Raw genomic sequence first — 110,646 nt, 5'->3', positions numbered from 1 at the left:
GAGATCGGCCACGAAATCCAGCGCAATTTTCTGCTGCCACTGCCACGGATGCACCGGCAGCGGCAGCCAGTTATCATCCAGGCCATTGTTCTGCCACGCCTGCGTAAAGCGGGCCAGCTCCTGCTCGTCCATCGCGGCGGCGATAAGCTGCTGAATATCCAGTTCGCTATCGCAGCGCCAGACCATATGTTCGCGTTTAACCGCCAGCCAGTGCAGCTGGAAGGTATTGGCATACTCCGGCGCATAGCGCTCCAGCGCCTCTTTGCCCCAGCCGCGACGCCCTTTGTTAAAGGCAAATTTCGGGTGGCCGCTCAGCAGGCACTGCAGGCGGTCAGCGTCGAGATCGATCAGGTTATCAGCGCTCATGCCGCGGCGCGCTTTCAGCAGCTGCAGGTCGCCCAGCAGCGTGGCGTACAGATCCTGCATATGCTCGGCCACGGTGGCGTCGCTCATCGACAACACCGGCTTGAGCTGCATGAGCAGCGTCTGCGCTAGCACAGGCTCGTCCGCACAGCGCAGCGTTTGCGCGTCTACCCACAGCCAGCCCCAGATGCCGCGCTCGGCGTTAAAATGCCACTCGGCCCCGGCTAAGCTGATGCAGTAGCGATTTTCGCCCAGCGATTCGGCCTGAAAAACCTGCTCGTACTCCAGCTCAGCCAGCATTTTGGCTACCAGCTGGCGGTTAACGAAATCCCAATCCTTGCGATTCATTACAGGCCTACCTCGCTAAAGAAGTTGTGGCGGTTAGCCATGACCAGGCGTGAACGCTTGTGCGGGAAGTCAAATTCCTTGCGCGTCACATAGCCCGCAGGCTCCAGATGCTTGAACAGGCGCTGGTTGTCGGCGCGCGGCTCCAGCACGGTACGCTGCGTGCGCGGCTCGTCCAGCAGAAGGTAGTGGGTTAAGCCACGCAGCCAGCTTTGTACATAGTGCGCGCCGCGCCACTGCTGCTCGCCCACCAGCAGATGCAGGCCGCGATCAAACGGCTGCCACGGGTAATGGCGGCCGATGCGATCTTCCGCTGCCCAGTAAATTTCGAAGTAGCTGAACGGCTGGTCATCAAAGCAGCCGATCAGCGGAAACGCATGTTTTCCGGTGAGCTGGCGCTCCAGATACGCGGTTTGTACCTCCCGCGAGCCGCTTTGCTCCCAGAAATAGTCCACGCGCGGATCGTTCATCCAGCGGGTAAAATGTTCTGCGTCCAACGCCGGATCGGCCACGCGGAAACTCAGCGTTTTGCGAACGCGCGGATCGTAGCGGCGGTAAACTTCACCGGACGGGCGGGCAGGGCGCAGCGGGTAATAGATCTCGCGCTCAGCGTCAAATACCATTTCGCCGGAAGCATGCTTCGCCGGAGCGCTGAGCCACAGCGGTTGCTGCCAGAAGGTTGCGCGGTGAACGATGTCGCTTTTCAGCAGATCGAACAGCACCAGCGCCTGCGGTTCTTCCCGCCATTCGGCGTAAGGCAGCACGATGGAGGTAAGCTGCGGTGCCGCGACGAACATCTGATCCAGCGCATCGCGCAGCCAGCCTGCAGGCAGTTCGCCCGGCCAGTGCAGGACCGCGCCGCCGTCCTGGCCCCAGCTCAGATTCAGAGGCTTATTGAGCTTTTCACAGCACAGCCCGTGGCCGCCGTGAACAATAGATGCCTGAAACATTCAGCCCTCCTGAGCCAGCAGCGGGTTTACAAAGTCGAAGTAAATCACCGAAGGATCGACGATGGTGTTTTCGTTATGGTCGTGCAGGTAGCAGAAGAAGTTCCCCTTCACGTTCCAGTGCGGGCTTTCCAGCACGTAGTCGAGGCAGGTTTTATGCGTCACCTCGTCACGCACGGCGCTAAGCGCGCTGCGTACACGGCTCATCAGGTTCACTTCGCTATCCAGCCCCGCAGCACCCAGCGCGGCGGTCACGGCGAAGGTCGAATTGACCAGCAGGTAGTAAGGGAAGTAGCGCAGCAGCTGTTCGCGGGTGAAGACGTTTTCCGCCTGTGCTTCGCCAATCATGTCGAGCCAGCCTGCGGCATGCGGCATAAAAGCGCTGCCCTGGCAGTCGCGGTAGATAAGCCCGACCGGCAGATCCTGCTGCATCTCCACCAGAATATTTTGTTGGTGAGCGAGGAGAACCAGGCCGTAATCCGCTTCGGCGGTAAACAGCGGCTTCAGCACCTGCTGGCAATAGGCGTCGACCCAGGCGTGTGCAGCCTGTTTCGGCGTGATCCTAAGACGAGAGCTCAGGCGGTTCACGGCGGCAACCAGCAGGGAATCTCCGCCGTCCGGGGCTGACTGGGTCAGGGAAACCAGGACGTTAGTCTGGCTCTGCGGCTGCTCAACCAGCAGGTTTTCGCGCAGGGCAAACAGGCTTTCTTCCATGATGTTGCCGTGGAGATCGCGCAGTCCGGCCCAGCCGTCTTCCTGCATCACGCGGAAGGTCGGGAAGCGGGCCTGCAGCGTTTGCCAGCGGTCAGTTTGCGCCAGGCGCGCCAGGCGCATGCCGCGTTTAACTTCTTTTACCGACAGCGTACGCACGGAGTTGGTCAGGCGCACGCTCAGAGAAAACTTGATCATGTCGCGGCTGGTGGCGCAGTAAAGCGAGCGCGAAGAAGTGGTCGGCAGCCATGGTGCACCGGCTTCGCCTAAATCTTTCACCAAACCTTTGGCGACCAGCTGCTGGCACCAGTCCTGCTCCAGCAGATAGCCGGCCTGCCACGGATGCAGCGGGAACAGCCATTGATTGTCGCTGAGCTCGCTCAGCAGCTGCGGCGCATTTTCAGCCGCAAAGCGCGTCAGGCGCTGCTGCAGATTGAGGTGCAGACTTTCGCCCGCCAGGTAGCTTTTATCTACGGCGAACCAGCGCAGCGGGAAATGCGGGGCGAAGTCAGGCAGATAGCGCTCGGCTTCCTGCTGGTTAAACGGTTCGTGGGATTTTGGCGCCGGGTGAAAGGCGTGTCCCACCAGCAATGCCTGCTCGGCTTCGCCAAAATTCAGCGCTTTTTCGCGCAGCCCATTCCAGTCATGACGGGCTTCAATCGCCTGCTGCGTGTGGGCATGGCTTTCCATTACGCGCTGATAAAACGCTTCGCAGCCGGTGGCTGGCAGCATCTGCTGGTGCTGGAGTTTATCGACAATCAGCTGGGAAAGGGTGGTGAAGTCTATCGGCTGACTGCCGGTGGCAGTGACCAGACGAGCCGGGAATTCGAAGCGGTGATGCTGGGTGGGAGAGAAATAGGCCACTTTGAAGTAGAGCGCCTGCTGTTCCCCCAGGGGGATAATGAGTTCGGCTGGGTGGCTGTCGGTCAGTCGCCAGTCGCTGGTTTCACGGACAAGGGAATTAAGAAAGCACTGTGCGGCCACATCCCAGGCCAGAGTTTTATTTGGCAAAGTCATCATCAAACAGTTTCCACGCGTTATGATAATGCGAATTCTGCCGATAACGTTTCTCATTATCAATAACAATTGTTAGAATAGATAAAATTAATTTTACAAATACGCACAATAACCACACGGGTTAGTAACATTTTGACATCGCTAGAACTGGCGGATTCGCCGCAAAAATCCCTTTCCTGTTGGCCACTTGCGCTGAGCGCCGGGCTACTTGGCGTCGGGCAAAACGGCCTGCTGGTCGCGATCCCGGTGCTGGTGATGCAGACACATCTGAGCCTGTCCGTCTGGGCGGCATTGCTAACGCTTGGGTCGATGCTGTTTTTACCGTCCTCGCCGTGGTGGGGGAAACAGATTGCGCGCCTCGGCAGTAAGCCCGTGGTGCTTTGGGCGCTGGGAGGCTATGGCGCAAGCTTTATGCTGCTCGGACTTGGCTGCCTGCTGCTGGCCACGGATGCGGTCGCGGGTTATCTCGGGCTGGGCATATTGATTGTGGCGAGGATTATCTACGGCTTGACCGTGTCGGCGATGGTTCCGGCCTGCCAGGTCTGGGCGCTGCAGCGTGCCGGGGAAGGAAAGCGCATGGCGGCGCTGGCCACGATCAGCTCCGGGCTGAGCAGCGGGCGCTTGTTTGGCCCGCTTTGCGCCGCTGGCATGCTGGCGATTCATCCGCTCGCCCCGTTGGGACTTCTGATGGTCGCCCCGCTGCTGGCGCTGGTGATGCTGTTACGTCTGCCGGGCACGCCGCCGCAGCCCGCAGCCGAGCGTAAAAGCGCTCGTCTTCGGCCCGATTGCCTGCCTTATCTGCTGTGTGCCTTGCTGCTTTCGGCCTCGGTCAGCCTGATGCAGCTGGGGCTCTCTCCGGCGCTTGGTCGCCAGTTTGCCACGGATACCGCCGCAATTAGCCATCAGGTTGCCTGGCTGCTGAGCCTGGCCGCGGTGGCTTCGCTCTCCGCACAGTTTGGCATTCTCCGGCCACAGCGCCTGAAGCCAATGGGGCTCCTGTTGAGCGCCGGGCTGCTGATGATCGTTGGCCTGGCGATGATGATTTCCGTTCAGCTGTGGCTGTTTTACGTCGGCTGCGCGGTACTGTCGTTTGGGGCCGCGCTGGCGACCCCGGCCTATCAGCTGTTGCTGAACGACAAGCTTGCCGATGGGGCAGGGGCCGGCTGGGTCGCGACCAGCCACACTCTGGGCTACGGGCTTTGTGCCATGCTGGTGCCGCTGGTATCAAAAACGGGCGCTGAGGCAGCGCTGATTATGGTGGCCTTTTTAGCCGCCGTGTTATTTACCGTGGTGTCCGGCGTTATCTGGCGCAGCCGCCACCGTTCACGTCATTCTGTAATTTAAGCGTAAGGAAAAGTTATGGCTGGAGTTCAGGGCTATCGTCTGTTTAACGTTCAACTGGCGCGGAAAACGGCCGTGTCGCCTTCGCTGCTGAGCCTGGTATTTAGCGGGCCTGATGTGGCGCAGATGAAATGTGACTCGCCTGATCAGCGTATTAAAATGCTGTTTCCGTCCGAAGACGGAACGCTGCCGTCGCTGCCTGCCGAAGGGCAGTGGTACCAGATTGCCCAGGGGATGCCAAAAGAGAAGCGCCCGGTGATCCGTACCTATACGCTGCGCCATGTCGATCCTGCCCGTCAGGAAGTGACGGTGGAGTTTGTCAGCCACGGCACTGAAGGCCCGGCCTCCGTATGGGCGATTAATTCTGTTCCCGGCGATGCTATCCAGATTGTGGCCCCGAACGCCGCCCACCCGGAAGACAGCGGCGGCTATGAATGGACGCCGCCTGCCGGGCTGCGAAACGCGCTGATTATCGCTGATGAGACGGCTTTACCCGCCGCACGAGGCATTCTGGAAATGCTGGCTCGCCAGGCTCAGCCGCCAAAAATACAGGCCTTTTTTGAGGTGCCGGACGAAGGGGACTGCGTGGACTTAAGCGCCTATGGCTTCGCCGAGATCAACTGGCTGCCGCGCAAAACCGTCTCTGCCACCCACGGCGAATGCCTGATTCAGGCGGTAAAAATGCAGGCGAGGGTGCCGGAAAGCGGCCATCACGAAGCCGTCCAGGAAGAGGCCGAAGGCGAACTGCTGTGGGATAAAGCCACCACCGGTAGCAACGAGTTTTACGGCTGGGTAGCGGCGGAGTCGACGGTGGTTAAGCTGCTGCGCCGCCATTTGATTGGCGAACGTGGCGTTGAGCAAGAAGCCATTAACTTTATGGCCTACTGGGCGAAAGGGCGAGTTCGCTAGTGAAAAGGGCGGCCATTGGCCGCCCTGGATCAGATCTTCTTCAACTGCGGCATCAACATCACCGTGGTTTTCACAATCTGCATTAACTCTTCATAGCTGGCGTTCTCGCGGGCGCTGACCGACATCCCCTGAATGATGCAGCACAGGTATTTTGCCAGGCAGCGAATGTTACGTTCCGCCGGGATCTCGCCTTTTTGCTGGCGCATTTCAAGGAAACGCACCAGCGTTTGTTCCTGCACGGCATGGCGGGCTTTTATCGTTGCGGCGATGTCTTCCGACGACGCGGCCAGCACGGATGAGGTGCAAATGATAAAGCAACCAGCGGGCGTGCTCTTATCGGTAAAACATTGCGCGACCGCGGAAAGATAGTTCTCCAGCGCGGCTTCCATGGTCTGCTCTTCACAGAACAGGCAGGCCTCGTGCTTCGCCGCAAAACGCGCGATATAGCGATCCAGCACCGCGCGGAACAGGCCTTCTTTGTTGATGAACTCCGCGTAGAGCGTTGGGGCCTTTGCCCCGGTGGCTTCTACCAGATGCGCCATGGATGTTGCTTCATAGCCATGCTGCCAGAAGAGTGTCATGGCCTTGTCGAGTGCTGCTTCCCTGTCAAACACTTTTGGACGGCCACGGCTTTTTTTGCTGCAACTTAAAGTCTCGGTTGCCATACCTGCCGTTTAACCTCTGTCTAATTAGTGAACACTTATTATAAAAATAATCGGCGGCGGTAGCCAGTGCCACGTTATGAAAAATAATTATTTCTTATCACAATGAAAAATAGCGCTTTTTTTAATTAATTAACGGTCGTTATTAAAATGTGTTGACGTGTGATGTGGATCACGATTATGATTTAGTTATCGATCGTTAACTAATTAAGTTTAACGACCTAACGTTCACCTGCTTAGGACCTGAATCATGAAAACCTTAACTACTCTGTTCGCTGCCGCTGTGATTAGCTCACTCTCATTTGCAAGCTTTGCGGCGGTTGAAGTTTCTGCTACCCCTGCTGGTCAGCAAAAAGTTGGCACCATCAGCGCCAATGCCGGCAGCAACCTCTCTTCCCTGGAAGAACAGTTGGCCGCGAAGGCCGATGCAATGGGCGCTAAATCGTTCCGTATTACCTCCGTTAACGGTCCGAACACCCTGCACGGTACTGCCGTCATCTATAAATAAGCCAGACGTTAACCCTCAATACGTTTGACCTTATTCGTTATATGCCACTGCAAGCAAAAGGCCCTGTCTATCGACAGGGCCTTTTTTTACGCATAAAACCTGAACTCAGATTTCGTTGTTCAACTGGTCAGTCGCATGGGCATTGACGTTGACCGGCATCCCGGAACGGTGCTCCATGGCCTGTTCCATCACCTGCGCATCGGTTTTAGGTGCGTTGCGGAACTGCGTCATCTGCTCGTTTAGCACAATCGGCAGAACTTTCGGGTCATCATCAATCGCTTTGGACAGCGGCTGGTGAACTTCAACCAGGCGGGAGCCATCCGGCTCAACGGACGCTTTGATTGGCGTGTTGATGATGCGCACTGAAGTGCCGACCGGAACCGTGTTGAACAGCGCTTTGATATCGCCGTCGCGCAGGCGGATACAGCCGGAACTGACGCGCATACCGATGCCGAAGTCGGCGTTGGTGCCGTGCAGCAGGTAAACGCCGCCGAACGCTGCCAGGCGAATCGCGTGGTGCCCCATCGGGTTATCCGGCCCCGCAGGAACCACGGCCGGGAGCTTAATGCCCTGCGCCAGGTAACGCGCCCGAATATTGGCCGTTGGTGTCCAGGTCGGGTTGGCCCGTTTGTCGGAAATTTTGGTCACCATCGTCGGGGTCAGCGTGTCTCCGCCCAGCTGGCCAATGCCAATCGGATAAACGGTGACGCTGTTTTTCCCTGCCGGGAAATAGTACAGACGCAGTTCGGCGAGGTTAATCACGATGCCCTCGCGTGGGACGTCCGGCAGCAGCATCTGGCGCGGGATGGTCAGCACGCTCCCGGCGCGGGGCACATAAGGATCCACGCCCGGGTTGGCCTGCAGCAACGCCAGGAAACCGACGTTGTACTTTTTGGCAATGGCCTCCAGCGAACCGCCGTCGTTTTCAACCTGATGGAACAGGTTTTTGCCGATCAGGCGGCTGTTAGCGGCGGGAAGCGGATAATCGTTAGCGCTGGCGGGCAGCGCCATGGCCGCGGCACCCAGTAAGGCGGCGGCGGTAAACCAGCGGCGGAAAGACAAAGTACGCGAAGCAAACATAGCTTAAACCCTGCGATTTTAATGGTTAATTTTTGAGGCAGATAAACGCCAATTATCGCTGAGCTGCGTGTCGGGAAGTCCTGGGAATTGCAAAGAGTGTGTAAATGTCACAGAAAATTGCGCCTTACCGGGCGGTAAGGCGCAGAGGCGTCAGGCCGCGGCGTTTTCCGCCAGGCTGCGCATAAAGTTACGCACCCATTCCATGCGCGTTTTCCTGTCCTCAAGCTCCTGGAAGAACTTCAGTCGGGTAGGGCCGTCAAGGCGGTAATGCTGCGGCTGCTTCTGCAGCAGGCCAATCAGCCATACCGGATCAACGTGGTTTTTCTCCGCGAACTCGATGGTGCCGCCTTTTTCATTGCCCTCAATCTTACGCACGCCCAGCCTCTGTGCCTGCTGGCGCAGCGCGGCGATGTCCAGCAGATTACGTGCCGCATCCGGCAGAAGGCCAAATCGGTCTATCAGCTCAACTTTCAGCTCGTCCAGCTCGTGCTCGCCTTTGGCGCTGGCGATGCGTTTGTAGAACGACAGGCGCGTATTGACGTCGGGAATAAAATCATCCGGCAGCAGGGCGGGCATTCGCAGCTCGACCTCTGTCTGGCTGTTGGTGAGATCTTCCAGCGAGGGCTCGCGGCCCTCTTTCAGCGCATCGACGGCGTTTTCCAGCAGCTCCATGTACAGCGAGAAGCCGATAGTTTCCATCTGCCCGCTCTGATCTTCCCCCAGCAGCTCGCCCGCGCCGCGAATTTCCAGGTCGTGGGTGGCTAACGCGAACCCGGCACCTAAATCTTCCAGCGAGGCAATGGCCTCCAGGCGTTTTTGCGCGTCCGTGGTCATTGCCTTCGGGTGCGGCGTCAGCAGCCAGGCATAGGCCTGGTGGTGAGAACGCCCGACGCGGCCACGCAGCTGGTGAAGCTGCGCCAGGCCAAAGTGGTCGGCCCGCTCGATGATGATGGTATTGGCGGTCGGAATATCGATCCCGGTTTCGATGATCGTGGTGCACACCAGCACGTTAAAACGCTGGTGGTGGAAGTCGTTCATCACCCGCTCCAGCTCGCGCTCGCGCATCTGGCCGTGGCCGATGGCAATCCGCGCTTCTGGCACCAGTTCAGCCAGCTTATCGGCGGCTTTCTGAATGTTTTCGACGTCGTTGAAAAGGTAATACACCTGGCCACCGCGCAGCACTTCACGCAGGATGGCTTCCCGCACTACCAGATTGTCGTACTCGCGCACGAAGGTTTTCACCGCCAGGCGGCGTGCCGGAGGCGTGGCGATAATCGACAAGTCGCGCATGCCGCTCATTGCCATATTCAGGGTTCGCGGAATAGGCGTTGCGGTCAGCGTCAGAATATCCACGTCGGCGCGCATCGCTTTGATGCGCTCTTTGTGGCGCACGCCAAAGCGGTGCTCTTCATCGACAATCAACAGCCCAAGATCGCGCCATTTCACGTCGGCCTGCAGCAGCTTGTGGGTGCCGATCAGAATATCGATTTTCCCTTCGCTGGCCTGTTCCAGAATTTGAGTCTGTTCTTTGGCGCTGCGGAAGCGGGAAAGCATTTCAATGCGCAACGGCCAGTTGGCGAAGCGGTCGCGGAAGTTGTCGTAGTGCTGCTGAGCCAGCAGGGTCGTCGGCACCAGCACCGCCACCTGTTTGTTGTTCTCCACTGCCAGGAATGCGGCACGCATCGCAACTTCGGTTTTACCGAAGCCCACGTCACCACACACCAGCCTGTCCATCGCCAGCGGGCGACACATGTCACTCAGCACGGCGTTGATGGCCTGAGCCTGGTCCGGGGTAGTTTCGAACGGGAAGCTGTCACAGAACAGCTGGTACTGCTCGCGATCGTGCTTAAAGGCAAAGCCTTCTTTGGCGGCGCGCATCGCATAGATATCCAGCAGTTCAGCGGCGACATCGCGCACTTTCTCCGCTGCTTTTTGGCGGGCGCGGGACCAGGCATCGCTGCCCAGCTTGTGCAGCGGCGCATTTTCGTCGGCGCCGCCCGCGTAGCGGCTGATCAGGTGCAGGGACGAAACCGGGACGTAAAGTTTGGCGTCGCCCGCGTAGGTCAGCATCAGGTATTCGGCGGTAATGCCCCCGGCTTCCAGCGTGGTCAGCCCGGCGTAACGGCCCACGCCGTGTTCCAGGTGAACCACCGGCTGGCCCGCATGCAGCTCGGCCAGGTTGCGGATCAGCGTGTCCGGGTTAATGGTGCGGCGGCTGTCCTGGCGACGGCGGCTGACGCGCTCGCCCAGCAGGTCGCTTTCGCAAATCAGCGCCCGGTTGCGTAGGGTATCAATAAAGCCGTGCTCGCTGGCGCCGATCATCAGATAGCGGCCGTTATTTTCGGCTTCTTCCAGGCGGTAAATGCGTTTTGGTGCGATTTTGATGCGGCCCAGCAGTTCGCCCAGGGCTTCACGGCGGCCTTCGCTTTCGACAGAGAAAATCACCGGCCCGGTGAAGGACTCAAGGAACTTCCGCAGGTTGTCCAGCGGGGCTTTTTGCTGCGTCTGCACGGCCAGATCCGGCAGTGCCTTGTAACCCAGATTCACGTTGGCGGCTTTCTTCGCCAGCGAATCCGTTTTGAGCTGCACGCGCGGCCAGGCTTTCAGCTCGCTAAACAGAGAGTCGGTTTTCAGCCACAGATCTTCCGGCGGCAGAAGAGGGCGCATCGGATCCACGCCGCGATTTTCAAAGCGGGCGTTTGCGTCCAGCCAGAAGCGCTCGGCGCTGGCTTCCAGATCGCCGGTGTTCACCAGCAGCGTGTTGGCCGGGAAATAGCTAAACAGCGTCGGCAGCGGTTCGCTGAAGAACAGCGGCTGCCAGTATTCGATCCCGGCAGGCAGCGTGCCTTTGCTCACCTGCTGGTAGATATGTTCGGCGTCGCGCTTGACGTCGAACTTGTCGCGCCACTGGCTACGGAACAGCTCAATGGCGTTTTTGTCGGTCGGGAATTCATGGGCCGGCAGCAGATTGATAGCGTCCACTTCTTCCAGCGTGCGCTGAGAATCCACGTCGAAGACGCGCAGGCTGTCGATTTCATCGTCAAAGAAGTCAATGCGGTACGGTTGGGCGCTGCCCATCGGGTAGAGGTCAAGCAGGGCGCCACGGGTGGCAAATTCGCCGTGCTCCATTACCTGGTCGACGCTGCGATACCCGGCCTGTTCCAGCTGCGCGCGCAGGTTATCCCGTGACAGGCGCTGGCCTTTTTTCATCACCAGCGCGTGGCCGTGCAGGTAGCTGTGCGGGCAAACGCGCTGCATCAGCGTGTTCACCGGCATGATCAGCACGCCGCGCTGCATGGTCGGCAGCTGGTAAAGCGTGGACAGGCGCGAGGAGATGATTTCCTGATGCGGCGAGAAGCTGTCGTACGGCAGCGTTTCCCAGTCGGCGAGATTGACCACCAGGTTGTCGGTGAACTGGGTGATTTCATCGTGCAGGCGCAGCGCGTTCTGCATATCCGGGGCAATCAGCACCACCGGGCCGCTATGGCGTTCAACGATTTCGGCGACTTCGGTCGCGCAGGCTGAACCGGTCAGCTCGCCCAGCAGGCGTTGTTCTGCGGGTTTACTCGGTAGGTCGTAACGGGCATGTTCAGGCATAGTCAGCGCGCGTTCTCCAGAAAGCCGTGTTTTCACGGTAATAATATAAATTTTCTCTACTTATTATCCGTGATGGCGGCGCGAGTGCAACCGCTGAAAATAGCGATAGATGCGGTTCAGAGCATTTGTCGTTTCTGCTGGCTGAGCTTGCGATATTGCTGGGGTGACATACCGACGTAGCGGCTGAAGGTGCTATAGAATCGGCTACTGGATCGGAACCCCGCGGTCATCGCCACATCGAGGATGGTTTTGTCGGTGTCGCTGAGCAGAGCGCGTACGTGATTAACGCGCATCACCGTAATGTACTGTTTTAACGTGAGCTGCATGACGCGCTGGAAAATACCCATTGCATAGTTGGCATTGAGTTTTACGTGATCTGCGACGTCGTTGATGGTCAGCGCCTGATCGTAATTATCGGCAATAAAGCCCAGCATCTGGCTGACATAGAATTGCGCGTGACGGGAGACGCTGTTCTTGTGGGTGCGCGAGGTTTTGTTAAGCAGGATAGGCTGCCATCCCGAAAGGCTAAAGCGCTTAAGCATCAGACCAATTTCATCGATCGCCAACTGCCGGATCTGCTCGTTCGGGCTGTTGGCTTCCTGCTGCCAGCGCAGGACTTCAAAGGTGCTGAGCTGCTGAGTCTCGAGTGATTTCACCACCATGCCGTGAGTCACGTGGTTAATGAGTTCGCGATCCAGTGGCCAGGAGAGAAAGAGGTGCATCGGCAGGCTCAAAATCGCCATTTGCCGGCAGTTGCCCGGGCGCGTTAACTGATGCGGCGTACAAGCCCAGAACATCGTGATATGGCCCTGTTTGATCTGCACCACTTCGTTGTTAATCAGATATTCCACGTCGCCGTCAAACGGCACGTTAACCTCCACCTGGCCGTGCCAGTGGCTGGCGGCCATAGCATGCGGTCGACGGAGCTCAATATCCATACGCTGATATTCAGAATAGAGTGACAGCGGACTGCGAGTCTGCTTCTCATCGCCGTTGCACATATGCGGGTCAGGCGGCAGAAAGGTAATTGGCTCATCGATCATTGTCGCTCCATTTCCTGAATTATCAGAATCATGCCATCAGTACGGATTCAGCCTCCGCCTCTCCAATTGATATTAGCCTGGCTAACAGGCCGGATACTCTGCTTTTCCGTCTGTTTATTCCCAAAAACTCAGATTTTGTAGCGATCGACATCAGATCTGAGTTTCCGGGAATGCTCCATGGGGAAGATGGAGGTTTTTGCCGGGGGCGCGTGCCACGATGAAGACGTTACCTACTGTTCTGGAGAGTGATAATGACAGCCCCAAAAATTACCTTTATCGGCGCGGGTTCGACCATCTTCGTCAAAAATATTCTGGGCGATGTTTTTCATCGCGAAGCGCTCAGGTCGGCACACATTGCGCTGATGGATATTGACGAGACGCGTCTGGAAGAGTCACACATCGTGGTGCGTAAACTGATGGATTCCGCCGGGGCATCCGGCTACATCACCTGTCACACCGATCAAAAAACAGCGCTGCAAGGGGCGGATTTCGTGGTGGTCGCGTTCCAGATTGGCGGCTACGAGCCTTGTACCGTTACCGATTTTGAGGTTTGTAAGCGTCACGGGCTGGAGCAAACTATTGCCGATACGCTAGGCCCCGGCGGCATTATGCGCGCCCTGCGCACCATCCCGCATCTGTGGCGGATCTGCGACGATATGACCGAAGTGTGCCCGAATGCGACGATGCTTAACTACGTTAACCCGATGGCGATGAACACCTGGGCAATGTATGCCCGCTACCCGCATATCAAGCAAGTGGGCCTCTGCCATTCGGTGCAGGGCACGGCGGAAGAGCTGGCCCGTGATCTGAACATTGACCCGGCCACGCTGCGCTACCGCAGTGCCGGGATAAACCATATGGCGTTCTACCTTGAGCTGGAACGCAAAACTGCGGAAGGGCATTACGTCAACCTCTATCCAGAACTGCTCGCAGCTTATGAAGCTGGCCAGGCCCCGAAACCGAATATTCACGGCAATGAACGCTGCCAGAATATTGTGCGCTATGAGATGTTCAAAAAGCTGGGCTATTTTGTCACCGAATCGTCAGAGCACTTTGCGGAATATACTCCGTGGTTTATCAAGCCGGGGCGTGAAGATCTGATTGAGCGCTATAAAGTGCCGCTGGATGAGTACCCGAAACGCTGCGTCGAACAGCTGGCGAATTGGCATAAAGAGCTGGAAGAGTACAAAACGGCGGAACGCATAGATATTAAGCCGTCGCGCGAGTATGCCAGCACGATTATGAATGCCATCTGGACCGGTGAGCCTAGCGTAATTTACGGCAATGTCCGTAACGACGGGCTTATCGATAACCTGCCGCAGGGGAGCTGCGTTGAGGTCGCCTGCCTGGTGGATGCCAACGGGATCCAGCCCACCAAAGTTGGCGGGATCCCATCGCATCTGGCCGCCATGATGCAAACCAACATCAACGTGCAGACGCTGCTGACCGAGGCCATTCTGACTGAAAATCGTGACCGCGTTTACCATGCGGCGATGATGGACCCTCACACTGCGGCAGTTCTGGGCATCGAAGAGATTTATGCGCTGGTGGATGACCTGATCGCCGCGCACGGAGACTGGCTGCCAGCCTGGCTGCATCGCTAATAAAAAACGACGCCGGGTATAAGCCCCGGCGTTGACCTCTCTAATAACAGAAGGCGGGCGCTGGTAACGGTGACCCGGTACCCTATGAGCATCTCTCTGACAACAAAACTCAGTTACGGATTCGGTGCATTTGGTAAGGATTTCGCCATCGGTATCGTCTACATGTACCTGATGTACTATTACACCGATGTCGTAGGTTTATCGGTGGGGGTGGTAGGAACCCTGTTCCTGGTGGCAAAAATCTGGAACGCGTTTAACGACCCGGTGATGGGCTGGATTGTGAACGCCACGCGATCGCGATGGGGCAAATTTAAGCCGTGGATCCTGCTCGGCACGCTCACGAACTCGCTGGTACTGTTTTTACTGTTCAGCGCCCACCTTTTTGAAGGGACGACCCAGGTGGTGTTTGTCTGCGTGACCTACATCCTCTGGGGGACGACCTATACCCTGATGGATATTCCGTTCTGGTCACTGGTGCCAACCATCACGCTGGATAAGCGTGAACGCGAACAGCTGGTGCCGTTCCCGCGTTTTTTTGCGAGCCTGGCTGGATTCGTGACTGCCGGGGTAACGCTGCCGTTTGTGAACTATGTGGGTGGGGCTGACCGCGGGTTTGGTTTTCAGATGTTCACGCTGGTGCTGATCGCGTTCTTTATCGTTTCCACAATTGTCACGCTGCGTAACGTCCATGAGGTTTTCTCGTCTGACAACGAGGCCACGGCGGACAGCACCCGGCTGTCGCTGAAATCCATACTCGCCCTTATCTACAAAAATGATCAGCTTTCTTGCCTGCTGGGGATGGCGCTGGCCTATAACGTCGCCTCCAATATTATTACCGGCTTTGCCATTTACTATTTCACCTATGTCGTCGGGGATGCGGATCTGTTCCCGTACTATCTTTCCTATGCCGGCGCGGCAAACCTGCTCACCCTGGTGCTGTTCCCGCGTCTGGCGAAAGCGCTGTCCCGCCGTATCCTGTGGGCGGGGGCTTCGATTCTGCCGATGGTCAGCGGGGGCGTGCTGCTGGTGATGGCGCTGACGGGCTCGGCCAATGTGCTGGTCATCTGCCTTGCGGGCGTATTCCTTAACGTCGGTACCGCGCTGTTCTGGGTGCTGCAGGTGATTATGGTGGCGGATACCGTTGATTACGGTGAATACAAGTTTAACGTTCGCTGCGAAAGTATTGCCTATGCGGTGCAGACGATGGTGGTGAAGGGCGGCTCGGCGTTTTCAGCCTTCTTTATCGCGGTCGTTTTAGGCGTCATTGGCTATGTGCCGAACGTCGCCCAGTCGGCTGAAACAATACTCGGGATGCAGTTCATCATGATTGCGCTGCCGACGTTATTCTTTGCCATCACTCTGGTGCTCTATTTCCGCTTTTATCGTCTGAACGGCGATCGGCTTCGTAAAATCCAGATTCACCTGCTGGATAAATATCGCAAAGTGTCTTCCCCGGCAGTGCCGCAGGAAACAGCGGCCATGCCGATAGCCGTTACTCGTGATGTACGGGCTTAATCTACGGAAAAGCAACCCGCTCAGGCGGGTTGCTGAAGCACTTACCGGCTGGCGGCGATTTGCGCGGGAGGAGAGAAAAACAGATCGCCGAACAGCGCGACCGAAAGCTTGCGGAAACCGAGGCCAACCAGCGTACAAATGCCCAGGCTAACAAACGGGTAGACCAGCAGAATCGCCAGCACCAGCGTGTCAGAAAGCGCACCGCTGTTGATTTTAGCCAGCATCACCAGGCTTATCGCCTCGATCAAAATGCGGTGCGTGGTGTAAATGGCAATCGTATTCGAGCCCACCACGTTCAGGAAGCTGTCTTCACGTGCTTCGCGCCAGCCGTTCAGCAAATAGAACCCGCGCAGGATAGCTACGATAGACACCAGAGAAATCACCAGCGGCACGTTGACAAAATAAAGCGCCAGCGATCCCAGGGCTATGCCTGCGCAGACAAACGGGTGTTGCGAAAAGCGGAAGTCCTTCATCCAGGCCATCAGCAAAGGGCCAAACCAGGCGCCGAGGCCGTAATACACCATATTTCGCACCACGCTGTTCAGCCCCCACCACGGCAGCGGCACAAAGGCGATAACAACGTTAATGCCCATCAGCACAGCCAGCACCGGGATGCGGTAGCGGCGCAGGGCTTTAAACATCACGAAGTAAACCAGCAGGGCGTAGAGATACCACAGGCTGGTGCTGGCCTTTGCCATGCTAAGAGCAAACTGCCCCAGCGAGTCGGCGTAGGCGGCGTTGGACGTCGGGTTACGCTCAAGGTCGGGTGCCAGCCATTGGTTAAGGTGCGTCAGCGCGATCCACTGGATCAAGCCCCACAGCAGTAACACGTAAAAAATGTTCCACAGCCGCTTGTCCACGCTGTCGCGCCATTTCACTTCATGGATGTAGCGGGCGATCAGGTAACCGGAAATGAAGAAGAATACCGGCATTCGGAAGGGCGCGAGGTAGAGATTAAGGTAAACCCAGAGTTTGGCGACATACAGATTCAGGCCGGGCCCGAGAGATGTGAGGTGAGGGTAGAAGGTAATCACCGAATGGTAGATAACCACCAGACAAATGCATAATCCTTTGATTTGGTTGATCCAGAGTTGCTTTTTCTTCATGCGATATCCGCGTCGTGACGGGCTCCAGTTGTCATGGGCCTGCTATCCTGGTGTCAAACCGATGCAATCTCGACCTCAATTGTCTGTTTTTGGCGCTGATTTGGTAAATTTAGGAAAAGGTGCAGGCACTTGAGATGTAACGGGAATAATTTAGTCGACGGAATTCATTTGGCCGGGGAGGTGTCGTATACTTCCCGGATCTTTGCTTAGGCAACCCGCAACAAGACGGATTTCATGTATCAACCTGTCGCGTTATTTATAGGCCTGCGCTACATGCGTGGGCGAGCAGCGGACCGCTTCGGCCGCTTTGTCTCCTGGCTGTCGACGATTGGTATCACCCTCGGGGTGATGGCGCTGGTCACGGTCCTTTCGGTGATGAATGGCTTCGAGCGTGAGCTGCAAAACAACATCCTCGGCCTGATGCCGCAGGCGTTGATCACCTCACCTTCCGGCTCTATTAATCCCCAGCAACTTCCCGCCGATTCCCTGAAACTTCAGGGCGTGACGCGTATTGCGCCGCTGACTACCGGTGACGTGGTGCTGCAAAGCGCCCGCAGCGTTGGGGTTGGTGTAATGCTGGGCGTGCAGCCGGACGAGAAAGATCCGCTTTCCCCGTACCTGGTTAACGTTAAGCAGGCCGATTTGGTGGCCGGGCAGTACAACGTCATCCTCGGCGAACAGCTCGCCGGCTCGCTGGGCGTTAAGCGTGGGGAAACCATTCGCATTATGGTGCCGTCCGCCAGCCAGTTTACGCCGATGGGGCGTTTGCCGAGCCAGCGTCTGTTCACCGTGATTGGTACCTTCGCCGCCAGCAGCGAAGTGGACGGCTACCAGATGCTGGTCAACCAGCAGGACGCCTCACGCCTGATGCGCTACCCGGCGGGCAATATCACCGGCTGGCGTCTGTGGCTGGCTGAGCCGCTCAAGGTCGATGTGCTGAGCCAACAAACGCTGCCTCAGGGCACCGAATGGAAAGACTGGCGCGAGCGCAAAGGCGAGCTGTTCCAGGCCGTGCGCATGGAGAAAAACATGATGGGGCTGCTGCTGAGCCTGATCGTGGCCGTCGCCGCCTTTAACATTATTACCTCCCTTGGACTGCTGGTGATGGAAAAGCAGGGCGAAGTGGCGATTCTGCAAACCCAGGGGCTGACCCGCCGCCAGATCATGACCGTGTTTATGGTGCAGGGCGCGGGCGCGGGCGTGATTGGCGCGCTGCTCGGGGCTTTACTCGGGGCGCTGCTTGCCAGCCAGTTGAATAATTTAATGCCGATCATCGGCATCCTGCTTGATGGCGCGGCCCTGCCGGTCGCCATCGAACCGGTACAGGTTGTGGTGATTGCCATTGTGGCGATGGCCATTGCTTTGCTGTCCACGCTTTACCCTTCGTGGCGCGCCGCCGCGACCCAACCCGCTGAGGCTTTACGTTATGAGTAATTCTGTCCTGTTGCAGTGTGACAACCTGTGCAAACGCTATCAGGAAGGCAAAGTGCAAACGGATGTGCTGCACGATGTCAGCTTCAGCATCAACGCGGGTGAACTGATGGCGATTGTCGGCAGCTCCGGCTCCGGCAAAAGTACCTTGCTGCACCTGCTGGGCGGCCTGGACACGCCGACCTCCGGCGACGTGGTGTTCAACGGCCAGGCGATGAGCAAACTCTCGTCGGCGGCGAAGGCGGAGCTGCGTAACCGCGAGCTGGGCTTTATCTATCAGTTCCACCACCTGCTGCCGGACTTCACCGCGCTGGAAAACGTGGCGATGCCGCTGCTCATTGGCAAGAAAAAGCCGGAAGAAGTGCAGAAGCGCGCGCTGGAGATGCTGGCCGCCGTGGGGCTGGATCACCGCAGCAGCCACCGCCCGTCGGAGCTGTCCGGCGGCGAACGTCAGCGCGTGGCGATTGCCCGTGCGCTGGTGAACAACCCGCGTCTGGTGCTGGCGGATGAGCCGACCGGTAACCTGGATGCGCGCAACGCCGACAGCATTTTCGAGCTGCTGGGCGAACTGAACGTGCGCCAGGGCACAGCATTCCTGGTAGTAACCCACGATCTGCAGCTGGCGAAACGTATGTCCCGCCAGCTGGAAATGCGCGATGGCCGCTTAACCAGCGACCTGACCTTGATGGGAGCGGAGTAATGGCTTCCCCGCTTTCTTTATTGATTGGCCTGCGTTTCAGCCGCGGGCGACGCCGCAGCGGCATGGTGTCGCTGATCTCAGTGATCTCCACGTTAGGCATCGCGCTGGGCGTGGCGGTACTGATCGTCGGCCTGAGCGCGATGAACGGCTTCGAGCGCGAGCTGAAAAACCGCATTCTTGCCGTGGTGCCCCACGGTGACATTGAGCCGGTGAACCAGCCCTTTAGCAACTGGCAGCGGGCGCTGCCCGAGGTGGAAGGCGTCAAAGGCATCGTGGCCGCCGCGCCTTATATTCGCTTTACCGGACTGGTGGAAAGCGGGGCAAACCTGCGCGCCGTTGAGGTGAAGGGCGTTGATCCGGTGCAGGAAACGCAGCTGAGCGCTCTGCCACAATACGTCCAGAACAATGCCTGGGCGAACTTCAAGGCCGGGCAGCAGCAAATCATCATGGGCAAAGGCGTGGCGGACGCGCTGAAGGTGAAGCAGGGCGACTGGGTGTCGATCATGATCCCCAACAACGATGGCGGCACCAAACTGATGCAGCCCAAGCGCGTCCGGCTGCAAATCGCCGGTATTCTGTCCCTTAGCGGCCAGCTGGATCACAGCCTGGCGATGGTGCCGCTGCAGGATGCACAGGGCTACCTGGACATGGGGGATAGCGTTACCGGGATAGCCATCAAGGTGAATGACGTGTTTAACGCCCGGCAGCTGGTGCGTGACGCGGGGCTGGCAACCAATTCTTACGTGCGTATCAGCAGCTGGATTGATACCTACGGCTATATGTACCGCGACATCCAGATGATCCGCGCCATCATGTATCTGGCGATGGTGCTGGTGATCGGCGTGGCCTGCTTTAACATCGTTTCCACGCTGGTGATGGCGGTGAAAGACAAGAGCAGCGACATCGCGGTGCTGCGCACGCTGGGGGCCAAAGACGGCCTGATTCGCGCTATTTTCGTCTGGTACGGGCTGCTGGCCGGGCTGCTGGGCAGCGTCAGCGGCGTGGTGGTTGGCGTGCTGGCTTCGTGGCAGCTGACCAACATTATCGGCGTGATTGAAAAACTCATCGGGCACCATTTCCTGTCCGGTGATATTTATTTCATTGATTTCTTACCTTCTGAGCTGCACTGGCTGGACGTGGTTTACGTTCTGGTGACGGCGCTGGTCCTTAGCCTTCTGGCTAGCTGGTACCCGGCCCGGCGCGCAAGCAATATCGATCCGGCAAGGGTGCTAAGCGGACAATAAATTCAATTAACTATAATTTGCCCTACATCATTCGAGCTGTGACCCGGCAGAATCCAGGCGCAGCTTGAGGCACAGCGGGCATTGGGAGCAGCGATGTATTACGGATTTGATATCGGCGGCACTAAGATTGCACTCGGCGTTTACGACCAGCAGCGGCGTTTACTTTGGGAAGCCCGGGTTGCTACTCCTCATGACAGTTACGAAAATTTCCTCGACGCGGTGGTCGGGCTGGTGGCGCAGGCCGACGAGAAGTTTAACTGCCGCGGCTCGGTCGGCATTGGCATTCCGGGTATGCCGGAAACCGACGACGGCACGCTGTATGCCGCTAACGTTCCGGCTGCCAGCGGCAAACCGCTTCGCGCCGATCTCAGCGCCATGCTTGAGCGCGACGTGCGCATCGACAACGACGCCAACTGCTTCGCGCTTTCCGAAGCCTGGGACGACGAGTTCCTCAACTACCCGGTGGTGATGGGCCTGATCCTCGGCACCGGCGTTGGCGGCGGCATCATCATCAACGGCAAATCTATCACCGGCCGCAGCTACATCACCGGCGAATTCGGCCATACCCGCCTGCCTGTGGACGCGCTGGAAATCCTTGGGCGCGACATTCCGTTTACCCGCTGCGGCTGCGGTAAAAACGGCTGCATTGAAAACTATCTCTCAGGGCGCGGTTTTGCCTGGCTGTGGCAGCACTTCTACCAGGAGCCGCTGGACGCGAAAGAGATCATCTCCCGCTACCGCCAGGGCGACGAGCAGGCCATCGAGCACGTGGACCGCTTCCTGGAGCTGCTGGCCGCCTGCCTCGGCAATTTATTGACCTCAATTGACCCGCATCTGGTGGTGATTGGCGGAGGATTGTCTAACTTTAGCGATATCTACGCCCAACTGCCGGAACGCCTGCCGAAGTACCTGCTGCCGGTTGCCGCAGTGCCGCGTATTGAACAGGCGCGCCACGGTGACGCAGGCGGTATGCGTGGCGCGGCATTCCTCCACTACACGGAGTAAGTCATGCTTTCTCGTCGTCAGCACCGGCTGAGCCGGTTTCGGAAGAACAAACGCCTGCTGCGCCAACGTTTGCGTCAGCGCATCTTTTTCAGAGACAGGACAGGGCCGGAAGCGATGGACAGACCAAGAGTTGTTGTACTGACCGGGGCGGGGATCTCCGCGGAGTCAGGCATTCGTACCTTCAGGGCAGCGGACGGGCTGTGGGAAGAGCACCGCGTCGAAGACGTGGCGACGCCGGAAGGCTTCGCCCGTGACCCGGCGCTGGTGCAGCGTTTTTATAACGACCGCCGCCGCCAGCTTCAGCAGCCGGAAATCCAGCCCAACGCCGCACACCTGGCGCTGGCGAAGCTGGAAGAGGCGCTGGGTGACCATTTTGTGCTGGTCACCCAGAATATCGACAACCTCCACGAGCGGGCGGGCAGTAAAAACGTCATCCACATGCACGGCGAGCTGCTCAAGGTTCGCTGCGCCAGCAGCGGCCAGGTGCTGGACTGGCAGGACGACATTACCCCGGAAGACCGCTGCCATTGCTGCCAGATTTCCTCGGCACTGCGCCCGCACGTCGTCTGGTTCGGCGAAATGCCGCTTGGCATGGACGAGATTTATCAGGCGATTGCCACCGCAGATTACTTTATTGCTATCGGCACCTCCGGGCACGTTTATCCGGCGGCAGGCTTTGTGCACGAGGCGCGTTTGCAGGGGGCGCACACCGTGGAGCTGAATCTGGAGCCAAGCCAGGTCGGCAGCGAGTTCGAAGAGAAGCATTACGGCCTGGCGAGCCAGGTGGTGCCGGAGTTTGTGGATAAGCTTTTGAAGGGATTGTAGTTCTTCTGAGCCCCTCACCCTAACCCTCTCCCCAAAGGGGAGAGGGAACTGGATCGAGCATAAATCAATTGTTTTCTCCCTCTCCCTTCCAGGGAGAGGGCCGGGGTGAGGGTAAACTTACCGCCCCGCCTTCAACCGCTGATAATAAGACTCATACAGCGCACTCGCGTCACCCACATCATTCTGCCACTCGCCAGCCTTAATCACCTCTGCATCCGGGTACAGCGACTTATCTTCCGCCACGTTCTTCGGCAGCAGCTTGCGGGCTTCGAGGTTTGGCGTCGGGTAGCCGATGGTTTCCGCCACCTGCTTAGCCACGTCCGGGCGCAGCAGGAAGTTGATCAGCTTCAGCGCGCCGTCGACGTTCTTCGCGTTGGCCGGAATCGACAGGTTATCCATCCAGAAAATCCCGCCTTCCTTCGGCCAGACGATCTCCAGCGGCGTTCCGGCCTGACGAGCCACATAGGCCGAGCCGTTCCACACCATACCGAGGTTCACTTCGCCTTCCATATAGGGGTTGGCCGGGTTGTCGGAGTTAAACGCCGCCACGTTGGGCATCAGCTTTTGCAACTCGTGGTACGCGGCCTCAATCTCTTTTGGATCGGTGGTGTTACCGGACAGGCCAAGCTTGCGCAGCGCCATCTGGAACACTTCGCGCGCGTCGTCGGTCAGCAGCAGGCTTTGCTTATACTCCGGCTTCCACAGGTCGGCCCAGCTGGTGACGCTTTTCGGATCGATAGCGTCGCTGTTCACGCCAATTGCCGTGGCGCCCCAGATATACGGGATGGAATAGTCGTTATTCGGGTCGAACGGCTTGTTCAGCATATCCGGGTCGAGATTTTTAAAGTTGCTGAGCTGGCTCTTGTCGATCTTCTGGATCATCCCTTCTTTGCGCATCTTCGCCACAAAGTAGGTGGATGGCACCACTAAATCATACGCACCGTCTTTGTAGGTCTTGAGCTTGGCGTACATGGTTTCGTTCGACTCGTAGGTCGAATAAATCACCTTGATGCCGGTCTCTTTGGTGAACTGCTCCAGCAGGCCCGGCGGCACGTACTCGGTCCAGTTGTAGAAATAAAGCGTCTTGCTGTCGTCGGCATGTGCGGCGCCGAAGCTGAGCGCCAGAGCGCCCGCAGCAAGCAGGTGGCGTGGCCATTTTTTCATTTTAACGTCCCCTGAGGTTGAGTTTTATCGCGAAGAATCAGCTGGCTGGCGATCACCAGCAGCAGTGAAAGTAACAGCAGAATAGTGGCCAGGGCGTTCACTTCCGGCGAAACGCCGACCTTGACCATCGAGTAAATTTTTAGCGGCAGGATCTCGTAGCTCGGCCCGGTCACGAACGAAGACACCACCACATCGTCCATCGACAGGGTAAAGCTCAGCAGCCAGCCTGCGGCCACGGCGGGCATCGCCAGCGGCAGAATAATCTTGCGCAGAATAGTCAGCTCGCTCGCGCCCAGGTCACGCGCCGCTTCCAGCATCTTCACGTCGAACCCTTTCAGGCGCGAGTAAACGGTGACCACCACAAACGGCAGGCAGAAGGTGATGTGGGAAAACAGCAGCGACCAGAAGCCAAGCGACACTCCCAGCAGCATAAACAGCACCAGCAGCGAGATAGCCATCACGATGTCCGGGGACATCATCACCACAAACAGCATCCCGCTGACGAACGGCTTGCCCCGAAAGCGATAGCGGTACAGAGCCACGGCGGTAAGCGAGCCGATAAGCGTGGCGGCGCTGGCGGAAAACACCGCCATCGTCAGCGAATGCTTTGCGGCCTGCAGCAGGCTGTCGTTATTCATCAGCAGGCTGTACCAGTTGGTGGTGAACCCCTGCCAGTTAATGCCGAAGCGAGAGCTATTGAACGAGTTCACGATCAGGATAACGATCGGGATATACAAAAAAGCGTAAATGGCGGACATAAAGCCGCCGCGAAGCAGGCGTCCGATCATTCCAGTTCCACCTTCTTGTTAAGCAGGCGCGCCGCGCGCCAGTACACCAGCAGCATCAGGCCCATTACCAGCGTCAGCGTAATGCTCGTCGCTGCGCCGAACGGCCAGTCGCGAATGTTGAGGAACTGGCTCTTAATCACGTTGCCGATCAGCAGGTTCTTCGCGCCGCCCATCAAATCCGACACGTAGAACAACCCCATCGCCGGCAGCATCACCAGCAGGCAGCCGGCGACAATCCCCGGCATGGTCAGCGGCAGAATAATACGCACAAAAGTTTGCAGCTTGCTGGCGCCGAGATCCCGCGCCGCCTCAAGCAGCGGCTTGTCCAGCTTCTCAATGCTGGAGTAAAGCGGCATCACCATAAACGGCAGCAGGATATACACCAGGCCGATAATCACCGCGCTCGGGGTGAACATGATGCGGATCGGCGTATCAATAAGCCCCAGCCACAGCAGGAACTCGTTGAGATAGCCCTTGGTGCTGAGGAAAATCTTCAGCCCGTAAATGCGGATCAGCGAGTTGGTCCAGAACGGCACAATCAGCAGGAACAGCAATAGCGGGCGCACCTTCTCGGGCAGCCGCGCCAGGAACCAGGCGAAAGGGTAGCCGAGCACCAGGCAGGCCAGGGTGGCTATCGCCGCCATGTTCAGCGAGTGCAGCAGCACCTGGGCATACAGCGGGTCGGCCAGCCGGGTGTAGTTATCCAGCGTAAACACCAGGCTCACGAAGTTGTCGTTATCGCGAGTCAGGAAGCTGGTGACGATGATCATCAGGTTGGGCAGGAAGACAAACAGCAGCAGCCAGCCCACCACGGTGGCAATCACCACATTCTGGAATTTACGCGAGCTCTTCATCTGCCAGCACAACCTCCCAGCTTTCTACCCAGGTCACCGCCATTTTTTGATCCAGCGTATGGTCAAAGTCCGGGTCATCTTCGTTAAAGAACTCGCTGACCATCACCAGCTTGCCGTTTTCCAGCTCGACGGTGGACTCCAGCGTCATGCCCTTGTAGTTGCGCTCGCGTACGTAGCCAATCAGCCCGTCCACTTCACGGGCGTCGTTTACCTCTTCCACGCGCAAATCTTCCGGGCGCAGCAGCACCTTCAGGCTTTGCCCGACGGTCACCGGCTGGTTCACGAAGATGTGGCATTCGCGGCCTTCCACGTTCGCCCGCACGCGCTGCTCGTCGATGCGTTCGAGCACCGTCGCGTCAAAGATATTGATCTCGCCGATGAAGCTCGCCACAAACAGGTTCTTTGGCTCTTCATAAATTTCTCGCGGCGTGCCGTCCTGCTCAATCTTGCCGTCGCGCATCACCACGATGCGGTCGGACATGGTGAGGGCTTCTTCCTGATCGTGCGTGACGAATACAAACGTAATGCCGAGCTTACGCTGCAGGGCTTTCAGCTCGTTCTGCATCTGCTTGCGCAGCTTGTAGTCCAGCGCCGACAGCGACTCATCGAGCAGCAGCAGCCGGGGCTTATTCACCACCGCGCGGGCGATGGCGACGCGCTGCTGCTGGCCGCCGGAAAGCTGGTTCGGCTTGCGCTGGGCGAACTCTTCCAGCTGCACCATTTTCAGCGCTTCGGTCACGCGTGGGGTGATTTCCGCCGCCGGCGTTTTCTGCATCCGCAGGCCAAAGGCGACGTTTTCAAACACCGTCATGTGCGGAAACAGGGCGTAGCTCTGGAAAACGGTATTCACGTGGCGGTGCTCGGCAGGCACATGGGTGATGTCCTGATTGTCGAGCGTAATTTGCCCGGCATCGACGGTTTCTAACCCGGCGATAAGACGCAGGACGGTGGTTTTGCCGCAGCCGGAAGGGCCGAGCAGCGTCAGGAATTCACCATGATTAATGGTGAGGGAGAAGTCAGAGATTACGGATTTACCATCAAAGCGCTTGGCGACTCCTGCCAGGTTGACCAGCATGGAGTGCGAACGAGGCTGTTTTTTCAATTTTTTACGCTGTCCCATAAATGACGTATCCGAAGCGAAGGATACGGGGTTTGTGATTAACCACCTTGGGTTTTGGCACGTTGAGTAAGGGCTGGCATTCTACGGCAAAGCGGCGGGATCGCCAATCCCGATAGCCAGAAACCGTGGCCGTTATCGTCTACGGTTAAAGGGATACTTTACTGAGGCCAGGTCAGGCTGTGCGAAAACTATTTTTTTCCGTAACCGACTAAAAGTGACCTGACGCAATATTTGCCCGATGCGGCTTATTGATAATTGATGTCACTAAAAACGAGGGTGGCTAAATGGATAAATTACTTGAGCGCTTTTTGCAGTATGTCTCTCTGGACACGCAATCCAGGCCCGGCGTTAAGCAGGTGCCGAGCACCGAAGGGCAATGGAAGCTCCTGCGCCTGCTAAAAGAGCAGCTGGAGCAGTTGGGGCTGGTGGACGTCACGCTCAGCGACCACGGCACGGTGATGGGCACGCTCCCGTCGAACGTCGGGCACGCTGTCCCGGCCATTGGCTTTATCTCCCACGTTGATACCGCGCCGGACTTCACCGGAAAGAACGTGAACCCGCAGATCGTCGAGAACTACCGCGGCGGTGACATCGCGCTCGGCATTGGCGATGAGATCCTTTCCCCGGTGATGTTCCCGGTGTTGCACCAGCTGATGGGCCAGACGCTGATCACCACCGACGGCAAAACCCTGCTGGGCGCGGACGACAAAGCGGGCGTGGCGGAAATCATGACCGCGCTGGCGGTATTAAAAGGCAAAAACGTGCCGCACGGCGACATCCGCGTGGCCTTTACCCCGGACGAGGAAGTCGGGAAGGGCGCGCACTTCTTCGACGTCGACGCCTTTAACGCCGAATGGGCCTACACCGTGGACGGCGGCGGCGTGGGCGAGCTGGAAAGCGAGAACTTCAACGCCGCGTCCGTGACCATCAAAATCGTCGGCAACAACGTGCACCCCGGCACCGCCAAAGGCGTGATGGTGAACGCCCTGTCGCTGGCGGCGCGCATCCACGCTGAAGTCCCGGCGGACGAAAGCCCGGAATGCACCGAAGGCTACGAAGGCTTCTACCACCTGAACACCATGAAAGGCTCCGTCGACCGCGCCGAGATGCACTACATCATCCGCGACTTCGACCGCGAGCAGTTCGAAGCCCGCAAGCGCCGGATGATGGAGATCGCCAAGAAAGTCGGCAAAGGCCTGCACCCGGACTGCTATATCGAGCTGGTCATAGAAGACAGCTATTACAACATGCGCGAGAAGGTGGCCGAGCATCCTTATATTGTCGAAGTGGCCCAGCAGGCGATGCGCGACTGCGACATCGAGCCGATCATGAAGCCGATCCGCGGCGGCACCGACGGCGCCCAGCTGTCCTTCAAAGGCCTGCCGTGCCCGAACCTGTTCACCGGCGGCTATAACTACCACGGCAAGCACGAGTTCGTGACCCTGGAAGGAATGGAGAAAGCGGTGGCGGTGATTGTTCGGATTGCTGAACTGGTGGGGAAGAAGGGGTGATTGGCGCTTTGCTTTGATTGAGTGAAAGGGAAGGAGGCGAGAGCCTCTTTTCTTTTATCACTATTTTCATATCTACAGGAGGAATGAGTTCTCAACCAATATTCTCTATGTGAATGTTAAAGGCATTTCAGAAACCAGGACGATACATTGCATATAAATAAAGGATGATTTTATGTTGAAAAGAGGCGGTTTAAGACTGCTAACAACCGGCGAGATTGCACTCGCACAAAGTATTTTCAGATCTTCAATACGTTATCATCAAGTCTGGATTCATCACGGGAGCTATCTTCCTTTCAATATTCAGGAAAGTAATACGGCCATGACGCCTAACGGCGAAATATGGTTTGAAACCAATGTGTACCGGGATGATTATTCCGTTGCTGCTATCGATTCACAGCATCTTTTTTTACATGAAATGATGCATGTGTGGCAGCATCAGCGAGGCATGATGGTCAGAACCAGGGGCCTGTTTTCCTGGGCGGTTGATTATTACTACGATCTTAATGGCAAAAAGTTATCCGACTATGGCATGGAGCAACAGGCCGGGATAGTCAGTGATTATTGGCTGTTATTGAACTATGGTTTCTCTAACTTTATCCGAAACATCCGATATAAAGATTACGATCGCCGAGAAAACATCAGAAATCTTTTCCTGAAATACAAACGCGTGCTTGGGAGTTTTCCATTATGAAATATATTGTAATTTTATTGGCGCTGATGCTTTCTGGCTGTGTTGGCGACCGACTTGATTTCAGACACGCCGGGAGTATTTTTAAAAAAAATAATGACTACATCTGTGTTAACTCCAAAAGAGGCGATGTTATTACCTATTACATTTTAAGTTCATCTGCCGATACCTATAGAGAACCTTTGTTTTTTGCCGATAATATCGCTAAACAGTACCCGGATCATTGCTTTAATCTGACGCTTAAGAAAGGTGTTACCTATAACCTGCTCTATGAAATGAATGATGTTAAGTATAGAGTTAATTTTGCGTTAGATGATGATGGGAGAATAAAGCAGGGTGTGAATAACCTGTAATGAGCGAGGAATGTGATGCATCGCATATTGGGATGTGTGGTGTGTCACATTTTTTGAGGAAGGATATAACTAACTGTGTGTTTTACGTGTTACGGAATTTCTCTTACGGGTATAAAGATAGAATTACTGATTATTCAATAAGGCCTAAAATATAAAGGCAGAACATCTTTTAAAAAAGGAATCTATTTATCATGAAGAAAAGACTTCTGATTCTGATAGGGCTAATTTCGGGCTGCGTCGGCGACCGGCTGGAGTTTAGAAACGCGGGCACTGTTTATCAAAAGAACAGAGACGTAATTTGCATTAAGTCGAAAGAAGGTGATGTTATTACCTACTATCTTTTAACCTCCTCAGAAGATACCTATCTGCAGTCTTTGTTTTTTGAAAACTATGTTCAAAAGAAATACCCGGATCATTGCTTTAACCTGACGCTTAAGAATGATGTGACCTATAACCTGCTCTATAAAATGAACGATGTTAAGTATCGGGTTAACTTTGCGTTGGATGGTGTTGGGGGGATAAAGCAGGGAGTGAATAATTTGTGAGTGGTGGGGAATGTGGTGTATTGCATATTGGGATGTGTGGTGTATCAGATTTTGTGAAGAGGAAATAACCCAAACATATATCTGATGAGTGTTTGCATCGATCGTGATAGCTGTAACGATTGTTGTATGGGTTGTCTAGTTGGCGGTAAAAGGTGGTAAGGCTCGGTTCGGAACGGTGGCCTACTAATATTGAGAGGTGGGTTTTATTCAATATTTATTAGATTATGTGGTGGTTGTAATATCCGCTGTGTGCCATGAGCGGACGTTAACTATATCAATTACCGCTACAGATAGACTCTTTGTTGAATGGGGATGCAGGGTTATGGCTCAGGAAAAACATAGTATGAACAACACAGATCGACATCGAGCGCGGCTTTGTATATCTGTTGGAACTCGATTTCGCCCATATTTGCAAAGGAGATACTGTGGGATGTTTTCGGAGTTTAAGTCCCTCTTAAATGCGCAGAAGTCACCGGAGTTGTTCAGGCTCCGATGACATGATTATGTCAGTTGATTATGAAAAATAAATTTTAAAATTTCATGTTGAAGCCACTAAAATCACTTTTTTTCTTGTACGGTATGGCCGTGTACTGATCTGTTGATGTTTTGCTCATAACATGTGCAAGATTAAGTTCATCTCCAGTATCCAGCCAAAACTCAACAGTCAAATGAATTTTTGGTTTAAGGCCATGCATTAATGCAACCATTTGTGCACTGAATACATCCCCCGTATTTAGTTTGAAGTCTGAACGGAACCCTTGGATGAAACTACTTTCACCCAATACATTATACCTTAATTCATTATCATTTAATTTATTAGTAAATAAGAACAAGAAATCAGCAGTAACTTCACTGAAATGGTCAGCGGAAACCTTGACGACTATTTTATTCGATTCAGTTTTAAAGTCATATGTGAGATTGGAGAATAATTCTTCCTGAGGTTTATAAGTGCTTTTGCCAGAGATAATGTCATTCATTTGAGCTGTAACTACATCAACGCCATTTGTGTAAAGGTCTAAATAGACTTTTTGAGTAAGAAGCGCAGGCATAGGTGATTCATCGCAGCGTATAGCAACGAATTTGACGTCTCCAGTTGCAGCTTTCATAAGGGCATTTTGCCACTCTAAAGACACCATATTACTTTTAAGGCTATTCTCTGTCACAAAGAAAAAGAAAATCTTAACGGATTCGATGCCATCATTCATGCGATCAATAATCCCTTCACCAGGTTGAATTGACCAAGAATCATAAAATACGTTAGACCTGCCATATATATTTGCAATTTTATCTGCAATATGACCAACGAAGGCTTTGTCTTTGTAATTGTGACTAATGAAAATCATCGCCTAAACCCTTAATTTGTGTGTGAAAGAAGTAAAAATTAAACAATTGAAGTCTCGTTATTATAACTATAAATTTTGAAATTTCATTGACTTCATACCCCTGCAATCCCCCAAACCGTCAAAACTCACTTTATCGCCGCGGTGTTGCGGCATTCCTGGCTGATCACCTTTTATCCATCCGCTGGATTTGTAAGTATCCCTGCAAAAGGAACCATTCACTTTAACAGATATGTCAACTTCCGCTTCTCGCTCAAAGCGGACTATTGAAAATAGATAAAGAAATTTTCATTAACTCGATGAAAACTCAACTGCTAATATTGGTAGGCCTTATGCATGCCATGAACATAGATGAGCTCTATACAGGGCAAACTTTGCCATAGCCAATTATTAGCAAAACATTATGTTGATTGAAAATTTTAAATATCAATCAATTTTATAAAACACAATGAATTTCCGTAATGTTTATTGGAAGCTTTTGACTTGAAATAAAATAATCAACAAGATAACAAAGACACATCAAAATTATAACCCCCAAATGCAACCCAACTCCCCAATTATCACATTTCCGCGATCCCCCTCGAGTTTTTTAGGTTTCCAATAATTTTGAACCAAACCACTGTTGACTTATCCAGTATAAAAACAAAAGTTGATACTCAAGAAGCATTCAAAGGTAACCAAAGAAAGAATTCGCCCCCGAAAGGTGCACCAACACCAGACGGGGGCTAACCACAACGTAACTGAAAAGGAGTCACATTATGGCTAACGCCGATAGTAACACATTCGCGTACACGGAAATGACGAAGGAACAAACGATTATTGCTCAGGAGTTCACAGCGTTATTAAAAATGACGCTGGGCGCAAAGGACGATTTATTTCATGTGCTGCATGTTTGCAGTTGCTGGATGGATGAATTAATCGAAACACATAGTCACGCGGAATATATTGCGCTAGTGGGGCGTTTGCTGGCGGGATTTAACGTGCTGAGGGTGGTGTTAACCTATCCGCTGCCGCAGCATCTTATTGAGCGGTTAACGGTGGAAGAGGGGCAAGCGGCGGCACCCTGCACCGTGTCAGAGGCCGATTCCGATATGCTCTGTGAGTATTGCAGCGCCGTAACCCAGGTGCTGCTGGGCCAGCAGCTGGGGCAGGCTCAACAGGTGCAGATGACGGATCTTCTCAGCCAACTGTTCAGTCTGCTGGAAGAGAATTTAACCGCGCCACGCTTCGTGCGCACGAAGAAAGGGCTGGCGTGGACTAACGGCGAACTGGTGCAGGGTCTGCACTAAATAAGCGGCGGCCGCCTTCGCTGTGACAAAGCACGGCGAAGGCGGGCAGGGCACGTGAGACTCAGGCAAGTAGCCCGGAAAACCGTCTCCACCTAAGACGAAAACTCATCGTCATCGTCCAAAGCCTTCGCCCGCTGCTTCATAAAAACAACTTCCTGGGGGCTGGACAGGTTCACCTCATTTTTGCGCAGCAGCTTGAGGATATTAAACAGCAGTTCGCTTTTGCTGGAGCCGACCATCCGCGGGCTGGCGACGTAGCCGGTCACGCTCAGGATAATGCCTTCTGGCCCCAGTTGGCTGAAGCGTACATACGGCGCAGGCGTCGGGAGGATCACCTCATAATCCTGGTAGGCGCTGAGCAGTAAATCGCGCACCAGCTCCGGGTCAATATTGGTCGGGAAGGTCAGGGCGATGGTGACCACGCCTTGCGCGTTGCCCATCGTCGCGTTACGCACGTTCTGGGAAATCAGCTGCGAGTTGGGGACGATCATCGTCGAGCGGTCGCTGAGCTGGATCTCCGTGGCGCGCACGTTGATCCGCCGCACGTCGCCCTCAATGCCGCCGATGCCGATCATATCGCCGACCTTGACCGGGCGTTCGGTGAGCAGGATCAGGCCGGAGATAAAGTTCTTCACAATCTCCTGCAGGCCAAAGCCGATCCCCACCGACAGGGCGCTGACAATCCAGGCCAGGTTGTTCCACTGAATGCCCAGCGCGGCCAGGGTGATGAGGATCAGCAGCACGTAGCCGACGTTGGTAAACAGCGTAATCAGCGACGCGCGAATGCCGATATCGGTAATGGTTTTGGGCAGCAGCTCCTGGCTGAGCCAGCGCTGGGTTACGCGCAGAATGTACAGGCCAATCACCAGGCAAAGTACGGCGTTCAGCAGGTTGCCGGGCACGATGTGCAACTGCTTCAGCCCGTCGCCGCTTAAAATCGTCACCAGCTTGCTGATAAGCAGGCTCGGCGTGGTGGTGCCGAAGGTGCCGTTAAACAGCGCGATGATGGTCATGAGTATCAGCGCGCACTTGGTGAAGGCGGTAAACACCACGGCCAGCTGCTCAAGGTGCCGGTCTTTAAACCGCAGCGACTTTTTCATCGCCTGGCCGGGGGCTGTGTGCGGTGAAAACACGGCGGTGAAAAAGTCGGTGGCAAAGGTCACCAGATAATAAAACGCCACCAGCACCATGCCGAACCAGATGACCTGGTAAGTCAGGTAGCGGGCAAAGGCAATGTAGCCGACCAGCAGCGAAGCCAGAATCGCCAGCGAAGCGAGCATGACCAGCAGACAGACTAAGGCGTCGATCCGGGAGCGCTTCTCGGCAGGCTCGCCATTTCTTTCCAGCCGCCGGTGGGCGTGCTGCACGCGCAGCATCATGGCAAGCAGCACGCTGGCCATAACGGCAGAAATCAGCCCGTTGGCGCGGATCGTGGTGCCGAGACTGGCGCCAATCGTATTATTAATCAGGTCGAGGCAGCCAATGAGCAGGCCGAGAATGGCCAGCAGCGGTGGAAAGTAACGCACGCTTTCGGCCACGCTGTCGTCGAGTTGTACGAGCCGCCATGAAGGGCGGTTCAGGGAAAGAAACGCGCGGCCAGCGCCATAAATCAATGAGCAGAACACGGCCAGCTGCACAAAGCCGTCGACAAAATCGCTCACCTGAGGAGAGAACTCTGCCCCCCGGGAAAAGGCGCTTTTCACAATGGAAAGCGCCAGCGCAAAAGTAAACATGGTCACTACCGTGCTGGCCAGCGTATTGAAGCTGCGGCGCAGGCGGCCATCCGGCAACCAGGTGATGGCGATCCAGACCAGCAGCCGCTCAATCAGGTAGCAGCCAGCCAACACTATCGCGGCGGCAGCCACGAACAGCCAGAAGGTGCCCCAGAACAACTCGGGTTCCCACGCCGTCTGCCAGGTTTCCAGCAGCTGCTCGCCAAAGGCATTGAAGCGCTGGATATCCACTGCCTGGGTGTCGGCTTCCTGCAGCCAGAAGGTGGCGCTCAACATGCTCCCGCTGTTCGACGCCAGCTGGGATTTAAAATAGGTGCGGCGGAGATCGTTTATCTGGATGCCGAGCGCCCGGATGTTGGTTTGCAGGCTTTGCGAGGTGCTGATGGCCTCATCAATCTGCTTTTTGTCGCTGTTCAGCGCGTTGCGCTGCCGGGACACGCTGGCGGTTTCATTCCCCGCAGCGGTCTCCGGGGCAGGCCCCAGCACCTGCAGCTGAGCCTGCACTTTGTCGTGCATCGGCTGCAGCAGCGCGGCCAGGCTATCCACCTCCACGCCCAGCTTTTGCGTGGTGTCGAACAGCTTGATTAGACGGTTGTCGGTATTGGTCTGCGAAACCTGCTGCTTAATGTTGTCTATCTGCGTCTTGTATTGCTTTAGCTGCCCGGCAATCTCTTTCAGGCTGGGATCCTGGTCTTCAGTCGGAGCCGCCAGGCTGCTTTGGGCCGTCAGACACAGGCCGACAAATAACAGGCAGGAGAGGAGGAAAGTATGCAGAGATTTGCTCATGGGATTGCGCTCAATGTCCCTATTAACGTTCACCCAAGTATGGGCAGGCGCTAATCAGATTGCCATTTTTTATCACCGGCAGGCCAGAGGGGTTACTTATCCTGCTAGTCTGAAAGATCTGCTCGCCAGCTTCCGGTCATACTCTTGTCAGATTCGGCTGGTTTAATCGTCGCAACGGAAAAAAGGGACATAAAATGATGAAAAAACATGTGTTGTTGACGGTGATGCTGGCGGCAATGAGTGCTTCTGCTCTGGCAAAATCCACCTTAACGCTTTACACCAGCCAGCCCAATGAAGATGCGCAGACCACCGTCAGCGCCTTCGAAAAAGCGAACCCGGACATCGAAGTGAAATGGATCCGCGACGGCACCAGCAAGCTGACCGCCCGTTTACAGGCGGAAATGGCGGCCGGAGGCGCAGCGCCGGACGTGCTGCTGATTGCCGACAGCGTGACCATGGAATCCCTCAAGCAGCAAAACCTGCTGGCGGCCTACAAATCGCCGGAAGCGGCGCGCTTCGATGCCCAGCTCTATGACAAAGATGGTTATTACTATGGCACCAAACTGATTACCACCGGCATTGCTTACCACAGCAAAGCCCCGGTCAAGCCCACTTCATGGCTCGATTTGCTCAAACCCGAGCTGAAGAACATGACCACGCTGCCAAGCCCGCTTTACTCCGGCGCGGCGCAGATCCACCAGGCCGCGATCATGGGCGCGCCGACGCTGGGCTGGGATTACTACGAAAAACTGAAGGCCAACGGGGCGATGCCGCAGAGCGGCAACGGCGCGGTAATGAACGCCATTGCCTCCGGCAGCAAAGCCTACGGCGTGCTGGTCGATTACATGGCGATCCGTGAGAAAGCCAAAGGCGCGCCAATTGAGTTTGCCTTCCCGACCGAGGGCGTGAGCATTGTCACCGAGCCGGTGGCGATGATGAAGGGCGCTAAAAATCCCGAAGCGGCAAAAGCGTTTATCGACTTCGTGCTCTCCAAAGCGGGGCAGGAGCTGGTGCTGAAACAGGGCTATCTGCCTGCCGATGCCAGCCTGCCGGTGCCGCAGGGTTTCCCGCCGCGCGACAGCATCAAAATCATGCCGTTTGATGCCGCCAAAGCGCTGGTGGACACCGACGCCAACAAAAAGCGCTTTGCCGACCTGTTCGGTAGCCGCTGATTGATGCTTAGCCCGGCATTGTCGCGCCCTAACGACGGCAGCCTGATGAAAGGGCTGCTGCGCCTGCTTGTCGTCGTCATTGCGCTCTTAAGCCTGCTCCCCAGCCTGCAGCTGCTGGTCTCCGCGTTGGTGGACTGGCGGCTGGGTGGCCAAAGTAGCCTGGGCCGCGTGCTCAGCAACCCGAACACCTGGGTCGCACTATGGAATAGTGTCTATACCAGCGGCCTGGGGGCGCTGCTTTCCCTCCTGCTGGGCAGCCTGTTTGCCTTTTGCCTCGGCCTGATGAACATCCGGGGCCGTCAGGCCTGGGCGTTTCTCTTTATGCTGCCGATGATGATCCCACCGCAGGTCACGGCCCTGAGCTGGCTGCAGCTTTTCGGCCCCGGCAGCGTGCTGCTCAACAGCCTCGGCCTGGCGCCGGGGTTTGGCAGCCCCAATCCGCTTTATTCGGCGGAGGGGATCGCCTTCCTGCTTGGCATCCAGCACGCGCCGCTGGTGTTCCTGACCCTGCGCACGCAGCTGCAAAGTTTGCCGCAGGAACAGATTGAGGCGGCGAGGCTGAATGGCGCTTCTCCTGGGCGAGTTTTCATCGACATTATTCTGCCGCTGTGTCGACCCGCGCTGTGGGCCGGGGCGGCGCTGGCCTTTGTGTCCGCCCTCGGCAACTTCGGCATCCCGGCGATGCTCGGTATCCCCATCTCTTATTTCGTGTTGCCCGTGTACATCTACCAGACGCTCTCCAGCTTTGGCCCGTCGATGCTGAACGAGGTGGCCTCGCTCTCGGTGCTGATGGGCGTGCTGGCCGTCGCTATTGTCACGCTTCAGGGCATCATGCAGCGGCGTTACGCTTTGCCGCTGATCGGCATGGCCGGGCGGGCGGCAAGTATTGCGACAGGGAAAGGGCGGCTGGCGGTGGAGATCCTGCTCGCGCTCGTGCTGGGCGGGATGCTGGTGGCCCCGCTGCTGGCGCTGATCGCCACCTCGCTGGTGCCAACCCTGGGCGTGCCGCTCAACGGCGATACGCTGACGTTTGCCGCCTGGGCTGGCATTTTTGATGAGCAAAGCGCCACCTGGCGGGCGCTGACCAACAGTCTGCTGCTCTCCGTCAGTGCCGCCGCGCTGCTGATGGCGCTGAGCCTGCCGCTGGCCTGGCTGCTGGTGCGTCGCCCCAGTCGGCCTTTGCGCTGGCTGCACAGCCTGATCGACATTCCCTATACGCTTCCCGGCGTGGTGCTGGCCATCGCCTGCATTCTGCTGTTTGCGCGCCCGCTGCCGCTGCTGAACGTCAGTCTCAGCGGCACGTTGACGATTATCTTCTTCGCCTACCTGGCCCGGTTTCTTACCGTCTGCCTGAAGCCGGTTCACACCAGCATGCTGCAGCTGGATCCGGCGATGGAAGAAGCCGCGAGCCTGGCAGGAGCGGACGCCTCCCAACGGTTACGCCACATCGTGCTGCCGCTGCTGGCCCCGGCGGCCTTTGCCGGTGCGCTGCTGGTATTTCTCACGGCGGTGAACGAGCTGACTGTCTCCGCGCTGCTCTGGAGCGCCGGGAAAGAGACCCTCGGCGTGGTGGTGTTTAACCTCGACGAAAGCGGCGACAAGGTGATGGCCTCGGCGATTTCCGTGCTGGTGGTGGGGCTGGTCGCCGTGGTAATGCTGTTGCTCGGCGCGCTGGGGCGTTATTTACCGAAAGGAGTTATTCCATGGCAGAGCTAAAGCTGGACAAACTCAGCAAATTCTTTGGCGACCAGGCCGTGGTGAAGGATCTCAGCCTGACGATCCCGTCCGGGGCGTTTACCGCCCTACTGGGGCCAAGTGGCTGCGGCAAAACCACCACGCTGCGGATTGTGGCCGGGCTGGAGTCGCTGAGCGGCGGCCGCCTGTGGCTGGGCGAGAAGCTGCTGGCCGACAGCGGCACCCACGTTCCGCCGGAACAGCGCGACATGGGCATGGTGTTTCAGTCCTACGCCCTGTGGCCGCACATGACCGTGGGCGAGAACGTTGGCTATCCGCTGAAGCTGCGCCAGGTAAACGGCGCGGCAAGGCAGAAACGCGTGATGGAGGCGCTGGAAGTCGTGGAGCTTGGGGCCTATTTCGGGCGCTCACCCCAGGAACTCAGCGGCGGGCAGCGGCAGCGGGTGGCGCTGGCACGTTGCCTGGTCTCAGAGCCGCGAGTGGTTCTGCTCGATGAACCGCTGGCGAACCTCGACCGCCATCTTCGCGCCACCATGGAGCAGACTTTTCGCGAGTTTCACCGCCGCACGGGGGCAACGTTTGTCTACGTCACGCACGATCAGGCGGAGGCGATGGCGCTCGCCAGCCATATCGCGGTGATGCACCAGGGCGAACTGATGCAGTGGGGCACCCCGCAGCAGCTTTATCAGCAGCCGCAGAATAGCTGGGTGGCCGGGTTTATCGGCCAGGGCAGCGTGCTGTCCCTCGCCGTTTCGCCGGGCTTACAAAGTCTGGATCTCGCGGCATTGCATAGCGGCCTGGATCAGCCGGGGCGCGATAAAACCGTGCCGGTTCTGGTGCGCCCGGAGCATGTGCAGATCTCAGGCAGCGGGCCGGTGGCCAGCGTCGAAAGCTGTATTTATCAGGGAGAACGCTATCTGCTGGAGCTGCGTTTGCAGGACGGGCAGGCGCTGAGCGCGTTTCATTCTGCGCCGCTGGCGGTGCGGCAGAGCGTGAATGTGCAGCTGTTGCAGGGCTGGCGGCTGGATGCGGCGTGACAATTACGTTGTTGGCAGGAATATCCCGCCTTCACCAGGATAAAACGGCGAAGGCGGGGCAGGGTTTTAGTCTTCGAAGAACCAGTAGCCGCTGTTCACCAGGGCGGCTAACGTGGCGAGGAAGGAAGGATCTTCCAGCGCATCGCCAAACTTCTCCGCGTCCAGCTTAATGTGGCTGGCCAGCGCTTCCACCGCCGGGCGGTGCGGGCTGTCGAGCTTCTCGCCGTTCACATACACCTCTCCGGCCACGCGGAGCACGCGCAGGCCACCCAGGCGCACCAGCTTGTCACCTTGCTGCAGTGCGTCGTAGATCTCATCCGGCTGATAAGGCGGCTCCGGTGGCGCAACGTCCAGCTCGTGGCGGGACTGGGTAATAAACTCGCCAAACCAGCTGTGGAAGGTCTCCGGCTGGTTAACGATGTCCAGCATCATCTCGCGCAGCTTGTCGATTTCCTGCGGCAGAATATCTGCCGGGTGCTGGCGCTCAGGCACGTCCGGGTCGGTATAGCGTAACCCGCCCAGCTCGCGCTGCAGCACGTAGTCGGCAAAGCCGCTGATCAGCTCGCGGCCGCTTGGGGCGCGGAAGCCGACGGAGTAGTTCAGCGCGTTTTCCAGCGAGTAACCTTCGTGCGGGAAGCCCGGCGGAATATACAGAATGTCGCCCGGCTCCATCTCTTCGTCGATGATGGCGTCGAACGGCTCAACCTGGAGCAGGTCCGGGTGCGGGCAGTGCTGTTTCATGGCGACTTTTTCGCCCACGCGCCAGCGGCGGCGGCCCACGCCCTGAATAATAAACACGTCGTACTGATCCAGGTGCGGGCCTACGCCGCCGCCTGGCACAGAGAAGGAGATCATCAGGTCGTCAATGCGCCAGTCGGGCAGAGCGCGGAAGGGGCGCATCAGGGCGCTGGAAGGTTCATGCCAGTTGTTCACGGCCTGCACCAGCAGCGACCAGTTGTTCTCGCCGAGGTGATCGTAGCTCTGGAACGGGCCATGGCTGACCTGCCATTTGCCGCCCTGGTGGCTCACGAGGCGGCTGTCCACCTCGCTTTCCATGGCCAGACCGGCCAGCTCATCCGGTGAAATAGGGTCGATGAAGTTTTTAAAGCCGCGCTTCAGCACCACAGGGCGTTTTTGCCAGTAGCGTGCAATAAAGTCGGGCCAGTTTAAATCCAGGTGATAATCCATATTATTGTCTTCCTGCAGATGGAGGAGCCTGACACGGATTATAACGGATGGCGAGCCGGGTTACGGGACTATTTCACCCTTCATTCTGTTCCGGCTGCTGGCGGGCAAAAATCACTTCCATGCGCGCGCCGCCCAGAATGCTGGCACTGGTCTGGATCTCGCCGTTGTACTGCTCGACAATTTCTCGGGCAACCGACAGCCCGACGCCCTGGCCAGGCCTCAGCGTATCGGCCCGCTGGCCGCGATCGAAGACCATTGCACGTTTGCTTTCCGGAATACCGGGACCGTCGTCTTCCACGATCAGGTGCAGCGCATCTTCGGTCTGGCGGGCGGTCACTTCCACAAACTCCAGGCAGTATTTGCAGGCGTTATCCAGCAGGTTGCCCATCACTTCCATAAAGTCATTTTGCTCGCCGATAAAGGTGATTTCCGGCGAAACGTCCAGCGTGATGTTCACCCCTTTGCGCTGGTAAACCTTGTTCAGCGCCGAGCACAGGTTGTCCAGCAGCGGGGCAACGGAATGCAGTTCCCGACTAAGCAGGGCGCTGTTGCCGCGCATGCTGGCGCGATGCAGGTAGTAGCCGATCTGCTGAGAGATGCGGCTGATCTGCTCCAGCATCACCGGTTCGGCCTGCTCGACGTTCATCTTGTCGGTGCGCAGCGACCGTAGGGTCGACTGCAGCACGGCGAGCGGCGTTTTCAGGCTGTGCGTTAAGTCCGTCAGCGTGGTGCGGTACTTGTCGTGGCGATCGCGCTCGGTGCGCAGCAGCTGGTTAAGGTTACGCACCAGGCTTGTCAGCTCGCGGGTTGTTTCCGGGTTGAGGCTGTCGCGGTCGTGTTTTTCGAGCTCGCGCACTTCCTGTGCGAGTTCCTGAATCGGGCGCAGGCTCCACCACGCGGCAAGCCACAGCAGCGGCACTACCAGCAGCAGGTTGGCCAGCAGGACGTAAATAAACCAGCTCCACACCATGTACGAGCGCTTCAGCTCGATAGGAATGGTGTCCACCACGACCACGGTCAGCGCCGGCATGCGCGCGGTCGCCGGGTAAAGGTTGACCGCCACCGAGTGGGTCATCTCGTAGCCGTCGTCGCTTTCGTCATCGTGCATGTCTTTCAACTGGGCCAGGCGATCTTTGTCGTTGTCCAGCAGGGCGCTACTCGTTGCGTAGTCGGCCTCCAGCTCGTGGAAGCCGTTGCCGGTCAGCCACTCTTTCTGGATCTGTTGCACCACGTCCGGGACGTTGCGCTGCATCCACAGCAGTTTGCCGTGCTCGTCGTAAATCAGCGCCATAGTCGGGCTTTGGATACTGATGTTGTCGGGCAAGTCCACCTGCAGCTTGCCGTCCTTCCAGCTGGACAGCGTATAGAACAGGTTACTTTCCCCGCGCAGCAGGCGGAAGGTGGTTTTATCAAAGCTAACGCTGTAGCCCACCAGCGCCACCAGGCCGTAAGCCAGGGACAGCACCATCACAACCGCGGCGGTAGCCAGTAAGAAACGAACCCGCAGCGACAGCGGCAGGATATGGCGAAAAATGTTCAGCATTTAGTGGAAATCGAACCTGTAGCCCTGCCCGCGCACGGTGGTGATCACTTCCTGCGGGTATTCAGCCTGAATTTTTTTACGTAAACGGCCCATCAGCACGTCAATAGTGTGGCTTTCGCGCAGCTCGGCGTCCGGGTAGAGTTGCAGCATCAGCGAGTCTTTGCTGACCACCTTCCCGGCGTTGCGGATGATGGTTTCCATGATGGTGTATTCAAACGCGGTGAGCTTGATCAGGTTGTCGTTAATCGACAGCTCGCGGCGGGACAAATCGACCTGGAACGGCGGCAGGGAAATCACCTGCGAAGCCAGACCGCTGTTACGGCGCATCAGCGCCTGCATACGGGCGACCACTTCTTCCAGATGGAAAGGTTTAGTGACGTAGTCATCGGCCCCGGCGCCCAGAACTTCAACTTTGTCCTGCCAGCCTTCACGGGCGGTTAATACCATGATGGGAATGGTTACGTCATGGCTGCGCCAGCGGCGGATCAGGCTCATGCCGTCTTCATCCGGCAGGCCTAAGTCAACAATCGCGATGTCCGGGGTATGTTCATTCAGGAAATAGTCTGCCTCTTTGGCATCCTCGGCCGCATCCACCTGGTGGCCTGCTTCACGCAGCTGTACCTTAAGGTGATGACGCAGCAGGGCATTATCTTCCACGACCAGTACGCGCATTATATTTCCTCAATCCATTCATAGTATTGATAGTTTAGCGCTAATTATTAATGACAGGAAATAAACCTCGTATAAACAATGCCCTTATGGAGATTAACGCTGAGTCAACAATCCCATTCGGCTGGAGGCCCTCATCCTAACCCTCTCCCAGAGGGAGAGGGGATCAAAATAAACTTTGTCATTTGTTTTCCCACTCGCCCCTCTGGGGAGAGGGCCGGGGTGAGGGGCAAACTGCAGGCAACAAAAAAGCCCTCCGAAGAGGGCCTTTTTCATTACTTCAGCTCGTCAACCATGGTAATGGCGCGGCCAATATAGTTGGCAGGCGTCATGGCTTTCAGGCGAGTTTTCTCTTCTTCCGGCAGCTCGAGGCTGTCGATGAACTGCTTCATGCCTTCGGCATCAACGCGTTTGCCGCGGGTCAGCTCTTTCAGCTTCTCGTACGGCTTTTCGATGCCGTAGCGGCGCATCACGGTCTGAATTGGCTCAGCCAGCACTTCCCAGTTGTGATCCAGCTCGTCCAGCAGGCGGTCGCGGTTCACTTCCAGCTTGCTCACGCCCTTCAGGGTGGACTGATAGGCGATCAACGCATAGCCGATACCCACGCCCAGGTTACGCAGCACGGTGGAGTCGGTCAGGTCACGCTGCCAGCGGGACACCGGCAGTTTGCTTGCCAGGTGCTGCAGCATGGCGTTGGACAGGCCGAGGTTGCCTTCGGAGTTTTCGAAGTCAATCGGGTTCACCTTGTGCGGCATGGTGGAGGAGCCAATTTCACCGGCGATAGTTTTCTGCTTGAAGTGGTTCAGGGCGATGTAGCCCCACACGTCGCGGTCGAAGTCGATCAGGATGGTGTTGAAGCGCGCGATGCAGTCAAACAGCTCGGCGATATAGTCGTGCGGTTCGATCTGGGTGGTGTACGGGTTCCACTGAATGCCCAGAGAAGTCACGAACTCTTCGCTGAACTGGTGCCAGTCCACTTCCGGGTAAGCGGCGATGTGGGCGTTGTAGTTGCCGACCGCGCCGTTGATTTTGCCGAGGATTTCAACGTTGCCGAGCTGGCGGAACTGGCGCTCCATGCGGTAAGCGACGTTTGCCATCTCTTTCCCCATGGTAGATGGGGTCGCCGGCTGGCCGTGGGTACGGGACAGCAGCGGGATGTCGCGGTACTGCACCGCCAGATCTTTCACCGCATCGATGATTTTACGCCAGTACGGCAGGACCACGTCTTTACGCGCGGTGTCGAGCATCAGCGCGTGGGACAGGTTGTTGATGTCTTCGGAAGTACAGGCGAAGTGAATAAATTCGGACACCGCGTGGAGGGCAGGGATTGCTTCCACTTTCTCTTTCAGGAAGTATTCCACCGCTTTCACGTCGTGGTTGGTGGTGCGCTCGATGGTTTTGATGCGCGCGGCGTCAGCCTCGCTGAACTCGGCGACGATTTTATCAAGGTAACCGTTTGCGTCCGCATCAAAAGCAGGAACTTCCTTGATCGCTGCGTGCGCGGCCAGCTTTTGCAGCCAACGTACTTCGACCTGTACGCGGAATTTCAGCAGACCGAATTCGCTGAAAATAGCGCGCAGAGCGCTGACTTTGTCGCCGTAGCGCCCGTCAACGGGGGAAACGGCGGTCAGTGAGGATAATTCCATAACAACTCCTGAGAGGTTAACAATGAGCAAGAATTTGTTTGGCCTGATCGGTCAGGCGACGACGAGAAAACATTAACTGCAGGCGGCCACCGCCAACCTGATGCCACAGCACGGCGGCACGGATCCCGGCCAGCAGCGCCGCGCGTACTTTACTTTGCACCTGTGGGCTTTGCAGCACGGCAGGGGAACCGGTGACCTGAATACGCGGGCCAAGCGGGCTGATGACATCCACGTAGATCCCGGCCATGGCGCTCAGTAGCGTGTCAGACTCGAGATCAAAGTGCTCCAGCTGGCGCTGCAGGCCATTAATTTTGCTGCCGAGCGTGTCCATCGCGCCTTTGGCGGCGTGGAGTTTTCGCTCCAGTACCATCAGGCTGAGCGTATAACGTGTCAGCTCGGCGTTCAGCCCCTGGCGGCTGCTGGCATTTAGCACGCCCAGCAGGGTTTCAAGCCCGAGCTTAAGGTTAGCTTCGCTGCCGCCAAAAACATCCAGGGTTGAGCCTGGGTTCTGGTCAATCACGCTGTTGAGCGAGACGTGGAGCGCGTCGCTGTCGCAATGACCCTGATGTGCCAACTGCTGAACCAGACGGGCTGACTGGCAAATGCCGGCCAGCGCGAGAGTAATGTCGTAGTAGTTTTTAGCCACCAGGCTGCGTCCTTGTGTGTAGTTAACTGACGAGCGGCAAACGCTGCTCGATAATGCCGCCGCCCAGGCACACTTCGCCGAGGTAAAACACCGCGGACTGGCCTGGGGTGACGGCAGCCACCGGTTCTTCAAAACGCACTTCTATGCGCTCAGCGTCCAGCGGCGTAATCGTGCAGGGGATATCCGTCTGGCGGTAGCGTGTTTTCACCGTGCAGCTCAGCGGCGCGGTCAGCGGCTCGCGATCCACCCAGTGAAGCTGCTGGGCAATCAGCCCGACCGACATCAGACGCGGGTGATCGTGACCCTGCGCGACGATAAGAATATTGTTGGCGACGTCTTTATCGACCACGTACCAGGGATCTTCAGACCCTTCTTTGGTGCCGCCGATGCCGAGGCCTTTACGCTGACCGAGGGTGTGATACATCAGCCCCTGGTGCTCGCCGACGGTTTCGCCGTCCACGGTAATAATTTTACCCGGCTGGGCTGGCAGGTAGCGGCCCAGGAAGTCGCGGAACTTGCGCTCGCCGATGAAACAGATGCCGGTGGAATCTTTTTTCTTCGCGGTGACCAGATCCAGCTCTTCAGCAATGCGGCGCACTTCCGGCTTTTCCAGCTCGCCGACCGGGAACAGGCTTTGGGCAATCTGTTCGTGGCTCAGCGTATAGAGGAAGTAGCTCTGGTCTTTGTTGCCGTCCAGGCCGCGCAGCAGTTGGCTTTTACCGTTCACGTCAGCGCGGCGCACGTAGTGGCCGGTAGCAATGTAGTCGGCACCTAAATCTTCGGCGGCAAATTCCAGGAAGGCTTTAAATTTGATCTCTTTGTTGCAGAGGATATCCGGGTTTGGCGTGCGCCCGGCTTTGTACTCTTCGAGGAACAGTTCGAACACGTTGTCCCAGTACTCTGCGGCAAAGTTAACGGTGTGCAGTTCAATGCCCAGCTTGTCGCAAACGGCCTGCGCATCGGCTAAATCTTCCGCTGCGGTGCAGTACTCCTCGCCATCGTCTTCTTCCCAGTTCTTCATGAACAGGCCTTCCACCTTATAGCCCTGCTGCATCAGCAGGTAAGCGGAAACGGAGGAATCGACGCCGCCGGACATCCCGACGATCACTTTTTTCTGGCTGTTATCAGACATGGAGAGACTCACGACATTGAACTTCAAAGCGGCGTATTCTATCACGCAGGCCGCTACTTGACACCCTCTGTAAACGGCCAGTTAAAAGCCCCCAGCACCGACAGGGGATAACGCGGCTCCTGTTGGTAACAGCGGATGCTTTCCGCCACCAGCGGCGAGCGCAGATTTGCCGCATTGAGAATGGCTTCTGCATCGAGCCACAGGCAGCGGTCAATGTCGCTGTCGTGCGGGGTGGTCGGCAGCTGCTTATCCAGATCGATAGCAAACAGGAAGCGCAGGAAAGGCGTGTTGTCCGGGGCGATCCACTGGTGCATGCGGATAAAGCTCTGCGCCTCGGCGGTAATCCCTGTTTCTTCCCACAGCTCGCGCTTCGCGGCTTCAAGCAGCGTTTCGTCGGCTTCGAGGTGCCCGGCGGGCTGGTTCCACAGTGCTTTGCCGTGAATGGTTTCTTCGACGACTAAAAACTGACCTTCAGCCTGAACAACGCAGGCCACGGTGACGTGCGGCTTAAACATCGCTTCTCCTGGGTTAAAGCGGTTTGTCGATTTTGGCGTAAATGGCATCCAGCGCGTTGAGGCGTTTATTGTACTGTGCGGTCAGACATGTGGTGTCAGACCCGCAGCTCTGGCGCTCTTTGAGCCACGCTTGCTGCTGATCCTGCATAGCGCCCTGGCCACCCATGGCAAACAGCCCTTTTAAGAACTGATATTTGGTGGCCATTTCGACGTCTTTATCATTCAGCGCCCGATGGGCACAAATCGCTTTTTCATCTGGCGCATTGGCTTTGGCGCAGTCAAAACTTGCCGCGCCTGCGGTGGCGGAGCCGATAAGTAAGCTCAGCAGCAGTATCTTTTTCATTTTGGTTGCTCCGGAGGAACTTCGCGCCACTCGCCGTTGGCCAGGCCTGCCAGCGTGTAGTCGCCCATGGCGTAGCGAATCAGGCGCAGGGTAGGGTAGCCCACGTGCGCCGTCATGCGGCGAACCTGGCGGTTACGGCCTTCATAAAGCGTGATCTTTAGCCAACTGGTGGGGATCGCCTTACGTTCGCGAATCGGCGGGTTTCGCGGCCACAGCCATTCTGGCTCGGCAACCAGTTCGGCGCCTGCCGGCAATGTGGGGCCGTCGTTCAACTCGACGCCGTTGCGCAGGGCGTTAAGCGCTTCTTCCGTTGGCTCGCCTTCCACCTGCACGTAATAGATTTTGCCGGTGCGTTTACCTGGCTGGGTCAGTTTGGCCTGCAGCGCCCCGTCATTGGTGAGCACCAGCAGCCCTTCGCTGTCGCGGTCGAGACGTCCCGCGGCATAGATGCCTTGTAAAGGAATGTAATCCTTTAGCGTGCTGCGCCCGGCTTCGTCGGTGAACTGCGGCAGCACATCGTAGGGCTTATTGAAGATAACCAGCTTCTTTGGACCGTCAGGCTTCTTGCGCCTGGCGGGTTGTGGGCTGCTGAATCGTTTAACTTGGTGATTCCTAAAAGAAGTTTTGTTCATAGTGTTTTCAGCGCGGGTGGATTGACGCATTATAACGGAAAACATGAGTGATTGGCGCGAGCCCGATATTGCAGTAGTATGAGCCCGCAAATTACAAATCATTAACAAAAAACCAGAAGCGCTCGAAGGAGAGGTGAATGGAAAGCAAAGTAGTCGTTCCGGCGGAAGGTAAAAAGATCACCCTGCAAAATGGCAAAATCAACGTTCCTAACAACCCAGTGATCCCGTTCATTGAAGGGGACGGTATCGGTGTGGACGTGACCCCTGCCATGATTAAAGTGGTGGATGCTGCCGTGGCAAAAGCCTACAACGGCGAGCGGAAAATTTCCTGGATGGAAATCTACACCGGCGAAAAATCTACCCAAGTTTATGGCCAGGACGTCTGGCTGCCAGAAGAAACTCTGGACCTGATTCGTGACTACCGCGTGGCCATCAAAGGCCCACTGACTACCCCAGTCGGCGGCGGTATTCGCTCCCTGAACGTTGCCCTGCGTCAGCAGCTGGACCTGTACGTTTGCCTGCGCCCGGTACGCTACTACCAGGGTACCCCAAGCCCGGTGAAACAGCCTGAGCTGACCGACATGGTTATCTTCCGTGAGAACTCCGAAGATATCTATGCGGGTATCGAGTGGAAAGCGGACAGCGCTGAAGCGGACAAAGTTATCAAGTTCCTGCGTGACGAAATGGGCGTGAAGAAAATTCGCTTCCCTGAGCACTGCGGGATCGGCATCAAGCCTTGCTCCGAAGAAGGCACCAAACGCCTGGTACGTGCAGCCATCGAATACGCGATCACCAACGACCGTGATTCCGTGACCCTGGTGCACAAAGGCAACATCATGAAGTTCACCGAAGGCGCGTTCAAAGACTGGGGCTACCAGCTGGCTCGCGAAGAGTTCGGCGGCGAGCTGATCGACGGCGGCCCGTGGGTGAAAATCAAGAACCCGAACACCGGCAAAGAGATCGTTGTAAAAGACGTGATCGCCGATGCGTTCCTGCAGCAGATCCTGCTGCGTCCTGCGGAATACGACGTGATCGCCTGTATGAACCTGAACGGCGACTACATTTCTGATGCCCTGGCGGCACAGGTTGGCGGCATCGGTATCGCCCCGGGCGCAAACATCGGCGACGACTGCGCGCTGTTCGAAGCGACCCACGGTACTGCGCCTAAGTACGCAGGCCAGGACAAAGTGAACCCAGGCTCCATCATTCTGTCCGCAGAAATGATGCTGCGTCATATGGAATGGTTTGAAGCGGCTGACCTGATCGTTAAAGGGATGGAAGGCGCTATCGAAGCTAAGACCGTAACTTATGACTTCGAGCGTCTGATGGATGGCGCTAAGCTGCTGAAATGTTCAGAATTTGGCGACGCTATCATTAAACACATGTAATCAGCGCCGCTGGTGATGTGACAACGGGAGCCTTAGGGTTCCCGTTTTTTATTGTTGGTTTTGGATGATGGTTACAACCCCCTGCGCCAAAAGAACCTTGGGGCTGCCTGAATATGAGGCAAGGTGTTTGTTTTAAGATTTTAGCCGATGATTGTAAAAAAATTACGGGGATAAGTATGAACGGTATTCGGGAAAGGTTAAGCATTGCCGCGGGACAGTTTGCTCCGGTTCGCGGCAATATTGAAGAGAATATGCGCTGTCACGAATTGCTGATTACTTTGGCCGCCTCGGCAGATGTAAACCTGATCATTTTTCCGGAGCTTTCTTTAACGGGTTATGAGCCTGAGCTAGCTGGAAAATTGGCTCTCATCGATGAGTCCTGCCTCCAGCCGCTTCAGGCATTGGCCGACCGCCATGAGATGACCATTGTGGCGGGGGCACCTTTGTATGTGCAGGATAATAAACCGGCCATTGGCGCATGTGTCATTTCTGCCGGGCAGCCAATTTCTTATTATCGAAAAATGTATCTTCACCCCGGAGAGTCTGATTACTTTTCATCCGGCACAGCGGCGTGTGTTATTACGGCCCGCACGTTTAACGTCGGTGTGGCTATATGCGCAGACGCCGGGCAGCCGAGGCATGTAGAACAAACGGTGCAGATAGGCGCTGAGATTTATATTAATTCAGTTTTGAGCGCGGGCGGCTATGAGAAAGATACCGATGTGCTTAAAAGCTACGCCAAATTTTACGCAATGCCTACGCTAATGGCCAATTACTGCGGCAACTCAGGCGGTTGGAAGCCAGTCGGGAAAAGCGCCGCATGGAATGCAAAAGGTGAACTTATTGCTCAGGCGCCAGAGGATCGTGACGCCCTGGTCATTATGGATTTCAAGGACGGTGAGTGCGCCGGGAGAGTGATTTACCTCAGCTGAGAGCAATATATTTACTGTGGTTTTATAGCGTGAAGGATTAACGTCCGCTCTGTGCCAGGTGCGGACGTTATGATGGTGTTCAGAAAAAGTTAGTTAATATCCAAAGTCACTTTGAGAATCATAGTCATTCAGGTCTATATTGAGTAGCAATTCCGATGCATGATAAGCGGCTTTCCCAGCGTTAAAATCATCTCTATTTGAAAGTACAACTACTGTTAACTTTGAATTAACGTGTCTAACGAAAAATGAAGCGTAGCCTATCCAACTTCCTGAGTGCAGCAGGCTTTTTTCTTTAAAATCATGCTGAATAAATAAACCAGAGCCATAAGCCTGATAACTCGCAACCCTAGAATTAACATCAGCCATTAGTTCATCGAAAGGCTCAGAAATCATGTCTATTATCTTGCTATTTCCTGATTTAATACTTGAGAAATTCCCACCCCATTTCATCAAGTCTTCTGCAGTAGAGTAAATAGCCCCATCGCCAGTTTGTGTCCATAAACTTTCATTATGATCATAACACCCTGTCAACTCAGAAGGGCTATATCCTTTAGCTTTTTCTATTTCGATAGGGTACGATTCGTTATAAAAAGTATCATTCATATTGAGGGGTGTGAAAATCATATCACGCGCAAATTGAGATATTTTCTGTCCTGTAACCCTCTCTATTAAAATAGAAAGAAGAAAATAATTCGTATTAGAGTAAGCGAACTTACTCCCTGCGATAAAATCTGGCTTGCTGCAATCGCAGACATCTTTCAAACTTTCTGTTGGAGACAAGTTCCCAGATAGTGAAACACCCCTTTCTTCCGCTATATCTATGTAGTCCCTTAATCCACTTGTATGGTGAACTAGATTATCTATTTTTATAAAACTTGCATACTCAGGAAGTTCTGGTATGAATTTTTTTATAGTATCATTTAAAGAAATTCGACCTTCGCTTTCTAATAAGTGAATGCAAAAAGCAGTAAATTGTTTTGAAAGTGAGGCGATGTTAAATACCGTTTTTTTACTAACATCAATACCTTTTTCAATATCAGCCTTACCACGCCCCAGATAATACTCATTGCCGTCATCAAATCTGGCCATGAGAACGACACCCGGTCCATCATCACAAACATCATTTAACAAAACACCCAGTTTCTCATTTAGCTGTAAATTCATATTATAAAATCCTTTTATTAAACCGATAAGTAAAAATGCCAACTATGAATCAATATTCAAAATAATGAATTATGCATATCCACACTAGATTATGATTGTAACATGTTACAATCACTTGATGTTATCAGTATAAAACTAATGTCTGCTCCTCGCTCACACCGGACCTTCAGCTTCATTGGCTCGTCCGCCAAGTGCCAGGAGTAGATATTGCTCACTTTTGCTTATGCGGCCTAAATCGGTATGTCACTAGATTCTGTTTGAAATTGCATGAGCCATAAGATCATTCAACCTGCTAACAGGGGGATAATTCCCAACCCTTATCTCCCGCAACCAGCCAGTGTGTTAGCTCAATCTGGCTGAGAAACACCTCATCGTGTGACACCACCATCAGGGTGCCCTGATACTGATTGAGGAAAGATTCCAGCGTATGCAGGGATACAATATCCAGATGATTACTCGGTTCATCGAGCAATAAAAAGCTGGCGGGCGAGTCAGCATAAATTAGCATTGCCAGCGCAGCTTTGAGTTGTTCCCCGCCGCTAAGTTCGCCGCAGGGTAATGACACACGAGATGCATCCAGTCCAAGCTGGGCAAGTTGCATACGCAGTTGGGATTCCCCCACCTGAGAATTCACCGCCAGAAGTTGCTCAAGTGCCGTTTTTTGCCGATCCAGAATGGACATCTGCTGGTCAAGATAAGCCGCTTTAGCCCAGACCTCACGATGACCAGACACCGGCGGCAACAGACACGCTAAGGTTTTTAATAATGTTGATTTACCGCATCCGTTGGAACCGACAACACCGATCCGTTGCCCGCCGTTAATGGTCAGCGTTATCTCGCGAAAAGAAGCAGGAACAAAAGGTAATACGACCTCGTCAAGGGTGGCGACCTTCTGCGGTAATGCCCCGAATGTAGAGGTGATGTGCATGGCGATGTGCGTAGATACCTCAATTTGCTTTATGGCTTGCTGCACCTGCTGGCTGAGCAACGCCCACGCTTGGGTTTGCTGCTTTATCCGTTTTCCTGCTGAAGTCTCACTCCGGCCTTTTTGACGGCCCAGCAATATTTTTGCCTGATTCGCATTCTTACCCTGCCGGGTACCCCGGGATCCGCGTTTTTCAAGTCGTTCGCGTTGTTCACGCAGCGCCTGCTCTTCGCGCTTACGCTCGGTTTTGAGGCGCACCAGGTTTTGCGTGGCGGAGGCAGTCTCCTGCGCTTTCATTTGCTGGTAAAAATCATAGTTGCCGCCGTAGCTGCGTAAACCGAGCGACGATAGTTCGACCATTCGCTCCATCTGCTGCAGCAACGTCCGGTCATGACTGATGAGTAAAAGACCACGGGGCCATTGGTGCAACTGCCGCATCAGCGTCAGTCGGCTGGCGGCATCCAGATGGTTGGTAGGCTCATCAAGGATAAGAAAATCTGCCTCAGATAGCATCGCGCCGATCAGTGCTACCCGCATGGCTTCTCCGCCACTCAGCTGATTGACCGCTGAACCCGGCGAAAGGTAACCCAATCCCGCGGACTCTAACTGCGCCTGCAGCCGCTGGCGAAGGTCCCAATTATCACCCACAAGGTCAAAATCAGCCGGGTCGGTGCTGCCTGCTTCAATGCGATCCAGCGCGGCTAACTGGCTGTCGACTCCCGCAAGCATCGCCACGCTATGATAATGGTGCGGTGTCAGATGCTGCGCCAGATATCTGACACGACCTGAGCAACTACACTGGCCGGAAGTCGGCGCCACCTGGCCTGAAAGAATTTTAGCCAGCAGGCTTTTACCCACGCCATTTCTACCGACCAGAGCAGTATGTCGGTGGTCAAATTGTTCAGTGAGATCTGAGAAAAGGCGTTTGCCATCAGGCAATACAAATGAAACGCGATCGAGCGTAAGAATAGAATTCGTCATGCGATAATCCTGAAATTAATGCACCAAAACAGCCCCGAGGGAAACTGCATAAAGGCCGTCAAAGATGACGGTGGGCATTAATTGCGCATTGGACGAATACCTCTAAAGAGACGTGAAAGTGGGCCGATTATAAAATTGCCAATTTCTGTCTGTCAAATGACATCCAGCGACCAGACCACGGTATTAGATACAACGGGCAGGGAGCAATGTCGGTTTGTTAAACCTGACACCACAGATGGAGATGCCGTGGATGTTCATTATGTTGACGCCTCTTACGAGGCCCGGTGCATCTCTGGCGCAGCATTTAAGCGCCAATGTGCTAAGTTTAACGCCACTATCGGCTGCTTATTACAGGAGTAAATAAGTCAACATCGACTGGCACAGTGCGGTATTAACACGCTCGACTGTAGTGGATAAAAACTACAAAAATACACAAAACGTTCGCCGTTTCATGATCGGTGAGTGTGGGCCGCATTTTCGGTTTGATCGTGAATTTATGGCATGGATACGAAATGGCATGCCCAAAAATTTGGGTGATGTCGTTGATGAGTGGAGGCGCAGACATTCATTCTAGAGAAGGAACGCCCGCGTTTCACATTGCGGAGTCCGTCTGGTTCACGCCCGTCCGCATCGCAAACAATCAGCCGCTAATCTAATCACTCATAAGGCGCTCAGCCTGAATCGTCCGTTTATCCAGTTTCTTTTGCAGAATAATAACGAGAATTGGAAACCCTGATGCGGAAATGGCACATAGCACCAGCAACATATTAATATTCTGGGGCGCTATTTCATCAGTGGGTAAGAGAAAGGCTGACAGGAAAAATGCGGCAGTAGTCATCAGATACATGATTGATGTCTGCAGGGATGCGAATCCCGCCCGTTGCCCGTTATCTGGAAACTGAATGGTAAGCGCCGAGGATGAAACCAGGCGGCTGTATGATGCCCCGAGAAATAAAATAATAAATAACGCCGAATGCGGATAGCCCAGAGCGGGAATTAGCAAACTCAGTATAAAAATGAGGGTTGCGCCAGTAGCCAGACTCGAAGCAGAAAAACGAGAAGTTAATGCGCCAGTCATTTTGCTAGACAGGTACCCGGCAATGCCTCCGGCGAAGAACAGCCAGGACAACTGCTCCAGTGAAGCACCCAACAGCCGGGTCATTAATGGCACCAGAACCGGGATGACCAGCATCGGGCTAAACTGCACCAGCGCATTACCCGAAGCGAACAGGAGAGTATTTCTATCGAGAGGGAGAGCGGGGGGCGTGTCGCAGCAGACCTGATCCCGAGGGATAAAGGAGACAATAAGTGGCAAGGCTAATAAACACAGGGTACTGATTAACCACAAAGCGGGATGCCAGCCATAATGAGTACACAGAAATAATATCGTGGGCATGCCTGCAATGCTTACTACCGAATATGAAGCAATCACCGTTGCCAGCATTTTTCCGCGCAAGTTAGCCGGGGCGTGATTGATCAATATGCTAATCCCCACTCCCATTGTCGTCCCTCCCACCAGGCCCGCACAGAATCGCAATGCCAGCAGAAGGTTAAAACTGGCGGTGAACGTAGTCAAAAACGTCAGCAGGCCCAGCAGCGCCATATTGGCGATTAAAAAACGTTTCTTGTTGAAACGGCCGATCCAGTAAAAGGCAATAATGCCCGACAGGACGGCCCCGAACGTATACATCCCGGAAACATAGCCGGAGAATGAGACGGGAACAGAGAAATCAGCAGCCATAAAAGCAAAAACAGGGTTGAACATCATGTATTCCAGCGCGTTAGTGAACTGGATAAAAGCCATGATAAGCGCTATCCGCATAAGGGATTTATCGTTAAATGTCTGTGTAACCGGTGGCATAGCAGGCACCTGTGAGTGAAAGATGCCTGAGTTTAACGGCTATCAATACTGGTGATTAGGTGGTAAAAATGGCACTTATTATTATCATTTATGGGATAGTTGATGCGTCCGGCGCTTGATTTTAATACCCTGAAAGTGTTCATTGCCGTGGTTGAAAAAGAAAGTTTTGTTGGGGCATCAAAAGTGCTTGAGATGCCGACATCCAACGTGAGCCGCTGTATCTCTCAGTTAGAAGACAAACTGAATATGCAGCTCATTGAGCGCAGCACCCGGCATATGAAACTCACTCAGGCGGGACATTTGCTTTATACCCGAGCGAAGCCCTTAGTGGAGGCGCTCGAGCAAACTGAGACAGAATTAACTTTGCGGCAAGTGCAACTCAAAGGCCCATTGCGCCTGTGTATTCCTAATGAACTGGGGCCTGCATTGCTCGGGTCTGTTATTGCCGATTTCGCCTGCCGACACCCGGACCTGGAAATCAGCTGTGTCACAAATTTGTCCGGGTTGGAATCCCTGCGCGACGATCTGGATTTAGCTATCATTGTTAGCCGCGGCAAGTTGGATGACAGTGACTACATTGCCCGCCACCTGTTGACTATCCCTTGTACGGTTGTTGCAGCCCCGGCCCTCATTCAGCGCTATGGTACGCCCGAACGCATACAGCAATTTGAAGAATTACCCTGTATTACAACGGTCAGTGCGCTGAAAGGCGCGCCCTGGCAGTTCGTCAATAAAAAGGGAGGATTCGAGACTATCAAGGTGAAAGGTTATTATCGGGTCAACAGCGGAGAGATGGCAGGGCGAGCGGCGGTAGCAGGTGTCGGGTTTGCCATTCTGGCGAAGCAAGCCTGCCAGCCATGGATTGACGACGGCCGGTTAATCGAAATTGAGTTCGAACACTCGGCAGCTCCATTACAGCTGTTCGCCCTTTATTCCGATCGGCGCTATTTGCCCGGTAAAATAAGAGCGCTGATTGATTTTATGCATCAGGAATTGAATCATATAAGTTAAGCTTGAAAAGCCGCAGGAATCAATGAGCCTCTAAACACATAATCTCTCTTTCTCGTTCATAGCTGCAGCGTATTCTCAATACTGTTGTCGGATCGACTATTTGATAACGTTTTCATGGTTTGCCAGAAAATTTCTGCGACTTGTGGCTCATTATGCATAAACTATACGATCTCTGCCGCTTCTCTTGGCCCTATATAATGCTTTATCCGCTGCGGCCAGAGCATACGATGAAGAGCTGTTCATCTGTTTAACGGCAGCACCAATGCTGAGAGTTATAGTCTCTCCGTTACCATCTTTGCATGAAACTGAGTCTTTTATTTCATTGATAACGGCTTCAGCAGCCATGTTATTAAAAATAATTACAGCAAATTCCTCGCCGCCTGATCGTGAGATGAATATATCCTTTGAGAGGAAGTGACTCAGCTGTAAGCCGATATTTTTAAGCGTTATGTCGCCAAAATCATGCCCGTAAGAATCATTTATTTTTTTGAAGTGATCAATGTCGATAATACACAGTGTGCCATATTTAGCATCAAGCTCCCTTAGCTTCATATTAAGATGTCTTCTATTGGGTAATCCTGTAAGTTCGTCAGTTAATGAAAGATCTATCGCAGCTTTATAATTATTATTAATATACTTAATAAATCTCTTGAAGGAAAGAACAATAATAAACATGGCTGGTGCATAAAGCACTGCTGCTATTAAAGAGGTCGTATCGCGATCTAAAATTTCCACTCCACCAGTCAGCGAGGCTAAGCTTGAGTTTAAAAGAAGGAATAACGCAATTCTGAACGACGCTATGTATTTTTCTTCTGATTTAATATGAAAGGATTTTCTGATGAACCATGTTAGCAGGGAAATGGTGCAAGCATTGATAAAGAAATAAAAGTTAAGTCTGCTGACGCTACCCATTGTCAATGTTAAAATCAGGATTATTGCTGTCGCACCGCAGACATAAGCGGTAATCATTCTGTAAAGCAGTCCTTGAGCTGACTCTGCCTCCTCAATAAGTTTGTCATGTATTTTAAAATTCATTTGAAGACCTTAACCGCATGCATAACTCGGAGTGTTATTTAATCACATTACCAGTAGGTTGTTAATCATCTTTGGCAAAGACAAATAGTTAGAAATATTGCTGTTTAGCCGAAGTTTAAGGATTATGTTATTTTTCTGTTATGTTGGGCTGGAAACAAGCGAGTATTTATATAATTTTTTCTTCGGCTTGTGTTCCGGCTAAATGTATCCTTCCTGGACCAATTTCAGCTATCTGTACGCCGCACATCCGGATGCTTTTCACTCGCCGCTTCATGGTAAATATCTCCGAGCCAGCCGGGGAGTTCATCTTCCGTTAGCCATCCCGGGATAACCACATCATAAATCCGGGAATATTTGCCCTCGTTAGGATCAACGCGATAAAGCAGCCATTGTTCACTGACTTTCTTTACGCCCAAACGTCTACCAAAGACATCAAAGTGCAGCATACTTTCCCCTGGCGTGCCCCTATATTTATTAATGATAATCGCTACCGGGCCTGTTGAACAGGCCAGTATTTAGGGGGCATTTTTCCTCTTGTAAAATTCAGACATAAAAAATCCGCGAAATGTTACGGAGTTGTATCAATGAGTTATTTGCCGACGTCGCAAAAGGGCGGGGGATTAGGAAAAGATCCCAGTTTTGTCTGAGCTCTCTTGTGCTAGTTTAGAAAGACAGGGAATTTCATTTATGGAGTGAGTATGGACAAGGACAAGCACGTCTCCGAGGAGCTTCATCCTGAAACGTTGCAGGTGATCGGGGCGGCTGTCGTGCAACTGCTGGCGCGTAAAGAGGCGCTATCGCGGGAGTCGATAGCTGACATGATACATAAGCTGTATGCCAGTGGCCTGGATGACGTAGCGGTGCAGAGGGCGGTTGATGTCCTGATCCTGGGGTAAACGTGTGTTTAGGGCCCTCTATTAGTACGCTATTTTTATACTGCTTTGGCTAATAATCTTCAGTTTTAAACTGATTGTCTTCAAGTGACATGAAGATGTTAAAATTGCAGTTGATTATCATTATCATAAAAGGGATTATTTATGAATAAGACGCTTATCATCTGCGCTATGTTGTTAACCGCCCACGCCTATGCCGCGAACAAGCCTGCTTCGGAACTCGTCTGGACCGAGGCGGAACAAGACCCGGGCTGCTACGGGAATGTGTGTGTGAGTAACGAAGAAAAGAAACCTCAAAATATGTACGGCAAGCTTGATAAAGGTGACCAAAAGCTGCTGTCCGATCCTTATTCTAAATACGATCGCGATAACAGCAACAGTACCGCCCGGGCTGGCGTGACGTTTAAATGGGATTAAACTCGCTGTTAATTTAAAAAGTGAGAGCCAGATGGCTCTCACCGTTGAGTCACTTACCGACAATGCGCTGAAAAAAAGATACTGTGTGAACCCATCTTTATCATCAAACAGAAATATCTCCTGTTTTCCGTCACAGCTCTGGTAAATTACCCCGCCCACACCCGTTTTTCGATGATGCCCTGACGGGCCATTCCTTCAAATATATTGTTTAAAATGTAGCTAACACTGGGTTGATGATCCATTCTGATGGCTTCGCCTGTATTTCAATCCCAAAAGGAGAGGGAGAATACTTCATGTCTACGCGACTGACTGAATACCAGAAAAAATATCCCAATGCGCAGGTATGGGCATTTGGCGATTCGCCTGAGCTGGCCGACGAGCTGGTGGATTTAGTTTTGAAGGGCCGCAAAACAGCGACATGTTCTGCGGCATCTGCCTATGAGAATGGGGAAGAGGCTCCCGTACCCGGCGGATATAGCATTATTCTTAACGGTAGCGGTGACCCGGTTTGTGTTATCCAGACGCTGTCTTTAACGACTCTTAAATTTTCACAGGTCAGTGCAGAGCAGGCCCGTAAGGAGGGGGAAGGGGACTTAAGCCTCTCGTACTGGCGGCGAGAACATCAGATATTTTTTGAAAGAAATGGCGAATTTTCTGAAGAGATGCCCTTAATTTTTGAAGAGTTTATGCTGGTGGAACGCATCCCACAGGAAGAGAGCCCGTAACGTGAACTGTTCCAAAAAGCGTGAAAATTGTTTTGCTATTTTTAGTCGTCGATGGCGTTAAATGCTACTGTAAGATCAAACAGATAAGCCGGAGGCGAGATGGATAAAAAAGCTAAAGATGAAGCGCTGTACCAGGAGATGTGCCGCGTGGTGGGTAAGGTGGTGCTGGAGATGCGCGATCTTGGGCAGGAACCTAAACATATCGTGATTGCCGGGGTGGTCAGAACCATGCTGGCTAACCATAAAATCAAACGTTCCCCGCTGACCAGCGAAGCGATGGAACACGTGATCGAGGCGCTGGGCTATGAAGTGTAACCGGTGCCTGGCGACAAAATAACCCTTTCAGGAATTGCCTATGATTGCCAATATTCTTATCGGCCTGGTGGCCGTGATTCACCTTTATATTCTGGTGCTGGAAATGGTGCTTTGGGATAAACCGGCGGGGCGAAAGGCTTTTGGGTTGTCTTCTGAGTTTGCTCAACAGTCGAAAACTCTGGCGGCCAATCAGGGGTTGTACAACGGTTTTTTAGCAGCGGGATTGCTTTATGGACTCCTGGCGGCGAGCAGCGGCTATGAATTTAAACTGTTTTTCCTTATTTGCGTTCTGATTGCTGGTTTATTTGGTGGTTTAACAGCCAGTAAAAAAATACTTTACGTGCAGGCAGCGCCTGCGGCATTGGCATTGATTGCATTATTCGCAGGAATATAATCGAAAAAACCCGGCAAACGCCGGGTCACCATAAGGCTATCATCATTAATATAATTGGTGATCGACCGGATCGTTTTTTGAGTGGTTCCGGCCCCTCCAGTGGAGGAGAAATATAGGCATATTTCGATAGCGGAATGAGGGTTCATCAAGCTACCGAAGGCAAGAAATTATCCTGAGTTGTTATGGTTGGCAAGTGCCGCATGATATTTTTTTCAACATTGAGTTATGAAACTAAATTTTCCAGAATTATCACTCTGAACAAACCTCTGAGATTCGTCTACGCTTTAAGGGCAAGGTGTTTTTTTAGTATGGACTAATCTAATTTATCAGGAGTTTATATGGGGTTTTGGCGCGTTGTTTTCACAATTATCCTGCCACCGTTGGGTGTGCTTATCGGCAAAGGTTTTGGCTGGGCCTTCATCCTCAATATCATCCTCACCCTGCTGGGCTACTTCCCCGGCCTGATTCACGCGTTCTGGGTTCAGACCCGGGATTGACCTGTTGGGCCATTGCTGCGACGCCTGCGCCCGAGAAAAAATGACTGCTTTGGCAACTCACCTCCAGCCCACTGTTGTGGGCTTTTTATTTCCTGTAAATTAAAAAGAGTTCCTGATTACCCAGAAATAACGGTTCTGTTTATCGTTTATTAAGGTTTTCTTAATATTACCGACATCAATAAATAGTCAAAATAATTGCGCCTGAAATTAATTTTTTATTTTTATTTTTCTTTTAAAACAAGGATGTACAAACCGTTACACGAAAGTACTGGGCATTATGTAAAGGTAATCCGCTTTATTGAGGAAACGTTTATTTTTGCCATTTTACTATGCTCGTGTTTTCACTCCTGAGGTTATAATAATGAGTCAACTTTTGATTACCGGTGCGACAGGTTTCCTGGGCGGCGCGGTTTTAGCCCGATCCCTCTCTGAATCTTCTTTCAATACCGTATTACTATTGGTACGAGCGAACTCTCCTCAGGAGGGCGTGGCCAGAATCAGAAATAACCTTGCTAATTTTGGCTGTACTGAAGCACAGCTGGCACAAATTAACCCGGAAAATATATTGCTGGGTGACTTAGCCGAGCCTGAACATTTTCTGGATGATGAAAGACTGTCCAGCGTCACGCACGTTATTAACTGCGCCGCGGTGGCGTCGTTTGGCGAGAATGCGCTGATCTGGAAAGTTAACGTGGAAGGCACGCTGCAGTTTGCTCGCCGCATGTCCCAGGTGAAGGGCCTGCAGCGTTTCCTGCACGTCGGCACCGCAATGTCCTGTGTACCGGATGCGGGCACGCTGGTCACGGAAAGCATGTCGAGCAAGCCGGAAGAAGAGCACCTGGTGCAGTACACCTGGTCTAAGTCCACCATCGAACGCATGATGTCCGAGCAGTTCCCGCAGCTGCCGCTGGTTATCGCTCGTCCATCCATCGTGGTGGGCCACAGCGAGCAGGGCTGCCGCCCGTCCAGCAGCATCTTCTGGGTCTTCCGCATGGTGCTGATGCTCGGGAAATTTATGTGCTCCCTGGATGACAAAATCGACGTTATTCCGGTGGACTATTGCGCAGAAGCGCTGCTGCTGCTGGCGAAGAGCGACTCGCTGAAAGAAAAGATCTACCACATCTCCGCCGGGGACGTGAGCAGCATCCGCTTTGCTGACATCGATGAAGCGATGTCCAGCGCGCTGAACCAGACGCCGATCTTCTCCAATTACGAGCAGGTGGATTACAGCGAGCTGGTGAAAAGCCGCAGAAGCTTCAAATCCATTTACGGGCCGTGCAATGAGCGCTTAATGCTGCGAGCGATGCGTCTGTACGGGGAGTTCTCTATGCTGAACGTGCGTTTCTCTAACGAGAAGCTGCTGGATTTAGGCATGTCTCCGCCGCCGCGCTTTGTGGATTACATCAGCCGTTGCGTGGAAACCACCCGGGATTATTCTATTCCCGAGCTGATGAAGGTCGACTTCAAATAATAAAAAGGGAGCGCAGGCTCCCTTTTTAGTTTGCTGATCGTAGTAAAGGGAGCTTTTGCTCCTTTTTTACGTTTAGCGAATCACCACTTCATTTCGCCGGTATTCACTTTGGCGCTCATCTCCAGCGAGCTTTCATCGGCCAGGCCCGGATATTTTTGCTTCATTTCCGCAATGACCGGGGCGCTTTTGCCTTTCTTCAGCGCCAGCTCAAAGTCGGCTAAATAGTCGCCGGTAAAGACCACCGGGGCCGCGCCTGGTTTGACTTCACCAATGTAGTGGCCCGGGATCACGCGTTTTGGCTTCAGGGCCGCCATTTCATCCAGCACATCGCGCCATTCCTGACGGGCAGCTTTTGTCTGGGAATCGGCGGTCCAGACGTGAATACCGGAGCTGACACCTACGCCGCCAAGAATCGTTTTGTTGGCCGGGATCCACAGATATGCAGCGTGAGAAGCGGGCTGGCGCAGCTCAATTTTTTCACCGTCGACGGTGAAGGTTGTCTCGTGCGTCACCTGCGGCACGAAGACTTCTTTTGGCGCGCCATCTTTCAGGATTGGGCCCCAGTATTTGAGCTTCTCTGCTTTGGTTTGGTTGATATGGTCGACGACCAGCGGCGTGGCTTCAATTTTTACCTGCGGGTACGCTTTAACAATGGGCTCCAGGCCAAAGTAATAATCCGGGTCACCGGCGGTGATAAGCACGCGGGTCAGCTTTTTGCCGCTGTGTTGAATCATTTTCACCAGCGCCTCGCCGTCTTTAACGCTGAACTGGGCATCAATCAACGTGGCTTCCGTTGGGCCGCTGATCAGCGTAGAGGTGACCGGGAAGACGCCTTTGTCCTGAGGGTTGTAGACGTCCAGCGTCAGCGGGGCGGCAAAGCTTGCCGTGGAGAACAAAAGGGTGGCCGCGGCCAGGGTCTGTGTCTTCATCTTTTTCTATCCTGATTAACTGAATCAATGTGCCCGTTTGGGAATGAGAAACAGTGTAAATTGCATTTTGTGAATCGTAATGGCCTTATTCAGGTAAGATAAGTTTCATAAATCGAACAGATGGGCGAAAGAATGGACAGAATCATTGCTGCAAAAGTCTATACCCGCATTTGTGAACTGGGCAGCCTGAGCGCCGCGGCGCGGGCGTTAAATATGTCCCGGCCGATGGTGAGCCGCTATCTGGAGCAAATGGAGCACTGGGCGGGAGAGCGGCTGTTGCATCGATCCTCCCGCAAACTGACGCTAACACCGACCGGTGAGCGGGTGCTGCAGCAAACCCGAGCGCTCAACGAGGTAGCGGAAAGTATTGCGGCGCAGAAGCAGCAGGATTTGCCTTCGGGGACTCTGCGGGTGGCCTGTTCCCAGTTTGGCGCCCGGTATTACATTGTGCCTTTCTTGTCTGACTTCCTGCGCGACTACCCGGACGTGAGGGTGGAGCTGCACGTCAGCAGCCAGGCGGTGAATATGATTGAGGAGCGTATCGATCTGGCTATTCGCATCACCAACGATCTCGATCCCAATATTATCGCCCGCCGCCTGGGGGAATGTGACTCCCGGCTTTATGCCTCGCCGTCCTACATTGAGCAAAGGGGGATGCCGCGCACGCCGGGCGATCTCGCGCACCACAATTGCCTGCAATATAGCTATTTCCTGCGCAACATCTGGCAAATGGTGGATGAAAACGGTGAGCCGCTGAACGTGGAGGTAAGCGGTAACTTCAGTGCCAATGACTCCGTGGTGCTGATGGATGCGGTCGCGGACGGCGTGGGGATTGCGATGCTGCCGGTTCAGGATGCTAAGCCGCGGTTCGAGAGCGGGGAGCTGGTCAAAGTGCTTGAAGCTTATCCGCCGCGATCGATGGGGATCTACGGTATCTATCGGAGCCGAAGCTACCTGCCCGCCGCGTTGAGGCTGTTCCTGGCGGCGCTGTCGGACAGGCTCGCAAAATAATTTAAGAAAAACCTTAGTTACGGGTAGCCATGCCGTTTACTTTTTGCGCCAGGAATGTTCTGATCTCGCGGCGAAAAAGTGAGGGGAGCAGCAATGTTTCAATTAAAACCGGGCAGCCTGGCGATGATCATCGGCGCTCGTACTGCCGCTGGGCGGGTGAATATTGGTAAAGCGGTAGAACTGTTCGGGCTGTGTCAGCCGGGGGAGCGCTTTGTTAATCCGGTGACAGGCGTGGTAACACAGCTTCCGCCGGAGGCAAACTATCCGCTTTGGCTGGTGACCGGCGAGGTTATCGCCTTTGATGGCCGCCAGGGCTACGCCTTCGTGCGTGCCGAGCATTTAATGCCGCTGGACAAAGATTTTTCCCCACAGGAAGACGAGCTCCATCTCAGCTATTGATCCCGGCAGTGACGTAAAAAGTCGGCCAGCACTAGCGCATGGTTCTGGTCGGTATTTTTTGCGCCATAGAGCAATGTCAGCGTGCCGTGTTCGCCGTGTCGGGCAAGCGCCTGGGCTGCGTCCTGATGTTGCCTAAGCTCTTGCCTGTAGAGCTTGCTGAAGGCGGCAAAGTCGATAGTTTCGCTGTGAAAGGCTTGGCGTAGCTCGTTCGAGGGCGCCAGTTCCTTCGGCCATTCATCGTAGTGCAGGTCGCTTTTTTTCATTCCTCTTGGCCACAGTCTGTCCACCAGCACGCGGTAGCCATCATCTTCAGCCGGGTCTTCATAGACGCGTTTACAGCGGATCATGCTCTCTCCTTATCGACGGCCTCAAGCCTGCTCAGCAAGAGTGGGACCTGATGGTCCGCAAAGACTTCGATGCCGTGCTGGCGCAACAGTGCTGCCGCGACGCCCTGACCCGGGATTGTTTTGCCTGCAAAGTGGCCATCGTAAATCTTCTGACTGCCGCAGGTCGGGCTGCCGTCAGTAAGAATAGCAAACAGGCAGTTATTCTCCCGGGCGGTTTGAAGCGCGAGCCAGGCGGCAAGAAGATAAGGTTCGGTGACGTCTGCGCCGTCGCTTTCCAGAATGGCGGCATGTCCGAGTAAAGCGGCTTCACCGCTGCCTCCACTAAGCTCTGCGGGGAGGCGAGGTGTTGGCAGCCCGGCGGCGAGTTCAGGACAGTGGATAACCAGGCGGCCTTCGGCCTGCAGTCGGGCGAGGGCTGCGCCAGTTTGTGATTTTTCGCGACCATCATAGCGGACCTGAAACCCCATCAGGCAGGCGCTAACCAGTATTTTTGCTTTCATTTTTTTCTTCGATGAAATGAACCCGATACGTTACTACATTGTTTGTCCGGGTGGAAAGCGGTGAAAGACTGCCAATTTTTGCGGTTGCCAGTGCAAAGCAAAACGCCTACTCTATCATTCCTTATGTTGTTCTCTTCCCTCAAACATAAGGCCAACCAAAGCATGTCAGACACACAGTTGAAATCCACTTTACGTATTGCGCTTGTCGGCGATTATAACCCGGCGGTGATTGCACACCAGGCCATTCCTCAGGCGTTAGATAATGCGGCCGCCGCGCTTGGCGTCAGCGCGGATTATGACTGGGTCTCCTCGCTGGAAGTGTCCAGCCCTGAAGATCTGGTGGGCTATGACGCCATCTGGTGCGTACCTTCCAGCCCTTATCTGAATGAAGATGCCGCTTACCTTGCCGTTCGCTTTGCGCGAGAAAACGGCGTGCCTTTCCTCGGTACCTGCGCCGGGTTCCAGTATGCGGTGGTGGAGTATGCGCGTAACGTGCTCGGCTGGGAAGATGCAGGCCATGCGGAAACCGCGAGCGAGGGGCGACTGGTAATTGGCCGCCTGAGCTGCTCGCTGGTGGAGGTTTCAGACAGCATCTCGCTGCTGGCAGACTCCATCGCCGGGCGAGCCTATGGCAAGACGGAAATTGAAGAGGGCTACCACTGCAACTACGGCATTGCGGAGCTGTTTGCCACCGCCCTTGCCGGTGAACCCCTGAAGCCGACCGGCTGGGATAAGCAGGGTGAGATTCGTGCGGTTGAACTTCAGGGGCATCCGTTCTTTGTGGCAACGCTGTTCCAGCACGAACGTAATGCGCTGAAAGGCAGACCATCCCCTTTGGTTGAGGCGTTCCTGGCCGCCGCGGAGAGATAAATTCGGGGTTTAGGGGCGCGGGTAACAGCCCTCACCCCGACCCTCTCCCAAAGGGAGAGGGAGAAAACATATGTCGGGGAAAGTGCTCCCAGGTAGCTTTATCTATTCCCTCTCCCTTTCAGGGAGAGGGTTAGGGTAAGAAAACAGAAGCGACATGCGGTTGAAGTCACCGTCGGATATAAAGCGATGCCCTGGCTCCTGCTTAAATCGCATCATAGACCTTATCTTTACCGAGGCTTAGTCGCCCGAAGAATCAAAAAGGCCGGACGGCGCATCTCTTTTGCCAGACGTGGATGCTGTGTCAGGGTTTCTGCCGTCGGTTTGGTTTCCAGCATTCGGGTGAGGGCGAAGCCGCTGTCGAGCAGGGTATTGACATAGGTTTCCGTGGTGCGGTGGTACTTTTGCACATCCTCCACGAACCAGCTGGTGTGGCGTAAGCCTTGCTGGTGATAGTGGTTCACCGGCCAGATAACCTCTTCTTTATAGGGTTGCCAGCCTACCGGGAAGGCGGTGCACATTGGGTGTTCCACGGAGAAGATAAATTGCCCGCCGGGTTTTAACGCAGCAAAGATAGCGTTGCTCAGGCGGGCGAAATCTTCGAGGTAGTGCAGCGCCAGCGACGAAATCGCCAGGTCCCAGGTTTCACCCTCCGGCGAGAATTGCTCCAGCGGTAAATTGTGGTAGCTGATGTTTCTGTCCTGGGTCGCGGCTCGCGCCTGGGCGAGCATCTTTTCCGAGATATCAAAACCCGTCACGCTTGCCGCCCCGTGGGCGCGGGCGAAGCGGGCAAAGTCGCCAAAGCCGCAGCCCAGGTCGAGGATCTTCAGGCCATCCAGCGCGGGCAGCAGGGAGTAAAGCTCGGGGATCTCCAGCAGCCCGTTAAGGCCAGAGTCCTGCTCCCGTAACTGACGGTAATTTTCAAAAAATACCGGGTCGTCGAAAATGTTCTGCGGTGCCGATGATGCCATTCGATCCTCCTTGGGGGTCTGTTCAGGCCACGGCTTTCTCCGCCGCGCCAATCTCTTTCTGGCGTCCAGCATAAGCCCCAAAGACGCCCATGACGACCGAAAGTAGCGCGCAACCTAATAAAGGGATCGCCCAGCTGCCGGTAATGTCATGAATCTTCCCCATCACCGGCGGGCCGAAGGCGGCCAGAAGATAGCCTACGCACTGAGCCATGCCGGACAGCGCCGCCGCCTGATGTGCGGAACCGGTGCGCATCCCAATGAAAGAGAGCCCCAGAATCATCGCCGCGCCGGAGCCAAAGCCGCCGAGCGACACCCAGAAGATGGAGAAGGCCGGCAGCAGCCACAGGCCGAGCGTCGCCAGACACCACAGCAGCGCCATCAGAGCGGCAATTCCGCGCTGGTCTTTCAGGCGGCTCAGGATCAGGCCGACAAACAATCCCGGAATGGCGGTGGCGAGCTGCAAAATACCGTGTATCGACCCGGCCTCGGCTTCGTTGTAGCCGTGGCTGATCAGAATGGAAGGCAGCCAGCCGATAATCACGTAATAGACCAGCGAGTTAATCCCCAGATACAGGGTGACCTGCCAGGCCAGCGGCGAAGACCAGATGCCGCGGCTGTGCAGCGCCGGGTTGCCGGACAGATTCATTACCGTGCTGCTGCCAAGCTGCGGCAGCCAGACAATCAGCGCCAGCAGCGGGAAGATCATCAGCGACAGCATGGCGCCGGACCAGCCGAAGCCGTGCAGGGCAATCGGCACCACCATCACCGAGCCCAGCGCGGCGGCCACGCCCATCGTGAGCGAGTAAGCACCGGTGAGTTTGGCGACCTGGCCGGGGAAGTCGCGCTTAAGCAGGCTGGGCAGCAGCACGTTGCCCATGGCGATCCCGCAGCCGATGATAGCCGTGCCGATATACAGCAGCGCGGCGTGGCCGGCGGAGCGCAAAGCAATCCCGGCGCAAATGATCAGCAACGCACCAAACAGGCTGCGCTCGGTACCAAAGCGGCGGGCGATCCCGGCGGCAAGCGGGGAAACAACCGCAAAGGCCAGCAGGGGCAGGGTGGTTAAAATCCCGATCTGCGCGGTGGACAGCGCAAGTGCATCGCGCACCATATCCAGCAGCGGTGCCGCGCCGGTAAAGGTGACGCGCAGGGTGGTGGCAATCATCAGAATGCCGAGCAGAAGCAGAGCGCGGCTCTTTTTGCTCGCTGAAGTCGTGGAAGTCATGTGTCTGAGTCCTGAAAAACGGTAAAACAAAGATACACGCTTCTGCCTTTTTACGAATCAAGCTAAAATGACAGATTATCGCTAAATTCGGACATGCTATGGAACGTGACCTGGATCTCGAAGGGTTTGACCCGGACAGCATCGTGACGCCCGCGCTGGCGTTTCGCATTCGCGCCGCGCAAACCTATAACGAAAAGCCCATCCACACCCATCGAAAAGGACAGCTGATCCTGGCGCTCCACGGCGGTATCACCAGCGAAGTCACCAACTCGATGTGGATGGTGCCGCCGCAGTATGCGGTTTGGGTGCCGGGGAAAATGCCACACAGCAACCGGGTGACGGCGGACGCGCGGCTCTGCTTTTTGTTTATTGAACCGGAGGCGGTCGCCATGCCGCAGGAATGCTGCACGCTGAAGATCTCGCCGCTGGTGCGGGAACTGATCCTGCGCCTGTCCAACGTTCCCCATGAATATCTCGAATGTGCGCCCATTCAACGGCTGGTGCAGGTGCTGTTTGATGAGCTGCCTAATCAGCCGGTGGAACAGCTCCAGCTACCGATCTCCTCACACCCCAAAATACGTGCGATGGCGGACAGCATGGCGAAAAACCTGAAGGAGAAGAAAACGCTGGCCCAGTGGGCGGACGACATGGCGATGAGCGAGCGTAATCTGGCCCGACTGGTGGGGAAAGAAACGGGGCTGAGTTTTCTGCGCTGGCGGCAGCAGATGCAGCTCATCGTGGCGCTGCGGTATTTGATAAGCGGGATGACCGTGCAAAACGTGGCGGAGTCGCTGGGGTACGACTCCACCACGGCGTTTATTACCATGTTTAAAAAGGCGCTCGGCACCACGCCAGGGCGTTATTTAAGCACCCTGGGCGGGGACGATTTTACAGACTAGCCAGCTTAAACTGGGACACGGCGGTATTCAGCTCATAGGTCTGCGCCAGCAGCGATTCGGCCGCCTCGGAGGCCTGATTCACCATCGCCGCGTTTTGCTGGGTGGTGACATCCATCTGGCTGATGGCCGTGCTGACCTGCTCAATGCCGCTGCTTTGCTCATCGCTGGCGTGGGTAATCTCCACCATCAGCGCAGCGACGCGCTTCACGTCCTGCACCACGGTGTTGATGGTCTTGCCCGCTTCGTTTACCAGTCTGCTGCCGCTGGCGACCTGATTCACCGAGTCTTCAATTAACTCTTTAATTTCTTTGGCCGCACTGGCGCTGCGCTGGGCCAGGCTGCGCACTTCGCCGGCAACAACCGCAAAACCGCGCCCCTGGTCACCGGCTCTGGCGGCTTCTACCGCCGCGTTCAGCGCCAGGATGTTGGTCTGGAAGGCGATGCTGTCGATAACGCCGATGATATCGGTGATTTTGTTGGCGGAGCTTGAAATGCCGTCCATGGTTTCCACGACCTGGGCCACTACCGCGCCGCCCTGTTCCGCGCTTCTCGAGGCGGTATTGGCCAACTGGCTGGCGCTTTGGGCATTCTCTGCGTTTTGCTTCACCGTGGCGGTCATCTCTTCCATCGACGACGCCGTTTGCTCCAGCGCGCTGGCCTGTTCTTCGGTGCGAGAAGCCAGGTCAATATTGCCGCTGGCAATCTCGCTGGAGCGGGTGGATATCTGGTTGCTGCTTTCGTGCACCAGATGGATGACCATGGTGAGCTGCTGGCACATGGTTTCCATCGCGGCCATGACGCTGCTTCTGTCGCCGTCGCGCACTTTCACTTCTCGGGTGAGATCTCCGCAGGCCACGGCGTTGGCAATCTCGGCCACTTCACTTGGCTCGCCACCCAGTGAGCGGAAAATCGTGCGGTGAACCCACCAGCCGACAACCAGCAGCAGCAACACGGCGGCACCGGAACCGATCAGCTGCCATTGCGTGGAGTTAATGCTGCTGTGTTGGGCTTTTTCTACCGCGTTATCGGCATACTCGGCGGAGGCTTTAACGAAGGATTCAATGCCTTTCTGGTGGGCGAAAAAGTCTTTATCGGCCGCTTTCAGCTTTTCAAACAGCGGCGTCGGGGCGCCCGAACGAATAAGCTCCACCAGGTCATTGGCATCTTTGATCATTGCCATCCCGGCCTGGTATTGTTCCCCGAGCAGATTCTGCTGCAGCTCAGGTGGCAGGGCGGCCTTCCAGTAATCAACGCGCTGGTGCCATTGCGCGCTGAGGCGCTTAATTTCGGCATCGGCCTGATCGACGCTCAGCGTGCCTTCCACCACGCGCGAAAGCACCAGCCGCAGTTCAATCAGGTAAATCGGTGCGGGCTTGATGTCAGACATCAAATCCTTTGCCAGCAGGCCGCTTTCGGTGCTTTGGGCGCTTCGGTGGCTGCCGTAGAGTGAAATGGCGGTAACCAGGGCGGACATCAAAATCGAACAGCAAATTAATAGCAACAAATTGTGAGCCAGTGATTTCATTTTGCCTCTCCTATTATTTGAAAAGCTTATCGGCCCAGGAGAAGGGAAACTTTTTCACCAGATCTGAAAGCTAGCGGGTGAGTCACAAATTTATGCCATAAATCGCCAATTTTTTATTTTTAAAATAATCACTTAACTCAATTATTTGTTAAATCTATAAGTAAAAGATTTAACGTAGAATTAACTAATATGTTTTCTGCATATGCAATGCAGGATTAAGCATTGGCGAGGGAAAGGCGCTTGTGCGAGCGTAAAGGCATAGCTCGCTCACAGACGGGATAACAAGGAAAATCAATGGCACAGGTAAAGGCTTTAACGCACACAACTTCACACACAACAGCGCAACGTAAATTAACGCTCTCTGCTTTGGTTCTGGCCCTGTCCGGCCTGGCCTCCGCCGCGGTTCACGCAGACCAGCTGGCGGATATTCAAAAAGCGGGGGTGGTTAAAGTGGCCACTTTTGACGCAAATCCACCTTTTGGCTCTATAGATGCTAAAACGCACGATATCGTGGGCTATGACGTTGATTTCGCGAAAGCACTGGCTAAATCTCTGGGCGTTAAGCTTGAGCTGGTGGCCACCAACCCGGCGAACCGTATTCCGCTCCTGCAGTCCGGTAAGGTCGACCTTATCGTGGCGGATATCACCATTACGCCGGAACGCGCCCAGGTGGTGGATTTCTCTACCCCTTATTTTGTGACCGGGCAGCAGTTCCTGGTCCCGGCTTCCGGGCCGGATAAGCTTGAGGATTACGCGAAAGGGCGCGTGGGTGCGGTGAAAGGCACCACCGGAGAACAGGCGCTGGTGCAGCGCTTCCCGTCAATTCGAGTGCTTTCTTATGATGATATCCCACTGGCTTTTACCGCGCTGCGCAACGGTAACGTCCAGGCGATCACTCAGGACAGCACTATTCTTGCCGGGCTGCTGGCCGAAGCGCCGGATAAGGCGAAGTTTAAAATTCTGCCGGACTTGCTGAGCAAGGAAGAGATTGGCGTTGGCGTGAAGAAAGGGGAACCTGCCCTTTTAAAAGCGGTTAACGACGAGCTGGTGAAGCTGGAACAAAGTGGCCAGGCAGAGCAAATCTACAGCGCCTGGTTTGGCCCCGACAGCAAAACCCCGCAGCCGCGCAGCTTTAAAATTGTAGCCAAATAATATGTTTAAACGACCGCCTCTTTTGTCCGCAGCTTCGGCTGCGGATTTTTTGCATCTGCAGTCCGCCAGCGTTGAATTTCGCAAAGTGAGTAAAAATTATGGTGAAACATCCGTCTTGCGCGAGATAGACCTGACTATCGCGGCCGGAGAAGTAGTGGCGATTTGCGGCCCGTCCGGTTCGGGGAAATCGACGCTGATACGGCTCATCAACCAGCTCGAAACCCTCAGCGATGGCGATATCTTTATCGATGGCAAATCCACCCGAGCGCTGAATAACAGGACGCTGCGCCGCCTGCGAAGCCGAATCGGGTTTGTGTTTCAGCAGTTTAACCTTTACGCCCACCTGACGGCTGAGCAGAACATTACGCTGTCGCTAACCCACGTTCACGGCTGGAAGCGTGAGGCGGCGCATGAGCAGGCTCTGGCGCTGTTGGCCCGAGTCGGCCTCGCAGACAAAGCGCAGCACTATCCGGCGCAGCTTTCAGGCGGGCAGCAGCAGCGCGTGGCGATTGCCAGGGCGGTGGCGTCATCGCCGCAAATTATCCTGTTTGACGAACCGACTTCGGCCCTCGACCCGGAGATGATCGGTGAAGTTCTGCAGGTGATGAAGGATCTCGCCCGCAGCGGCATTACCATGATTGTGGTCACGCATGAGATGCAGTTCGCGCGTGAAATCGCCGACCGAGTGGTGTTCATTGACGGCGGAGCCATTCTCGAGCAGGCGGCCCCGGCGCAGTTTTTCCGCTCGCCGCAGCATCCCCGCGCCCGTCGTTTCCTGCAAAAGGTACTCGACCCGCTACATGCCGGGGCCGAATCATGAACAGCTACTTTGACTGGGCGGGGGTGTTAAGTGGAGCACCGCGAGCCTGGCTTATCTCCGGTTTGCTGACCACCGCGTGGGTGACGTTAGCCGGGATAATCATTGCGACGTTGTCTGCCGTGTTGTTGCTGGGGCTTCGGCTCGCCGGTGGCCGGGCGGGACGCTATTTCACGGCAAGCTGGATCTCCATTTTTCGCAATACGCCTTTGTTGGTACAGCTGCTTTTCTGGTATTTCGCGGCGTGGAACGCGCTGCCGCAGAGCTGGCGCGGCTTTATTAATGACGATCACAGCTGGTCCCAGCTGCCCGGCGGCATCTGGTGGCTGACGCCGGAGTTTCTCTGCGCGGCGTGGGGGCTAGGGGTTTTCACCTCGGCATTTTTGGTGGAGGAGATCCGCAGCGGGTTGCAGGCGGTACCGAAGGGGCAAACCGAAGCTGCACTTTCTCAGGGCTTCTCTGAGTGGCAGCTTTTTCGCACCGTGCTGCTGCCCCAGGGCGTGGTTAACGCCTGGCAGCCGGTGGTCGGGCAATATCTCAACCTGATGAAGCTCTCCTCGCTGGCCACGGGCATCGGCTTTGCCGAGCTCACCAGCCAGGTGCGCCGTATCGAAAGCTACAACGCCCATGCGTTGGGCGCTTTTGCCGCAGGCACGGTGCTTTATCTGCTGCTGGGACTGGCGATGAGCGGGCTATTTACACTCTTTGCGCCGGGGAAACGCGGGTTACGTAAACCGGAGGTACAGCATGATCGCTAACATTTCGGTTATTACGGACAACCTCGATTATTTGCTGTGGGGAAGAATGGCTCAGGGCGAGCCGGGCGGCGTGTTGCTAACGCTGATGATGGCCGTGGGCGCTGGCGTGCTTGCCCTGGGGCTGGGGTTATTGCTGGCCTGTGTCGCCTGGCGCTACGGCGGTATTGTGCGGCGGGTACTTTTCATTTGGGCCGATTTGATCCGCGGCATTCCGCTGATTTTTGTTATCTTCTGGCTCTATTTCCTGCTGCCCGCCATTACCGGGCGTGATTTACCGGGGCCGTTAACCGTCACGCTGGCGCTGGCCTGGTTTACGTCTGCGGCGGTGATGTACACCACGCTGGCGGCGCTGAATGCGCTGGCGAAGGGGCAAAATGAGGCGGCAATTGCCGGCGGGTTTACGCCATGGCAAACGCTGAGGTTAGTGCTGTTGCCTCAGGCGCTGCGCAACGCTTTACCGTCGTTTGCCGGGCTGTTTATCTCGCTCATCAAAGACACGTCGCTGGCGTTTATCGTCAACGTACCGGAGCTGACAACCGTGGCCGGGCAGGTTAACAGCCGGGTACAAATTTACCCGGCGGCCATTTTTATCTTTACCGGTCTGGTTTATTACCTGCTGTGCAGCGCGCTGGCCTGGCGCATTCACCGCTGGCAGCGGCAGGAGGCTACTGCTTACCCACAATAAGGGAAACCAGCCCGGCGGCGATCAGCGGCCCGACCGGCACGCCACGGAACAGGGCGACGCCAAGGACGGTGCCAACCAGCAGACCGCCTACCAGGCCTGGCTGACTGCCCATCAGCGTCACGCCGCGCCCGCCGAGCCATGAAACCGCAATCCCGACGACAATCGCCACCAGCGATTTCCAGTGGGTGAAAGAGTGGATCAGGTTGCTGGCGGGCAGGGTGCCGCTGGCTATCGGGGCCATCACGCCGATAGTCAGAATAATGATCCCCACCGTCAGGCCCTGTTTCTCAATCCACGGAAAAAAGGTGTTCAGCGGGGTGACGCGCACAATAATCAGCACGAGGATGGAAACCGCGACGGTGGTGTTATGGCTGACAAAACCTAATCCCGCCAGCGCCAGAAGGATCAAAAGTGTGGGGTCAAAATCATGATATATCCTTGCCAAATAAGAGGTTTTTAACTTTTATTGTTGTGGCGAATGGCCGACAGTTATTCTGTGGCCGTTCATCATTCTGTCATTTTTGTGGTCAATAATTGAACGATATGACAGCGAGCAATGGCTTGCGGGAGAAAAGGATGGGCGATCCAGCGTTATTCGACACGATTTGCATCACTGCCGCGTTCCTCGGGATCGCTTCGGTATTGGTGCTGTCTGTCCTTTATCTCGAACGCCTCGGGTAGCTATTCGGGGCGGTGAAAATTGACCAGCTCCGGGCGCGCAATGCGCAAATAATCCTGCGTATCCATCACCACTGACTTTTCCAGCAACCCTGCATTGAAGGCAATCTCTGAAAAACGCTCGAAAATAGACGGGTCGGCCACCAGCCGGAGCTGAGCGTGAAAGCTGAATGGCGGGATAGCGCCAAACACACATCGCGTTAACTCATCTACTTCCGCCGGGCTTGCCAGCGACGCTTTCAGGCCGCCCAGATGCTGCGCCAGCAGGCTCAGATCCGCCTGTTTGTCCGCCGCCAGAATCGCCAGCACGTGCAGCTTGACGCCGTTGCCTTTGACTTTGCAGACCAGCGCTTTTGCGCCCTGGCCAAGTTCGGTGCCACGGATTGCCGAGACTTCTTCACATTTCCCCGCCGCGACATGTTTTACCACACGGTAGCGGGCCTGCTGTTGCTCGAGTAAATCGATAAGTTGCTGATGGACGTCTTCGCCTTTTGCGTGGGATGTCATTGCACTGCCTCTTGTCGTCTTTCTAAGTCTCTGCTTTGAATTTTCATCCTATCGCGATAATAGTTATCTGACATGCAAAAATTCGGGCAAAAGATGGCTAATAATGTACTGACGCAGATGGGAAATGCCCTCGTGCGTGAATGCGTTTTTCAGGGAAAACCTGCTGTTGAAAAGCGAGATGCTTCCGAGGTTGAACTCGATTTTTATCAGCACCACGCCTCCGTGTTCAGGGCGGAGGGACCTGGCATTCCCGACGTTTATTCCCTTAACCGCCAGGCACGACGGCTGATCATCGAATTTATCCCGCAGCCTTGTTCACTGGAAACGCTGACTGCCGACCCCGATTTGTATGAAAAGCTGGCGTTGCTCCATCATTGCCAGATGAAACCCTCAGGGACATTCAGGCGGCATCAGTGGAGGGATGAGCAAATGGCGTTGGCATTAAGCCTGCTGAAATTGCCCCCGGAGCTCGAAGCAGTTTTGCATTATTTCAAAGCTCAAAGTGATGTGCTTTTCGAGCCGCAGCAATGGGTGTCGGGGGATTCAAATGCCGGAAACTGGGGACGCCGAGCCGGGAGAGAGTTGGTTTTATTTGACTGGGAGCGCTTTGGCCGTGGGAGCCCGGCGATAGATTTGGCGCCTCTGATTAAAGGAATGGGGGAACCGGCCAGTATTCACCTCATGGTAGCGCGATATCAACAAGTGGCACCTCAGTGGTCGAAGTCACGCCTGACGCGTCATGTGCTTTTGGCTAAAGCCTGGCTGGTGGTAGAAGTGCTGAATCTTCTTTCCCACAGACACCCGCAAATGTTAACCCGGTATCTTGAGTGGTATCAGGCTAACTTGCCGGCCTGGTTGCCACAGGCCCAGCATGTATGGCGCTCTACGTTCGCTTAGCTTAGCCAGCCGTATTCGGAATAAATCTCGCCGTTGATAATAGCGCTGATGGCTTGTTTAACATAGGGCACGGTGTTCTCCGGCAACTGCCTGATATTTACCCATAGCAGATCAGAATGCTTATTCGGCTCGGCGATATAAGGCTCGCGCTGCCAGTCTGAACAGAGAAAGAAGTGGCCCATCCACGAACGATCTTCGGTTTTAACGTGCATCAAGTGAACTGACCTGAGGGCTTCGGTCTCAATGATCACCCCCGTCTCTTCGTGGGCTTCTCTGGCTGCGGCATTAAGCAGCGTTTCACCGCTTTCAAGACCGCCTGCGGGCAGGCTATAGAAGCCGTCCATCCAGCCGGTGTTCGCTCTGCGGATGAGACAAATTTCGTCTCTGCGGCGCAGGACAACAAATACGGCGACGGAAAGCCGATAGCGTTCTCTTTTCATCATTTTAGACTCTTGTTTTTACGGTCTGTAAATATATACAGTGTTGTCGGCCAGGCTCAACGCAAGAACTGGTAGGGTGATAAGGGGCAATGTCAGTGAGGTATGCGATGTCGGGTTTCAAACTAGAAATTTCTGATCAAATCAGCGAGGAGTATTCGCTGCCCATCGAAGCGGGGCTCGGTGAGTTTAACGATGCGATGAGTGGGATAAACGATCGCCAACCGCTGGCGGTTGTGGTTCGCAGTTCCGAGAGTGGGAAAGTTGTTGGTGGGATGTTGGGGCGTTCGTCCCTCGGTGTACTGTTTATCGATCTGTTTTATTTACCGCCTGAGTTAAGAGCGCATGGATTAGGCAGCGAGATCCTGAGGACGTTTGAAACAGAAGGGCGCAGGCGCGGCTGTGTGGCTGGTTTTTTATATACCATCAGTTTCCAGGCTCCGGACTTCTACCGCAAGCATGGCTGGGAGGCATTTGGCAAAATTGACTGTTTACCCGAAGGCACCAGCCGATATTTTATGAAGAAAACGCTGTAATTCAGAAACAATAAAGGCCGGTTCTGGCCGGCCTTTATTGTTTGCGCAGGCCTTAAATATCGTCCACGGTATGGCCCACAACAATCTCTAAAGCATTGCGATAAACGTCGCACATGACGACGTCTTGAGTCGTTTCCAGGGCGTCAACCAGCCAGATAATGATCGCTTTATTGGAAACGCTCTTATTGGCAGCCAGAATGGCGGTGACGGCCTGACTGATGGCAGCATTTTCCTCTGCGTGTCGGTCTGCTGTGCTTCTTATAAAGTCGGATAATGCGTGGTCTACGATTCCGGTATGCATTGCAGAGGGATTAGAAATTAGCTGTGTCATAGTCATTCACCGTTTTTCAGTTGTTGGCCATGGGCCGCTAGTGGACATTATTTTCGTTAAGCCGTTGAGTCTTAACTGCGCCTGAAAGCGCTTTTTTTTCTGTCTTTCCTGTCAGACTCTGGGAAATATTCCCCTCGATTTCAGCGATAATTTTCTGTAGCGCGTTACGTCGCCGTACTTCTTGCTCCGATATAAACATCGCTTCTAACCTGGCAACTAAAGCGCGGGTATTAATTGCGCTGTTGCTGTTCAGTAACGACAGCGCTGCTTCGCCGATAATCTCGTCCGTTAATTTTTCATCGTCGCTTCTCTTCACTTCGTTACTCCTGATTTCTTCGCCGGGGGTTAAATACCGCTGGCATGAAGTCATTTGCCGGAGTCTGAGAATGAGGAAAATTCAGCATTTATACTTCAAGGTGACTCTCCCACCAGGGAGCGTACGCATTACTCTGATTGAACTCCGGGCTGGTTATTCGCTAGCGAGTAAAAAGCATGCCCAACAGAGCCTGATAGTGTTTTTCTTCTTCCGGTTCAGAAACGCGGTCGAGTCGCGAGAGCAATTTGGTACAGATCGCTTTTCTGTTCAGATTGCGGCCATCGCTGAGAATTTCGAGCACAATTTGCCCCATTGTTTCCTGCTGAGACGGCGGCACAACGCGGCTAAAATAGCGCGCAATGTCATTTTCTACGCTGTTCTGACCTGGTGTAAAAGTGTCCTGTCGCATAAGTTGCTCCTGTAAATTCACACGTTGCAAGATGTTAACTAAGTTATGCAATTGCTATAAAAACTGTACACAAAGGTGTATTAGTTTGCCTGTTATTTTTTAACTAAAAATGCTAATCTTTATTTATCAATTGGTTATAATTTAAATTTTTTAACTTATCGATACGTAAAATTGTACATTTTGACTAAAGGTAAATGGCGAGCAAAACATTCCATGTTGTTAAGTTGTTTAGACTTTGTTGAGTATGTGGCGACGTCAGGACGGGGATCTGTTAAGTTACTCCCTTAACCTTTCGCTGGAACCCGCCATGCTCACGACAGTTATTTACCGAAGCCACATCCACGCCAGCACGCCGTTTGAGGTTTTGGAGGCGATGGTCTCCGCGGCAAATGCAAAAAATATTGACGCTAATGTGACGGGGATCCTGCTATTCAACGGCAGACATTTCTTTCAACTCTTGGAAGGCCCGGAAGAGAGCGTGCAGAAGGTTTATCACGCTATTTGTAAAGACGATCGCCATCACAACATTGTTGAATTGCTCTGTGATTACGCCCCGGCCCGCCGCTTTGGGCGAGTGGGCATGGAGCTTTTTGATTTAAGAGAGCACGATAAAAACGATGTCTTGCAGGTCGTTCTGGAAAAAGGGACTAGCCGATATCAACTGGCTTACGATGACCGGGCCTTGAGTTTTTTCCGGACCTTCATCGAATCGACGGAAAAAGAGAACTATTTTGAGATCCCTCCGGGTGATGCGTGGGAATTTATTCTCGATGCGCCGACTCATTCGGCATCAAGTCCACAAACGCTGCATAAAAAGATAGTTTTTCAACCGATTGTCGACCCAATGGCTCGTACTGTCGCGGCAGTAGAGGTGTTAGCCACGGAAGCTAATTCAGCGCCAGAGGAAGGGGGCGATGTTTACCTGGCTGAACTGCTGAACGCGAAGGCCGCTTTCACCGCAGCATGCGCCGCTAATATTGGCGTGCAAACGCTATGCATCAATCTGCTGCCGATGACGCTGGTCATGATTCCTGACGCCGTGGAACAACTGCTGGCGGATATTGAGGCGAACGGGCTTGTTCCCGAGCAGGTGGTTATTGAGTTTACCGAAAGCGAAATCATGCCGCAGATGGATGCGTTTACCGACGCTATCAGGCAGCTTAAATCGGCCGGTATCAAGCTTGCGATTGATGATTTTGGCGTCGGCTTTGCTGGGCTACAGCTGCTGGCACAGTTTCAACCTGAAAGGCTGAAAATTAACCAGTCGCTGATTCGGGGCATTCATAAAAGTGGGCCACAGCAGGCGATTATCCAGGCCATAATCAAATGCTGCGCCTCCCTTGAAATTGCGGTTTCAGCCACGGGTATTGAGCAACCGGAAGAGTGGATGTGGCTCGAGGCGGCCGGTATTTCTCACTTCCAGGGGAGTTTGTTTGCTAAACCCTGCGGGCACGGCGCTTTCCGTATTGCCTGGCCGGAGCGTAAAGCAGAGTTGTGATATCTGCCGCGTGTCGTGCCTCAAAGGCATCAGATTTCACTTGTACAACTCGTAAAAAAATTGTACACATTGAACAGATTGAGTGATGTTTCAATGGAGACGTGGGATCTGTGTACGGGGAGGGACACTATGGCCTATTACACTATCGGTGATGTAGCAGAGCGATGTGGTATCAACCCGGTCACCCTGCGAGCCTGGCAGCGCCGCTACGGCTTGCTGAAGCCCCAGCGTAGCGAGGGGGGGCATCGCCAGTTCGATGATGCGGATATTCAGCGCATCGAAGAAATCAAATACTGGATGAGCAAAGGCGTTTCCGTAGGCAAAGTGAAAGCCCTGCTGGAGCGCAGCCACGTGCCGGAAGAGCAGCTGTGGGTAACGCTGCAAGAAGAAATGATGCTTCTGGTCAGGAAAGTTAATCCTGGAAAGCTGCGTGAGAAGATTACTTCTCTCAGCCGGGAGCACAGCGCAGACTTACTGATTGATAACCTTTTGCTGCCCGTGAGGCAAAAACTTAGCCAGGATGAATCCACGGCTTTGTTGATGCGCAGCCTGCTGGATGGCGCGTTGATCTGCCATTGTGCCCAGAGCCTGGCGGCGGCGCAGAACCAAAGTTTGGGCGACATCCTGCTGATTGGCTGGCAGACGGACGATCGGGCTGCGTTATGGCTGGAGGCGTGGCGCCTGTCCCGCAGAGGCCTGACCGTGAACGTATTTGCCGAGCCGGTGGATACGTTGCGTCCGGAGCTTTTCCCCGGGCAGCATATTTTCCTATGGGCGGGAAAGACGTTATCGACAGCCCAGCAGGAACAGTTGCTTCACTGGAAACAGTGGGGATACGACATTGAGCTCCATCAATAAGCAGGCGTCAGCCTGATTCAGGTTATTCCCCCGTTTTCTTTTCTCTCAGGGATAAAAAGCCGGTGAAGCGCCGGCTTTAAGCTTTTCCTTATCCGCTGCAAACCGATTCGTTTCAGGTACACCTTTCAACGTGGGATAGCCTTAAAAACATCCAAAACGCCTTCTCCAAATGTTGAAGGCTTGTCATTTCGCGCACCCTATCCGGTTTTGCCGGGCCCGCCATAACGCGTTTATCCATCAATAAGTTAATTAAAAAGCAAGAAACAGAGTTTTTATGGCATAGCCTGGACATAGGCTTACGGATAAGCCGCTGAAATCAAACGGCGACACGCATCAAGAAAATGAACAGAAAGATTCAAAATGAGTTTCGGAATCTCATTAATGAAATGGGGAAAGTGATGAAATTACTTGAAGGTAAAGTCGCTGTGATTACTGGCGCCTCGGAAGGTATTGGACGGGCTGTTGCTATTTTGTTTGCTCAGCATGGCGCTTCGTTGATTCTGAATGCGAGGAGTCAGGCACCGCTGGATGCGCTGGCGGCGGAGCTTCGTTCCGTTGGCAGTGATGTCAGGATTTTTGTCGGGGACGCAGGCGAGGAGCAAACGCATGCTTCAATCGCCGCCCTGGCTGCTGATGCATTCGGCGGTATCGATATTGCGGTCAATAATGCCGGTACAACGGGCACTATCCGTCCACTGGCAGAGATCACCCCTGACGAATGGCAGCATACGCTGACCGTTAACCTGACAGCGGGTTATTTCGGTGCCCGGAGCCAGATCCCGTTGATGCTCAAACGAGGTGGGGGTTCTCTTATTTTTATCTCCAGTTTCGTCGGTACCAGCGTAGGTCTGCCGGGAATGGCCGCATATGCGGCAGCTAAGGCCGGGCTGATGGGGCTGGTGAAGGGGCTTACCGCAGATTATGCAGGACAAGGCATCCGTGCCAATGCCTTACTGCCTGGAGGAACGGAAACCCGAATGGCTGGTGATGAGCATCAGAAAGCCTGGGCTGCGGGGCTGCATGCGTTGAAACGTCTGGCACAGCCGGAGGAGATAGCCAGCGCGGCACTGTTTCTGGCGAGTAATATGTCGAGTTTTGTGGCTGGTTCAGCCTTGTTTGCTGACGGGGGAAACGCTGCGGTTAAATAGGAAGCCGCTTGAACATGATTTTTTGAGTGTCGGGCGATTTCTTGGAAGGCACTGAATGCATGAACCTGTTGCCAACTGAATCCGTTTGGCAACAGGTTTTCATCGTGCAACTTACTGATTTTTAACTAGCTATGAGAGTCTGAAGTCTGTTTTTGGAACAGTTCCCGGAACACAGGATAAATATCATCCTGATCCCGGATATGCTGCATCGCGAAGTTCTCGAAAGTGGCCTGCAGATTTTCGTATTCCCGCCACAGGGTCTGGTGCGCCCGGCGGGTGATTTCGATGTAGCTGTAGTAACGCACCACTGGCAGCAGTTTTTTCGCCAGGATCTCATGGCACAGCGGCGAGTCGTCTGCCCAGTTGTCGCCGTCCGAAGCCTGCGCGGCGTAGATGTTCCACTGCGCCGGATCGTAGCGCTCCTGCACCACTTCATCCATCAGCTTCAGGGCACTGGAAACAATGGTCCCACCGGTTTCCTGTGAGTAAAAGAACTCGTGTTCGTCCACCTCTTTCGCCTGGGTATGGTGGCGAATATAAACCACCTCCACGTTTTTATAGGTCCGGCTCAGGAACAGATAGAGCAGGATATAAAAGCGCTTGGCCATGTCTTTTGTCGCCTGGTCCATCGAACCAGAGACGTCCATCAGGCAGAACATCACCGCCTGGCTGGAAGGTTCCGGGCGTTTCTCGTAATTCTTGTAGCGGAGATCGAAGGTGTCGATAAACGGCACGCGGGCAATTTTTTCCCGCAGCTCTGCAATCTCTTTGCGCAGGCGTTCCTCTTCCAGCAGCTGAGCGGGTTCGCTGCGGCTGACGGTGTCTAGGGTCTCTTCGAGTTCGTGTAGCAAACGGCGTTTACCCGCGCTCATTGCCGTACGGCGAGCCAGCGAGTTTTGCAGCGAGCGAACAACGCTGATATTGGCCGGGACGCCGTTAGAGGTGAAACCTGCGCGATGGGATTTAAATTCGGTGATCTGCCGGTGCTGGTTACGTTTCAGGTTCGGCAGCGCCAGATCCTCGAACAGTAAGTCGAGATATTCATCTTTGGAGATCTGGAACACGAATTCATCCTGGCCTTCGCCGTCCTGGCTCGCCTGACCCTGGCCGCTTCCACCGCCGCCACCTCCGCCCTGCGGGCGCTCAATGCGGTCGTTTTGTACAAAGTGGTCGTTGCCGGGATGGACGCGGTGGCGCAGGCCACCGCGACCCTGATGAAACATCGGTTCGTTGATATCCTCAATGGGGATGGACACGGATTCGCCGCTGTCCACGTCGGTCACCGAACGCTTGTTGATGGCCCCGGAAATCGACTGTTTGATCTGCGCCTTATAGCGGCGCAAGAAGCGCTGGCGGTTGACCGCGCTCTTGTTTTTGCCGTTAAGCCGCCTGTCTATGAAGTAGGCCATAGTTCCCCCAACTGCTTATGCCAGGTGCGCAAACAGGCCACGCCGCCCGGCGTGACCTGCATGAAACTCCCTTAAGAAGACTTACGGACCCGCAGATACCATTCACACAGCAGGCGAACCTGCTTGCGGGTGTAGCCTTTCTCCATCATCCGATCGACAAAATCATCGTGTTTCTTCTGCTCGTCGGTGGAGGTTTTGGCGTTGAACGAGATAACGGGCAGCAGCTCTTCGGTGTTCGAGAACATTTTCTTCTCGATAACCGTGCGCAGCTTCTCGTAGCTGGTCCAGTTTGGGTTACGACCGTTATTATTGGCCCGGGCACGCAGCACGAAGTTGACGATTTCATTGCGGAAATCTTTCGGGTTGCTGATCCCGGCCGGTTTTTCAATTTTCTCCAGCTCCGCGTTCAGGGATTCGCGGTCAAACAGCTGGCCGGTATCCGGGTCGCGGTACTCCTGATCCTGAATCCAGAAATCAGCGTAGGTGACATACCGGTCAAAAATGTTCTGCCCGTACTCTGAGTAAGACTCGAGATAGGCGGTCTGGATTTCTTTGCCGATAAATTCCGCATATTTCGGAATCAGGTAGCCTTTGAGGTACTCCAGGTATTTCTCTGCCTGATCCTGCGGGAACTGCTCGCGTTCGATTTGCTGTTCCAGCACATAGAACAGGTGCACCGGGTTAGCTGCCACTTCAACGTGGTCAAAGTTGAACACGCGGGAGAGGATTTTAAAGGCGAAGCGCGTCGAGAGCCCGTTCATGCCTTCATCGACCCCGGCGTAGTCCCGATATTCCTGGTAGGACTTGGCTTTCGGATCGGTGTCTTTCAGACTTTCCCCGTCATAGACGCGCATTTTCGAGTAGATGCTGGAGTTTTCCGGCTCTTTCAGGCGCGACAGGATAGAGAAGCGAGAAAGCGTTTCCAGGGTGCCCGGGGCGCAAGGCGCGTGGGACAGTTCGCTGTGGTTGAGCAGTTTCTCGTAGATTTTGATTTCTTCCGAGATGCGCAGGCAGTAAGGCACCTTGACGATGTACACGCGGTCAAGGAACGCCTCGTTGTTTTTGTTATTGCGGAAGGTGACCCACTCGGATTCGTTCGAGTGCGCAAGAATAATCCCGTTGAACGGCAGGGCAGAGATGCCTTCCGTGCCGTTGTAGTTGCCCTCCTGAGTGGCGGTCAGCAGCGGGTGAAGCACCTTGATGGGCGCTTTAAACATCTCCACAAATTCCATGATGCCCTGGTTGGCCCGGCACAGCGCCCCGGAGTAGCCGTAAGCATCCGGGTCGTTTTGCGCGTGGTGTTCCAGTTTGCGGATATCCACTTTACCGACCAGCGCAGAGATATCCTGGTTGTTCTCATCGCCGGGTTCGGTTTTGGCAATCGCAATCTGCGCCAGAATGGACGGCCAGACTTTCACCACGCGGAATTTGGTGATGTCGCCGCCAAATTCGCTCAGGCGTTTGGCTGCCCACGGCGACATGATGGTGCCGAGGTAGCGGTTAGGGATGCCATATTCTTTTTCCAGAATGGAGGCGTCTTCCTGCGGGTTAAACAGGCACAGCGGATGGTCGTTGACCGGGCTACGTTCGCCGTTGGCGCTCAGCACGTAAATAGGCACGCGCTGCATCAAGGCTTTCAGGCGCTCGGCCAGGGAAGATTTACCGCCGCCCACCGGCCCCAGCAGATAGAGAATTTGTTTCTTCTCTTCCAACCCCTGAGCCGCGTGTTTCAGGTAGGCCACGATCTGTTCGATAGCCTCTTCCATGCCATAAAACTCTTCAAACGCCGGGTAACGGGCAACCACCCGGTTTGAAAAGAGACGGGACAGCCGTGGCTCTGTGGCAGTGTCTACCATCACTGGCTCACCAATGGCCGTCAATAGCCGTTCTGCCGCATTCGCGTAGGCACTGCGATCTTGTTTACAGATAGCAAGAAATTCCTGCAGTGTGAACTCTTCGTCCTTGGCAGCTTCATAACGCTGGCGATAGTGATCGAATATATTCATGGCATGCCGTCCTTTCGTTTTTAGCACAGGTTAAAGAGCCGTTGGTATGTGTAATAGAGGCTCCCCGGAAGACGTCTGCTAAATGAACAGCAACCCTTGTGCCAGGTTGATACCGGGCGCTCACGCCGCCGTCTCAGCGTTTCACCTTCCTAAAATAAAGCGTAGATGGCATTTGCAAAACTTGCATACGGCCAACGCTCAATTTCAATGACATATCAATAACTCATCCTAAAAATTTCGTATTTGAGATAAGCGACAGTGTTTGCTTTCATCTGGCTGACATAAAGCTGAAAATCCGCCGTCATCTGATTGCGGGAAGCTAAAAAGTTGGTTGAAGGTTGTGACTAAGTAAATTATTTGGGATGGGAGCCAAGGGCGGTTACACTTCCTGCGCTGATTATTTGATTAAAGGACTGAAAGGATTGTGACCAAATTCAAAATTCTCGCATTAGGCGTACTGTTAGCCTCTTCCGTTACCGCTGCGCACGCAGAGGGCCCATGGTCTATCGGTGCGGGGGCGCTGGTTTCGCCAAACCCTTACAAAGGTGACCAGAACCGCGTCTATCCGGCGCCTCTGCTGGGCTATGAAGGTGACAATTTCTACTTCCGCGGGTTCAACGCGGGTTACTACTTGTGGAATGACCAGGCCGATAAGCTGTCCGTCACCGCCTATTATTCGCCGCTGCATTTCAGGCCGAAAGACAGCAATTACGACAGCATGCGCGCGCTGGACTACCGCCATTCTACCGTGATGGCGGGCCTGTCCTGGGTGCATAACACCGACTATGGCTTCCTGCGTACCGTGCTGGCCGGGGATATCCTGAACAACAGCAACGGCATCACCTGGGATACCGCCTGGCTGTACCGCTACAACGCGGATAGCCTGACGGTCACGCCGGGGATTGGTGTCGTGTGGGACAGCAAGAATCAAAACGACTACTACTACGGCGTGAGCGGCAAGGAGTCCAACCGCAGCGGCCTGAACGAGTACGACGCGGGTAACAGCTGGTCACCGTACGTTGAGCTGTCCGTCAACTATAAGCTGAACGCCGACTGGAACGTGTTCGGTATGGGCCGCTACATGCGTTTGTCCAAAGAAGTGACCGACAGCCCAATGGTCGACAGCAACTGGACTGGTGTGCTGCTGACGGGCGTGAACTACAGCTTCTAATAGGTGCAATCAGTGCACTAAAACGGGGCGCTTGCGCCCCGTTTGCTTTTTAATGGGGCAGAGGTTGACGGCCTTTGCCCTAAGCTGGTGAAAGTCGCTTAGCCTTTCTTCGCCACGCTGATGGTCTGGCTCAGACGGGTCGGTTTTTCCGCGCTGGCTTTCTGTTTTTTAGATGCGCAGGCGGTTTCTACGCAGACGAAGGTTTTGTAGCCGTCGTCCGGCATATCGCCCATCGAAACGGACAGCGCCGGGCCTGGGTTCCAGCCCACCACGTTGTAATGATGGTGATGAACCACGTTCAGGATGCGCTTCAACTGGCTGGCATCATGAATGACGCTGCACTCTTCCGGCTCCAGATAAAGACGATCGGTGCGGTCAGGGAAGGTTTGTACGCCGTCGGTCAACTGGCCCGGGGCTTCATTCAGCACTTTATCGATATACGGATTACCCAGGCCGCTGACCTTCACATCTGCGATATCGCCGACGTTGAAGTAGGTGTGCAGGGCAGAGGTAGTTTCGAACTCACCGTGTGCTTCCAGCTCGATTTCACAGGTTTTGCCCAGCTTGAAGCGGGCATACAGCGTGAATTCATGCGGCCACAACTTCAGCGTCTCGGCATTGTTATGCAGCTCAAAGGTCAGCACCACGCCGTTGGCGTCTTCATTGTGCGCGCTCAGCGTCCACGGCTGGTTGCGGGCAAAACCGTGCGCCGGCAGGCCTGGCTGCTCCGCCGGACCAAACCACGGCCAGCAAATAGGCACACCGCCGCGCAGCGCTTTGCCTTTATGGAACGGGGTGATGTCGCTCAGCCACAGCACCTCATCTTCACCGGCAGGCTGCCAGGAGAGCAGGTGTGCGCCCTGAAGTGCGAAAGATGCCCGAACCTGGGGGTGATCAACGACGATGACGTCCAGTTCATCGTTTACGCGGCGGGTAAGCACAGGGGTAATTTGTTCGACGACCGGAAGTGCAAAAATTTTATTAATCATTTCTTTTTTCCTTAGTCCTGGTGATTTGAGCCAAAAAAAAGAGCGACCGAAGTCGCCCTTTAGGATCAGGTTCTCATCTCAACTTATTTGGAGATGTGAGCGATCAGATCCAGTACTTTGTTGGAGTAGCCAGTTTCGTTGTCGTACCAGGAAACCAGTTTCACAAAGTTGTCGTTCAGTGCGATACCAGCTTTAGCATCGAACACGGAAGTCAGTACTTCGCCGTTGAAGTCGGTAGACACTACGTCATCTTCGGTGTAGCCCAGAACGCCTTTCATTGCGCCTTCGGAAGCAGCTTTGATTGCTTTCTTAATTTCTTCGTAAGAAGCAGCTTTTTCCAGACGAACGGTCAGGTCAACAACGGACACGTTAGGGGTAGGAACGCGGAACGCCATACCAGTCAGTTTGCCTTTCAGCTCTGGCAGTACAACGCCTACGGCTTTAGCAGCACCGGTAGAAGAAGGGATGATGTTCTGAGCTGCGCCGCGGCCGCCGCGCCAGTCTTTGTGAGACGGGCCATCAACGGTTTTCTGAGTTGCGGTGGTAGCGTGAACGGTGGTCATCAGGCCTTCAACGATACCGAAGTTGTCGTTGATAACTTTAGCCAGTGGAGCCAGGCAGTTGGTGGTGCAGGATGCGTTGGAAACGATGTCCTGGCCTGCGTATTTTTCGAAGTTAGCACCGCGAACGAACATTGGGGTGTTGTCTTTGGAAGGACCAGTCAGAACAACTTTTTTCGCGCCAGCAGTGATGTGCTTACGTGCGGTTTCGTCAGTCAGGAACAGACCCGTTGCTTCAGCAACAACGTCAACGTTCACTTCGTTCCACTTCAGGTTAGCCGGGTCACGTTCTGCGGTAACACGGATAGTTTTACCGTTAACAACCAGGTTGCCGTCTTTAACTTCTACAGTACCGTTGAAACGACCGTGAGTTGAGTCGTACTTCAGCATGTAAGCCATATAGTCAGCGTCTAACAGGTCGTTGATTGCAACGATTTCGATGTCAGAACGTTCCTGAGCAGCACGGAAAACGATACGGCCGATACGACCAAAACCGTTGATACCTACTTTGATAGTCATAGTATTCCACCAGCTATTTTTTAGTGAATAAAAGGTTGGCTGTAAAATTACAAAAACCTTACGCAGCGTCAAGCGGAATCGTGTCAATCATTGCGACAAATCAATCCTGTGACCAGGGTTTGTACGACTGAACGCCTCACGCTTCCTTTTGGGCTTAAATCCAAATGGGGACGATGCGGGGGATTTTAAACGCCAGTCCCAACAATAATGTGATTCACGTCACGCTTTGTGCCGTGCCAGAATTTCAGGGCTAAGTTTAGAACAAAAAGCAGCACGGTGTTGTTAATTTTTTGTTAGAATGGGGCCGTGAGCTGTCCCAATTGAACTGACCGAGATGTACACCTATGTCTAATCAATTACCCCCTGATTCAAATAAGAAAAACCTCAGCGAGATGCAATACTACGTGACCCAGAAGCACGGCACTGAACCGCCGTATTCAGGGCGTTTACTGCATAATAAGCGTGACGGGATTTATCACTGCCTGGTGTGTGAGGCCCCGCTGTTTCTTTCGGAAACAAAATACGACTCAGGCTGCGGCTGGCCAAGCTTCTACGAGCCTGTCAGCCCCGATGCCATCCGCTATCTGACCGATAATTCCCACGGCATGGAACGCGTTGAAATCCGCTGCGGCAGCTGCGACGCGCACCTGGGCCATGTGTTCCCGGATGGCCCGCAGCCGACCGGGGAGCGGTATTGCGTTAACTCGGCCTCGCTGAGCTTCACCGACGGGCAAAATGGTGAGCAGGTTGAGGGCTGAAGAATCGATTCAGCTAATTATTCTGCGACGGGGTGCCCAATGAGCAATCTGGATGAGATGTTGAGCGTGATGACGCCGGAGATTTATCAGCGCCTGGCGACCGCGGTCGAGCTGGGAAAGTGGCCTGATGGCGTGGCGCTGACCCAGGAGCAAAAAGACAACAGCCTCCAGCTGGTGATGCTGTGGCAGGCGCGCCACAACACGGAGGCGCAGCACATGACTATCGACACCAATGGCCAGATGGTGATGAAGAGCAAACAGCAGCTGAAAGCGGAGTTTGGCATCGAGCCTGCGCCGTTTGTAACGATGAAGCTGCAGTAAACAAAAGGGAGACTCACTGGTCTCCCTTCGTTTTTCTGCGTCAACCGCTATTTAGCGTGATCGATGCCCAGCGACTCGGCGAGCTGTTTCGCCAACTGGTTGTTGTCATCCGCGCCGTATTCCCAGAACATCGCGCCGCCCAGCCCCTTCTCCTTGATGTACTCGGCTTTGATTTTCACCGAGCGCGGATTCTCATAGGAAATGGCAAACAGCGGTTTACCTTCAGCAGACTTCAGCGTCAGGTACGGCACCTTCGCGTCGTCATCCCACTCTTCGGTGAAGCGCTTCTGCGGGTCGTTCAGCATTTTCTTCACCAGGTCGTTGTATTTGACGTAAGTGTCTTTCGTCAGATCCACGCCCAGCGCGGTTTTAAACAGCTCCAGCTCACGCTCGCCGAAGTAGGGCTGTGTGACAGGGTTTTTCTGCGCGTCTGGTTTTGACCAGTCAATGCCCGGCTCTACGGCACGCTTAGGTACGCGGCCATAGAAGCCGATGCCGAGGTTCATCTGCGCTGGTTTCAGCCCGGCTGCGAGATAGTTATTTACTACGAAATCAGCGCTGTACTTGTCGGCTTCGGCCACGGTCGGCCACTTTTTCGAATCATAGAGATTCGAGTTGAAGTACTGCGTACCGTACGCCATGTCGTAGGTCATCAGGTTGATGTAGTTCAGCACCGGCGCAATGGCTTTCACATCAACCCAGCTTTTCGGGCTTTCGGCATTGGCCCCGACGGCAATGGTAACCAGTTTTTTGTCGCCCACGGCTTTGCGCAACTCTTTCAGCAGGGCGGTGAAATTATCCCGGTCGGCGTCCAGCTTATCCACCAGGCCCCAGGCGCCATTTACCGGGAACTCCCAGTCGAGGTCGATCCCATCCAGGCCATATTTGTCCATCACTTCCTGCACCGAGCGGATAAACACCGCGCGGTTTTCAGGCGTTGCTGCTGCGGCAGAGAAACCGCGAGCCCCCCACCCACCAACGGACAGCAAGATTTTCAGCTGTGGATTCTGTTTCCGCAGTGCCGGCAGGGTTTCAAGGTCGGAGACAACTTTTGGGGAAAGATAGATTTGATGCAGTTTTGACGAATCTTTCAGCGCTTCGTTGGTTTCGCCTTTCTCGTCGTTATAAATCAGGCCAAAGGAGTAATTGAGGTGGGTAATCTGGCGAACATCAAGCTTATTGATATCCCCCCCGGGACCGGCAGTGACGTCGCCGCCGCCGTTGAAGTAACCCACGGAAAGCAAAGATTCAGCCTGCGCAACGCCGCTGCAGGCGAGCGTCACCGCGGCCACCAGCGGTAACATTTTACGTGTGAATGACATAATGATTCCTCTTTGACGGGCACAACATAAAAGCTCCCCGGCCACGCTTAACAGACGAAAACGGCGGAAAGCGAAATCAGCTAACATGCTGAATAAATTCACTGAATATGATTATGAGAGCGCTCCCAGGCTAGGGCGAGCAAAAAAAGCGTAGATTGTGAGCGGAATCGATACAAAAGTGTGGGGCAGGGGGCCGCCCCTACGATTATTGGCAGGTAAAATCGGCGAAGGTCATTAGCGTGGCGCCTTCAACCGCCATCTCCTGGAATGCCTCCAGGCTGCTCTGGGGCCGCAGGTTCACGCCGCGACAGCCATCGGTGATGACTATCACTTCATAACCCAGCTCCAGCGCGTCAAGCACGGTAAATTTCACGCAGAAATCCGTTGCCAGCCCCAACACCACCAGGCTGCTGATGTCGTGCTCGCGCAGCCAGGCATCCAGCTCGGTTTGCTGCCGGTGGCCGTTATCGAAAAACGCGCTGTAGCTGTCGATAGCCGGATTTTGGCCTTTATAGACGATCTTATGGACGCCGGAAGCCTTCAGCAGCGGGTGAAGTTTCGCCCCTTCGCTGTTCTGAATGCAGTGATCGGGCCACCAGGTTTGCGCCAGGCCGTCGAGCATGCCCTCAGAAAAAGATTCAGTGCCTTGCGTACTGGCGAAACTTCCGTGCTTTGCCGGGTGCCAGTCTTGAGTGGCAACCACGTTTTCACCGCGGGCGTTAAACAGTTCGATAAGCTGGTTAGCGACCTCAACGGTGCTGTCACCTTCCGGGACCGCGAGCGTGCCACCGGCACAAAAATCGTTCTGCAAATCAATCAACAGCAAAGCACGTCGCGCCATTGGCGTTCCTTATTCGTCGGGGGTGAGTTCACCACGCAGGTTGCACGACATGGCATCACGGATCGCCTGGGCATCCAGACCCTGGCTCAGCAGATAGTGAAGCTTGGTTAACGTCGCTTCCACCGTCATATCAAAGCCGCTGATAACGCCCGCCTGCGCCAGCGCGTTGCCGGTAGCATAGCCGCCCATGTTCACTTTGCCGGACATACACTGCGTGAGGTTAACCACCACGATGCCGCGCGCGCTAGCTTCCTGCAACTCTTTAATGAACGCGCCCTGCTGCGGGGCATTACCCACGCCGTAAGAACGCAGGATCAGCGCCTTGACCGGCTGACGCAGGAAGTTGCCCACGACGTCGGCAGAAATGCCTGGATAGATGGTGACTACGCCAATCGGCTGCGGCGTGATCGGGTGAACAATCAGTTCGCCTTCGCCGTGCGGGGCAGGCGGCGTATTCAGCTTGCGGATGTGGATCCCGGCTTCCAGCAGCGGCGCAAGGTTAGGTGAAGCAAAGGCATCAAAGCCGTCGGCATGGGCTTTGGTGGTGCGGTTCCCGCGATAGAGACGATTGTTGAAGAACAGCGTCACTTCGTTGATCGGGTAGTTGGCTGCCACGTACAGCGAATTAAGCAGGTTGATTTGCCCGTCAGAACGCAGCTCCGCCAGCGGGATCTGTGAACCCGTGACGATCACCGGCTTGCTGAGGTTCTCCAGCATGAACGAGAGCGCCGAGGCGGTAAACGCCATTGTGTCCGTGCCGTGGAGGATCACGAAGCCGTCATACTCGTCGTAGTGGGCTTTGATGTCGTCGGCGATGTGCTGCCAGTCTTCAGGCGTCATGTCCGAAGAGTCCATCAGCGGATCGTATTCGTGGATCGTGAAGTCCGGCATTTCCGGGCGGTGGAATTCAGGCATCATCGCCAGCTGGCGCTGAAGATGGCCGGAAACAGGAATGTAGCCGTGTTCAGAACGCTGCATCCCGATAGTACCGCCGGTGTAGGCAACGTAGATAGATTTCTTTGGCATAGTTTTGCTCGAGGCTTTCGATATTTGCGGCAGAGTATAGAGAGGATGACGGAAAAAAAAAGCCCGGTTTAACCGGGCTTTGATTCATTTGAGTAAATTAACGCACATCGCCGCAGGTGAGGCAGAAGGCGTAACGGTTTTGCGGATCGTTCATGGTGCCGAATTTGTCATTCTGGGCCTTGACCGCCAGCGCGGCATCCGCCAGTGGCGCTGGCAGGTAAGCCTGAATGGCCTGCGGCAGCGCGGCGCGTACCGAGCCGGTCATGGCGTTAAAGACCATGTCGGTGAAGGTCGCGTCATCCTGCCAGAACGCCAGGTGCCAGCTTTTCAGCTTCGCCAGCTCGGCGGCTTTGGCCACGGCGTCGTCAAAGTCACCCAGGCTGTCCACCAGGCCGTTGGCTTTGGCATCTTCCCCGGTCCAGACGTGGCCCTGAGCAATCTGATCGATTTGCTCCGGCGTTTTCTTACGGGACGTCGCCACCAGGCCAATAAAGCGCTTGTAGCCGTTATCGATGCTGAGCTGCATCATCTGCTGTACTTCAGGCGGCAGTTTCTTGGTCACGGCCACGTCGGCCAGCGGCGACGTTGATACGCCGTCGGTATGCACACCAATCGCATCGAGGGTGTTTTCTACGGTGTTGATGACACCGAAAATACCAATCGAGCCGGTCAGCGTGCTTGAGTTGGCGATGATGTAGTTCGCCGGGGTGGAGATCCAGTACCCGCCGGATGCCGCCATGCCGCCCATGGAAACCACAATTGGCTTCCCGGCTTCACGCGCAGCCACAAGCTCTTCACGGATGGTTTCGGACGCAGTGACGCTGCCGCCAGGGCTGTTCACGCGGAAGACGATGGCTTTCACCTTCGGATCCAGACGCGCTTCACGGATCTGCATGGCCGTAGTATCGCCGCCGACCTGGCCCGGGGTTTCTTCCCCGTCCATAATCGCGCCGTTGGCGAAGATCACCGCGATGGCATCGCCTTGCTCAGACGGTTTTTTCACGGTGTAGTCGTAAATACTGGTGTAGCTAAAGTCTTTGTTGGCTTTGCTCCAGCCGAACTGCTTCACCAGTGCTTTGTCTACAGCAGCACTGCTCGCCAGCTCGTCCACGAGTTTATTGTCCAGGGCATATTTTGCGGTGTCGCCACCCAGTTTTTGCAGGTTATCCAGCAGCGCCTGAGCGCCAGGGAAAGCCTGCTGAGCGGTGATCTGGCGGTTGGCCGCGATGGTGTTCAGGTAGTTTTGCCACAGCTCGCCAATCCAGCGGCTGTCCGCGTCGCGCGCGGCAGGGGACATATCGTCGCGGATATACGGCTCAACCGCTGATTTGTAAGTGCCGACGCGGAAGACGTGCGTTGAGACCTTCAGCTTATCCAGCAGGGTTTTGTAATACAGCGCGTTGGTGGCAAACCCGTGCAGGTCAACCATGCCCTGCGGTGAGAGCCAGATTTTATTGGCAAAGCTTGCCAGGTAGTACTGACTCTGGTTATAGCTGTCGCCCATGGCATAAACCGGCTTGCCGCCGTCGCGGAACTCGCGCAGCGCTTTACCGATGTACTGCATTGACGGCTGGTCGGCCCCGGCGAAATCTTTCAGATCCAGCACGATGCCGGTGATATTGCGGTCGTCTTTCGCCTGACGAATGGCGTCGACGATGTCGAACAGGGAATTCTCTTGCAGACGGTCAGAGCTGGCGCCCACCAGCTGGCGGCCAATCACGCCCAGCTTATTGCTGACCGACGGTTTGTCTACCACCACGCCGGTGATATCCAGCAGCAGCGCCCCGCGCGCAGGTTCTGCAGGCGTGCTTTTTACCTGCATCCAGATGCCGACTCCGACCAGGATCAGCAGGATAAGGAACAAGTTGAGAATAAATTCCCGAATAAAATTAAGCAGACGCCAGGTCCACTTAAAAAAGCCGCTAATAAATCGCCCAATGGTGCGCATGTTTTCTCCATAACCTTCAACAGGGGTATTACCCGCACGCCGCAATGAAGCTGGCTAAAGCGGCGAAAGTAAAGGCTATCCTAAAGAGAGGGCGAGGAAATGTCAGCAGGAAATCGGGGCGGCGCTGTAACAAAAACTACGGCTGTGTTAATTTTGTGAATGAAAATCATTTAACGGACTGGGGCAACCTCCGCGCTTTGCCAGTCATTTCCTGTCAGTAAGGGGCTTTTAAATGGATGCACTTGAACTTTTGATTAACCGCCGTAGCGCCTCCCGTCTGGCCGAGCCGGCTCCGGCGGGTGAAGTGCTGGAAAATATTCTGCGTGCCGGGATGCGCGCGCCGGACCACGGTACGCTCCAGCCGTGGCGCTTTATTGTTATTGAAGGGGAAGGGCGCGAGCGCTTTGCTCAGCTTTTAGAGAAAGCAGCCCTTGTGGCCGGCATGGATGAAAAAAGCGTTGAAAAGGCGCGTACATCGCCGTTCCGCGCCCCGCAAATCATTGCTGTGGTCGCGCATTGCGAGACTAACCATAAAGTGCCGGTGTGGGAGCAGGTGGTTTCCGCAGGCTGTGCGGTGATGGCGATGCAAATGGCGGCGGTGGCCCAGGGCTTTAACGGTATCTGGCGCAGCGGCGCGTGGACTGAAAATGATTTGGTGCGCGAAGGACTGGGTGGCCGCGAGCAGGACAAAGTGGTGGGCTTCCTCTACCTCGGCACGCCGCAGTTGAAAGCGTCGACGACCATCAGCACCCCGGATACTTCTGCGTTCGTTTCTCGCTTCTGATTGGACATTATCCTGCCGGGCGCTGACCCGGCAGGTTCCATTTCTTATTTCTTCTGCTGTTTCGCAAACTCGTCTTTCGCTTTCTGCAGTTGCTGCTGGAAGGCGGCGTTGGTATGCAGCGTGGCCACTACGGCAGATCCCACGACGCGAGCGGCATCAATATCGCTCTGCCAGTGGTAACCGCAAATCACCCGGCTTTGCCCCAGATCAAACCCGCGTTTCAGGATCTCGTTCTGGCGCTGCGGGTTGATTTCCGCCAGCACCAGCGCGGTAGCCCAGCCAATTGAGGTATGCCCGGACGGATAAGAGCCATTTTTCGACAGCTTATCCTGCTCTTTGGTGTTACAGGTTGGCACACCGTAGAAGGCAAACGGGCGGATGCGCATGTACTTTTCTTTTGCACCGCGCGTGGCGAGGTCACCGGCGTCCTCAATCATGTTGGTCAGCAGCTTGTGCAGTTCCGGCGCATCTTTTTCGGTAATTGGCGAGCCAAACGCGCCGGAGAAAGCGTTAGCCACGCCGCCACCGCTCAGGTTGGCATCTTCTTCGGCCAGCTTGCCGCGTTCGGTGGCGCGCAGCAGGCGGCCCTTCTCATACATCGCCTGATCGTTCAGAAACGCAATGCTGCCGATTTCAGGCGGCGGCGGCAGCAGCGCCAGGCTGTCAATGGCCTGGGCGTTGGTCAGGTAATAGAGATCGGGCTTGGTGGTGGCGTCATTTCCCGGAGGGGCAAGGGCAAAGGCCGCAGAGGAGAACAGGCCGGCAATACAGAAGGCTAATACGCGTTTTTTCATTGTTATTCCTTACATGCGTGGGTTGTCCAGATAGTTGCCTCGATGGTTGTAACATTACTGTCATATTTGAGTAAAAGAGCGCATCGGCAAAATGCGGCCTGGCTTCAAAAAACTTCCGCTTTGCCTGCTTAGTGAGCAACGGCACGCGAATTAGGACTGCCAGACTTACCACCAGGGCGTTTGAGCGCTACCATATTGGGTACAGAATTTGGCAAAGAAAGGAAAAGTCCATGAAGCAAACCGTTCGTTTGACCCAGTACAGCCACGGCGCAGGATGCGGCTGCAAAATTTCCCCGAAGGTGCTGGAAACCATCCTGCACAGCGAGCAGGCGAAGTTTGTCGATCCTAATCTGCTGGTGGGGAACGAAACCCGCGACGATGCGGCGGTTTACGACCTGGGCAACGGCACCGGTATCATCAGTACCACCGACTTCTTCATGCCGATCGTGGACGATCCCTTCGACTTTGGCCGTATCGCGGCGACCAACGCCATCAGCGACATCTACGCCATGGGCGGGAAACCGATTATGGCGATCGCTATTCTCGGCTGGCCGATTAATACGCTGGCGCCCGAAATTGCTCGTGAGGTTATCGAAGGCGGGCGTTTTGTCTGCCAGCAGGCGGGGATTTCTCTGGCCGGCGGCCACTCGATTGACGCGCCTGAACCGATTTTTGGCCTCGCAGTGACCGGCGTTGTGCCCACCGAGCGAGTGAAGAAAAACAGCTCTGCTGAAGCAGGCTGCAAGCTGTACCTGACCAAACCGCTGGGCATTGGCGTGTTGACCACCGCCGAGAAAAAATCCCTGCTGCTGCCAGAGCATAAAGGCCTGGCGGCAGAGACGATGTGCCAGCTGAACAAAGTCGGCGCGGAGTTTGCCGATATTGCGGGCGTGACCGCGATGACCGACGTCACCGGTTTTGGCCTGCTGGGCCACCTGAGCGAAATGTGCGAAGGCGCGGGCGTTCAAGCTGATGTCTGGTTTGAATGCGTGCCAAAATTACCGGGTGTGGAAAGCTACATCGAGCAGGGCTGCGTGCCTGGCGGCACCTCCCGCAACTTTGCCAGCTACGGCCAGCTTGTCGGCGAGATGCCGGAGGCCTGGCGCAATCTGCTGTGCGACCCGCAAACTTCCGGCGGCCTGCTGCTGGCGGTTCGTGCGGATGCCGAAGCCGAAGTCTTTGCGGCTGCCGAGCGGAACGGCATTAAGCTCAGCGCCATCGGTGAATTGAAAGAGGCCCGCGCTGGCCGCCCAATGATCGAGATCCGTTAATTCATGCGGCTGTTTATTGCGGAAAAACCAAGCCTTGCGCGAGCCATTGCCGACGTGCTGCCCAAGCCCCATCGTCGCGGCGATGGGTTTATTGAATGCGGCAATGGCCAGGTGGTGACCTGGTGCATTGGCCACCTGCTGGAGCAGGCGCAGCCGGACGCCTACGACGGGCGATATGCCCGCTGGAACCTCGCTGACTTGCCCATTGTGCCGGAAAAGTGGCAGCTCCAGCCTCGCCCCTCCGTGACTAAACAGCTCAACGCGATTAAAAAGCTGCTGGCTCAGGCAACCGAAGTAGTTCACGCGGGTGACCCCGATCGCGAAGGGCAGTTGCTGGTGGATGAAGTGCTGGACTATCTCCAGCTTGCCCCGGAAAAGCGCCAGCAGGTGCAGCGCTGCCTGATCAACGACCTTAACCCGCAGGCCGTGGAGCGGGCGATTTCCCGCCTGCGCGCCAACAGCGAATTTATTCCGCTTTGCGTTTCGGCGCTGGCCCGCGCCCGTGCCGACTGGCTGTACGGGATTAACATGACCCGCGCCTACACCATTCTCGGGCGCAATGCGGGCTACCAGGGCGTACTGTCTGTGGGCCGCGTCCAGACGCCAGTCCTGGGCCTGGTCGTGCGTCGCGATGAAGAGATTGAAAACTTTGTCGCCAAAGATTATTACGAAGTAAAAGCCCACATCGTGACGCCAGCGGACGAGCGTTTTGTGGCGGTGTGGCAGCCGAGCGAGTCCTGCGAACCCCATCAGGACGAAGAAGGCCGCCTGCTGAACCGCAAGCTGGCGGAGCACGTCGTCGCGCGTATCAACGGCCACCCGGCGCTGGTCACCGCCTATAACGATAAACGGGAATCGGAAATCGCGCCGCTGCCGTTTTCGCTCTCCAGCCTGCAAATCGAGGCGGCGAAACGCTTTGGGCTGAGCGCCCAGAACGTGCTGGATATTTGCCAGAAGCTGTACGAAACCCACAAATTGATCACCTATCCGCGTTCCGATTGCCGCTATCTGCCCGAAGAGCACTTCGCCGGGCGGCATGCGGTGATGAACGCCATCAGCGTGCATCAGCCGGATTTACTGCCGCAGCCCGCGGTGGATGCCGATCTGCGTAACCGCTGCTGGGACGATAAAAAAGTGGATGCCCACCACGCGATTATTCCCACGGCCCGCAGCTCTGCAATCTCATTAAGTGAAAATGAGGCTAAAGTTTATGGCCTGATCGCCCGTCAATACTTAATGCAGTTCTGTGCCGACGCCGTATTCCGTAAATGCACCATCGATCTGGATATCGCCGGAGGCAAATTTATCGCTAAAGCGCGTTTCCTTGCCGAAGCGGGCTGGCGGGCGCTGCTGGGCAATAAAGAGCGCGATGAAGAGAACGACGGCACGCCGCTGCCGGTGGTGGCGAAAGGGGACGAACTGCTGTGCGAGCATGGCGAAGTGGTTGAACGGCAAACTCAGCCGCCGCGCCACTTTACCGATGCGACATTATTGTCAGCGATGACCGGGATTGCGCGCTTTGTGCAGGACAAAGATCTGAAAAAGATCCTGCGCGCCACGGACGGATTAGGCACCGAGGCGACGCGAGCCGGGATCATCGAACTGTTATTCAAACGCGCTTTTCTGGTCAAGAAAGGGCGCTATATTCATTCTACGGAGGCCGGGCGGGCGCTGATCCACTCGCTGCCGGAGCTGGCCGCCAGGCCAGACATGACCGCGCACTGGGAATCAACGCTGACGCAAATCAGCGAAAAGCAGTGCCGCTATCAGGACTTTATGCAGCCGCTGGTGCATACGCTTTATGAGCTGATTCATCAGGCGCGAACCACGCCGGTGCGGCACGCATTTAAGGGTATCAAAGCCCAGGATGACGGAAAAAAAGCAAAACGTTGGGTCAAAAAAGAGGGAAGTGATGATGCCAGTAAAAAGCCTGCTCGCCGCCGTCGTGGGGCTAATGATGAGTCTGCCAGCGATGGCGGTGCAGTCCCGTCAGCCTGACGTTGACGTGGTGATCCCGCCGGAAGTGTTCACCAACAGCAATCAGCCGCAGACGCCGCCCTGCAATCAGTGCTGTATTTATGAAAATAAAAACTATTCTGAGGGGGCGGTGGTGAAGACGGAAGGCATTTTGCTGCAATGCCAGCGTGATGACAAAGTCTTAGGGACTAATCCGCTGGTCTGGCGCCGCGTGAAGCCATAAACGCCTTCAACAGTGGGACATCCGCCGGGGCGAGGGCATAGCCAAGCGCCTCCGGCGGTTCACACCAGACCAGCTCGCTGTGGCAGTGGGCGATGGGTTCGCCGCTAAAGGCCTCAACATGCCAGGCGTGCAGATGAATCATTCTCCCGCTCACTTCGCGCTGATGGCTGGCCACGTAGCCGCTAATTTGTGCCGTAATTCCCAGCTCTTCCAGGAGTTCCCGCGCCAGCGCTTCGGGCTGCGTTTCTCCCCTTTCAACTTTCCCACCTGGAAATTCCCACAGGCCGGGCTGATCGCCATTTTCAGGGCGACGGGCGAGCAGAATTTTGCCTTCGTGCTCGATAATAGCCGCGACAACATCAAGGTTTTTTAGCATGGGTGTCCATTTTCCGTGGGGCTGGCGTGGCATAATACTCGTCCTGAGATGCCAGCAAAAGAGTAACTGAATGATGGAAACGAAAAGCGAGCCCTGGATTGCCCCCCTTAAAACGCTGCCCAAAAGCCTGCGCCCGATTGTGGCGATGCAGGAGAAACATTTTGGCGCGGTGCTGAACCCGACCCGCTGGTGGGGGCGACTGCCGTATTTATTCTGGCTGGTGGCGCTGTTTGTCGGCTTTCTGGAAAGACGCCGGGCAAAAATCGACCCGGTGATTCGTTCGCTGGTGATGACCCGGATATCGCAGCTGTGCAGCTGTGAATTTTGTATCGACGCTAACAGCCTGCGTCTTGCAGAGCGTAGTCAGTCGATGGATAAGGTGCTGGCGGTGGCCAACTGGCAAAATGAGTCGATATTTAGTGAGAAAGAGTGGGTCGCATTGGCCTACGCCGAAGCGATGACCGCCACGCCGCCACAGGTGACCGACGAGTTAAAAAACAGGCTCAAGCAGCATTTCAACGACCAGGCGGGGACCGAACTCACCGCGCTGATTGCCTTCCAGAACCTTTCGGCTCGCTTTAACGCCGCACTGGATATTCCCTCCCAGGGGTTATGCCCGACGAAGGGAAAACGCTAGATGTTCGACAGCTACCTTCACCCGCGTATCAAACCCGTGCTTAATCGCCTGGCGGCCGTGCTTGATAAGCCCGCTATCACGCCGGACAGGTTGACGCTGGCAGGATTCGTGATTGGCGTGCTCACTTTGCCTTTTCTGGCACTGCAATGGTATGTCCCGGCGCTGGTTGCCATTATCTTTAACCGGCTTTTTGATGGCCTGGACGGCGCGCTGGCGAGACGCAGAGGGCTAACCGATGCCGGTGGCTTCCTCGATATTACGCTGGATTTTCTTTTTTATGCCCTTGTGCCGTTTGGCTTTATTCTCGCGGACCCGGCGCAAAATGCTCTCGCAGGCGCGTGGCTGCTGTTCTCTTTCATCGGCACCGGCAGCAGCTTCCTGGCGTTTGCTGTCCTGGCGCAGAAGCACGATATCGCGAATCCAGGCTACGCCCATAAATCGTTTTATTATCTGGGGGGACTGACGGAAGGTACCGAAACTCTCCTGCTGTTTGTGCTTGGCTGCCTGTTCCCGGACGGTTTTGCCTGGCTGGCGTGGATCTTCGGCGGGCTTTGCTGGCTTACCACGCTCAACCGCATCTGGGGCGGGTATAAGACGTTAAAACGACTGGATGACTCCACAGATTAATCCCCTCACCCTAGCCCCGTGGGGGAGAGGATTAGGGTGAGGGGGGAAGTCCTCAAGTCGGCATCAGTTCGGTTTACGCTCGCCGCTCACGACAGGATTTTTAGGGTCAGCGCTCCATTCGTACCAGCCGCCGTCATACAAGCCAACGTTCTTCCAGCCCATTGCCCGCGCGTACATCAGCGTTTCGGAAGCGCGCCATCCGGTTCCGCAGTAAAAAGCAACCTGCTGATCCGGCGAGATATTCCAGTTTTTCCACATCGCGGCGATGTCGTCCCCTGCCCGCATGGTACCGTCCGGATTATGGAAGTCTTCCATATGCGTGGAGTCAGAGCCCGCGTGGCCCCAGCGGGCGCCCGCAATCTCGCCTTTGGGCTTGATGTAGCTGTACCCGCTGGTGGTGCCGATAAATTCCGGCCAGGAACGAATGCTGACCAGAGAAGCATCTTTGCGGTGCAGCAGCGCGCGCGCCTGTTCCATGTCCAGCATCAGCTGAGGCTGGCCGGGAATCGGGGCACCGAAGTCGGGGGCTGGTGTTGGCTGGCTGGGCAGGCCACGTTCAACGGGCAGATCCGCTGCGCTCCACGTCGTCCAGCCTCCGTCCAGGAGACGGACGTCTTTCACGCCGGCGTACAGCATGATCGCCGCCACGCGCGCCGCCGCGTAGACATCACGCCCATACAAAATGACGGTCGTATCGTGCCGGATGCCGTGCTTCGCCAGCATGGTTTTCAGCTTGTCGTCGGACACTTTGTTCCACAGCGGCTCGCTCTCCACCTCTTCGGTGTTGATGTAGCCCGCGCCGGGAATATGGCTGAGCAGATATTTTTTCGGCGCGCCCCAGCCCGCTTCAATCACTTTCCACTCCCCGGCGGGCGCTGCGGTGACCGGTTTTTTATTCTGTAAATCATGGATCCATTGCGGGTACACCAGCTGCTCAAAATGCGCCAGCTTTTGCAGGCGGGAAGGATCCTGCAGGGCGTCGGTCAGCATTGCAATCTGCGTAAACCCCAGCTTTTCTAAGCGAGTTTTCACGGCCTGAGCGTCGCTACCATACAGCGCCATCAATCCGGTTTTGCTCAACTGATGCTGCTTAGCCCACGTTGAAAGCTGCTCATCGCTCATTAGCGCAAGCCAGGAGGCCGAAAGATTCAAGGCTGTGGGTTCATGGCCGCCGTTGCCGTTTAAGGTTTGCGGCCAGCCGTTGTAAAACGCGCTCGGCCGAGTATCAATCACGGCACCGTTTACGGCTTTTACGCTGGAGAGGTTCATTTCAGTGGGTACCGAGGTGGCAAAAGTGACCTGGGGCAGCCCGGCAAGCAGCAGGGCGGTGGTTAGCTGAGAAACACGTTTCATCTAATAACCTGAAGGATAGCAAAAGAGCCGAAAGTTTAGTCCTCGCTGGCGCTGGCTTCTTTGCGATACCTCATGTTCGATGGGCTAAAGCCGGATAATCTGGCCGTGGGTCGGCGCATCCTGCTCATCGTGAGTAACCAGCACGACCGGCAGTTTGAGCAGTTGGGCTTTTTGCCAGACAAATTCCCGAAAGCCCTGGCGCAGCGGCAGGTCGAGCCGGGAAAAGGGCTCATCCAGCAGCAAAGCTTCGGGTTCGGCCAGCAGGGCGCGCAGGACGCTGACGCGCGCTCGTTCCCCGCCGGAGAGCGTGGCCGGATCTCTGCGGGCATAGTTTGCCAGCCCGGCGCTTTCCAGGACCTCCGAAACAACACGCTGCCGCAGCGAGCGCCCAGCGACGGAGGCGGGAATCGCCATCAACAGATTTTGCCCAACGTTAAGGTGAGGGAATAGCAGCGCATCCTGGAACAAAATGCCGATGCGGCGCTGTTCAACGGGCAAATAAGTCAGGCTGCGCTGGTTAAGCCGCAGCGTGCCCTGGGCGCTAAACTCCGGGGCTAAATCGCCGATCATCCAGTTCAGAAACGTCGATTTACCCACGCCAGACGGGCCCATCAGCGTAACAATCTCACCCGGCGCAACGTCAAAGCTGATACTCGCCAGCAGTGGTTCGCCATTGCGAGAGAGGGAGCAATTTCGCACGCTGAGCATTAGCGCAATCCTTTTCTGTGGGGGCCGGCCAGGCGGCTGGCTGAGATTGTGGCGATAAATACGGCCAGCGGCAGCAGCATTTGCAGCAGGGCCTGGATTGCAAACTGCTGTGGATCGCCGCCGCTGCTGAGCGCCACGGCTTCCGTTGTGACGGTGGCAAACCGGCCCGCCCCGGCATAAAGCGTAGGCAAATATTGCGCGATGCTGACCGAAAAACCGACGGCCAGCGCCGCCAGTAAAGGCCGGATAAGCAATGGGATCTGGATAAGGCAGAGAATTTTCCCCGGCGACCAGCCGAAAGTTTGCGCTGTCAGCACCAGACGAGCGTCAATCCGCTGCCAGGCTGGGGCCAGAATCAACAGCGTATAAGGCACGACCCACAGCAAATGGCTCCAGATAAGCGCGGCCCAGCTTCCTTCCATGTTCAGCCTGAGCAGGAGTTGATACTGCCCGGCGGCCAGCGGCAGCGCAGGCAGCAGCAGCGGCAGATACAGCCAGCGATCGTACCGGCGCGGGCAGCCCTTTAGCCACAATATTGTCACGACTGGCGCGATCAAAGCGCTGATAAGCCCGGCCACAAAACTTGTCCAGACCGGCACCAGTTCAGCCTGCTGCCAACCGCTAAGCGTTAAACTTTCAGGCCAGCGCGCCGGATAGAACCAGCCTTCAGCGAAGGACCAGATGACAAGCATGGCGAGAGCCATAAAGCCGAACAGAGAAAGTGAAGCGCTGGCCACAGTGCCTGCTGAGGTAAGATTCAGGGCACATCGCTTGCCTGAAAAACGCCTGATTCGCAGTTTAAATGCTTCCCACGCTAACCGCCCGAAAACCATAAAACCGCCGAGCAAAAGCAGCAGCACGCAGGAGGCCGCCAGGCCCATGTCCTGCCGAGAAATATCGCTGTCCGTTAACCATTGCCAGGCCAGCACGGCAAAAGTGGGCGGGTTAGCGGGGCCAAGAATAAGCGCGGCATCCACGACCGAAAGGCTGTATGCCGTCACCGCCACTAAAGCCCAGCCCAGGCGCGGCAAGAGCTGCGGCACAAGCACGTAGAGACGGGATTGTAGCTCGCCGTAGCCGAGCGTTCTGGCAAACGTTATCTGCTGGCTCAGCTGTTCGCTTTGTAGCTGTGCGGCTGAGAACCATAGCAAGAACCAGGCTTCTTTTAGCGCCAGCATGAGGCCGAGGGTAAAGCCGTAGTTATCCGGCGGCAGAAAAAGGTTGAAAAGGCGCGCCAGCCAGCCGCTGGCCGAAAACAGGAAGAAAAAGCCGCTGGCGAGGGCGACGTGTGGCAGCGCCAGCAGCAGCGGCAGGCGCTGAAGATAGCGCTGCCAGCGCTCGCCGGGATACAGGGTGCAGAGAAGGATTAACGTCAACAGCAGCGCACCGCCCACGCTGAGAGTGGTTGAAACCAGCGTGGTCATTAAGGCTTCCGGCCACTGTGAGTCCTGCCAGACGGCAAGCCAGGTTTCACTTTGTAATAATGGCGGCACTATCAGCGCAAACCCCGGCAGCACCGGCACAAACACCAGGCCCGCCGCCAGTGCTCCGGCAAGCGTAAAGCCGCGGCTCATCGCGACCCGTAACGCTGAAGCCAGGCCTGCTCCAGCGCGTTAACCCAGGCGGCGTGAGGTTCTGCCAGGAAAGGAACCGGATGCTGGCTTTTGGGCACCAGATCCTCAAGCTGTGCTTTGTGCGGTGGCGGCAGTGCGTTGCTGTTCAGCACGCTCGCATCCCCCCAGACAGCCGGATCGGCTTTGCGGATTTGTGCTTCCGGGGACATCAGGAAATTGGCCACGATCTGCGCTCCGGCTTTGGCGCTGCTGTTCGCCGGAATAGCGACGAAATGCACGTTGCCCAGCATACCGGCGCTAAAGCCAAAGGATTCTGCCGACGGCTGGAGCTGGCGGCGAGTGATCAGATTGTCGACGTGCGCCGGGTTGAAGGTCACTGACAGCAGCAGCTCGCCGTCGGCCAGCATACGATCCATGCGCGCAGGCGTCGGCGGGAACGTTTTTCCTTTTTGCCAGAGGAACGGATGAAGCTGGTCAAGGTAACGCCAGAGCGGGGCGGTGACTTGCTCGAAGGTGCCGGGATCCGGGGCCGTTTTCAGCGCGGCCGGTTTTTCGGTCAAGACAATCAAAAGCTGTTCAAGGAACGCCGTGCCGGTAAAATCCGGCGGGCGAGGGTAGCTGAGCTTGCCGGGATGGGCTTTGGCGAAGGCCAACAGTTGTTCTGCATTTTGTGGGAAGGTCGGCGTGCGTTTCTTATCGCCGATGAACATCAGCTGGGCGCTTCCCCAGGGCGCTTCTGCCCCGTCAACCGGTACCGAGAAATCTTCCCGCACAGGTTTTTTCACGTCAACATATCGCCAGTTTGGCAGATTTTCGGCCCAGTTTTCGCTGAGCAATCCTGCCTGCTTGAGCACGCTAAAATTTTCACCGTTGACCCAAAGCAGATCTACCGATCCGTTGGTTTTTCTGCCCGCAGTCGCTTCGCTTTGAATGCGCCTCACCGCATCGGCCGCGTCCGCCAGCTTCACCACTTTAAGCGTCACGCCGTAATGCGTTTTTACCTCACGGCTGACCCAGTCCAGATAGCCGTTAACGGCAGGATCGCCGCCCCAGGCGTTGAAATAAACCGTCTGGCCGTTGGCCTGCTGGCGAATATTCTGCCAGGACTGAGGTTGGGCGACGGCGCTAAAGCCGATCATCGTCAGGGCAACCATCAGCGCCCGTATGCCAGATATTAAGCGTTGCAAGAGAAAGTCCTCAGCGTGTTATGGGGCTGTTCGTCTGGCCAGCCAGCGCGCGGCCAGCGGCAATAGCCCTAGCAGGGCAAACACCAGCATCATACCGGGGGAGAGAATATCGCCCAGGCTTTGTAGCTGGCTCAGCTGCCTGCCGGTGTTAATGTAGACCACGATGGCAGGCAGCATGCCGAGCAGGCTGATCGCGGCATAGCGAACGACGCCCATTGGCGTCAGGCCCATTAATAAATTCACCAGCACAAAAGGGAAGGCCGGCGCGAGCCGCAGGGCAAAGAGGTAATGGCCGCCGTCGCGCCGTATGCCCTGGTTCACTTTTTCCATCATGCGCGAGAAACGGCGCTGCACCCAGTCCCGCAGCAGGTAACGGCTGATTAACATGGCGACGGTCGCACCTGCAGTGGCCGCCAGGGCAACCAGCACGGTGCCCTGCACCACACCAAAGATAGCGCCGCCCAGCAGCGTGAGCAGGGTGGCACCGGGAATGGAAAAGGCGGCGGTGAGAAAGTAGCAGCCCAAAAAAATCACAATCGCCAATATTGGGTGCTGCGCCTGCCAGTGCGCAAACGCTATCTGAGAGTGCTGAAGTGCCGACAGGCTTATTGTGCCCGGAGGAAGCAGATACCAAAACAACCCCGCCATGATGACCAGCAGCGCAAAGAGACTCTTACGCACATCTACCTCTTCTCTTTTGTTTATCCATTGTCATACCGTGCCGCTGCAGTAAAAGCGGGGAGTATAGCGGAGGGAGCGTGACAGCGAGCTTGAGCCAGGTCATGAAGCGGATACAGACTTATACATTTTGGCCTGGCGGAGAACATATGGCAGATACATAGCGGTAGTTAAATGGCGGCTCTTCTTACCCACGATTGAGGAATCACGATGTCCAGCAAACTCGAGAAAGTGCTTTATACCGCCCATACCACTACCGTTGGCGCTCGCAGCGGGCACGGGCGTTCGGACGACGGCAGCCTGGACGTGCAGCTCAGCACGCCGGGGTCCGGCAAGCCGGGGACGAATCCCGAACAGCTTTTTGCCGTCGGTTATTCCGCCTGCTTTATGGGGGCGATTGGGCTGGCGGGGAAAAAATTGGCTATCCGCATTCCGGAGGAAACCGCCGTGGACGCCAGTGTTTCGCTGGGAAAAGTCGATAACGACAGCCAGTTTGCGCTGGCGGTGACGCTTCACGTCAGGCTACCTGGGCTGAGCGAGGCCCAGCGGGAAACTTTGCTCGCGACCGCCCACGCCACTTGCCCGTACTCGCGTGCGATTAGCGGCAATGTTGACGTGACGCTGCTTTCACAAGGGTAACGACAAAACGCCTTCGATAGCCGGGGGCGTTTAACTTTTTAAGCGGGTTCTTTTTATCAGCCAGTGAGACAGGAGCGGCAGCAGGCCAATCAGCGCCAATAACAGCAGCATGGTGGGGGAAATAATGTCCCGCAGGCTTTCTACCTGGCTAAGCTGGCGGCCGGTGCTGATGTACAGCACGATAGACGGCAGCAGGCCAAGCAGCGTGACTATCGCGAAGCGAACGGCGGAAATCGGCGTCAGCCCCATCAGCAGGTTGATGATGGAAAAGGGCAGAACCGGCACCAGGCGAAGGGCAAACAGGCAGTGTGTAATATTGTGCTTAATGCCCTCGTTGATCTTTGCCATGGTGGTGGCAAAGCGCCGCTGTACCCAGTCATGCAAGAAATAACGGCTCAGCAACATCGCCACGGTTGCGCCGCTGGCTGCCGCCGTAGCAACCAGTACGGTGCCTTCGACCAGCCCAAACAGCGCGCCGCCCATCAGGGTCATAATGCGCGTGCCGGGGATGGAAAGGGCGGAAATCAGGAAATAACCAAGGAAGAAGGCGCTCATCACCAGCGCCGGGCGTTCGGCGTGCCAGAGACTAAGCTGAGCGTGATATTTCTGCAGCGTCGCCAGGCTAAGGGTGCCCGGCGGCAGCAGGATTAACAGCGAGATGACCAGCGTGGCCAGCAGCAAAAACAGGATTTTACGCATTCTGTTCGCGCCTCGTCAGGGGGAAAAACGGCATCTCGCTATCCTTGTCTGAAGATGTGTCTACCTTCAGTATTTCCCTTACCGCTTAAACTGCGCCCAAACAGGGGCGTGGTCGGACGGTTTTTCCATGCCGCGAATGTCGTAGTCGATCCCGGTTGCCACGCAGTGCGGCGCCAGCCCCTGGCTTGCCAATAGCAGATCTATACGCAGGCCACGGTTATCGTCGAAGCCTTTTGAACGGTAGTCAAACCAAGAGAATTTGTCCTGTGCTTCCGGGTTAGCGTGGCGGTAAGTATCCACCAGGCCCCAGCCGAGCAGGCGAGCCATCCACTCACGCTCTTCCGGCAGGAACGAGCATTTCCCGGTGCGCAACCAGCGCTTGCGGCTATCTTCACCGATCCCGATGTCGAGATCCGTCGGGCTGATATTCATATCCCCCATGATCAGCACCGGATTTTCCGGGCGCAGTTCACCCTGCAGGAAGTCCTGCAGATCCTGGTAAAACTTAGTCTTGGCCGGGAATTTGGTTTCATGATCGCGGCTTTCGCCCTGCGGGAAGTAGCCGTTGATCACCGTCAGGTTGCCAAATTCAGACGGGATTTCCGCCATGATAATGCGCCGCTGGGCGTCTTCGTCGTCGGTCGGGAAGCCTTTTCGCACCGAAATCGGCTTCTCTTTGGTCAGCAGCGCCACGCCGTAATGACCTTTCTGGCCATGATAAAACACGTGATAGCCGAGTTTCTCAACGTCTTCCAGCGGGAACATATCGTCGTGCACTTTGGTTTCCTGCAGACCAATAACGTCCGGCTGATGCTGTTCCACGATGGCTTCAAGCTGATGAGGACGGGCGCGCAGGCCGTTGATATTAAAAGAGACAAATTTCATAGTCGCTGCCAGGTTGTCAGGTTAATTGTTGCAGGATGGTAGCAGAAAACGGCGCAGGTTGCTGCGCTGAAGCTAATCGTTGCCATAGGCGCGTCTGGCGGACAAAAATAAAGCAACATTTGCACCAAAATTGATCTCGATGCGCAAAAATGGGGCGAAAACGGCAGGCAAATCCCGAAGGCGATCACAATTCCAGCATTATATTTTACCACTGCATAATATTTCTTGTTTTCGTGTCGAAAATCAGGCGGCACGTTAAAACTATGCACTTTTTATTCATTTTATATGAATAGTGAGTGTTTTTAAGTTATTGATTTTTCGTTTACCCCTCCGGTTTATGCATTTTTATCGCTGGCTGGCACGATGCCTGCAATCTACATTTACAGCGCAAACACTCAATTATTTAACATTTAATAAACTTTTTGTTTACCGTGAGGGTCACTATGTCGCAGTCAATTACACGCCAACATTTCGACGAATGGATGATGCCGGTTTATGCCCCTGCGCCTTTTATTCCGGTTCGTGGCGAGGGTTCCACCCTGTGGGATCAGCAGGGAAAAGACTACATCGACTTTGCCGGTGGCATCGCGGTTAACGCCCTGGGACATGCTCACCCTGAAATGCGCAAAGCGCTGGAGGAGCAGGCGGCAAAATTCTGGCACACCGGCAATGGCTACACCAATGAGCCGGTATTGAAGCTGGCGAAGCAGCTCATCGACGCTACCTTTGCGGAGAAAGTGTTCTTCTGTAACTCAGGGGCCGAGGCCAACGAGGCGGCGCTGAAGCTGGCGCGTAAGTATGCCCATGATAATTTTGGCGCACAGAAAAGCGGCATCGTAGCGTTCAAGAACGCGTTCCATGGCCGCACGCTGTTTACCGTCACGGCCGGTGGTCAGCCCGCTTATTCTCAGGACTTTGCGCCGCTGCCGCCGCAGATTAACCACGCGGTATTTAACGATTTACAGTCTGCCCGTGAGCTGATTAACGACGAAACCTGTGCGGTGATCGTCGAGCCTATGCAGGGTGAAGGCGGGGTCGTTCCAGCGACGCCAGAGTTCCTTCAGGGGCTGCGCGAACTTTGCGACAAACACAACGCCGTACTGATTTTTGACGAAGTACAAACCGGCGTGGGCCGCACCGGCTCGCTGTATGCCTATATGCATTATGGCGTGACGCCGGACGTACTCTCGACGGCCAAAGCGCTGGGCGGCGGCTTCCCGATCGGCGCGCTGCTGACCACCGATCGCTTTGCCAAAGTGATGGTGGTGGGCACCCATGGCACCACCTACGGCGGCAACCCGCTGGCCTCTGCTGTGGCCGGACGCGTGCTGGAAATCATTAATACGCCGGAGGTGCTCAACGGCGTGAAACAGCGCCATGACTGGTTTGTTGAGCGCCTGAACCACATTAACCAGAAGCACCAGCTGTTCAGCGAAGTACGCGGCTTAGGGCTGCTGATCGGCTGTGCCCTGCGCCCTGAACATGCCGGTAAAGCGAAACTTATTCTGCAGGCTGCCGCGCAGGAAGGCCTGATGATGCTGATCGCCGGGGCTAACGTGCTGCGTTTTGCCCCTGCGCTCATCGTCAGCGAAGCAGAAGTTCAGCTGGGCCTGGATCGCTTCGAGCGTGCCTGCGAACGCTTCCTCGCGGGAGTTTCATCATGATGGTAATCCGCCCGATTGAACGAGGCGATCTGCCGGGGTTGCTTAAGCTTGCCGGGAAAACCGGCGGCGGGCTGACCTCGCTCCCCGCCGACGAAAAAACGCTGGCCGACCGAATCGAACGCTCGCTGCAGACCTGGCAGGGCGGGCTGCCGAAGGGCGATCAGGGCTATGTTTTTGTGCTGGAAGATACCAGCAGCGGCCAGATGGTGGGGATTTGCGCCATTGAGGTGGCCGTGGGCCTTAACGACCCCTGGTACAACTACCGGGTCGGGACGCTGGTTCATGCCTCCAAAGAGTTGAATATCTATAACGCACTGCCGACGCTTTTTCTCACCCACGACCACACCGGAGCGAGCGAGCTTTGCACGCTGTTCCTCGACCCGGCCTGGCGTAAAGAGGGCAACGGGTATCTGTTATCCAAGTCTCGTTTTCTGTTTATGGCCGCCTTCCGCGAACGCTTCAACGACAAAGTGGTTGCCGAGATGCGCGGGGTAATCGATGAACACGGGCATTCACCGTTCTGGGAAAGCCTTGGGAATCGCTTCTTCTCTATGGAGTTCGCTCGCGCCGACTACTTGTGTGGCACCGGGCAGAAAGCTTTTATTGCCGAGCTGATGCCAAAACACCCGATTTATACCGACTTCCTTTCCAAAGAGGCGCAGGCGGTTATCGGCCAGGTGCATCCGCAAACGGCGCCAGCGCGCACCGTGCTTGAAGCCGAAGGATTCCGCTATCGTAACTATGTCGATATCTTCGACGGTGGTCCTACTCTGGAGTGCGATATCGACCGCGTGCGGGCGATCCGCAAGAGCCGCCTGCAAACCGTCGCTGTCGGCCAGCCTGCTACCGACGAACTGCCCGTTTGCCTGGTCGCCAACGAAAATTACCACCAGTTCCGCGTGATGTTGATCAAAGCCGATCCCAAAGGAGAGAAACTGGTTATTGATGCCGCCACCGCCGATGCGCTGAAGTGCGCCAGCGGCGACACCGTGCGCGTGGTGCGCCTGTGCCCTGAGGAGAAAAAAGTATGACTAACTGGATCAACGGACAATGGGTGCCGGGCCGCGGCGAAGCGCTGTTAAAACATAACCCTGTCAGCGGCTCGCTGCTGTGGGAAGGGCTGGTGGCGGATAAAACGCAGGTAGAAGAAGCCTGCCGTGCGGCTCGTGCGTCGTTTCCCGCCTGGGCGAAACGCCCGTTTGCAGAACGCCAGGAGATTGTGGAGCGTTTTGCCGGCCTGCTTGAGACGAATAAAACTGCACTCGCTGAAACAATTGCGCAGGAAACCGGCAAACCTCGCTGGGAAGCGGCCACCGAAGTGACCGCGATGGTTAATAAAATTGCCATTTCCATCAAGTCTTACCACACCAGAACGGGCGAAACGCACACCGCGATGCCGGACGGGGCGGCGACTTTACGCCATCGCCCTCACGGCGTGCTGGCAGTCTTTGGCCCTTACAATTTCCCTGGACATTTGCCCAACGGCCATATCGTGCCGGGACTGCTGGCCGGCAACACCCTGGTGTTTAAGCCGAGCGAGCTAACGCCGCGTATCGGTGAACAGGTGATGAAGTTGTGGGAGGAGGCCGGTATTCCGGCTGGCGTGCTGAACCTGGTGCAGGGGGGACGCGAAACCGGCGAGGCGCTGT

Annotated in this window: 113 protein-coding genes and 1 pseudogene (2 of these 114 cut by a window edge); 56 read left to right on the top strand and 58 right to left on the bottom strand. The window is 55.2% G+C overall.

Annotation, left to right across the window (positions count from 1 at the left end; all coding sequences use genetic code 11):
- The 3 genes in view from iucC to iucA are tightly spaced (each overlapping or abutting the next) and all read right to left on the bottom strand, a layout consistent with a single transcriptional unit that may run on beyond the window.
- Positions 1-711, bottom strand: the 5' end (the start) of a protein-coding gene (gene iucC / locus WFK85_RS01135; protein ID WP_336707927.1) for an aerobactin synthase IucC. It extends 1,023 nt beyond the left edge of the window; the window shows 711 of its 1,734 coding nt (coding positions 1-711); the start codon lies at positions 709-711; its stop codon lies beyond the left edge, outside the window.
- Positions 711-1,658: a N(6)-hydroxylysine O-acetyltransferase gene (gene iucB / locus WFK85_RS01130; protein WP_336707929.1), complete on the bottom strand. Its 948-nt coding sequence runs from the start codon at positions 1,656-1,658 to the stop codon at positions 711-713. The genes iucC and iucB overlap by 1 nt, the downstream gene beginning before the upstream one ends.
- Positions 1,659-3,383 carry an aerobactin synthase IucA gene (gene iucA / locus WFK85_RS01125; RefSeq protein ID WP_166994050.1) on the bottom strand — a complete coding sequence of 575 codons (1,725 nt, stop codon included), beginning with the start codon at positions 3,381-3,383 and terminating at the stop codon, positions 1,659-1,661. It abuts the gene before it with no gap.
- 132 nt (positions 3,384-3,515) lie between these two features.
- Here iucA and WFK85_RS01120 point away from each other — a divergent pair, with 132 nt between their 5' ends.
- Positions 3,516-4,727 (top strand): MFS transporter, encoded by a 1,212-nt coding sequence (locus WFK85_RS01120; protein WP_166875117.1) that lies wholly within the window; start codon positions 3,516-3,518, stop codon positions 4,725-4,727.
- 15 nt (positions 4,728-4,742) lie between these two features.
- Entirely contained in the window at positions 4,743-5,633 is an 891-nt protein-coding gene (locus tag WFK85_RS01115) for a siderophore-interacting protein (protein WP_336707932.1), read from the top strand.
- Positions 5,634-5,662: 29 nt separating this feature from the next.
- Here the strand turns inward: WFK85_RS01115 and WFK85_RS01110 are convergent, their stop codons facing one another.
- Positions 5,663-6,298: a TetR/AcrR family transcriptional regulator gene (locus WFK85_RS01110; RefSeq protein WP_008453420.1), complete on the bottom strand. Its 636-nt coding sequence runs from the start codon at positions 6,296-6,298 to the stop codon at positions 5,663-5,665.
- 247 nt (positions 6,299-6,545) lie between these two features.
- On the opposite strand from WFK85_RS01110, the gene bhsA reads away from it, so the two are divergent.
- Positions 6,546-6,803: a multiple stress resistance protein BhsA gene (gene bhsA, locus WFK85_RS01105; protein WP_008453418.1), complete on the top strand. Its 258-nt coding sequence runs from the start codon at positions 6,546-6,548 to the stop codon at positions 6,801-6,803.
- A 105-nt stretch (positions 6,804-6,908) separates the two neighbouring features.
- Here bhsA and ldtC read toward each other — a convergent pair whose 3' ends face one another.
- The 3 genes from ldtC to melR all read right to left on the bottom strand — a co-directional run bounded on the left by ldtC (position 6,909) and on the right by melR (position 12,523).
- On the bottom strand, positions 6,909-7,883 hold the full coding sequence (gene ldtC, locus WFK85_RS01100) for a L,D-transpeptidase LdtC (protein ID WP_336707936.1): 975 nt from the start codon (positions 7,881-7,883) through the stop codon (positions 6,909-6,911).
- Between the two features lie 150 nt (positions 7,884-8,033).
- On the bottom strand, positions 8,034-11,480 hold the full coding sequence (gene mfd, locus WFK85_RS01095) for a transcription-repair coupling factor (protein ID WP_336707938.1): 3,447 nt from the start codon (positions 11,478-11,480) through the stop codon (positions 8,034-8,036).
- A gap of 116 nt (positions 11,481-11,596) precedes the next feature.
- On the bottom strand, positions 11,597-12,523 hold the full coding sequence (gene melR / locus WFK85_RS01090) for a transcriptional regulator MelR (RefSeq protein WP_166876527.1): 927 nt from the start codon (positions 12,521-12,523) through the stop codon (positions 11,597-11,599).
- Between the two features lie 248 nt (positions 12,524-12,771).
- On the opposite strand from melR, the gene melA reads away from it, so the two are divergent.
- Together melA and melB are read left to right on the top strand one after the other, a co-directional pair.
- On the top strand, positions 12,772-14,127 hold the full coding sequence (gene melA / locus WFK85_RS01085) for an alpha-galactosidase (protein WP_085938872.1): 1,356 nt from the start codon (positions 12,772-12,774) through the stop codon (positions 14,125-14,127).
- 84 nt (positions 14,128-14,211) lie between these two features.
- Positions 14,212-15,642 (top strand): melibiose:sodium transporter MelB, encoded by a 1,431-nt coding sequence (gene melB / locus WFK85_RS01080; protein WP_166993790.1) that lies wholly within the window; start codon positions 14,212-14,214, stop codon positions 15,640-15,642.
- Between the two features lie 41 nt (positions 15,643-15,683).
- On the opposite strand, the gene WFK85_RS01075 is transcribed toward melB, so the two are convergent.
- The gene (locus WFK85_RS01075) at positions 15,684-16,748 is read right to left on the bottom strand and encodes an acyltransferase family protein (protein WP_336707941.1); all 1,065 of its coding nucleotides are present in this window, start codon (positions 16,746-16,748) and stop codon (positions 15,684-15,686) included.
- A gap of 234 nt (positions 16,749-16,982) precedes the next feature.
- Between WFK85_RS01075 and lolC the strand changes: the two genes are divergently transcribed.
- The 5 genes from lolC (at position 16,983) to cobB (ending at position 21,953) form a co-directional block, all read left to right on the top strand.
- Entirely contained in the window at positions 16,983-18,182 is a 1,200-nt protein-coding gene (lolC, locus tag WFK85_RS01070) for a lipoprotein-releasing ABC transporter permease subunit LolC (protein ID WP_039292001.1), read from the top strand.
- Entirely contained in the window at positions 18,175-18,879 is a 705-nt protein-coding gene (lolD, locus tag WFK85_RS01065; protein WP_008453403.1) for a lipoprotein-releasing ABC transporter ATP-binding protein LolD, read from the top strand. Before lolC ends, lolD begins: the two co-directional genes overlap by 8 nt.
- Positions 18,879-20,123: a lipoprotein-releasing ABC transporter permease subunit LolE gene (gene lolE, locus WFK85_RS01060; RefSeq protein WP_008453401.1), complete on the top strand. Its 1,245-nt coding sequence runs from the start codon at positions 18,879-18,881 to the stop codon at positions 20,121-20,123. Before lolD ends, lolE begins: the two co-directional genes overlap by 1 nt.
- 93 nt (positions 20,124-20,216) lie before the next feature.
- A complete protein-coding gene (nagK, locus tag WFK85_RS01055) occupies positions 20,217-21,128 on the top strand; it encodes an N-acetylglucosamine kinase (RefSeq protein ID WP_039292009.1) in 912 nt (303 codons plus the stop codon).
- Between the two features lie 3 nt (positions 21,129-21,131).
- Positions 21,132-21,953 carry a Sir2 family NAD+-dependent deacetylase gene (gene cobB / locus WFK85_RS01050; protein ID WP_008453397.1) on the top strand — a complete coding sequence of 274 codons (822 nt, stop codon included), beginning with the start codon at positions 21,132-21,134 and terminating at the stop codon, positions 21,951-21,953.
- Between the two features lie 117 nt (positions 21,954-22,070).
- Here the strand turns inward: cobB and potD are convergent, their stop codons facing one another.
- From potD to potA, 4 genes are read right to left on the bottom strand one after another with little or no spacing between them, the layout of a single operon-like run.
- Entirely contained in the window at positions 22,071-23,117 is a 1,047-nt protein-coding gene (gene potD, locus WFK85_RS01045) for a spermidine/putrescine ABC transporter substrate-binding protein PotD (RefSeq protein WP_039301991.1), read from the bottom strand.
- Positions 23,114-23,905, bottom strand: a complete 792-nt coding sequence (gene potC / locus WFK85_RS01040; protein WP_008453392.1) for a spermidine/putrescine ABC transporter permease PotC — start codon at positions 23,903-23,905, stop codon at positions 23,114-23,116. Before potC ends, potD begins: the two co-directional genes overlap by 4 nt.
- Positions 23,902-24,759: a spermidine/putrescine ABC transporter permease PotB gene (gene potB / locus WFK85_RS01035; protein ID WP_039301993.1), complete on the bottom strand. Its 858-nt coding sequence runs from the start codon at positions 24,757-24,759 to the stop codon at positions 23,902-23,904. Before potB ends, potC begins: the two co-directional genes overlap by 4 nt.
- Entirely contained in the window at positions 24,743-25,879 is a 1,137-nt protein-coding gene (gene potA, locus WFK85_RS01030; RefSeq protein ID WP_336707946.1) for a spermidine/putrescine ABC transporter ATP-binding protein PotA, read from the bottom strand. Before potA ends, potB begins: the two co-directional genes overlap by 17 nt.
- Before the next feature lie 284 nt (positions 25,880-26,163).
- Here potA and pepT point away from each other — a divergent pair, with 284 nt between their 5' ends.
- The 4 genes from pepT (at position 26,164) to WFK85_RS01010 (ending at position 28,976) form a co-directional block, all read left to right on the top strand.
- Positions 26,164-27,390 (top strand): peptidase T, encoded by a 1,227-nt coding sequence (gene pepT / locus WFK85_RS01025; RefSeq protein WP_166993800.1) that lies wholly within the window; start codon positions 26,164-26,166, stop codon positions 27,388-27,390.
- A 172-nt stretch (positions 27,391-27,562) separates the two neighbouring features.
- On the top strand, positions 27,563-28,081 hold the full coding sequence (locus WFK85_RS01020; RefSeq protein WP_336707947.1) for a type IV secretion protein Rhs: 519 nt from the start codon (positions 27,563-27,565) through the stop codon (positions 28,079-28,081).
- Positions 28,078-28,431, top strand: a complete 354-nt coding sequence (locus WFK85_RS01015; RefSeq protein ID WP_336707949.1) for a putative T6SS immunity periplasmic lipoprotein — start codon at positions 28,078-28,080, stop codon at positions 28,429-28,431. The genes WFK85_RS01020 and WFK85_RS01015 overlap by 4 nt, the downstream gene beginning before the upstream one ends.
- Before the next feature lie 191 nt (positions 28,432-28,622).
- Positions 28,623-28,976 (top strand): putative T6SS immunity periplasmic lipoprotein, encoded by a 354-nt coding sequence (locus WFK85_RS01010; protein WP_336707951.1) that lies wholly within the window; start codon positions 28,623-28,625, stop codon positions 28,974-28,976.
- A gap of 320 nt (positions 28,977-29,296) precedes the next feature.
- On the opposite strand, the pseudogene WFK85_RS01005 reads toward WFK85_RS01010, so the two are convergent.
- Positions 29,297-29,418 (bottom strand): annotated as a pseudogene (locus WFK85_RS01005) (DUF1367 family protein); the annotation flags it as partial.
- Positions 29,419-29,506: 88 nt separating this feature from the next.
- Entirely contained in the window at positions 29,507-30,319 is an 813-nt protein-coding gene (locus WFK85_RS01000) for a toll/interleukin-1 receptor domain-containing protein (RefSeq protein ID WP_336707952.1), read from the bottom strand.
- A gap of 755 nt (positions 30,320-31,074) precedes the next feature.
- On the opposite strand from WFK85_RS01000, the gene WFK85_RS00995 reads away from it, so the two are divergent.
- Complete coding sequence (locus WFK85_RS00995; RefSeq protein WP_336707953.1) at positions 31,075-31,605, top strand: hypothetical protein; 531 nt, start codon at positions 31,075-31,077, stop codon at positions 31,603-31,605.
- A gap of 92 nt (positions 31,606-31,697) precedes the next feature.
- Here the strand turns inward: WFK85_RS00995 and WFK85_RS00990 are convergent, their stop codons facing one another.
- A complete protein-coding gene (locus WFK85_RS00990; RefSeq protein ID WP_336707954.1) occupies positions 31,698-34,124 on the bottom strand; it encodes a DUF3772 domain-containing protein in 2,427 nt (808 codons plus the stop codon).
- Between the two features lie 194 nt (positions 34,125-34,318).
- Here WFK85_RS00990 and WFK85_RS00985 point away from each other — a divergent pair, with 194 nt between their 5' ends.
- From WFK85_RS00985 to WFK85_RS00975, 3 genes are read left to right on the top strand one after another with little or no spacing between them, the layout of a single operon-like run.
- The gene (locus tag WFK85_RS00985; protein ID WP_336707955.1) at positions 34,319-35,296 is read left to right on the top strand and encodes an ABC transporter substrate-binding protein; all 978 of its coding nucleotides are present in this window, start codon (positions 34,319-34,321) and stop codon (positions 35,294-35,296) included.
- A gap of 3 nt (positions 35,297-35,299) precedes the next feature.
- Positions 35,300-37,012 carry an ABC transporter permease subunit gene (locus tag WFK85_RS00980; protein WP_166993816.1) on the top strand — a complete coding sequence of 571 codons (1,713 nt, stop codon included), beginning with the start codon at positions 35,300-35,302 and terminating at the stop codon, positions 37,010-37,012.
- Positions 37,000-38,028, top strand: coding sequence for an ABC transporter ATP-binding protein (locus WFK85_RS00975; protein WP_336707956.1), 1,029 nt, complete (start codon positions 37,000-37,002; stop codon positions 38,026-38,028). Before WFK85_RS00980 ends, WFK85_RS00975 begins: the two co-directional genes overlap by 13 nt.
- A gap of 66 nt (positions 38,029-38,094) precedes the next feature.
- Here WFK85_RS00975 and WFK85_RS00970 read toward each other — a convergent pair whose 3' ends face one another.
- The 9 genes from WFK85_RS00970 to rluE all read right to left on the bottom strand — a co-directional run bounded on the left by WFK85_RS00970 (position 38,095) and on the right by rluE (position 46,372).
- On the bottom strand, positions 38,095-39,216 hold the full coding sequence (locus tag WFK85_RS00970; protein WP_008453370.1) for a ribosomal protein uL16 3-hydroxylase: 1,122 nt from the start codon (positions 39,214-39,216) through the stop codon (positions 38,095-38,097).
- Positions 39,217-39,289: 73 nt separating this feature from the next.
- Positions 39,290-40,759: a two-component system sensor histidine kinase PhoQ gene (gene phoQ / locus WFK85_RS00965; protein ID WP_166993822.1), complete on the bottom strand. Its 1,470-nt coding sequence runs from the start codon at positions 40,757-40,759 to the stop codon at positions 39,290-39,292.
- On the bottom strand, positions 40,760-41,431 hold the full coding sequence (gene phoP, locus WFK85_RS00960; RefSeq protein ID WP_336707959.1) for a two-component system response regulator PhoP: 672 nt from the start codon (positions 41,429-41,431) through the stop codon (positions 40,760-40,762).
- Between the two features lie 272 nt (positions 41,432-41,703).
- On the bottom strand, positions 41,704-43,074 hold the full coding sequence (gene purB, locus WFK85_RS00955; RefSeq protein ID WP_008453363.1) for an adenylosuccinate lyase: 1,371 nt from the start codon (positions 43,072-43,074) through the stop codon (positions 41,704-41,706).
- A gap of 16 nt (positions 43,075-43,090) precedes the next feature.
- On the bottom strand, positions 43,091-43,720 hold the full coding sequence (hflD, locus tag WFK85_RS00950) for a high frequency lysogenization protein HflD (protein ID WP_008453361.1): 630 nt from the start codon (positions 43,718-43,720) through the stop codon (positions 43,091-43,093).
- 22 nt (positions 43,721-43,742) lie between these two features.
- Complete coding sequence (mnmA, locus tag WFK85_RS00945; protein WP_008453359.1) at positions 43,743-44,852, bottom strand: tRNA 2-thiouridine(34) synthase MnmA; 1,110 nt, start codon at positions 44,850-44,852, stop codon at positions 43,743-43,745.
- A 53-nt stretch (positions 44,853-44,905) separates the two neighbouring features.
- Positions 44,906-45,367 (bottom strand): NUDIX hydrolase, encoded by a 462-nt coding sequence (locus tag WFK85_RS00940; protein WP_336707962.1) that lies wholly within the window; start codon positions 45,365-45,367, stop codon positions 44,906-44,908.
- 13 nt (positions 45,368-45,380) lie between these two features.
- Positions 45,381-45,710, bottom strand: a complete 330-nt coding sequence (locus WFK85_RS00935) for a lysozyme inhibitor LprI family protein (RefSeq protein WP_336707964.1) — start codon at positions 45,708-45,710, stop codon at positions 45,381-45,383.
- On the bottom strand, positions 45,707-46,372 hold the full coding sequence (gene rluE, locus WFK85_RS00930) for a 23S rRNA pseudouridine(2457) synthase RluE (RefSeq protein ID WP_336707966.1): 666 nt from the start codon (positions 46,370-46,372) through the stop codon (positions 45,707-45,709). Before rluE ends, WFK85_RS00935 begins: the two co-directional genes overlap by 4 nt.
- Before the next feature lie 107 nt (positions 46,373-46,479).
- Between rluE and icd the strand changes: the two genes are divergently transcribed.
- A complete protein-coding gene (icd, locus tag WFK85_RS00925) occupies positions 46,480-47,730 on the top strand; it encodes an NADP-dependent isocitrate dehydrogenase (protein ID WP_039292075.1) in 1,251 nt (416 codons plus the stop codon).
- 176 nt (positions 47,731-47,906) lie between these two features.
- Positions 47,907-48,662, top strand: coding sequence for a carbon-nitrogen hydrolase family protein (locus WFK85_RS00920; protein ID WP_336707968.1), 756 nt, complete (start codon positions 47,907-47,909; stop codon positions 48,660-48,662).
- 93 nt (positions 48,663-48,755) lie between these two features.
- Here WFK85_RS00920 and WFK85_RS00915 read toward each other — a convergent pair whose 3' ends face one another.
- Both WFK85_RS00915 and WFK85_RS00910 read right to left on the bottom strand, forming a co-directional pair.
- Entirely contained in the window at positions 48,756-49,826 is a 1,071-nt protein-coding gene (locus WFK85_RS00915; protein WP_336707970.1) for a serine hydrolase domain-containing protein, read from the bottom strand.
- A 292-nt stretch (positions 49,827-50,118) separates the two neighbouring features.
- On the bottom strand, positions 50,119-51,732 hold the full coding sequence (locus WFK85_RS00910; RefSeq protein WP_336707972.1) for an ABC-F family ATP-binding cassette domain-containing protein: 1,614 nt from the start codon (positions 51,730-51,732) through the stop codon (positions 50,119-50,121).
- A 370-nt stretch (positions 51,733-52,102) separates the two neighbouring features.
- Here WFK85_RS00910 and WFK85_RS00905 point away from each other — a divergent pair, with 370 nt between their 5' ends.
- Positions 52,103-52,306 (top strand): DUF6434 domain-containing protein, encoded by a 204-nt coding sequence (locus tag WFK85_RS00905; protein ID WP_166994060.1) that lies wholly within the window; start codon positions 52,103-52,105, stop codon positions 52,304-52,306.
- A gap of 78 nt (positions 52,307-52,384) precedes the next feature.
- Here WFK85_RS00905 and WFK85_RS00900 read toward each other — a convergent pair whose 3' ends face one another.
- Positions 52,385-53,593, bottom strand: coding sequence for an MFS transporter (locus WFK85_RS00900; protein ID WP_166993932.1), 1,209 nt, complete (start codon positions 53,591-53,593; stop codon positions 52,385-52,387).
- A gap of 102 nt (positions 53,594-53,695) precedes the next feature.
- Between WFK85_RS00900 and WFK85_RS00895 the strand changes: the two genes are divergently transcribed.
- Positions 53,696-54,604, top strand: coding sequence for a LysR family transcriptional regulator (locus WFK85_RS00895; RefSeq protein WP_336707975.1), 909 nt, complete (start codon positions 53,696-53,698; stop codon positions 54,602-54,604).
- Between the two features lie 150 nt (positions 54,605-54,754).
- Here WFK85_RS00895 and WFK85_RS00890 read toward each other — a convergent pair whose 3' ends face one another.
- A complete protein-coding gene (locus WFK85_RS00890) occupies positions 54,755-55,639 on the bottom strand; it encodes a GGDEF domain-containing protein (RefSeq protein ID WP_008456730.1) in 885 nt (294 codons plus the stop codon).
- A 224-nt stretch (positions 55,640-55,863) separates the two neighbouring features.
- On the bottom strand, positions 55,864-56,085 hold the full coding sequence (locus WFK85_RS00885; RefSeq protein ID WP_166993936.1) for a DUF7661 family protein: 222 nt from the start codon (positions 56,083-56,085) through the stop codon (positions 55,864-55,866).
- 252 nt (positions 56,086-56,337) lie between these two features.
- On the opposite strand from WFK85_RS00885, the gene WFK85_RS00880 reads away from it, so the two are divergent.
- From WFK85_RS00880 to WFK85_RS00850, 7 genes are all read left to right on the top strand, one after another.
- Positions 56,338-56,535 carry a hypothetical protein gene (locus tag WFK85_RS00880; protein WP_008456727.1) on the top strand — a complete coding sequence of 66 codons (198 nt, stop codon included), beginning with the start codon at positions 56,338-56,340 and terminating at the stop codon, positions 56,533-56,535.
- A 141-nt stretch (positions 56,536-56,676) separates the two neighbouring features.
- The gene (locus tag WFK85_RS00875) at positions 56,677-56,949 is read left to right on the top strand and encodes a hypothetical protein (RefSeq protein ID WP_008456726.1); all 273 of its coding nucleotides are present in this window, start codon (positions 56,677-56,679) and stop codon (positions 56,947-56,949) included.
- A 293-nt stretch (positions 56,950-57,242) separates the two neighbouring features.
- Positions 57,243-57,674: an ASCH domain-containing protein gene (locus WFK85_RS00870; RefSeq protein WP_336707979.1), complete on the top strand. Its 432-nt coding sequence runs from the start codon at positions 57,243-57,245 to the stop codon at positions 57,672-57,674.
- Between the two features lie 99 nt (positions 57,675-57,773).
- The gene (fumD, locus tag WFK85_RS00865; RefSeq protein WP_008456724.1) at positions 57,774-57,989 is read left to right on the top strand and encodes a fumarate hydratase FumD; all 216 of its coding nucleotides are present in this window, start codon (positions 57,774-57,776) and stop codon (positions 57,987-57,989) included.
- A gap of 40 nt (positions 57,990-58,029) precedes the next feature.
- Positions 58,030-58,383: a DUF1304 family protein gene (locus tag WFK85_RS00860; protein ID WP_205246474.1), complete on the top strand. Its 354-nt coding sequence runs from the start codon at positions 58,030-58,032 to the stop codon at positions 58,381-58,383.
- A gap of 338 nt (positions 58,384-58,721) precedes the next feature.
- The gene (locus tag WFK85_RS00855) at positions 58,722-58,880 is read left to right on the top strand and encodes a YqaE/Pmp3 family membrane protein (protein ID WP_008456722.1); all 159 of its coding nucleotides are present in this window, start codon (positions 58,722-58,724) and stop codon (positions 58,878-58,880) included.
- Between the two features lie 361 nt (positions 58,881-59,241).
- Positions 59,242-60,351: an SDR family oxidoreductase gene (locus tag WFK85_RS00850; protein WP_008456721.1), complete on the top strand. Its 1,110-nt coding sequence runs from the start codon at positions 59,242-59,244 to the stop codon at positions 60,349-60,351.
- A gap of 80 nt (positions 60,352-60,431) precedes the next feature.
- Here the strand turns inward: WFK85_RS00850 and WFK85_RS00845 are convergent, their stop codons facing one another.
- Positions 60,432-61,280: a Vmh family MBL fold metallo-hydrolase gene (locus tag WFK85_RS00845; protein WP_336707983.1), complete on the bottom strand. Its 849-nt coding sequence runs from the start codon at positions 61,278-61,280 to the stop codon at positions 60,432-60,434.
- A 132-nt stretch (positions 61,281-61,412) separates the two neighbouring features.
- Here WFK85_RS00845 and WFK85_RS00840 point away from each other — a divergent pair, with 132 nt between their 5' ends.
- Together WFK85_RS00840 and WFK85_RS00835 are read left to right on the top strand one after the other, a co-directional pair.
- Positions 61,413-62,291, top strand: coding sequence for a LysR family transcriptional regulator (locus WFK85_RS00840; RefSeq protein WP_008456717.1), 879 nt, complete (start codon positions 61,413-61,415; stop codon positions 62,289-62,291).
- A 93-nt stretch (positions 62,292-62,384) separates the two neighbouring features.
- Positions 62,385-62,690 carry a hypothetical protein gene (locus WFK85_RS00835; RefSeq protein WP_008456716.1) on the top strand — a complete coding sequence of 102 codons (306 nt, stop codon included), beginning with the start codon at positions 62,385-62,387 and terminating at the stop codon, positions 62,688-62,690.
- Here the strand turns inward: WFK85_RS00835 and WFK85_RS00830 are convergent.
- Both WFK85_RS00830 and WFK85_RS00825 read right to left on the bottom strand, forming a co-directional pair.
- Entirely contained in the window at positions 62,684-63,037 is a 354-nt protein-coding gene (locus WFK85_RS00830) for a DUF488 domain-containing protein (RefSeq protein WP_336707984.1), read from the bottom strand. The genes WFK85_RS00835 and WFK85_RS00830 overlap by 7 nt on opposite strands.
- Positions 63,034-63,537, bottom strand: a complete 504-nt coding sequence (locus WFK85_RS00825; protein WP_166993944.1) for a 2-thiouracil desulfurase family protein — start codon at positions 63,535-63,537, stop codon at positions 63,034-63,036. The genes WFK85_RS00830 and WFK85_RS00825 overlap by 4 nt, the downstream gene beginning before the upstream one ends.
- A 162-nt stretch (positions 63,538-63,699) precedes the next feature.
- Here WFK85_RS00825 and WFK85_RS00820 point away from each other — a divergent pair, with 162 nt between their 5' ends.
- A complete protein-coding gene (locus WFK85_RS00820; protein ID WP_336707986.1) occupies positions 63,700-64,407 on the top strand; it encodes a CTP synthase C-terminal region-related (seleno)protein in 708 nt (235 codons plus the stop codon).
- Between the two features lie 227 nt (positions 64,408-64,634).
- Here WFK85_RS00820 and WFK85_RS00815 read toward each other — a convergent pair whose 3' ends face one another.
- Both WFK85_RS00815 and WFK85_RS00810 read right to left on the bottom strand, forming a co-directional pair.
- Complete coding sequence (locus WFK85_RS00815; RefSeq protein ID WP_336707988.1) at positions 64,635-65,375, bottom strand: class I SAM-dependent methyltransferase; 741 nt, start codon at positions 65,373-65,375, stop codon at positions 64,635-64,637.
- A 22-nt stretch (positions 65,376-65,397) separates the two neighbouring features.
- Positions 65,398-66,600 (bottom strand): CynX/NimT family MFS transporter, encoded by a 1,203-nt coding sequence (locus WFK85_RS00810; protein WP_336707990.1) that lies wholly within the window; start codon positions 66,598-66,600, stop codon positions 65,398-65,400.
- Between the two features lie 98 nt (positions 66,601-66,698).
- Between WFK85_RS00810 and WFK85_RS00805 the strand changes: the two genes are divergently transcribed.
- Positions 66,699-67,499, top strand: coding sequence for an AraC family transcriptional regulator (locus WFK85_RS00805; RefSeq protein WP_336707992.1), 801 nt, complete (start codon positions 66,699-66,701; stop codon positions 67,497-67,499).
- On the opposite strand, the gene WFK85_RS00800 is transcribed toward WFK85_RS00805, so the two are convergent.
- A complete protein-coding gene (locus WFK85_RS00800; RefSeq protein ID WP_336707993.1) occupies positions 67,489-69,024 on the bottom strand; it encodes a methyl-accepting chemotaxis protein in 1,536 nt (511 codons plus the stop codon). The two genes, WFK85_RS00805 and WFK85_RS00800, sit on opposite strands and share 11 nt — an antisense overlap.
- A 294-nt stretch (positions 69,025-69,318) precedes the next feature.
- Between WFK85_RS00800 and WFK85_RS00795 the strand changes: the two genes are divergently transcribed.
- Genes WFK85_RS00795 through WFK85_RS00780 form a run of 4 tightly spaced genes read left to right on the top strand, consistent with a single transcriptional unit; the run spans position 69,319 to position 72,436 of the window.
- Entirely contained in the window at positions 69,319-70,176 is an 858-nt protein-coding gene (locus WFK85_RS00795) for an ABC transporter substrate-binding protein (RefSeq protein ID WP_336707994.1), read from the top strand.
- Between the two features lies 1 nt (position 70,177).
- On the top strand, positions 70,178-70,996 hold the full coding sequence (locus tag WFK85_RS00790) for an amino acid ABC transporter ATP-binding protein (protein WP_336707996.1): 819 nt from the start codon (positions 70,178-70,180) through the stop codon (positions 70,994-70,996).
- Positions 70,993-71,751, top strand: coding sequence for an amino acid ABC transporter permease (locus WFK85_RS00785; RefSeq protein ID WP_336707998.1), 759 nt, complete (start codon positions 70,993-70,995; stop codon positions 71,749-71,751). Before WFK85_RS00790 ends, WFK85_RS00785 begins: the two co-directional genes overlap by 4 nt.
- A complete protein-coding gene (locus WFK85_RS00780) occupies positions 71,741-72,436 on the top strand; it encodes an amino acid ABC transporter permease (protein ID WP_336708000.1) in 696 nt (231 codons plus the stop codon). The genes WFK85_RS00785 and WFK85_RS00780 overlap by 11 nt, the downstream gene beginning before the upstream one ends.
- Here the strand turns inward: WFK85_RS00780 and WFK85_RS00775 are convergent.
- A complete protein-coding gene (locus WFK85_RS00775) occupies positions 72,417-72,872 on the bottom strand; it encodes a DUF441 domain-containing protein (RefSeq protein WP_336708112.1) in 456 nt (151 codons plus the stop codon). The two genes, WFK85_RS00780 and WFK85_RS00775, sit on opposite strands and share 20 nt — an antisense overlap.
- Before the next feature lie 107 nt (positions 72,873-72,979).
- Here WFK85_RS00775 and yoaI point away from each other — a divergent pair, with 107 nt between their 5' ends.
- On the top strand, positions 72,980-73,117 hold the full coding sequence (gene yoaI / locus WFK85_RS00770) for a small membrane protein YoaI (protein WP_336708002.1): 138 nt from the start codon (positions 72,980-72,982) through the stop codon (positions 73,115-73,117).
- On the opposite strand, the gene WFK85_RS00765 is transcribed toward yoaI, so the two are convergent.
- Positions 73,118-73,621 carry a YbaK/EbsC family protein gene (locus WFK85_RS00765; RefSeq protein WP_166993962.1) on the bottom strand — a complete coding sequence of 168 codons (504 nt, stop codon included), beginning with the start codon at positions 73,619-73,621 and terminating at the stop codon, positions 73,118-73,120.
- Between the two features lie 93 nt (positions 73,622-73,714).
- Between WFK85_RS00765 and WFK85_RS00760 the strand changes: the two genes are divergently transcribed.
- Positions 73,715-74,518 (top strand): phosphotransferase family protein, encoded by an 804-nt coding sequence (locus WFK85_RS00760; RefSeq protein ID WP_336708004.1) that lies wholly within the window; start codon positions 73,715-73,717, stop codon positions 74,516-74,518.
- Here WFK85_RS00760 and WFK85_RS00755 read toward each other — a convergent pair.
- Positions 74,515-74,961, bottom strand: a complete 447-nt coding sequence (locus tag WFK85_RS00755; protein WP_336708006.1) for an NUDIX hydrolase — start codon at positions 74,959-74,961, stop codon at positions 74,515-74,517. The two genes, WFK85_RS00760 and WFK85_RS00755, sit on opposite strands and share 4 nt — an antisense overlap.
- A 104-nt stretch (positions 74,962-75,065) precedes the next feature.
- On the opposite strand from WFK85_RS00755, the gene WFK85_RS00750 reads away from it, so the two are divergent.
- Complete coding sequence (locus WFK85_RS00750) at positions 75,066-75,491, top strand: GNAT family N-acetyltransferase (RefSeq protein ID WP_008456684.1); 426 nt, start codon at positions 75,066-75,068, stop codon at positions 75,489-75,491.
- 52 nt (positions 75,492-75,543) lie between these two features.
- Here the strand turns inward: WFK85_RS00750 and WFK85_RS00745 are convergent, their stop codons facing one another.
- From WFK85_RS00745 to ycgZ, 3 genes are all read right to left on the bottom strand, one after another.
- A complete protein-coding gene (locus WFK85_RS00745) occupies positions 75,544-75,822 on the bottom strand; it encodes a biofilm development regulator YmgB/AriR family protein (protein ID WP_034808453.1) in 279 nt (92 codons plus the stop codon).
- 37 nt (positions 75,823-75,859) lie between these two features.
- Complete coding sequence (locus tag WFK85_RS00740; protein WP_336708010.1) at positions 75,860-76,138, bottom strand: hypothetical protein; 279 nt, start codon at positions 76,136-76,138, stop codon at positions 75,860-75,862.
- Between the two features lie 160 nt (positions 76,139-76,298).
- Positions 76,299-76,547 carry a regulatory protein YcgZ gene (gene ycgZ / locus WFK85_RS00735; RefSeq protein WP_336708012.1) on the bottom strand — a complete coding sequence of 83 codons (249 nt, stop codon included), beginning with the start codon at positions 76,545-76,547 and terminating at the stop codon, positions 76,299-76,301.
- A 307-nt stretch (positions 76,548-76,854) separates the two neighbouring features.
- Between ycgZ and WFK85_RS00730 the strand changes: the two genes are divergently transcribed.
- The 3 genes from WFK85_RS00730 (at position 76,855) to WFK85_RS00720 (ending at position 80,051) form a co-directional block, all read left to right on the top strand.
- Positions 76,855-78,045 carry an EAL domain-containing protein gene (locus tag WFK85_RS00730; protein WP_166993970.1) on the top strand — a complete coding sequence of 397 codons (1,191 nt, stop codon included), beginning with the start codon at positions 76,855-76,857 and terminating at the stop codon, positions 78,043-78,045.
- Between the two features lie 129 nt (positions 78,046-78,174).
- On the top strand, positions 78,175-78,903 hold the full coding sequence (locus WFK85_RS00725) for a MerR family transcriptional regulator (protein ID WP_336708014.1): 729 nt from the start codon (positions 78,175-78,177) through the stop codon (positions 78,901-78,903).
- A 398-nt stretch (positions 78,904-79,301) separates the two neighbouring features.
- On the top strand, positions 79,302-80,051 hold the full coding sequence (locus tag WFK85_RS00720) for an SDR family oxidoreductase (RefSeq protein ID WP_166993974.1): 750 nt from the start codon (positions 79,302-79,304) through the stop codon (positions 80,049-80,051).
- Between the two features lie 125 nt (positions 80,052-80,176).
- On the opposite strand, the gene WFK85_RS00715 is transcribed toward WFK85_RS00720, so the two are convergent.
- On the bottom strand, positions 80,177-81,460 hold the full coding sequence (locus WFK85_RS00715; protein ID WP_039292166.1) for a YeaH/YhbH family protein: 1,284 nt from the start codon (positions 81,458-81,460) through the stop codon (positions 80,177-80,179).
- A gap of 71 nt (positions 81,461-81,531) precedes the next feature.
- Positions 81,532-83,466 carry a protein kinase YeaG gene (gene yeaG, locus WFK85_RS00710; protein WP_008456669.1) on the bottom strand — a complete coding sequence of 645 codons (1,935 nt, stop codon included), beginning with the start codon at positions 83,464-83,466 and terminating at the stop codon, positions 81,532-81,534.
- 424 nt (positions 83,467-83,890) lie between these two features.
- Between yeaG and WFK85_RS00705 the strand changes: the two genes are divergently transcribed.
- Positions 83,891-84,637, top strand: coding sequence for a MipA/OmpV family protein (locus WFK85_RS00705; RefSeq protein WP_008456668.1), 747 nt, complete (start codon positions 83,891-83,893; stop codon positions 84,635-84,637).
- Between the two features lie 98 nt (positions 84,638-84,735).
- On the opposite strand, the gene WFK85_RS00700 is transcribed toward WFK85_RS00705, so the two are convergent.
- Both WFK85_RS00700 and gapA read right to left on the bottom strand, forming a co-directional pair.
- Entirely contained in the window at positions 84,736-85,626 is an 891-nt protein-coding gene (locus WFK85_RS00700; RefSeq protein ID WP_166993976.1) for an aldose epimerase family protein, read from the bottom strand.
- Positions 85,627-85,709: 83 nt separating this feature from the next.
- Positions 85,710-86,705, bottom strand: coding sequence for a glyceraldehyde-3-phosphate dehydrogenase (gapA, locus tag WFK85_RS00695; RefSeq protein ID WP_008456666.1), 996 nt, complete (start codon positions 86,703-86,705; stop codon positions 85,710-85,712).
- A gap of 344 nt (positions 86,706-87,049) precedes the next feature.
- Here gapA and msrB point away from each other — a divergent pair, with 344 nt between their 5' ends.
- A complete protein-coding gene (msrB, locus tag WFK85_RS00690; protein WP_008456665.1) occupies positions 87,050-87,463 on the top strand; it encodes a peptide-methionine (R)-S-oxide reductase MsrB in 414 nt (137 codons plus the stop codon).
- Positions 87,464-87,502: 39 nt separating this feature from the next.
- Positions 87,503-87,784 carry a YeaC family protein gene (locus WFK85_RS00685; protein ID WP_008456664.1) on the top strand — a complete coding sequence of 94 codons (282 nt, stop codon included), beginning with the start codon at positions 87,503-87,505 and terminating at the stop codon, positions 87,782-87,784.
- A gap of 47 nt (positions 87,785-87,831) precedes the next feature.
- Here the strand turns inward: WFK85_RS00685 and WFK85_RS00680 are convergent, their stop codons facing one another.
- The 4 genes from WFK85_RS00680 to sppA all read right to left on the bottom strand — a co-directional run bounded on the left by WFK85_RS00680 (position 87,832) and on the right by sppA (position 92,921).
- A complete protein-coding gene (locus tag WFK85_RS00680) occupies positions 87,832-89,106 on the bottom strand; it encodes a glycosyl hydrolase family 18 protein (RefSeq protein ID WP_166993978.1) in 1,275 nt (424 codons plus the stop codon).
- Between the two features lie 205 nt (positions 89,107-89,311).
- On the bottom strand, positions 89,312-89,947 hold the full coding sequence (gene pncA / locus WFK85_RS00675) for a bifunctional nicotinamidase/pyrazinamidase (protein WP_166993980.1): 636 nt from the start codon (positions 89,945-89,947) through the stop codon (positions 89,312-89,314).
- A gap of 9 nt (positions 89,948-89,956) precedes the next feature.
- Positions 89,957-90,973, bottom strand: a complete 1,017-nt coding sequence (ansA, locus tag WFK85_RS00670; protein ID WP_008456661.1) for an asparaginase — start codon at positions 90,971-90,973, stop codon at positions 89,957-89,959.
- Positions 90,974-91,070: 97 nt separating this feature from the next.
- Entirely contained in the window at positions 91,071-92,921 is a 1,851-nt protein-coding gene (sppA, locus tag WFK85_RS00665; protein WP_166993982.1) for a signal peptide peptidase SppA, read from the bottom strand.
- Between the two features lie 232 nt (positions 92,922-93,153).
- Here sppA and WFK85_RS00660 point away from each other — a divergent pair, with 232 nt between their 5' ends.
- Positions 93,154-93,705, top strand: a complete 552-nt coding sequence (locus WFK85_RS00660) for an NAD(P)H nitroreductase (protein ID WP_336708019.1) — start codon at positions 93,154-93,156, stop codon at positions 93,703-93,705.
- Positions 93,706-93,749: 44 nt separating this feature from the next.
- Here WFK85_RS00660 and phoC read toward each other — a convergent pair whose 3' ends face one another.
- Positions 93,750-94,499, bottom strand: a complete 750-nt coding sequence (phoC, locus tag WFK85_RS00655) for an acid phosphatase PhoC (protein WP_008456655.1) — start codon at positions 94,497-94,499, stop codon at positions 93,750-93,752.
- A 230-nt stretch (positions 94,500-94,729) separates the two neighbouring features.
- On the opposite strand from phoC, the gene selD reads away from it, so the two are divergent.
- From selD to WFK85_RS00640, 3 genes are read left to right on the top strand one after another with little or no spacing between them, the layout of a single operon-like run.
- Positions 94,730-95,770, top strand: a complete 1,041-nt coding sequence (gene selD, locus WFK85_RS00650; protein ID WP_008456654.1) for a selenide, water dikinase SelD — start codon at positions 94,730-94,732, stop codon at positions 95,768-95,770.
- A gap of 3 nt (positions 95,771-95,773) precedes the next feature.
- Complete coding sequence (locus WFK85_RS00645; RefSeq protein WP_336708022.1) at positions 95,774-97,768, top strand: DNA topoisomerase III; 1,995 nt, start codon at positions 95,774-95,776, stop codon at positions 97,766-97,768.
- Positions 97,725-97,970, top strand: coding sequence for a YnjH family protein (locus WFK85_RS00640; protein ID WP_286180254.1), 246 nt, complete (start codon positions 97,725-97,727; stop codon positions 97,968-97,970). Before WFK85_RS00645 ends, WFK85_RS00640 begins: the two co-directional genes overlap by 44 nt.
- On the opposite strand, the gene WFK85_RS00635 is transcribed toward WFK85_RS00640, so the two are convergent.
- Positions 97,936-98,346, bottom strand: coding sequence for a pyrimidine (deoxy)nucleoside triphosphate diphosphatase (locus WFK85_RS00635; RefSeq protein ID WP_336708025.1), 411 nt, complete (start codon positions 98,344-98,346; stop codon positions 97,936-97,938). The genes WFK85_RS00640 and WFK85_RS00635 overlap by 35 nt on opposite strands.
- Before the next feature lie 70 nt (positions 98,347-98,416).
- Between WFK85_RS00635 and WFK85_RS00630 the strand changes: the two genes are divergently transcribed.
- Positions 98,417-98,983, top strand: a complete 567-nt coding sequence (locus tag WFK85_RS00630; RefSeq protein WP_336708027.1) for a carboxymuconolactone decarboxylase family protein — start codon at positions 98,417-98,419, stop codon at positions 98,981-98,983.
- A complete protein-coding gene (locus tag WFK85_RS00625; RefSeq protein ID WP_336708029.1) occupies positions 98,984-99,610 on the top strand; it encodes a CDP-alcohol phosphatidyltransferase family protein in 627 nt (208 codons plus the stop codon).
- A 63-nt stretch (positions 99,611-99,673) separates the two neighbouring features.
- On the opposite strand, the gene WFK85_RS00620 is transcribed toward WFK85_RS00625, so the two are convergent.
- From WFK85_RS00620 to WFK85_RS00600, 5 genes are all read right to left on the bottom strand, one after another.
- A complete protein-coding gene (locus WFK85_RS00620; protein WP_166993992.1) occupies positions 99,674-100,963 on the bottom strand; it encodes a rhodanese-like domain-containing protein in 1,290 nt (429 codons plus the stop codon).
- Between the two features lie 84 nt (positions 100,964-101,047).
- A complete protein-coding gene (locus WFK85_RS00615; protein ID WP_166993994.1) occupies positions 101,048-101,671 on the bottom strand; it encodes an ATP-binding cassette domain-containing protein in 624 nt (207 codons plus the stop codon).
- Positions 101,671-103,245 (bottom strand): ABC transporter permease, encoded by a 1,575-nt coding sequence (locus WFK85_RS00610; protein WP_336708031.1) that lies wholly within the window; start codon positions 103,243-103,245, stop codon positions 101,671-101,673. The genes WFK85_RS00615 and WFK85_RS00610 overlap by 1 nt, the downstream gene beginning before the upstream one ends.
- On the bottom strand, positions 103,242-104,399 hold the full coding sequence (locus WFK85_RS00605) for an ABC transporter substrate-binding protein (protein WP_336708114.1): 1,158 nt from the start codon (positions 104,397-104,399) through the stop codon (positions 103,242-103,244). Before WFK85_RS00605 ends, WFK85_RS00610 begins: the two co-directional genes overlap by 4 nt.
- Before the next feature lie 51 nt (positions 104,400-104,450).
- Positions 104,451-105,113, bottom strand: coding sequence for a TVP38/TMEM64 family protein (locus tag WFK85_RS00600; RefSeq protein ID WP_336708033.1), 663 nt, complete (start codon positions 105,111-105,113; stop codon positions 104,451-104,453).
- 207 nt (positions 105,114-105,320) lie between these two features.
- Between WFK85_RS00600 and WFK85_RS00595 the strand changes: the two genes are divergently transcribed.
- The gene (locus WFK85_RS00595) at positions 105,321-105,749 is read left to right on the top strand and encodes an organic hydroperoxide resistance protein (protein ID WP_008456632.1); all 429 of its coding nucleotides are present in this window, start codon (positions 105,321-105,323) and stop codon (positions 105,747-105,749) included.
- Positions 105,750-105,779: 30 nt separating this feature from the next.
- On the opposite strand, the gene WFK85_RS00590 is transcribed toward WFK85_RS00595, so the two are convergent.
- Together WFK85_RS00590 and xthA are read right to left on the bottom strand one after the other, a co-directional pair.
- Positions 105,780-106,448, bottom strand: coding sequence for a VTT domain-containing protein (locus tag WFK85_RS00590; RefSeq protein WP_166994000.1), 669 nt, complete (start codon positions 106,446-106,448; stop codon positions 105,780-105,782).
- Positions 106,449-106,526: 78 nt separating this feature from the next.
- The gene (gene xthA, locus WFK85_RS00585) at positions 106,527-107,333 is read right to left on the bottom strand and encodes an exodeoxyribonuclease III (protein WP_008456628.1); all 807 of its coding nucleotides are present in this window, start codon (positions 107,331-107,333) and stop codon (positions 106,527-106,529) included.
- Between the two features lie 443 nt (positions 107,334-107,776).
- On the opposite strand from xthA, the gene WFK85_RS00580 reads away from it, so the two are divergent.
- The 3 genes in view from WFK85_RS00580 to astD are tightly spaced (each overlapping or abutting the next) and all read left to right on the top strand, a layout consistent with a single transcriptional unit that may run on beyond the window.
- Positions 107,777-108,997, top strand: coding sequence for an aspartate aminotransferase family protein (locus tag WFK85_RS00580; protein WP_166874910.1), 1,221 nt, complete (start codon positions 107,777-107,779; stop codon positions 108,995-108,997).
- Complete coding sequence (gene astA, locus WFK85_RS00575; protein WP_039302203.1) at positions 108,994-110,028, top strand: arginine N-succinyltransferase; 1,035 nt, start codon at positions 108,994-108,996, stop codon at positions 110,026-110,028. The genes WFK85_RS00580 and astA overlap by 4 nt, the downstream gene beginning before the upstream one ends.
- On the top strand, positions 110,025-110,646 hold the beginning of the coding sequence (gene astD / locus WFK85_RS00570) for a succinylglutamate-semialdehyde dehydrogenase (RefSeq protein ID WP_336708037.1). 857 nt of this gene lie beyond the right edge of the window; 622 of the gene's 1,479 nt are visible here — the first part of the coding sequence; the start codon lies at positions 110,025-110,027; its stop codon lies off the right edge, out of view. The genes astA and astD overlap by 4 nt, the downstream gene beginning before the upstream one ends.

Source organism: Cedecea sp. VD22 (assembly GCF_037150195.1).
Taxonomy (GTDB): Bacteria; Pseudomonadota; Gammaproteobacteria; order Enterobacterales; family Enterobacteriaceae; genus Cedecea.
The sequence above is the reverse complement of the archived record's forward strand: the minus strand, read 5'-3'. Positions and strand labels throughout refer to the sequence as shown.

Excerpts from the sequence above, each read along its gene's own strand:
- melR (WP_166876527.1), bottom strand. The coding sequence starts at position 12,523 with ATGATCGATGAGCCAATTACCTTTCTGCCGCCTGACCCGCATATGTGC.
- astA (WP_039302203.1), top strand. The coding sequence starts at position 108,994 with ATGATGGTAATCCGCCCGATTGAACGAGGCGATCTGCCGGGGTTGCTT.
- WFK85_RS00920 (WP_336707968.1), top strand. The coding sequence starts at position 47,907 with ATGAACGGTATTCGGGAAAGGTTAAGCATTGCCGCGGGACAGTTTGCT.
- WFK85_RS00760 (WP_336708004.1), top strand. The coding sequence starts at position 73,715 with ATGGCTAATAATGTACTGACGCAGATGGGAAATGCCCTCGTGCGTGAA.
- WFK85_RS00995 (WP_336707953.1), top strand. The coding sequence starts at position 31,075 with ATGGCTAACGCCGATAGTAACACATTCGCGTACACGGAAATGACGAAG.
- WFK85_RS00580 (WP_166874910.1), top strand. The coding sequence starts at position 107,777 with ATGTCGCAGTCAATTACACGCCAACATTTCGACGAATGGATGATGCCG.
- phoP (WP_336707959.1), bottom strand. The coding sequence starts at position 41,431 with ATGCGCGTACTGGTCGTGGAAGATAATGCCCTGCTGCGTCATCACCTT.
- WFK85_RS00720 (WP_166993974.1), top strand. The coding sequence starts at position 79,302 with ATGAAATTACTTGAAGGTAAAGTCGCTGTGATTACTGGCGCCTCGGAA.
- WFK85_RS00635 (WP_336708025.1), bottom strand. The coding sequence starts at position 98,346 with ATGCTAAAAAACCTTGATGTTGTCGCGGCTATTATCGAGCACGAAGGC.
- WFK85_RS00855 (WP_008456722.1), top strand. The coding sequence starts at position 58,722 with ATGGGGTTTTGGCGCGTTGTTTTCACAATTATCCTGCCACCGTTGGGT.
- WFK85_RS00660 (WP_336708019.1), top strand. The coding sequence starts at position 93,154 with ATGGATGCACTTGAACTTTTGATTAACCGCCGTAGCGCCTCCCGTCTG.
- WFK85_RS00790 (WP_336707996.1), top strand. The coding sequence starts at position 70,178 with ATGTTTAAACGACCGCCTCTTTTGTCCGCAGCTTCGGCTGCGGATTTT.
- WFK85_RS00625 (WP_336708029.1), top strand. The coding sequence starts at position 98,984 with ATGTTCGACAGCTACCTTCACCCGCGTATCAAACCCGTGCTTAATCGC.
- iucB (WP_336707929.1), bottom strand. The coding sequence starts at position 1,658 with ATGTTTCAGGCATCTATTGTTCACGGCGGCCACGGGCTGTGCTGTGAA.
- WFK85_RS00725 (WP_336708014.1), top strand. The coding sequence starts at position 78,175 with ATGGCCTATTACACTATCGGTGATGTAGCAGAGCGATGTGGTATCAAC.
- WFK85_RS00895 (WP_336707975.1), top strand. The coding sequence starts at position 53,696 with ATGCGTCCGGCGCTTGATTTTAATACCCTGAAAGTGTTCATTGCCGTG.
- msrB (WP_008456665.1), top strand. The coding sequence starts at position 87,050 with ATGTCTAATCAATTACCCCCTGATTCAAATAAGAAAAACCTCAGCGAG.
- WFK85_RS00605 (WP_336708114.1), bottom strand. The coding sequence starts at position 104,399 with ATGGTTGCCCTGACGATGATCGGCTTTAGCGCCGTCGCCCAACCTCAG.
- rluE (WP_336707966.1), bottom strand. The coding sequence starts at position 46,372 with ATGCGTCAATCCACCCGCGCTGAAAACACTATGAACAAAACTTCTTTT.
- WFK85_RS00835 (WP_008456716.1), top strand. The coding sequence starts at position 62,385 with ATGTTTCAATTAAAACCGGGCAGCCTGGCGATGATCATCGGCGCTCGT.
- WFK85_RS00715 (WP_039292166.1), bottom strand. The coding sequence starts at position 81,460 with ATGGCCTACTTCATAGACAGGCGGCTTAACGGCAAAAACAAGAGCGCG.
- bhsA (WP_008453418.1), top strand. The coding sequence starts at position 6,546 with ATGAAAACCTTAACTACTCTGTTCGCTGCCGCTGTGATTAGCTCACTC.
- WFK85_RS00800 (WP_336707993.1), bottom strand. The coding sequence starts at position 69,024 with ATGAAATCACTGGCTCACAATTTGTTGCTATTAATTTGCTGTTCGATT.
- WFK85_RS00820 (WP_336707986.1), top strand. The coding sequence starts at position 63,700 with ATGTCAGACACACAGTTGAAATCCACTTTACGTATTGCGCTTGTCGGC.
- phoC (WP_008456655.1), bottom strand. The coding sequence starts at position 94,499 with ATGAAAAAACGCGTATTAGCCTTCTGTATTGCCGGCCTGTTCTCCTCT.
- WFK85_RS00935 (WP_336707964.1), bottom strand. The coding sequence starts at position 45,710 with ATGAAAAAGATACTGCTGCTGAGCTTACTTATCGGCTCCGCCACCGCA.
- WFK85_RS01075 (WP_336707941.1), bottom strand. The coding sequence starts at position 16,748 with ATGAAGAAAAAGCAACTCTGGATCAACCAAATCAAAGGATTATGCATT.
- gapA (WP_008456666.1), bottom strand. The coding sequence starts at position 86,705 with ATGACTATCAAAGTAGGTATCAACGGTTTTGGTCGTATCGGCCGTATC.
- potC (WP_008453392.1), bottom strand. The coding sequence starts at position 23,905 with ATGATCGGACGCCTGCTTCGCGGCGGCTTTATGTCCGCCATTTACGCT.
- WFK85_RS00900 (WP_166993932.1), bottom strand. The coding sequence starts at position 53,593 with ATGCCACCGGTTACACAGACATTTAACGATAAATCCCTTATGCGGATA.
- WFK85_RS00680 (WP_166993978.1), bottom strand. The coding sequence starts at position 89,106 with ATGTCATTCACACGTAAAATGTTACCGCTGGTGGCCGCGGTGACGCTC.
- WFK85_RS00590 (WP_166994000.1), bottom strand. The coding sequence starts at position 106,448 with ATGCGTAAAATCCTGTTTTTGCTGCTGGCCACGCTGGTCATCTCGCTG.
- potB (WP_039301993.1), bottom strand. The coding sequence starts at position 24,759 with ATGAAGAGCTCGCGTAAATTCCAGAATGTGGTGATTGCCACCGTGGTG.
- ycgZ (WP_336708012.1), bottom strand. The coding sequence starts at position 76,547 with ATGCGACAGGACACTTTTACACCAGGTCAGAACAGCGTAGAAAATGAC.
- lolD (WP_008453403.1), top strand. The coding sequence starts at position 18,175 with ATGAGTAATTCTGTCCTGTTGCAGTGTGACAACCTGTGCAAACGCTAT.
- WFK85_RS01115 (WP_336707932.1), top strand. The coding sequence starts at position 4,743 with ATGGCTGGAGTTCAGGGCTATCGTCTGTTTAACGTTCAACTGGCGCGG.
- WFK85_RS00730 (WP_166993970.1), top strand. The coding sequence starts at position 76,855 with ATGCTCACGACAGTTATTTACCGAAGCCACATCCACGCCAGCACGCCG.
- lolE (WP_008453401.1), top strand. The coding sequence starts at position 18,879 with ATGGCTTCCCCGCTTTCTTTATTGATTGGCCTGCGTTTCAGCCGCGGG.
- WFK85_RS00610 (WP_336708031.1), bottom strand. The coding sequence starts at position 103,245 with ATGAGCCGCGGCTTTACGCTTGCCGGAGCACTGGCGGCGGGCCTGGTG.
- yoaI (WP_336708002.1), top strand. The coding sequence starts at position 72,980 with ATGACAGCGAGCAATGGCTTGCGGGAGAAAAGGATGGGCGATCCAGCG.
- WFK85_RS00870 (WP_336707979.1), top strand. The coding sequence starts at position 57,243 with ATGTCTACGCGACTGACTGAATACCAGAAAAAATATCCCAATGCGCAG.
- WFK85_RS00630 (WP_336708027.1), top strand. The coding sequence starts at position 98,417 with ATGATGGAAACGAAAAGCGAGCCCTGGATTGCCCCCCTTAAAACGCTG.
- WFK85_RS00685 (WP_008456664.1), top strand. The coding sequence starts at position 87,503 with ATGAGCAATCTGGATGAGATGTTGAGCGTGATGACGCCGGAGATTTAT.
- WFK85_RS01020 (WP_336707947.1), top strand. The coding sequence starts at position 27,563 with ATGTTGAAAAGAGGCGGTTTAAGACTGCTAACAACCGGCGAGATTGCA.
- WFK85_RS00765 (WP_166993962.1), bottom strand. The coding sequence starts at position 73,621 with ATGACATCCCACGCAAAAGGCGAAGACGTCCATCAGCAACTTATCGAT.
- fumD (WP_008456724.1), top strand. The coding sequence starts at position 57,774 with ATGGATAAAAAAGCTAAAGATGAAGCGCTGTACCAGGAGATGTGCCGC.
- WFK85_RS00850 (WP_008456721.1), top strand. The coding sequence starts at position 59,242 with ATGAGTCAACTTTTGATTACCGGTGCGACAGGTTTCCTGGGCGGCGCG.
- WFK85_RS00985 (WP_336707955.1), top strand. The coding sequence starts at position 34,319 with ATGATGAAAAAACATGTGTTGTTGACGGTGATGCTGGCGGCAATGAGT.
- WFK85_RS00640 (WP_286180254.1), top strand. The coding sequence starts at position 97,725 with ATGATGAGTCTGCCAGCGATGGCGGTGCAGTCCCGTCAGCCTGACGTT.
- melB (WP_166993790.1), top strand. The coding sequence starts at position 14,212 with ATGAGCATCTCTCTGACAACAAAACTCAGTTACGGATTCGGTGCATTT.
- WFK85_RS00990 (WP_336707954.1), bottom strand. The coding sequence starts at position 34,124 with ATGAGCAAATCTCTGCATACTTTCCTCCTCTCCTGCCTGTTATTTGTC.
- WFK85_RS00915 (WP_336707970.1), bottom strand. The coding sequence starts at position 49,826 with ATGAATTTACAGCTAAATGAGAAACTGGGTGTTTTGTTAAATGATGTT.
- WFK85_RS00815 (WP_336707988.1), bottom strand. The coding sequence starts at position 65,375 with ATGGCATCATCGGCACCGCAGAACATTTTCGACGACCCGGTATTTTTT.
- purB (WP_008453363.1), bottom strand. The coding sequence starts at position 43,074 with ATGGAATTATCCTCACTGACCGCCGTTTCCCCCGTTGACGGGCGCTAC.
- WFK85_RS00795 (WP_336707994.1), top strand. The coding sequence starts at position 69,319 with ATGGCACAGGTAAAGGCTTTAACGCACACAACTTCACACACAACAGCG.
- phoQ (WP_166993822.1), bottom strand. The coding sequence starts at position 40,759 with ATGCTGAACATTTTTCGCCATATCCTGCCGCTGTCGCTGCGGGTTCGT.
- WFK85_RS01015 (WP_336707949.1), top strand. The coding sequence starts at position 28,078 with ATGAAATATATTGTAATTTTATTGGCGCTGATGCTTTCTGGCTGTGTT.
- pncA (WP_166993980.1), bottom strand. The coding sequence starts at position 89,947 with ATGGCGCGACGTGCTTTGCTGTTGATTGATTTGCAGAACGATTTTTGT.
- WFK85_RS00970 (WP_008453370.1), bottom strand. The coding sequence starts at position 39,216 with ATGGATTATCACCTGGATTTAAACTGGCCCGACTTTATTGCACGCTAC.
- icd (WP_039292075.1), top strand. The coding sequence starts at position 46,480 with ATGGAAAGCAAAGTAGTCGTTCCGGCGGAAGGTAAAAAGATCACCCTG.
- nagK (WP_039292009.1), top strand. The coding sequence starts at position 20,217 with ATGTATTACGGATTTGATATCGGCGGCACTAAGATTGCACTCGGCGTT.
- sppA (WP_166993982.1), bottom strand. The coding sequence starts at position 92,921 with ATGCGCACCATTGGGCGATTTATTAGCGGCTTTTTTAAGTGGACCTGG.
- WFK85_RS00975 (WP_336707956.1), top strand. The coding sequence starts at position 37,000 with ATGGCAGAGCTAAAGCTGGACAAACTCAGCAAATTCTTTGGCGACCAG.
- potD (WP_039301991.1), bottom strand. The coding sequence starts at position 23,117 with ATGAAAAAATGGCCACGCCACCTGCTTGCTGCGGGCGCTCTGGCGCTC.
- yeaG (WP_008456669.1), bottom strand. The coding sequence starts at position 83,466 with ATGAATATATTCGATCACTATCGCCAGCGTTATGAAGCTGCCAAGGAC.
- WFK85_RS00620 (WP_166993992.1), bottom strand. The coding sequence starts at position 100,963 with ATGAAACGTGTTTCTCAGCTAACCACCGCCCTGCTGCTTGCCGGGCTG.
- WFK85_RS00780 (WP_336708000.1), top strand. The coding sequence starts at position 71,741 with ATGATCGCTAACATTTCGGTTATTACGGACAACCTCGATTATTTGCTG.
- WFK85_RS00845 (WP_336707983.1), bottom strand. The coding sequence starts at position 61,280 with ATGAAGACACAGACCCTGGCCGCGGCCACCCTTTTGTTCTCCACGGCA.
- cobB (WP_008453397.1), top strand. The coding sequence starts at position 21,132 with ATGCTTTCTCGTCGTCAGCACCGGCTGAGCCGGTTTCGGAAGAACAAA.
- WFK85_RS00810 (WP_336707990.1), bottom strand. The coding sequence starts at position 66,600 with ATGACTTCCACGACTTCAGCGAGCAAAAAGAGCCGCGCTCTGCTTCTG.
- WFK85_RS00755 (WP_336708006.1), bottom strand. The coding sequence starts at position 74,961 with ATGATGAAAAGAGAACGCTATCGGCTTTCCGTCGCCGTATTTGTTGTC.
- ansA (WP_008456661.1), bottom strand. The coding sequence starts at position 90,973 with ATGCCAAAGAAATCTATCTACGTTGCCTACACCGGCGGTACTATCGGG.
- iucA (WP_166994050.1), bottom strand. The coding sequence starts at position 3,383 with ATGACTTTGCCAAATAAAACTCTGGCCTGGGATGTGGCCGCACAGTGC.
- WFK85_RS00785 (WP_336707998.1), top strand. The coding sequence starts at position 70,993 with ATGAACAGCTACTTTGACTGGGCGGGGGTGTTAAGTGGAGCACCGCGA.
- WFK85_RS00595 (WP_008456632.1), top strand. The coding sequence starts at position 105,321 with ATGTCCAGCAAACTCGAGAAAGTGCTTTATACCGCCCATACCACTACC.
- selD (WP_008456654.1), top strand. The coding sequence starts at position 94,730 with ATGAAGCAAACCGTTCGTTTGACCCAGTACAGCCACGGCGCAGGATGC.
- WFK85_RS01110 (WP_008453420.1), bottom strand. The coding sequence starts at position 6,298 with ATGGCAACCGAGACTTTAAGTTGCAGCAAAAAAAGCCGTGGCCGTCCA.
- WFK85_RS00805 (WP_336707992.1), top strand. The coding sequence starts at position 66,699 with ATGGAACGTGACCTGGATCTCGAAGGGTTTGACCCGGACAGCATCGTG.
- ldtC (WP_336707936.1), bottom strand. The coding sequence starts at position 7,883 with ATGTTTGCTTCGCGTACTTTGTCTTTCCGCCGCTGGTTTACCGCCGCC.
- WFK85_RS00860 (WP_205246474.1), top strand. The coding sequence starts at position 58,030 with ATGATTGCCAATATTCTTATCGGCCTGGTGGCCGTGATTCACCTTTAT.
- WFK85_RS00875 (WP_008456726.1), top strand. The coding sequence starts at position 56,677 with ATGAATAAGACGCTTATCATCTGCGCTATGTTGTTAACCGCCCACGCC.
- xthA (WP_008456628.1), bottom strand. The coding sequence starts at position 107,333 with ATGAAATTTGTCTCTTTTAATATCAACGGCCTGCGCGCCCGTCCTCAT.
- WFK85_RS00700 (WP_166993976.1), bottom strand. The coding sequence starts at position 85,626 with ATGATTAATAAAATTTTTGCACTTCCGGTCGTCGAACAAATTACCCCT.
- WFK85_RS00840 (WP_008456717.1), top strand. The coding sequence starts at position 61,413 with ATGGACAGAATCATTGCTGCAAAAGTCTATACCCGCATTTGTGAACTG.
- mfd (WP_336707938.1), bottom strand. The coding sequence starts at position 11,480 with ATGCCTGAACATGCCCGTTACGACCTACCGAGTAAACCCGCAGAACAA.
- WFK85_RS00830 (WP_336707984.1), bottom strand. The coding sequence starts at position 63,037 with ATGATCCGCTGTAAACGCGTCTATGAAGACCCGGCTGAAGATGATGGC.
- WFK85_RS00940 (WP_336707962.1), bottom strand. The coding sequence starts at position 45,367 with ATGTTTAAGCCGCACGTCACCGTGGCCTGCGTTGTTCAGGCTGAAGGT.
- WFK85_RS00885 (WP_166993936.1), bottom strand. The coding sequence starts at position 56,085 with ATGCTGCACTTTGATGTCTTTGGTAGACGTTTGGGCGTAAAGAAAGTC.
- WFK85_RS01010 (WP_336707951.1), top strand. The coding sequence starts at position 28,623 with ATGAAGAAAAGACTTCTGATTCTGATAGGGCTAATTTCGGGCTGCGTC.
- pepT (WP_166993800.1), top strand. The coding sequence starts at position 26,164 with ATGGATAAATTACTTGAGCGCTTTTTGCAGTATGTCTCTCTGGACACG.
- WFK85_RS00615 (WP_166993994.1), bottom strand. The coding sequence starts at position 101,671 with ATGCTCAGCGTGCGAAATTGCTCCCTCTCTCGCAATGGCGAACCACTG.
- WFK85_RS00890 (WP_008456730.1), bottom strand. The coding sequence starts at position 55,639 with ATGAATTTTAAAATACATGACAAACTTATTGAGGAGGCAGAGTCAGCT.
- WFK85_RS00750 (WP_008456684.1), top strand. The coding sequence starts at position 75,066 with ATGTCGGGTTTCAAACTAGAAATTTCTGATCAAATCAGCGAGGAGTAT.
- WFK85_RS00825 (WP_166993944.1), bottom strand. The coding sequence starts at position 63,537 with ATGAAAGCAAAAATACTGGTTAGCGCCTGCCTGATGGGGTTTCAGGTC.
- lolC (WP_039292001.1), top strand. The coding sequence starts at position 16,983 with ATGTATCAACCTGTCGCGTTATTTATAGGCCTGCGCTACATGCGTGGG.
- WFK85_RS00745 (WP_034808453.1), bottom strand. The coding sequence starts at position 75,822 with ATGACACAGCTAATTTCTAATCCCTCTGCAATGCATACCGGAATCGTA.
- WFK85_RS01000 (WP_336707952.1), bottom strand. The coding sequence starts at position 30,319 with ATGATTTTCATTAGTCACAATTACAAAGACAAAGCCTTCGTTGGTCAT.
- WFK85_RS00880 (WP_008456727.1), top strand. The coding sequence starts at position 56,338 with ATGGACAAGGACAAGCACGTCTCCGAGGAGCTTCATCCTGAAACGTTG.
- WFK85_RS00980 (WP_166993816.1), top strand. The coding sequence starts at position 35,300 with ATGCTTAGCCCGGCATTGTCGCGCCCTAACGACGGCAGCCTGATGAAA.
- WFK85_RS00910 (WP_336707972.1), bottom strand. The coding sequence starts at position 51,732 with ATGACGAATTCTATTCTTACGCTCGATCGCGTTTCATTTGTATTGCCT.
- WFK85_RS00645 (WP_336708022.1), top strand. The coding sequence starts at position 95,774 with ATGCGGCTGTTTATTGCGGAAAAACCAAGCCTTGCGCGAGCCATTGCC.
- potA (WP_336707946.1), bottom strand. The coding sequence starts at position 25,879 with ATGGGACAGCGTAAAAAATTGAAAAAACAGCCTCGTTCGCACTCCATG.
- mnmA (WP_008453359.1), bottom strand. The coding sequence starts at position 44,852 with ATGTCTGATAACAGCCAGAAAAAAGTGATCGTCGGGATGTCCGGCGGC.